Source organism: Bordetella genomosp. 1 (genome assembly GCF_002261335.1).
GTDB lineage: Bacteria > Pseudomonadota > Gammaproteobacteria > Burkholderiales > Burkholderiaceae_B > Bordetella.
The window spans coordinates 55868-167208 of the sequence record NZ_NEVL01000007.1; the positions used below are offsets into that span (position 1 = coordinate 55868).

112 protein-coding genes, 1 pseudogene and 1 riboswitch (1 of these 114 cut by a window edge) are annotated in these 111341 nt (G+C 69.5%); of the genes and pseudogenes, 40 read left to right on the plus strand and 73 right to left on the minus strand.

Annotated features, from left to right (window positions below; all coding sequences use genetic code 11):
- The 7 genes from CEG14_RS24440 to CEG14_RS24470 all read left to right on the plus strand — a co-directional run.
- Positions 1–298, plus strand: partial view of an ABC transporter substrate-binding protein gene (locus tag CEG14_RS24440; protein WP_094829026.1) — the end only. Its footprint begins 1040 nt before the window's first position; only the last 298 of its 1338 coding nucleotides appear in the window; its start codon lies beyond the left edge, outside the window; the stop codon is at positions 296–298.
- 92 nt (positions 299–390) lie between these two features.
- Positions 391–1233, plus strand: a complete 843-nt coding sequence (locus CEG14_RS24445) for an ABC transporter ATP-binding protein (RefSeq protein ID WP_094829027.1) — start codon at positions 391–393, stop codon at positions 1231–1233.
- Between the two features lie 36 nt (positions 1234–1269).
- Complete coding sequence (locus tag CEG14_RS24450) at positions 1270–2547, plus strand: phenylacetate--CoA ligase family protein (protein ID WP_094829028.1); 1278 nt, start codon at positions 1270–1272, stop codon at positions 2545–2547.
- 90 nt (positions 2548–2637) lie between these two features.
- A complete protein-coding gene (locus tag CEG14_RS24455) occupies positions 2638–3510 on the plus strand; it encodes an MBL fold metallo-hydrolase (protein ID WP_094829029.1) in 873 nt (290 codons plus the stop codon).
- A gap of 81 nt (positions 3511–3591) precedes the next feature.
- Complete coding sequence (pap, locus tag CEG14_RS24460; RefSeq protein WP_094829225.1) at positions 3592–5061, plus strand: polyphosphate:AMP phosphotransferase; 1470 nt, start codon at positions 3592–3594, stop codon at positions 5059–5061.
- A gap of 23 nt (positions 5062–5084) precedes the next feature.
- Positions 5085–5531: a GNAT family N-acetyltransferase gene (locus CEG14_RS24465; protein WP_094829030.1), complete on the plus strand. Its 447-nt coding sequence runs from the start codon at positions 5085–5087 to the stop codon at positions 5529–5531.
- Complete coding sequence (locus tag CEG14_RS24470; protein ID WP_094829031.1) at positions 5528–5992, plus strand: HIT family protein; 465 nt, start codon at positions 5528–5530, stop codon at positions 5990–5992. Before CEG14_RS24465 ends, CEG14_RS24470 begins: the two co-directional genes overlap by 4 nt.
- Positions 5993–6005: 13 nt before the next feature.
- Here the strand turns inward: CEG14_RS24470 and CEG14_RS24475 are convergent, their stop codons facing one another.
- The gene (locus tag CEG14_RS24475) at positions 6006–6437 is read right to left on the minus strand and encodes a hypothetical protein (RefSeq protein ID WP_176461332.1); all 432 of its coding nucleotides are present in this window, start codon (positions 6435–6437) and stop codon (positions 6006–6008) included.
- Positions 6434–6874 carry a transcriptional repressor gene (locus tag CEG14_RS24480; RefSeq protein ID WP_094829226.1) on the minus strand — a complete coding sequence of 147 codons (441 nt, stop codon included), beginning with the start codon at positions 6872–6874 and terminating at the stop codon, positions 6434–6436. The genes CEG14_RS24475 and CEG14_RS24480 overlap by 4 nt, the downstream gene beginning before the upstream one ends.
- A gap of 99 nt (positions 6875–6973) precedes the next feature.
- Between CEG14_RS24480 and CEG14_RS24485 the strand changes: the two genes are divergently transcribed.
- The 5 genes from CEG14_RS24485 (at position 6974) to CEG14_RS24505 (ending at position 12777) form a co-directional block, all read left to right on the plus strand.
- Positions 6974–7759, plus strand: a complete 786-nt coding sequence (locus CEG14_RS24485) for a helix-turn-helix transcriptional regulator (RefSeq protein WP_255032049.1) — start codon at positions 6974–6976, stop codon at positions 7757–7759.
- A gap of 57 nt (positions 7760–7816) precedes the next feature.
- Complete coding sequence (locus CEG14_RS24490) at positions 7817–8554, plus strand: 5'-methylthioadenosine/adenosylhomocysteine nucleosidase (protein WP_094829032.1); 738 nt, start codon at positions 7817–7819, stop codon at positions 8552–8554.
- Between the two features lie 27 nt (positions 8555–8581).
- Positions 8582–9358: a uracil-DNA glycosylase gene (locus tag CEG14_RS24495; protein ID WP_094829033.1), complete on the plus strand. Its 777-nt coding sequence runs from the start codon at positions 8582–8584 to the stop codon at positions 9356–9358.
- 272 nt (positions 9359–9630) lie between these two features.
- Entirely contained in the window at positions 9631–11454 is a 1824-nt protein-coding gene (locus CEG14_RS24500) for a DEAD/DEAH box helicase (protein ID WP_094829034.1), read from the plus strand.
- Between the two features lie 132 nt (positions 11455–11586).
- Positions 11587–12777 carry a class I SAM-dependent methyltransferase gene (locus CEG14_RS24505; RefSeq protein WP_094829035.1) on the plus strand — a complete coding sequence of 397 codons (1191 nt, stop codon included), beginning with the start codon at positions 11587–11589 and terminating at the stop codon, positions 12775–12777.
- A 3-nt stretch (positions 12778–12780) separates the two neighbouring features.
- On the opposite strand, the gene CEG14_RS24510 is transcribed toward CEG14_RS24505, so the two are convergent.
- Positions 12781–13884: a CCA tRNA nucleotidyltransferase gene (locus CEG14_RS24510; protein ID WP_094829036.1), complete on the minus strand. Its 1104-nt coding sequence runs from the start codon at positions 13882–13884 to the stop codon at positions 12781–12783.
- A complete protein-coding gene (locus CEG14_RS24515; RefSeq protein ID WP_094829037.1) occupies positions 13881–15989 on the minus strand; it encodes a lytic transglycosylase domain-containing protein in 2109 nt (702 codons plus the stop codon). Before CEG14_RS24515 ends, CEG14_RS24510 begins: the two co-directional genes overlap by 4 nt.
- A gap of 105 nt (positions 15990–16094) precedes the next feature.
- Here CEG14_RS24515 and CEG14_RS24520 point away from each other — a divergent pair, with 105 nt between their 5' ends.
- From CEG14_RS24520 to CEG14_RS24545, 6 genes are all read left to right on the plus strand, one after another.
- Positions 16095–16772, plus strand: a complete 678-nt coding sequence (locus CEG14_RS24520) for a 5-formyltetrahydrofolate cyclo-ligase (RefSeq protein ID WP_094829038.1) — start codon at positions 16095–16097, stop codon at positions 16770–16772.
- 330 nt (positions 16773–17102) lie between these two features.
- Positions 17103–18533 (plus strand): circularly permuted type 2 ATP-grasp protein, encoded by a 1431-nt coding sequence (locus CEG14_RS24525; protein ID WP_094829039.1) that lies wholly within the window; start codon positions 17103–17105, stop codon positions 18531–18533.
- Between the two features lie 15 nt (positions 18534–18548).
- Positions 18549–19493: an alpha-E domain-containing protein gene (locus tag CEG14_RS24530; RefSeq protein ID WP_094829040.1), complete on the plus strand. Its 945-nt coding sequence runs from the start codon at positions 18549–18551 to the stop codon at positions 19491–19493.
- Positions 19494–19521: 28 nt separating this feature from the next.
- Positions 19522–20328, plus strand: coding sequence for a transglutaminase family protein (locus CEG14_RS24535; RefSeq protein WP_094829041.1), 807 nt, complete (start codon positions 19522–19524; stop codon positions 20326–20328).
- 222 nt (positions 20329–20550) lie between these two features.
- Positions 20551–21417 (plus strand): proteasome-type protease, encoded by an 867-nt coding sequence (locus CEG14_RS24540; protein WP_094829042.1) that lies wholly within the window; start codon positions 20551–20553, stop codon positions 21415–21417.
- A gap of 182 nt (positions 21418–21599) precedes the next feature.
- Positions 21600–22580, plus strand: a complete 981-nt coding sequence (locus CEG14_RS24545; protein ID WP_094829043.1) for a tripartite tricarboxylate transporter substrate-binding protein — start codon at positions 21600–21602, stop codon at positions 22578–22580.
- Positions 22581–22646: 66 nt separating this feature from the next.
- Here CEG14_RS24545 and metF read toward each other — a convergent pair whose 3' ends face one another.
- The 9 genes from metF to CEG14_RS24590 all read right to left on the minus strand — a co-directional run bounded on the left by metF (position 22647) and on the right by CEG14_RS24590 (position 31040).
- Positions 22647–23489 (minus strand): methylenetetrahydrofolate reductase [NAD(P)H], encoded by an 843-nt coding sequence (gene metF / locus CEG14_RS24550; protein WP_094829044.1) that lies wholly within the window; start codon positions 23487–23489, stop codon positions 22647–22649.
- Complete coding sequence (locus CEG14_RS24555) at positions 23489–23824, minus strand: phage holin family protein (RefSeq protein ID WP_094829045.1); 336 nt, start codon at positions 23822–23824, stop codon at positions 23489–23491. Before CEG14_RS24555 ends, metF begins: the two co-directional genes overlap by 1 nt.
- Positions 23825–23894: 70 nt before the next feature.
- Entirely contained in the window at positions 23895–25313 is a 1419-nt protein-coding gene (ahcY, locus tag CEG14_RS24560; protein WP_094829046.1) for an adenosylhomocysteinase, read from the minus strand.
- Positions 25314–25419: 106 nt separating this feature from the next.
- Positions 25420–25547, minus strand: a riboswitch (S-adenosyl-L-homocysteine riboswitch).
- Positions 25548–25589: 42 nt separating this feature from the next.
- The gene (locus tag CEG14_RS24565) at positions 25590–26630 is read right to left on the minus strand and encodes a glycosyltransferase family 4 protein (protein WP_094829047.1); all 1041 of its coding nucleotides are present in this window, start codon (positions 26628–26630) and stop codon (positions 25590–25592) included.
- 85 nt (positions 26631–26715) lie between these two features.
- Entirely contained in the window at positions 26716–26997 is a 282-nt protein-coding gene (locus tag CEG14_RS24570; protein ID WP_094829048.1) for a DUF1289 domain-containing protein, read from the minus strand.
- A 35-nt stretch (positions 26998–27032) separates the two neighbouring features.
- Positions 27033–27938: an alpha/beta hydrolase gene (locus CEG14_RS24575; protein ID WP_094829049.1), complete on the minus strand. Its 906-nt coding sequence runs from the start codon at positions 27936–27938 to the stop codon at positions 27033–27035.
- Positions 27935–28603, minus strand: a complete 669-nt coding sequence (gene leuD / locus CEG14_RS24580; RefSeq protein ID WP_094829050.1) for a 3-isopropylmalate dehydratase small subunit — start codon at positions 28601–28603, stop codon at positions 27935–27937. Before leuD ends, CEG14_RS24575 begins: the two co-directional genes overlap by 4 nt.
- Positions 28603–30033, minus strand: a complete 1431-nt coding sequence (gene leuC, locus CEG14_RS24585) for a 3-isopropylmalate dehydratase large subunit (protein ID WP_094829051.1) — start codon at positions 30031–30033, stop codon at positions 28603–28605. Before leuC ends, leuD begins: the two co-directional genes overlap by 1 nt.
- 77 nt (positions 30034–30110) lie before the next feature.
- Positions 30111–31040 (minus strand): tripartite tricarboxylate transporter substrate binding protein, encoded by a 930-nt coding sequence (locus tag CEG14_RS24590; RefSeq protein ID WP_094829228.1) that lies wholly within the window; start codon positions 31038–31040, stop codon positions 30111–30113.
- A gap of 234 nt (positions 31041–31274) precedes the next feature.
- On the opposite strand from CEG14_RS24590, the gene CEG14_RS24595 reads away from it, so the two are divergent.
- Entirely contained in the window at positions 31275–32198 is a 924-nt protein-coding gene (locus CEG14_RS24595) for a LysR family transcriptional regulator (protein WP_094829052.1), read from the plus strand.
- 16 nt (positions 32199–32214) lie between these two features.
- Here CEG14_RS24595 and CEG14_RS24600 read toward each other — a convergent pair whose 3' ends face one another.
- A complete protein-coding gene (locus tag CEG14_RS24600; RefSeq protein WP_094829053.1) occupies positions 32215–32877 on the minus strand; it encodes a GntR family transcriptional regulator in 663 nt (220 codons plus the stop codon).
- Between the two features lie 78 nt (positions 32878–32955).
- Here CEG14_RS24600 and CEG14_RS24605 point away from each other — a divergent pair, with 78 nt between their 5' ends.
- Positions 32956–33429: an OsmC family protein gene (locus CEG14_RS24605; RefSeq protein WP_094829054.1), complete on the plus strand. Its 474-nt coding sequence runs from the start codon at positions 32956–32958 to the stop codon at positions 33427–33429.
- A 67-nt stretch (positions 33430–33496) separates the two neighbouring features.
- Here CEG14_RS24605 and metK read toward each other — a convergent pair whose 3' ends face one another.
- Positions 33497–34660, minus strand: a complete 1164-nt coding sequence (metK, locus tag CEG14_RS24610; protein ID WP_094829055.1) for a methionine adenosyltransferase — start codon at positions 34658–34660, stop codon at positions 33497–33499.
- A 296-nt stretch (positions 34661–34956) separates the two neighbouring features.
- On the opposite strand from metK, the gene CEG14_RS24615 reads away from it, so the two are divergent.
- From CEG14_RS24615 to xerC, 5 genes are read left to right on the plus strand one after another with little or no spacing between them, the layout of a single operon-like run.
- Positions 34957–35826, plus strand: coding sequence for a lysophospholipid acyltransferase family protein (locus tag CEG14_RS24615; RefSeq protein ID WP_094829056.1), 870 nt, complete (start codon positions 34957–34959; stop codon positions 35824–35826).
- Positions 35826–36716 carry a lysophospholipid acyltransferase family protein gene (locus tag CEG14_RS24620; RefSeq protein ID WP_094829057.1) on the plus strand — a complete coding sequence of 297 codons (891 nt, stop codon included), beginning with the start codon at positions 35826–35828 and terminating at the stop codon, positions 36714–36716. The genes CEG14_RS24615 and CEG14_RS24620 overlap by 1 nt, the downstream gene beginning before the upstream one ends.
- A 20-nt stretch (positions 36717–36736) precedes the next feature.
- Positions 36737–37651 (plus strand): diaminopimelate epimerase, encoded by a 915-nt coding sequence (gene dapF / locus CEG14_RS24625; protein ID WP_094829058.1) that lies wholly within the window; start codon positions 36737–36739, stop codon positions 37649–37651.
- Between the two features lie 38 nt (positions 37652–37689).
- The gene (locus CEG14_RS24630) at positions 37690–38370 is read left to right on the plus strand and encodes a DUF484 family protein (protein WP_094829059.1); all 681 of its coding nucleotides are present in this window, start codon (positions 37690–37692) and stop codon (positions 38368–38370) included.
- 21 nt (positions 38371–38391) lie between these two features.
- Positions 38392–39363 (plus strand): tyrosine recombinase XerC, encoded by a 972-nt coding sequence (gene xerC / locus CEG14_RS24635; RefSeq protein WP_094829060.1) that lies wholly within the window; start codon positions 38392–38394, stop codon positions 39361–39363.
- A 10-nt stretch (positions 39364–39373) separates the two neighbouring features.
- Here the strand turns inward: xerC and CEG14_RS24640 are convergent, their stop codons facing one another.
- The 7 genes from CEG14_RS24640 to CEG14_RS26465 form a co-directional block, all read right to left on the minus strand.
- Complete coding sequence (locus CEG14_RS24640) at positions 39374–41368, minus strand: TonB-dependent receptor (RefSeq protein ID WP_256986066.1); 1995 nt, start codon at positions 41366–41368, stop codon at positions 39374–39376.
- 301 nt (positions 41369–41669) lie between these two features.
- Positions 41670–42734 carry a nickel/cobalt transporter gene (locus tag CEG14_RS24645; protein ID WP_094829062.1) on the minus strand — a complete coding sequence of 355 codons (1065 nt, stop codon included), beginning with the start codon at positions 42732–42734 and terminating at the stop codon, positions 41670–41672.
- Entirely contained in the window at positions 42725–43309 is a 585-nt protein-coding gene (locus CEG14_RS24650; RefSeq protein ID WP_256986068.1) for a DUF1007 family protein, read from the minus strand. Before CEG14_RS24650 ends, CEG14_RS24645 begins: the two co-directional genes overlap by 10 nt.
- Before the next feature lie 62 nt (positions 43310–43371).
- Positions 43372–44430 carry a metal ABC transporter substrate-binding protein gene (locus CEG14_RS24655; protein ID WP_094829064.1) on the minus strand — a complete coding sequence of 353 codons (1059 nt, stop codon included), beginning with the start codon at positions 44428–44430 and terminating at the stop codon, positions 43372–43374.
- Positions 44427–45332, minus strand: coding sequence for a metal ABC transporter permease (locus CEG14_RS24660; RefSeq protein WP_094829065.1), 906 nt, complete (start codon positions 45330–45332; stop codon positions 44427–44429). Before CEG14_RS24660 ends, CEG14_RS24655 begins: the two co-directional genes overlap by 4 nt.
- Complete coding sequence (gene aztA / locus CEG14_RS24665; protein ID WP_094829066.1) at positions 45329–46030, minus strand: zinc ABC transporter ATP-binding protein AztA; 702 nt, start codon at positions 46028–46030, stop codon at positions 45329–45331. Before aztA ends, CEG14_RS24660 begins: the two co-directional genes overlap by 4 nt.
- Positions 46027–46170, minus strand: a complete 144-nt coding sequence (locus CEG14_RS26465; RefSeq protein WP_176461334.1) for a hypothetical protein — start codon at positions 46168–46170, stop codon at positions 46027–46029. Before CEG14_RS26465 ends, aztA begins: the two co-directional genes overlap by 4 nt.
- Positions 46171–46421: 251 nt before the next feature.
- On the opposite strand from CEG14_RS26465, the gene CEG14_RS24675 reads away from it, so the two are divergent.
- The 5 genes from CEG14_RS24675 (at position 46422) to hslU (ending at position 51027) form a co-directional block, all read left to right on the plus strand.
- Positions 46422–46928, plus strand: coding sequence for a Fur family transcriptional regulator (locus CEG14_RS24675; RefSeq protein ID WP_094829068.1), 507 nt, complete (start codon positions 46422–46424; stop codon positions 46926–46928).
- Positions 46929–47267: 339 nt separating this feature from the next.
- On the plus strand, positions 47268–48374 hold the full coding sequence (locus CEG14_RS24680) for a CobW family GTP-binding protein (protein WP_094829069.1): 1107 nt from the start codon (positions 47268–47270) through the stop codon (positions 48372–48374).
- A gap of 140 nt (positions 48375–48514) precedes the next feature.
- Positions 48515–48979: an RNA polymerase-binding protein DksA gene (gene dksA, locus CEG14_RS24685; RefSeq protein WP_003807164.1), complete on the plus strand. Its 465-nt coding sequence runs from the start codon at positions 48515–48517 to the stop codon at positions 48977–48979.
- 144 nt (positions 48980–49123) lie between these two features.
- Positions 49124–49660, plus strand: coding sequence for an ATP-dependent protease subunit HslV (gene hslV, locus CEG14_RS24690; protein ID WP_094829070.1), 537 nt, complete (start codon positions 49124–49126; stop codon positions 49658–49660).
- A gap of 29 nt (positions 49661–49689) precedes the next feature.
- The gene (gene hslU, locus CEG14_RS24695) at positions 49690–51027 is read left to right on the plus strand and encodes an ATP-dependent protease ATPase subunit HslU (RefSeq protein ID WP_094829071.1); all 1338 of its coding nucleotides are present in this window, start codon (positions 49690–49692) and stop codon (positions 51025–51027) included.
- Between the two features lie 85 nt (positions 51028–51112).
- Here hslU and CEG14_RS24700 read toward each other — a convergent pair whose 3' ends face one another.
- The gene (locus tag CEG14_RS24700) at positions 51113–51418 is read right to left on the minus strand and encodes a copper-binding protein (protein WP_094829072.1); all 306 of its coding nucleotides are present in this window, start codon (positions 51416–51418) and stop codon (positions 51113–51115) included.
- A 220-nt stretch (positions 51419–51638) separates the two neighbouring features.
- Between CEG14_RS24700 and CEG14_RS24705 the strand changes: the two genes are divergently transcribed.
- On the plus strand, positions 51639–52202 hold the full coding sequence (locus tag CEG14_RS24705; RefSeq protein WP_094829073.1) for a cob(I)yrinic acid a,c-diamide adenosyltransferase: 564 nt from the start codon (positions 51639–51641) through the stop codon (positions 52200–52202).
- 67 nt (positions 52203–52269) lie between these two features.
- Here CEG14_RS24705 and lipA read toward each other — a convergent pair whose 3' ends face one another.
- The 10 genes and pseudogenes from lipA to CEG14_RS24755 all read right to left on the minus strand — a co-directional run bounded on the left by lipA (position 52270) and on the right by CEG14_RS24755 (position 61131).
- Positions 52270–53268: a lipoyl synthase gene (gene lipA / locus CEG14_RS24710; RefSeq protein WP_094829074.1), complete on the minus strand. Its 999-nt coding sequence runs from the start codon at positions 53266–53268 to the stop codon at positions 52270–52272.
- 220 nt (positions 53269–53488) lie between these two features.
- Positions 53489–54139, minus strand: a pseudogene (gene lipB / locus CEG14_RS24715) (lipoyl(octanoyl) transferase LipB); the annotation flags it as partial.
- Positions 54140–54152: 13 nt separating this feature from the next.
- Complete coding sequence (locus tag CEG14_RS24720; protein WP_094829076.1) at positions 54153–54428, minus strand: YbeD family protein; 276 nt, start codon at positions 54426–54428, stop codon at positions 54153–54155.
- A gap of 63 nt (positions 54429–54491) precedes the next feature.
- Positions 54492–55358 carry a D-amino acid aminotransferase gene (locus CEG14_RS24725; protein ID WP_094829077.1) on the minus strand — a complete coding sequence of 289 codons (867 nt, stop codon included), beginning with the start codon at positions 55356–55358 and terminating at the stop codon, positions 54492–54494.
- A gap of 157 nt (positions 55359–55515) precedes the next feature.
- Complete coding sequence (locus CEG14_RS24730) at positions 55516–56763, minus strand: D-alanyl-D-alanine carboxypeptidase family protein (RefSeq protein ID WP_094829078.1); 1248 nt, start codon at positions 56761–56763, stop codon at positions 55516–55518.
- A gap of 137 nt (positions 56764–56900) precedes the next feature.
- Entirely contained in the window at positions 56901–57554 is a 654-nt protein-coding gene (locus CEG14_RS24735; protein ID WP_094829079.1) for an alpha/beta hydrolase, read from the minus strand.
- 65 nt (positions 57555–57619) lie between these two features.
- The gene (locus CEG14_RS24740) at positions 57620–58243 is read right to left on the minus strand and encodes an ABC-type transport auxiliary lipoprotein family protein (RefSeq protein WP_094829229.1); all 624 of its coding nucleotides are present in this window, start codon (positions 58241–58243) and stop codon (positions 57620–57622) included.
- Positions 58244–58248: 5 nt separating this feature from the next.
- The gene (locus CEG14_RS24745; RefSeq protein WP_094829080.1) at positions 58249–59175 is read right to left on the minus strand and encodes an MlaD family protein; all 927 of its coding nucleotides are present in this window, start codon (positions 59173–59175) and stop codon (positions 58249–58251) included.
- On the minus strand, positions 59162–60001 hold the full coding sequence (locus CEG14_RS24750) for an ABC transporter ATP-binding protein (protein WP_094829081.1): 840 nt from the start codon (positions 59999–60001) through the stop codon (positions 59162–59164). Before CEG14_RS24750 ends, CEG14_RS24745 begins: the two co-directional genes overlap by 14 nt.
- Complete coding sequence (locus tag CEG14_RS24755; RefSeq protein ID WP_094829082.1) at positions 60001–61131, minus strand: MlaE family ABC transporter permease; 1131 nt, start codon at positions 61129–61131, stop codon at positions 60001–60003. The genes CEG14_RS24750 and CEG14_RS24755 overlap by 1 nt, the downstream gene beginning before the upstream one ends.
- 85 nt (positions 61132–61216) lie before the next feature.
- Between CEG14_RS24755 and CEG14_RS24760 the strand changes: the two genes are divergently transcribed.
- From CEG14_RS24760 to CEG14_RS24770, 3 genes are read left to right on the plus strand one after another with little or no spacing between them, the layout of a single operon-like run.
- The gene (locus CEG14_RS24760; RefSeq protein WP_094829083.1) at positions 61217–62056 is read left to right on the plus strand and encodes a biotin--[acetyl-CoA-carboxylase] ligase; all 840 of its coding nucleotides are present in this window, start codon (positions 61217–61219) and stop codon (positions 62054–62056) included.
- On the plus strand, positions 62053–62850 hold the full coding sequence (locus CEG14_RS24765) for a type III pantothenate kinase (protein ID WP_094829084.1): 798 nt from the start codon (positions 62053–62055) through the stop codon (positions 62848–62850). The genes CEG14_RS24760 and CEG14_RS24765 overlap by 4 nt, the downstream gene beginning before the upstream one ends.
- Positions 62851–62889: 39 nt before the next feature.
- Positions 62890–63072 carry a hypothetical protein gene (locus CEG14_RS24770; protein WP_094829085.1) on the plus strand — a complete coding sequence of 61 codons (183 nt, stop codon included), beginning with the start codon at positions 62890–62892 and terminating at the stop codon, positions 63070–63072.
- Positions 63073–63075: 3 nt separating this feature from the next.
- Here CEG14_RS24770 and CEG14_RS24775 read toward each other — a convergent pair whose 3' ends face one another.
- From CEG14_RS24775 to CEG14_RS24925, 32 genes are all read right to left on the minus strand, one after another.
- Positions 63076–64401, minus strand: coding sequence for a 3-deoxy-D-manno-octulosonic acid transferase (locus CEG14_RS24775; RefSeq protein ID WP_094829086.1), 1326 nt, complete (start codon positions 64399–64401; stop codon positions 63076–63078).
- Between the two features lies 1 nt (position 64402).
- On the minus strand, positions 64403–65422 hold the full coding sequence (waaC, locus tag CEG14_RS24780) for a lipopolysaccharide heptosyltransferase I (RefSeq protein WP_094829087.1): 1020 nt from the start codon (positions 65420–65422) through the stop codon (positions 64403–64405).
- A 63-nt stretch (positions 65423–65485) separates the two neighbouring features.
- Positions 65486–67408 carry a nucleoside-diphosphate sugar epimerase/dehydratase gene (locus CEG14_RS24785; RefSeq protein ID WP_306437069.1) on the minus strand — a complete coding sequence of 641 codons (1923 nt, stop codon included), beginning with the start codon at positions 67406–67408 and terminating at the stop codon, positions 65486–65488.
- Between the two features lie 145 nt (positions 67409–67553).
- A complete protein-coding gene (locus tag CEG14_RS24790; RefSeq protein ID WP_094829230.1) occupies positions 67554–68582 on the minus strand; it encodes an MraY family glycosyltransferase in 1029 nt (342 codons plus the stop codon).
- 9 nt (positions 68583–68591) lie between these two features.
- Complete coding sequence (locus CEG14_RS24795) at positions 68592–69590, minus strand: hypothetical protein (RefSeq protein ID WP_094829089.1); 999 nt, start codon at positions 69588–69590, stop codon at positions 68592–68594.
- On the minus strand, positions 69587–70156 hold the full coding sequence (locus tag CEG14_RS24800; protein ID WP_094829090.1) for a serine O-acetyltransferase: 570 nt from the start codon (positions 70154–70156) through the stop codon (positions 69587–69589). The genes CEG14_RS24795 and CEG14_RS24800 overlap by 4 nt, the downstream gene beginning before the upstream one ends.
- 2 nt (positions 70157–70158) lie before the next feature.
- Positions 70159–71298 (minus strand): NAD-dependent epimerase/dehydratase family protein, encoded by a 1140-nt coding sequence (locus CEG14_RS24805; protein ID WP_094829091.1) that lies wholly within the window; start codon positions 71296–71298, stop codon positions 70159–70161.
- Between the two features lie 7 nt (positions 71299–71305).
- Entirely contained in the window at positions 71306–71875 is a 570-nt protein-coding gene (rfbC, locus tag CEG14_RS24810) for a dTDP-4-dehydrorhamnose 3,5-epimerase (RefSeq protein ID WP_094829092.1), read from the minus strand.
- On the minus strand, positions 71872–72756 hold the full coding sequence (gene rfbA / locus CEG14_RS24815) for a glucose-1-phosphate thymidylyltransferase RfbA (protein WP_218831361.1): 885 nt from the start codon (positions 72754–72756) through the stop codon (positions 71872–71874). The genes rfbC and rfbA overlap by 4 nt, the downstream gene beginning before the upstream one ends.
- A gap of 2 nt (positions 72757–72758) precedes the next feature.
- On the minus strand, positions 72759–73652 hold the full coding sequence (gene rfbD, locus CEG14_RS24820; RefSeq protein ID WP_094829093.1) for a dTDP-4-dehydrorhamnose reductase: 894 nt from the start codon (positions 73650–73652) through the stop codon (positions 72759–72761).
- The gene (rfbB, locus tag CEG14_RS24825) at positions 73649–74722 is read right to left on the minus strand and encodes a dTDP-glucose 4,6-dehydratase (protein WP_094829094.1); all 1074 of its coding nucleotides are present in this window, start codon (positions 74720–74722) and stop codon (positions 73649–73651) included. Before rfbB ends, rfbD begins: the two co-directional genes overlap by 4 nt.
- Positions 74723–74792: 70 nt before the next feature.
- Positions 74793–76067: a hypothetical protein gene (locus tag CEG14_RS24830; RefSeq protein WP_094829095.1), complete on the minus strand. Its 1275-nt coding sequence runs from the start codon at positions 76065–76067 to the stop codon at positions 74793–74795.
- A gap of 49 nt (positions 76068–76116) precedes the next feature.
- Entirely contained in the window at positions 76117–77334 is a 1218-nt protein-coding gene (locus tag CEG14_RS24835) for a hypothetical protein (RefSeq protein ID WP_143277279.1), read from the minus strand.
- Positions 77335–77371: 37 nt separating this feature from the next.
- Positions 77372–78223 carry a hypothetical protein gene (locus tag CEG14_RS24840; RefSeq protein ID WP_094829097.1) on the minus strand — a complete coding sequence of 284 codons (852 nt, stop codon included), beginning with the start codon at positions 78221–78223 and terminating at the stop codon, positions 77372–77374.
- A gap of 16 nt (positions 78224–78239) precedes the next feature.
- A complete protein-coding gene (locus CEG14_RS24845) occupies positions 78240–78773 on the minus strand; it encodes a DapH/DapD/GlmU-related protein (protein ID WP_094829098.1) in 534 nt (177 codons plus the stop codon).
- The gene (locus CEG14_RS24850; protein WP_094829099.1) at positions 78770–80239 is read right to left on the minus strand and encodes a capsular polysaccharide export protein, LipB/KpsS family; all 1470 of its coding nucleotides are present in this window, start codon (positions 80237–80239) and stop codon (positions 78770–78772) included. Before CEG14_RS24850 ends, CEG14_RS24845 begins: the two co-directional genes overlap by 4 nt.
- 15 nt (positions 80240–80254) lie before the next feature.
- A complete protein-coding gene (locus CEG14_RS26470) occupies positions 80255–80422 on the minus strand; it encodes a hypothetical protein (protein ID WP_179280674.1) in 168 nt (55 codons plus the stop codon).
- Positions 80423–81670, minus strand: coding sequence for an N-acetyl sugar amidotransferase (locus CEG14_RS24855; protein ID WP_094829100.1), 1248 nt, complete (start codon positions 81668–81670; stop codon positions 80423–80425). It abuts the gene before it with no gap.
- The gene (locus tag CEG14_RS24860; protein WP_094829101.1) at positions 81667–82446 is read right to left on the minus strand and encodes a HisA/HisF-related TIM barrel protein; all 780 of its coding nucleotides are present in this window, start codon (positions 82444–82446) and stop codon (positions 81667–81669) included. Before CEG14_RS24860 ends, CEG14_RS24855 begins: the two co-directional genes overlap by 4 nt.
- Positions 82439–83059: an imidazole glycerol phosphate synthase subunit HisH gene (gene hisH, locus CEG14_RS24865; protein WP_094829102.1), complete on the minus strand. Its 621-nt coding sequence runs from the start codon at positions 83057–83059 to the stop codon at positions 82439–82441. Before hisH ends, CEG14_RS24860 begins: the two co-directional genes overlap by 8 nt.
- Positions 83056–84186: an N-acetyl sugar amidotransferase gene (locus CEG14_RS24870; protein ID WP_094829103.1), complete on the minus strand. Its 1131-nt coding sequence runs from the start codon at positions 84184–84186 to the stop codon at positions 83056–83058. Before CEG14_RS24870 ends, hisH begins: the two co-directional genes overlap by 4 nt.
- Positions 84183–85073 carry a hypothetical protein gene (locus CEG14_RS24875; RefSeq protein WP_094829104.1) on the minus strand — a complete coding sequence of 297 codons (891 nt, stop codon included), beginning with the start codon at positions 85071–85073 and terminating at the stop codon, positions 84183–84185. The genes CEG14_RS24870 and CEG14_RS24875 overlap by 4 nt, the downstream gene beginning before the upstream one ends.
- Positions 85063–85578, minus strand: a complete 516-nt coding sequence (locus tag CEG14_RS24880) for a GNAT family N-acetyltransferase (RefSeq protein ID WP_094829105.1) — start codon at positions 85576–85578, stop codon at positions 85063–85065. The genes CEG14_RS24875 and CEG14_RS24880 overlap by 11 nt, the downstream gene beginning before the upstream one ends.
- A 13-nt stretch (positions 85579–85591) precedes the next feature.
- Complete coding sequence (locus CEG14_RS24885; protein ID WP_094829106.1) at positions 85592–86899, minus strand: DegT/DnrJ/EryC1/StrS family aminotransferase; 1308 nt, start codon at positions 86897–86899, stop codon at positions 85592–85594.
- A 39-nt stretch (positions 86900–86938) separates the two neighbouring features.
- Positions 86939–87919 carry a Gfo/Idh/MocA family protein gene (locus CEG14_RS24890; RefSeq protein WP_094829107.1) on the minus strand — a complete coding sequence of 327 codons (981 nt, stop codon included), beginning with the start codon at positions 87917–87919 and terminating at the stop codon, positions 86939–86941.
- 7 nt (positions 87920–87926) lie between these two features.
- Positions 87927–88913, minus strand: a complete 987-nt coding sequence (pseI, locus tag CEG14_RS24895; protein WP_373454233.1) for a pseudaminic acid synthase — start codon at positions 88911–88913, stop codon at positions 87927–87929.
- Between the two features lie 71 nt (positions 88914–88984).
- Entirely contained in the window at positions 88985–90508 is a 1524-nt protein-coding gene (pseG, locus tag CEG14_RS24900; RefSeq protein ID WP_094829109.1) for a UDP-2,4-diacetamido-2,4,6-trideoxy-beta-L-altropyranose hydrolase, read from the minus strand.
- Positions 90508–91200 carry a pseudaminic acid cytidylyltransferase gene (gene pseF / locus CEG14_RS24905; RefSeq protein ID WP_094829110.1) on the minus strand — a complete coding sequence of 231 codons (693 nt, stop codon included), beginning with the start codon at positions 91198–91200 and terminating at the stop codon, positions 90508–90510. Before pseF ends, pseG begins: the two co-directional genes overlap by 1 nt.
- Before the next feature lie 5 nt (positions 91201–91205).
- On the minus strand, positions 91206–92369 hold the full coding sequence (pseC, locus tag CEG14_RS24910; RefSeq protein WP_094829111.1) for a UDP-4-amino-4,6-dideoxy-N-acetyl-beta-L-altrosamine transaminase: 1164 nt from the start codon (positions 92367–92369) through the stop codon (positions 91206–91208).
- Positions 92370–92388: 19 nt separating this feature from the next.
- Complete coding sequence (gene pseB, locus CEG14_RS24915; protein WP_094829112.1) at positions 92389–93399, minus strand: UDP-N-acetylglucosamine 4,6-dehydratase (inverting); 1011 nt, start codon at positions 93397–93399, stop codon at positions 92389–92391.
- Between the two features lie 92 nt (positions 93400–93491).
- On the minus strand, positions 93492–93839 hold the full coding sequence (locus tag CEG14_RS24920) for a MarR family EPS-associated transcriptional regulator (RefSeq protein WP_094829113.1): 348 nt from the start codon (positions 93837–93839) through the stop codon (positions 93492–93494).
- A 114-nt stretch (positions 93840–93953) separates the two neighbouring features.
- Positions 93954–94622, minus strand: coding sequence for a hypothetical protein (locus CEG14_RS24925; RefSeq protein WP_094829114.1), 669 nt, complete (start codon positions 94620–94622; stop codon positions 93954–93956).
- Between the two features lie 271 nt (positions 94623–94893).
- Here CEG14_RS24925 and CEG14_RS24930 point away from each other — a divergent pair, with 271 nt between their 5' ends.
- The 4 genes from CEG14_RS24930 (at position 94894) to CEG14_RS24945 (ending at position 99202) form a co-directional block, all read left to right on the plus strand.
- Entirely contained in the window at positions 94894–96180 is a 1287-nt protein-coding gene (locus CEG14_RS24930) for an O-antigen ligase family protein (protein ID WP_094829115.1), read from the plus strand.
- Between the two features lie 64 nt (positions 96181–96244).
- Positions 96245–96814, plus strand: a complete 570-nt coding sequence (locus CEG14_RS24935; protein ID WP_094829116.1) for a CoxG family protein — start codon at positions 96245–96247, stop codon at positions 96812–96814.
- 110 nt (positions 96815–96924) lie between these two features.
- Positions 96925–98286 (plus strand): MFS transporter, encoded by a 1362-nt coding sequence (locus CEG14_RS24940; protein ID WP_094829117.1) that lies wholly within the window; start codon positions 96925–96927, stop codon positions 98284–98286.
- A gap of 34 nt (positions 98287–98320) precedes the next feature.
- On the plus strand, positions 98321–99202 hold the full coding sequence (locus tag CEG14_RS24945) for a DMT family transporter (protein ID WP_094829118.1): 882 nt from the start codon (positions 98321–98323) through the stop codon (positions 99200–99202).
- Between the two features lie 12 nt (positions 99203–99214).
- Here the strand turns inward: CEG14_RS24945 and clsB are convergent, their stop codons facing one another.
- From clsB to CEG14_RS24980, 7 genes are all read right to left on the minus strand, one after another.
- Positions 99215–100426: a cardiolipin synthase ClsB gene (gene clsB / locus CEG14_RS24950; RefSeq protein ID WP_094829119.1), complete on the minus strand. Its 1212-nt coding sequence runs from the start codon at positions 100424–100426 to the stop codon at positions 99215–99217.
- Entirely contained in the window at positions 100423–101283 is an 861-nt protein-coding gene (locus CEG14_RS24955; RefSeq protein WP_094829120.1) for an endonuclease/exonuclease/phosphatase family protein, read from the minus strand. The genes clsB and CEG14_RS24955 overlap by 4 nt, the downstream gene beginning before the upstream one ends.
- Positions 101284–101397: 114 nt before the next feature.
- Positions 101398–103188: an aspartate--tRNA ligase gene (gene aspS, locus CEG14_RS24960; protein ID WP_094829121.1), complete on the minus strand. Its 1791-nt coding sequence runs from the start codon at positions 103186–103188 to the stop codon at positions 101398–101400.
- Positions 103189–103227: 39 nt separating this feature from the next.
- On the minus strand, positions 103228–103842 hold the full coding sequence (locus CEG14_RS24965) for a DUF502 domain-containing protein (protein WP_255032105.1): 615 nt from the start codon (positions 103840–103842) through the stop codon (positions 103228–103230).
- 58 nt (positions 103843–103900) lie between these two features.
- Complete coding sequence (locus CEG14_RS24970) at positions 103901–104224, minus strand: FmdB family zinc ribbon protein (protein ID WP_094829122.1); 324 nt, start codon at positions 104222–104224, stop codon at positions 103901–103903.
- A gap of 238 nt (positions 104225–104462) precedes the next feature.
- On the minus strand, positions 104463–105740 hold the full coding sequence (locus CEG14_RS24975; RefSeq protein WP_094829123.1) for a putative Na+/H+ antiporter: 1278 nt from the start codon (positions 105738–105740) through the stop codon (positions 104463–104465).
- Positions 105741–106002: 262 nt separating this feature from the next.
- Positions 106003–107652 (minus strand): GMC family oxidoreductase, encoded by a 1650-nt coding sequence (locus tag CEG14_RS24980; protein ID WP_094829124.1) that lies wholly within the window; start codon positions 107650–107652, stop codon positions 106003–106005.
- 276 nt (positions 107653–107928) lie between these two features.
- On the opposite strand from CEG14_RS24980, the gene CEG14_RS24985 reads away from it, so the two are divergent.
- On the plus strand, positions 107929–108753 hold the full coding sequence (locus tag CEG14_RS24985; protein ID WP_256986047.1) for a methyltransferase domain-containing protein: 825 nt from the start codon (positions 107929–107931) through the stop codon (positions 108751–108753).
- Positions 108750–110111: an APC family permease gene (locus CEG14_RS24990; RefSeq protein ID WP_094829126.1), complete on the plus strand. Its 1362-nt coding sequence runs from the start codon at positions 108750–108752 to the stop codon at positions 110109–110111. The genes CEG14_RS24985 and CEG14_RS24990 overlap by 4 nt, the downstream gene beginning before the upstream one ends.
- On the opposite strand, the gene dapA is transcribed toward CEG14_RS24990, so the two are convergent.
- Entirely contained in the window at positions 110096–111058 is a 963-nt protein-coding gene (gene dapA, locus CEG14_RS24995; RefSeq protein WP_094829127.1) for a 4-hydroxy-tetrahydrodipicolinate synthase, read from the minus strand. The genes CEG14_RS24990 and dapA overlap by 16 nt on opposite strands.
- Positions 111059–111341 lie beyond the last annotated feature (283 nt).

Genomic DNA, 111341 nt, shown 5'->3' on the forward strand with positions numbered 1-111341 from the left:
CGGCAAGGGCAAGGCGCTCACGCCCGAGCAGGTGCGCTGGGGCTTCGAGAACCTCAACATCACCCAGGAACGGCTCAACGAGCTCGGCTTCGGCGACATCATGCGCCCGGTCAAGACCTCGTGCAGCAACCACATGGGCGATGACTGGGCCCGCATCGTGCAATGGGACGGCGCCAAGTTCCAGGTCAAGAGCGACTGGTACCAGGCCGACCGGGCGCTGCTCGATCCGCTGGTCAAGGAAGCCGCGGCCAAGTACGCCAAGGAAAAGAACATCACCCCGCGCAAGTGCGAGGGCTGATGCACGGCCGCCTTCAGCGTCGGCGCTGAAGGCGGCGCCTTGGCATCGCAGCCGCCGGCTCCGGCCGGCGGCGTCTCCACCCAGGAATCCCCATGATCGCAGCCTCTCCGACTCCCGAACGCACCGAACCGGCGCGCACGCTGCTCGACGTCAACGGCATCGAGGTGATCTACAACCACGTGATACTGGTGCTCAAGGGCGTGTCGCTGCGCGTGCCCGAAGGCGCGATCGTGGCGCTGCTGGGCGCCAACGGCGCCGGCAAGACCACCACGCTGCGCGCGGTATCGAACCTGCTCAAGGGCGAACGCGGCGACGTCACCAAGGGCTATATCCAGTATCGCGACGAACGCATCGAGCGCCTGTCGCCGGCCGAGCTGGTCAAGCGCGGCGTGGTCCAGGTGATGGAGGGGCGCCACTGTTTCGCCCACCTCACCGTCGAGGACAACCTGCTGACGGGCGCCTACACGCGCAATCTCGGCCGCGGCGAGATCAGCGCCGCGCTCGACCGCGTGTACCAGTATTTCCCGCGCCTGAAGCAGCGCCGCACCAGCCAGTCCGGCTACACCTCCGGCGGCGAACAGCAGATGACCGCCATCGGCCGCGCGCTGATGGCCAGCCCCAACATGATCCTGCTCGACGAGCCCTCCATGGGCCTGGCGCCCCAGATCGTCGAGGAGATCTTCGAGATCGTGCGCGACCTGAACCAGCGCGAACGCGTGAGCTTCCTGCTGGCCGAACAGAACACCAACATCGCGCTGCGCTATGCCGACTACGGCTACATCCTGGAGAACGGGCGCGTGATGATGGACGGCGCGGCCAGCGACCTGGCCGAGAACGAAGACGTGAAGGAGTTCTACCTCGGCATTTCCAGCGGCGAGCGCAAAAGCTTCCGCGACCAGAAGTTCTACCGCCGGCGCAAGCGCTGGCTGGCCTGATCCCGTTTCAACGCACACGTGTGAGGGTGCGAACCCATGTCCGAGTACTTCGACGCACAGGAAATCCGGCCGCCCGAAGAGCGCGAGGCGGCGCTCATGCGCGCCCTGCCGGATGCCATCGCCCATGCCCAGGCACACGCGCCCGCCATCGCGGCGCAGCTGGCCGGCATCGATCCGCGCCAGATCACCAGCCGCCAGGCCCTGGCCCGGCTGCCGGTGCTGCGCAAGCATGAGCTGCTCGAGCGCCAGCAGGCCCGCCGCGCCAGCGACACCGACGGCGGCGCCGTGCGCGCCTTCGGCGGCTATGCCGCGGTCGGCTGGGGCCAGGCGCTGCGGGTGTTCGCCTCGCCCGGGCCGATCTACGAACCCGAGGGCGCGCGCACCGATTACTGGCGCTTCGCCCGCGCACTGCATGCGGCGGGGTTCCGCGCCGGCGAGCTGGCCTACAACTGCTTCTCCTATCACTTCACCCCTGCCGGCTCCATGATGGAGACCGCCGCGCACGCGGTGGGCTGCACGGTGTTTCCGGGCGGCACCGGCCAGACCGAGCAGCAGGTGCGCGCGATCGCCGATCTCGCGCCCTCCGGCTACACGGGCACGCCGAGCTTTCTCAAGATCATCCTGGAGAAGGCCGACGAACTCGGCATCCGGCTCGATTCGCTGCGCCGCGCGCTGGTGTCGGGCGAGGCCTTCCCGCCGTCGCTGCGCGACTGGCTGGCCGCGCGCGGCATCGCCGGCTACCAGGCCTACGGCAGCGCAGACCTGGGCATGATCGCGTTCGAGACCCCGGCCCGCGAGGGCCTGGTGCTGGGCGAAGACCTGATCCTCGAGATCGTGCGCCCCGGCACCGGCGAGCCCGTGCCCGACGGCGAGGTGGGCGAAGTGGTCGTGACCACGCTCAACCCCGACTATCCGCTGGTGCGCTTCGGCACCGGCGACCTGTCGGCCATCATGCCGGGCCCCTCGCCCTGCGGCCGCACCAACGTGCGCATCCGCGGCTGGATGGGTCGCGCCGACCAGACCACCAAGGTGCGCGGCATGTTCGTGCATCCCTCGCAGGTGGCCGAGGTGGTGCGGCGTCATCCCGAGATCGGCCGCGCCCGCCTGGTCATCAGCGGCAGCACCGGCTCCGACCGCATGGTGCTGCGGGTGGAGAGCGCCACGCCGGCGGCAGCCCAGGATGCCGCGCTCGCCGCGCGCGTCGCCGAGTCGGTGCGCGAGCTCACCAAGCTGCGGGCCGACGTGGAATGGGCCGAGCCGGGCGCGCTGCCCAACGACGGCAAGGTCATCGACGACGTGCGCAGCTACGAATGAGCCGTGCCGGGCGGGCCGCCGGCCCGTCCGGTTGTAGCGCGCCATGCCGTGCAGATATGATGGACCGGTAGCCTCACCGACGTCCACGCCATGCCCTCTGCCGTCCCGCCCGCCATCGCCGCGTTCTACGACACCGTCACCGGCACGGTCTCGTACGTGGTGCACGACCGCCCCGGCGGCGTGTGCGCGGTGATCGACCCGGTGCTCGACTTCGATCCGAAGTCGGGCCGCACCAGCACCGCGGGCGCGGCCCGCATCCGCGATCACGTGCGGGCGCAGGGCCTGACCACCGCCTGGATCCTCGAAACCCACGCCCACGCCGACCACCTGTCGGCGGCGCCGTGGCTGCAGCGCGAGCTGGGCGGCGTGATCGCCATCGGCGAGCAGATCCGCGCCGTGCAGGGCGTGTTCAAGCCCATCTTCAATCTGGAGCCCGCGTTCCGCCCCGACGGCTCGCAGTTCGGCCATCTGTTCGCGGCCGGCGAGACCTTCCCGATCGGCACGCTCGTGGCCGAGGCCCTGCACGTGCCGGGCCACACGCCGGCCGACATGGCCTATCGCATCGGCGACGCGGTGTTCGTGGGCGACACGCTGTTCATGCCCGACGTGGGCACGGCGCGCTGCGACTTCCCCGGCGGCAACGCGGAGTCGCTCTACCGCTCGATCCGGCGCCTGCTGAGCCTGCCGCCCGAGACCCGCCTGTTCATGTGCCACGACTACCCGCCCGCCGGCCGCGAGGCCGCCTGGGAAACCACCGTGGCCACGCAACGCGCGCACAACATCCACGTGCACGACGGGGTGACGGAGGCCGGATTCGTGGCGATGCGCACCGCGCGCGACGCCACCCTTGGCATGCCGACGCTGATCCTGCCGGCCATCCAGGTCAACATCCGCGCCGGCCATTTCCCGCCGCCCGAGCCCGACGGCATGACCTATCTCAAACTGCCCGTGGACAGGCTCTGACGCCCCCACGTGGCACTTGCGCGCGGCGCGGGTTATCCGGCAACATCGGCCGATCATGAATCCCCCTGCCCCGTGCCGATGATGTTCGCCGAAGCGCAAGCCGATCCCGCCCTGCCCAAAGACGAGTTCAAGACCCTCGAGGCGCGCCTGCGGGTGGCGCTGCTGAAGTCCCAATACGACCGGCTGCAGCGCGGCGACCGCACCCTGCTGATCGTGGTCGCCGGCATCGACGGCGCCGGCAAGGGCGAGACCATCAACCAGCTCAACGAGTGGATGGACCCGCGTCACATCCACACGATGGCCTTCGGCCCGCCCGACAACGAAGAGGCGGCGCGTCCGCCGTTCTGGCGCTACTGGAACGCGCTGCCCGCGAAGGGCCAGACCGGCATCGTGTTCGGCTCCTGGTACGTGCCGTTGCTGAAGGAGGCGGCGCGCAAGAAGCAGCGCCCCGAGCGCATCGAGGCCTGCGCCGCCCAGATCCGCCGCTTCGAGGCGCTGCTCGCCGCCGAGGGCGTGCAGATCGTCAAGCTCTGGTACCACCTGTCGGCCGACGCCCAATCCGAGCGCATCAAGCGCCTGCTCGAAAGCCCCGAAACGGCCTGGCAAGTGACGCCGGCCGATCGCAAGGTGCGCAAGCACTACGACCGCGTGCGCGACGCCGGCCAGATCGCGCTGGCGCACACCGACGCCGATCACGCACCGTGGGTCGTGATCCCGAGCGCCGACGACAACATGCGCATGGTGCGCACCGCCGAGGCCGTGCTGGCCACCATGAAACGGCGCGCCATCCCGCGCGCCTCGCGCGCTTTCGCGCTGCAATCGGTGCGGCCCGGCCGCATCCCCGATCGCCTGGGCGAGCTCGATTACGAGGCGCGCGAGGAAAAGCACGACTACGAGGTCGAGCTCGGCCTGCTGCAGGGCCAGCTCGCGCGGCTGGTGCGTTCCGACAAATTCAAGCAGCGCTCGCTGATCCTCGCCTTCGAGGGCCAGGACGCGGCCGGCAAGGGCGGCGCGATCCGCCGCGTGACGCGCGCGCTCGACGCCCGCCAGTACGACATCACGCCGGTCGCCGCGCCGAGTGCGCACGAGCTGGCGCGGCCCTATCTGTGGCGCTTCTGGCGCCGCGTGCCGCGCCAGGGCCGCATCGCCATCTTCGACCGCACCTGGTACGGCCGCGTGCTGGTCGAGCGGGTCGAGAAGCTGGCCCACGCGGCCGACTGGCGCCGCGCCTATGGCGAGATCAACGACTTCGAACGCCAGCTCAGCGACCACGGCGCCATCGTGCTGAAGTTCTGGCTGGCGGTCACGCCGGCCGTGCAGCTGCAGCGCTTCAAGGAGCGCGAGCGCACGCCGTTCAAGCAGTTCAAGATCACGCCCGACGACTGGCGCAACCGCAAGAAGTGGCCCGACTACGCCCAGGCGGCCAACGAGATGATGGCCCGCACCGACATGCCCGAGGCGCCGTGGCACCTGATTTCCAGCAACGACAAGCGCTACGCGCGGCTGCAGGTGCTGCGCCACATCGTCAAGGCGCTCGAAGACCAGCTCTGACCCACTCTCATCCAGGATCCGCCATGACCATCGACATCCGCCCCATCACCCAGGCCGACTTCGACGCCTGGCTGCCGCTGTGGAAGGGCTACCAGGCCTTCTACAACGTCGACATCGCCGAGGCCGTCACCCGCACCACGTGGGCGCGCCTGCTCGACCCCGCCGAGCCCATGCACTGCGCACTGGCCATCGTGGGCGGCCAGGCGGTGGGCATGGTGCACTGGATCTATCACCGCTCCACCTGGACCACCGGCAACTACGTCTACCTGCAGGATCTGTTCACCGCCTCCGAGGCGCGCGGCAAGGGCGCGGGCCGGGCCCTGATCGAGCACGTGTATGCGGATGCCAGGGCCCACGACGCGGCGCGCGTGTACTGGCTCACCCACGAATCCAACCACACCGCGATGCAGCTCTACGACCACATCGCCGACCGGCCCGGCTTCGTGCAATACCGCAAGGTGCTCGGATGAGCGCGCACGACCCGGCCTGCCCGCTGTGCACCGAAGACGGCGGCACGCTGCTGTGGCGCGGCCAGCATCTGCGCGTGATCGAGGCGGCCGAGCCCGACTATCCCGGCTTCACGCGGGTGGTCTGGAACGGCCACATCCCCGAAATGACCAGCCTATCGAACCACGGCCGCGAGCTGATGATGCGCGCGGTGTGGGCGGTGGAGCAGGCCCAGCGCGACATCCTGCAGCCGCACAAGATCAACCTGGCCTCGCTGGGCAACATGGTGCCGCACCTGCACTGGCACGTGATCGCGCGCTGGCGCGAAGACCGGCACTTTCCGGCGCCGGTGTGGGCCGCGCCGCGCGCGGCCGACGCCGCCGACGCGGCGGCCTGGCAGGCCCGCCACCAGGCCGTCTCGGCGCTGCTGCCGCGCTACCGCGACCGCGTCGTCGAGGCGATGAACGCGCTGCTCTGGCACTGATCCGCGCCGCGCATCACGACGCGCCGGCCGCCAGCGCCGCGCCGTCCTCGCGCGCCTGCTCCAGCAGCGCCAGCGCCGTGGCGCGCGCCGCGCCCAGGTCCGGCGCGGCCACGAACGGCACGCCGAACGCGCGCGTCATCTTCTCGGCCTGCGCCCGGGTGCGGGCCAGCGCCGAGGGATCCTGCTTGATCGCGATGAAGCCGCGGCAACGCTCGCGCAGGCGCGCCATGTTGGCGGTCTGCCACTGCACCATGGCCTTGCGGTCCTCGTGCGCGATCTCGGTGTCGAGGTCCAGCACGATCAACACGAACGCATCCGGTTGCGCGAGCAACCGTTCCATCTCGCCGATCCAGCGTTCGGCATAGCCCTGCGGCGCATGGCCGTGGCGCACCAGCACCAGCGGAAACTGCGACAGGTCGTGGTATTCGAAGTGGGTGAAGGTCATTCGTACATTCCTTTCATGGGGGCCGGCGGCCGCGCGCAGCGGTCGCAGCAGCCATACAGCGACAGGCTGTAGCTGACGAGCGAGTAGCCCTGGCGCCGCGCGATGCGCTCGGCCAGCTGGGCCACCGCGGGATCGGCCGACTCGGCCACCTTGCCGCAGCGCGTGCAGATCACGTGGTCGTGACGGCCCTTGCCCGCCAGTTCGAACACGCTGTTGGCGGCATCGAAGTGATGCCGCACCAGCAACTCCGCGCGCACCAGCTGGCCCAGCACGCGGTACACGGTGGCCAGGCCGACGTCGTGGCCGTGCGCCAGCAGTTCGCGGTAGACCTCGGCCGCGCCCAGATGGCGCGCCGGGTGGCGGTGGAAGACCTCGAGGATCTTCAGCCGGGGAAAAGTGGCGCGCATGCCCGCGCTCTGCAGGGGGGCCGGGTCCATTTCCATCTCCTTGGGCGTTTCGTTGTTGAGAATGATGTACATTCCCAAAGGAAACGGCTTGCGGGATTCCGACAACCTGTTCTTCAAACCTGCCAACTTATGCTCGAGCTTCCTCTGCAGGCGATCGACCGCGACCGCGTCTTCACGCCGCTGCACCTCGACGGCGCGCGCCAGCCGCGCGGCATGCACGTGCCCGAGCATTCGCATCGCGACGGCATGCTGCTGCTGGTGCGCGAGGGGCTGGTGCTGGTGCAACGCGGCGATGCCGTCTGGCCGCTGCATCCGGGCCGGCTGGGCTGGGTGCCGCCGCAGCTGGCGCACGAGGCCCGCTGGTTCGGCCGCTCGCGCGGCACCCTGCTCTATGTGCGCAGCGACGCCTGCGCGAGCCTGCCGGCCGAGCCGCGGGTGTGGAGCCGCACCCCGCTGCTCGAGGCCCTGCTGCTGCGGCTCACCGAGAGCGAGCCCGGGCGCCTGCCCGGCACGCACGCGGAGCAGGTGTACGCCCTGCTCTGCGCCGAACTCGCGCTGAGCCAGGACGCGCCCTTCACCTTGCCGCTGCCGCGCGAGCGCCGCCTGCTCGAGCTGGCGCTGCGCCTGCTCGACGACCCCGCCGATCCCAGCGACATCGAGACCTGGGCGCACCGGGTCAGCATGTCGGCGCGCACCCTGATGCGGCGCTTCCGGCTCGAGACCGGCGTCACGCTCGGCCAGTGGCGCCAGCAGGCGCGCCTGCTGCGCGCGCTCGAGTTCCTCGCGCATGGCCAGGCGGTCACCGACGTGGCGCTCGCCGTGGGCTACGAAAGCACCAGCGCCTTCATCGGCAGCTTCCGCGCCAGCTTCGGCGTCACGCCCAGCCAGTACCACGCCCGCCTGCCGCCGGCCTGATCGGCGCATAATGCGCAGCTGTCATCAGCCGGGCGCAGGCCCGCGGGAAGCATCGTCATGTTGGGAATCCTGGCCGCGCTGCCGGAAGAAATCACCGAATTGCTGGCCGAAATGGGCCCCACCGCCGAGGTGCACCGCATCGGCATGCGCGACTATCACGTCGGCGTCCTGGCCGGGCAGCCCTGCGTGCTGGTGCTCACGCGCATCGGCAAGGTCGCCGCGGCCGCCACCACCGCGATGCTGCTGCACGCGTTCGGCGTGCGTGCGGTGGTGTTCACCGGCGTGGCCGGCGGCATCCATCCGCGCGTGCAGGTCGGCGACGTGGTGATCGGCGACGCGCTGCTGCAGCACGACCTCGATGCCCGGCCGCTGTTCCCGCGCTACGAGGTGCCGCTGCTGGCGCGTTCGCACTTCGCCACCGAGGCCGCGCTCACCGCGCTGCTCGGGCAATGCGCGGCCGACTTCCTGGCCGGCTACGCCCATGGCCGCGCGGCGCAGCCGGCGGTGCATCACGGCCCCATCGCCACGGGCGACTGCTTCGTGGGCGACGCCGTCACGCTGGCGCGCCTGCGCGAGGAGCTGCCGCAGGCGCTCTGCGTCGAGATGGAGGGCGCCGCGGTGGCGCAGGTGTGCCACGAGTTCGGCGTGCCCTGCGCGGTGCTGCGCACGATCTCCGATCGCGCCGACAACGCCGCCCCGGTCGACTTCAAGCGCTTCCTGACCGAGGTCGCCAGCGTGTACTCGGCGGGCATCCTGCGCCGCTTCCTGCGCGCCCTGCCCGCGCCTGGCGGCTGAGCGCCGCGCCGTGCCACAATCGCGGCCATGCCCCAGACCCTGCCCTCCCCGCACGACAACCGCCTGCAACCGGGCGCCCTGAGCCAGCAGCTCGCCGCGCTGCCGGCCGCGTGGCGCGAGACCCTGCAATCCGACGCCGTGGCGCCGGCCCTGGCCCGCGTCACCGGCCACGTCGAACAGCGCCTGGCGGAGGGCGCGGTGGTCTATCCGGCCACGCCGTGGCGCGCGCTGGCCGAGCTGGCGCCGCACGAAGTGCGGGTGGTGATCCTGGGCCAGGATCCGTATCACGGGCCGGGCCAGGCCCAGGGCCTGGCGTTTTCGGTGCCCGACGACTGCAAATGCCCACCCAGCCTGCGCAACATCTTCAAGGAGATCCTGCGCGAACAGCCCGACGCCGGGCCGCTCGGCCACGACCTCGGCAGCTGGGTGCGCCAGGGCGTGCTGCTGCTGAACACCTCGCTCACCGTGGAGGACGGCCAGGCGGGCTCGCACGCCAAGCGCGGCTGGGAAACGGTGACGGATGCAATCTTCGCCCGCGTGGCGCAAGATACTGAACCCAAAGCGTTTTTGCTCTGGGGCGCGCATGCCCAGGCCAAGGCGGCACTGTTGCCGGCAGGCCACAGGCATCTGGTGTTGCAATCCAACCACCCTTCCCCCCTGTCGGCCAGCCGTCCCCCTGTGCCGTTCCTGGGCTGCGGGCACTTTTCCCAGGTGAATGCGTGGCTCGCGACCCAAGGCAAAACCCTAATTGACTGGTCATCGACTCGTAAAAAAAATCCCGCACAACGCGAATTCGCGTTATGATCGCTGCGCTGCACCAAACAGATTCGGCATTTATTTCATACGCATACCGCGTTTTCGCAGTCAGCCCGGTTCCCATACCCGGCCCCATGCCGAAGCTCATCGCTTCCTGACCTCTTTCCTTTCGCCCCGCGATCGCTCCATTGGATCGCACTACGCGCACGGTTGATTCGGTCGGCACGATGCTCCATTCAACCGTTGCCTGGTTCCGGCGCCGATAAATCGGTAACGCCCGTCCACGGCACCTGCGCCGCATCGCGCGGCAAGGAAAAGCTATGTCTTTCGCAGACCTGGGCTTGGCGCCCACTATTCTCTCGGCCCTACAGGAAGCCGGTTTTCAAGAGCCCACGCCCGTCCAGGCCGCCGCTGTGCCCAAGGCCATCGCCGGCACCGACCTGATGGTTTCGTCGCAGACCGGTAGCGGCAAGACCGCCGCCTTCATGCTGCCCGCCCTGAACCGCATTGCCTCGATGCCCGCCAACGGCGGCACCGGCGTGCAAGTGCTGGTGCTCACCCCGACCCGCGAACTCGCGCTGCAAGTGGCCGACGCCACCGCTTCGTACGGCCGCAACCTGCCGGGCCTGCGCACCGCCACCGTCGTGGGCGGCATGCCCTACGGCGCCCAGCTCAAGGCGCTGTCGCGCCGTGTCGACGTGCTCGTCGCCACGCCGGGCCGCCTGCTCGACCACCTGAAGGCCGGCCGCGTCAAACTCAACACCGTGCACACCCTGGTGCTCGACGAAGCCGATCGCATGCTCGACATGGGCTTCATCGAAGACATCGAAACCATCCTGAGCCGCCTGCCCAACGATCGCCAGACCCTGCTGTTCTCGGCGACCCTGGACGGCAGCGTGGCCCGCCTGGCCGAAAAGATGATGCGCGCTCCGGAGCGCATCGAGATCGCCGGCCACCGCGACAAGCACACCAACATCACGCAAAGCCTGCTGTACGCCGACGACGCCGACCACAAGATGCGTCTGCTCGACCACGTGCTGCGCGACGTGCGCCTGGACCAGGCCATCGTCTTCACCTCGACCAAGCGTGGCGCCGATGACCTGGCCGAGCGCCTGGCCGACGACGGCTTCGCCGCCGCTGCCCTGCACGGCGACATGAACCAGCGCCAGCGTTCGCGCACCCTGACCCAGTTGCAACGCGGTCAGGTCCGCATCCTGGTCGCCACCGACGTGGCCGCCCGCGGCATCGACGTGCAGGGCATCAGCCACGCCGTCAACTTCGACCTGCCGCTGCAGGCCGAAGACTACGTGCACCGTATCGGCCGTACCGGCCGCGCCGGTCGCGACGGCCTGGCCTTCACGCTGGCCACGCACTCGGAACGCCACAAGGTGCGCCGCATCGAGCACTACATCGGTCAATCGATCAACCCCGAAGTGATCGCCGGCCTCGAGCCGCAACGCACCCCGCGCCCGAGCTCGGGTGGTGGCGGCGGCCGCTTCAACAAGGGTGGCCCGCGCCACGGTGGCGGCAAGCCCTACGACCGCAAGCCGCGCGAGTTCAACGGCGACCGTCCGCAGCGCGACTTCAGCGGCGACCGCCCGCAACGCGACTTCGGCGATCGTCCGCAGCGCAGCTTCGGTGACCGTCCGCAAGGCAACTTCGGCGACCGCCCGCAGCGCAGCTTCGGCGACCGTCCGCAACGCGACTTCGGTGATCGTCCGCAGCGCAGCTTCGGTGATCGTCCGCAACGCGACTTCGGCGACCGCCCGCAGCGCAGCTTCGGTGACCGTCCGCAACGCGACTTCGGCGACCGCCCGCAGCGCAGCTTCGGCGACCGTCCGCAACGCGACTTCGGTGACCGTCCGCAGCGCAGCTTCGGCGACCGTCCGCAGCGCAGCTTCGGCGACCGTCCGCAAGGCAACTTCGGTGATCGTCCGCAACGCGACTTCGGTGACCGTCCGCAGCGCAGCTTCGGCGACCGTCCGCAAGGCAACTTCGGTGATCGTCCCCAGCGCGACTTCGGCGATCGTCCGCAGCGTGACTTCGGTGACCGCCCGCAGCGCAACTTCGGCGACCGCCCGAGCTTCGCCAAGCGCGGCGCCGCGCCCAAGCGCTTCGGCAAGTCGGCCGACCGCCGCGGCTGATCCCGCGCAGCGCCTCGCGCGCTGGCAAGGTCCCCGGAACGCCCCGCCCTGCGGGGCGTTCTGCTTTGCGCGGCCGGCGGCGCCATCAGGGGTTTTGTCCGGGCACGCGGCGCGGCATGGGAAAATAGCGGCATGCGATCCACACCTGCCAACCTGCCCCCTCTCGATCCCGCCGGCGCGGCCCACAGCGAACGCGTGGCCGAGCATCTGCGCGCCACGCTGCGTGCCCACGACGGCTGGCTGCCGTTCGACCGCTGGATGGCCGAGGCGCTGTACGCGCCGGGGCTGGGCTACTACACCGCCGGCGCGGTGAAGCTGGCGCCCGGCAGCGAGGCCGGCGCGCGCCGCCGCCTGCCCACCGGCGACTTCGTCACCGCCCCCGAGCTCACGCCGCTGTTCGGCCAGACCGTGGCGCAACAGGCGGCCGAGATCCTGGCCCAGTGCGCGGGCGACACCGTGCTCGAGTTCGGCGCCGGCACCGGCGCGCTGGCCGAGGCCGTGCTGGCCACGCTCGACGAACTCGGCATCGCCGCGCAGTACCGCATCGTCGAGGTGTCGGCCGACCTGCGCGCGCGCCAGCAGGCGCGGCTCGCGCCGTTCGGCGACCGGGTGCAGTGGCTCGACGCCCTGCCCACGCAATTCGTGGGCTGCGTGCTGGGCAACGAGGTGCTCGACGCCATGCCGGTCCAGCTCTTCACCTGGAGCGCGCGCGCCGAGGTCATGGTGCGCGGCGTCGCGCTCGATGACGACGGCGATTTCACCTGGGCCGACCGCCCGGCCGACGCGGCGCTGGCGCGCGCCGTGAGCACGCGCATGCCGCCCCTGCCCGGCTACGTGTCGGAGATCAATCTGCAGGCCGAGGCCTGGGTGCGCGGCATGGGCCAGTGGCTCGCGCGCGGCGCCGCCCTGCTGTTCGACTACGGCTTTCCGCGCCACGAGTACTACCACCCGCAGCGGGCCACGGGCACGCTGATGTGCCACCTGCGCCATCACGCCCATGCCGATCCGTTCGTCGCCCCGGGCCTGCAGGACATCACCGCCCACGTGGACTTCACGGCGATGGCGGACGCGGCGCTCGAAGGCCGGCTCGACGTCTACGGCTATACCTCGCAGGCGCGCTTCCTGATGAACGCCGGCCTGCTCGACCGGCTGGGCCGGCTCGATCCCGCCGACGCGCGCGCCTATGCGCAGCAGACCGCGCCGGTCCAGAAGCTGCTGTCCGAGGCGGAGATGGGCGAGCTGTTCAAGGTGTTGGCCGTGGGCCGCGACATCGACGACGGCCTGCAGGGCTTTCGCCGCGGCGACCGCCGCGACGCGCTGTAGCGCTCAACCCGGCGCGAGGGCGCGCAGGCGGGCCTCGTGCAGCGCGGGCTTGATGCGGGCGGGGTCGCCCGCGCAGGCCTGCGCGATGGCGCCGGCATCGACGCCGCGCACCGCCTCCAGGCGCGCCCGCCATGCGGCCACATCGACCTCGGCCACCACGGCGGCGGCCTCCAGCAGCTCGATGAAGCGCTGCGGCTTGCGCAGGCCGTCGCAGCGCTCGATCAGCGCCAGCTGGCGCGCGGCATCGGCCGCGTGCGGCAGCGCCTCCAGCACCAGCGGCAGCAGCCGCGCCTGGTCGGCGCAGTCGGTCGGCACGCGCAGCCGCTGCGACAGCGCGTCGCGCGCGTCGGCGCGGCGGCACATCAGCGCATAGCGGCCCGCCAGCGGCAGGCCGGCCGCGGCGGCGCGATCCAGGTCGGCCGCGGCCTCCTGCCAGGCGTGCAACTGCGGCATCACGCGCGCCAGCGCGCCGGTCTGCGCCAGCACCTCCAGCATGCGCGCCGGACGCGGCAGCATGAGCGCGCGCGAGAGCTCCTTCCAGACGCGCTCGGGCACCAGCGCATCGGCCTCGCCGGCCGCGACCATGTCGCGGCACAGCTGCAGGGTTTCGTCGGCCACGCGGAAATCGCCGAAGCGCGCGGCGAACCGGCCCAGCCGCAGGATGCGCACGGGATCCTCGGCGAACGCCGTGCCGACGTGGCGCAGCACGCGCGCCCGCACGTCGGCCTGGCCATCGAGCGGATCGACCAGCTCGCCTTCCGGCGTGCGCGCGATCGCGTTGACGGTGAGGTCGCGGCGTTGCAGGTCTTGTTCGAGCGTGACGTCGGCGCCGGTGTAGAACGTGAAGCCCTTGTAGCCCACGCCCGATTTGCGCTCGGTGCGGGCCAGCGCGTATTCCTCTTTGGAGCGTGGGTGCAGGAAGACCGGGAAATCGCCGCCCACCGGGATGAAGCCGCGCGCCGTCATGTCGGCGGGCGACGCGCCCACCACCACCCAGTCGCGGTCGCCGGGGGGCAGGCCGAGCAGCTCGTCGCGCACGGCGCCCCCCACGATGTAGACCTGCAGGCCGTCGATCGCGGGATCGTCGTGCGCGGCGCCGCCGCTCATTGGCCGGCCTTGGTGGCCACCACCGACGGCGGCACGATGCTGCCCAGGCGCTCCTTGAGCGACTGCGGCTGGCCGCTGAACAGGGCGGCGTAGTAGACCGCGTTGGACATCACGTTTTTCACGTAGAGCCGGGTCTCGGTGAACGGAATGGTTTCCGCGAACACCGCGCCCTCGACCGGGTGCGTGAAGGTGGCGCGCCAGTTGCGCGGCCGGCCCGGGCCGGCGTTGTAGCCGGCGCTGGCCAGCACCTGCGAATTGTCGAGGTCGCGCAGCACCATGTTGAGGTATTGCGTGCCGAGCTCGGTGTTGGTGTCGAAATCATTGACGCCGCCGGGCTGGAAATCCTGCATGCCGATCTTCTTGGCCACCCACTTGGCGGTGGCGGGCATCAGCTGCATCAGGCCCGAGGCGCCGGCATGCGAGCGCGCGTCCATGATGAAGCGCGACTCCTGGCGGATCAGGCCATAGACCCAGGCCGGGTCGATGTCGATGGCGCGCGCCTTGGCGCTCACGCGGCCCTCGAACGGCGCGATGTAGCGCTGGCTGAAATCGAACTCGCGCGCGGTGCGCTCGGAGGTGTTGACCACGCGGTCGTAGATGCCCTCGGCGCGGGCCAGCTCGGCGGCCGCGAACAGCTGCCGGTCGGTCATGCCGCGTATCGTGAAGTTCCATTCGGGCACGGCCTCGGCGCGCCAGCCCATGCGGAACATGTAGATGGCGCGCTGCAGGCCCGGATTGGCGCGTGCCTCGGCCATCTCGGCGTCGGTGACGGCGGCCGGGCGCGGCGGCACGGTGATGCGGCGGCCCAGCTCCTCGGTGGCGAGCTGGCCGTAGAAATCGAAGCCGTCGGCAATGCTGGCGAAGCCGCGCTGCGCCGCGTCTTTATGGCCCAGCGCCAGTTGGCCGCGCGACTTCCAGTAGACCCACACCGGCTCGGCCTGCTGGTCCGCCGACATGGTGTCGATCGCCGCGATCACCCAGGCCCAGTCGATGCGCGGCTGGCGCAGCGCCGACCGGACCTTCCAGGCGTGATTGTTGTCGCTCATGCGGATGTGGCCGGCGGCGCGATACCAGGCCTCGGCGCGCGGGTCCTGGTCGATCGCGGCGGCCAGCGCATACTGGCCGCGCACCCAGGCCAGGTACGGCTTGGCGAGGTGGCGTTCCCATTCGCGCTGCAGATAGGAGTCGGCCACGCTGACGTCGCCGCGCGCCAGCCGCGCGAGCGCGATGGCGACGAGTTCCTTTTCGTTGCGGCCGACCGGCGACTTGCCCTGCCGCACCAGCCACTTCATCGGATCCTTCATCATCGCGTCGTAGGTCTTGAGATCCTGCGGCTCGAAGATGTAGGTGGCGAGCTTGCGCGCGTCGGTGGTGCGGTTGGCCTCGAGCGCGTCGCGCATCTGCGGCTGGATCTGGTCCCAGCCCAGGATGTCGTCGGCCACGAGCTGGTCGTAGAGCGACCAGCAGGCGGTGCCCGAGCCGAACGCGGCCTGGGCCTGCGCGGCGGTGGCGCGCTGGCCGGTCATGTGGCGCGCCATCAGCGTGGCGCACTCGACCTGCGAATTGCCGGCCTTCACCGGCGCGAGCTTGCGGATGGTTTCGAAGTCGCCGCTGCGCGCGGCGGCCTGGATCCAGTCGCCGCGCAGCCGGTCTTCGAGATAGCTGCCCGCATTGTTGCGCAGGAAACGATTGAGCTCGGCGGTGGGGCGCTGGCCGCCCGGCGGGCTCCAGAGCTGATAGCGCAGCAGCCAGTATTCGGGATAGGCGGCGAGCGGGTCACCCTTGGCCTGCGGCACCATCGCGGCGAGCACCGACCACTGCTTGCGGTTCATGGCTTCGCGCGCGGCCACCACGGCCTGCGTGGCCGCGGTCTGGGGCGACTCGGGCAGGCCCGCCAGCACGGCGGGCGGGACGGCGATGGGGCGGCCGGCCTGGTCGGGTGGCAGCGACGATTGCAGCGTGAGCGCGGAGGTCTCGGCGCCGGCGGGCGCCTGGGCGCGCTGCTGCGCATCGACGGGCGCACAGGCCGCCGTGAAGAGCGCCAGCATCGGCAAGGCACGGCGCCATGCCGAGGTGGGCGCCATCTGGTCGAGGCGCGCAGGCATGCCGGACCGCAAAACCTCGCGGGCCGATTTCTGATACCTTTGCGACTCAAGCACCCGCTTTTGCCCGCTTGCTTGACCCATTGCCTGCCCCCTCAGCCGAACCGCATGCCCAACGAAAACAATGCAGAGAATACCGCAGTCGCGTTGCGTACGCGATTGCGCCAGGCCCGCGCCGCCCTGCCCGCCGATGCGCGCAGCCGCGGTGCGCTGCTCATGCGTGCGCGGCTGTTCACGTGGGTGAACGTGGCGCACGATGCGCTGGCCGACGCCGGCCGGCCGCTGCGCACCATCGCGGCGTTCTGGCCCATGGCCGACGAGCCCGACCTGCGCCCCCTGCTCGAGCAATGGGTGGCCGCCGGTTACGAGGTCTGCCTGCCGGTGGTGGTGACGCGTGACGCGCCGTTGGAATTCCGCAACTGGACGCCCGATGCGCCCATGCAGGCGGGCGCCTACGGCATCGCCGAGCCGGTCGGCGGGCCCGCGCGCCAGCCCGACGTGGTGCTGGTGCCGACCCTCGGTTACACCGGCCGGGCCGACCGCCTGGGCTACGGCGGCGGCTACTACGACCGCACGCTGGCCGCGCTGTTCGCCGGCGGCGCCGAGCCCCTGACCATCGGCATCGCCTGGACCGAAGGCCGGCTGCCCGACCACTACACCCCGGCCCCGCACGACATCACGCTCGATGCGATCCTCACCCCCGAGGGCTGGGTGCCGGACGCGCCGCTGGGCACCGGCGGCACGCCCCAGGGCAGTGCCGGCGTCCAGCGCTTCCGCCTCAATTGATTCCCCTGCCCGGTCCCTGACGCACCGGGTCGGCGCATGATGACGGCAACGGGCCCGCCCCAGGCGGCCGCGCGCTGCCTGCCTGGCCGCACCACGCTGAAGCGGTGCCGATGCCCATTTTCGTGCCCTCCGTCCGCGCATGAGCCCCGGCGGAGGCCCGCCCGGGCGCGCAAGCGCGCCGGGCCCGCCATGCCACACGCCGCGCCGCTAGCCGCACGCCGCCAGCCGCGCCAAAAGCTGGCATGGCTGTTGCTTGTGCTCATGACACGGATAAGGGCGTCCCCGAGGCGCCCGCGCCGCCCCGCGCGGCGACACCCAGCAGGAGATGCCATGCACGACACCGCCCCACGGCCCGCCGCCTTCGACGAGATGCACGATGCGCAGGGCCACGTGCGACCGCACTACCGCGCCTTCGCACAATGGCTGGCCGGCGAGCCGCCCGACGCGATGAGCGCGCGCCAGATCGAGGCCGACCTGAACTTCCGCCGGGTCGGCATCACCTTCTCGGTGGCGGGCGACGCGGCCGGCACCGAACGCCTGATCCCGTTCGACCTGATCCCGCGCATCATCCCGGCCGAGGAATGGCGCCGGCTCGACGCCGGCCTGAAGCAGCGCGTGCGCGCGCTCAACCGCTTCATCCACGACATCTATCACGACCATGACATCGTGCGGGCCGGCATCATCCCGGCCGAACAGGTGTTCCTGAACGCGCAGTACCGGCCCGAGATGCAGGACATCGACGTGGCCGAGGGCATCTACTGCCACGTGGCCGGCGTCGATATCGTGCGCGCCGGGCCGGGCGATTTCTATGTGCTCGAGGACAACCTGCGCGTGCCCTCCGGCGTGTCGTACATGCTCGAGAACCGCAAGATGTCGATGCGGCTGCTGCCCGAGGCGTTCTCGCGCATCAAGATCCGGCCGGTGGCGCACTATCCCGACCTGCTGCTCGACAATCTGCGCGAGGTGGCGCCGAACGTGAGCGACGAGCCCACGGTGGTGGTGCTCACGCCCGGTATGTACAACTCCGCCTACTTCGAGCATGCCTTCCTGGCGCAGCAGATGGGCGTGGAGCTGGTCGAGGGGCAGGACCTGTTCGTCGACCAGAACACGGTGTACATGCGCACCACGCGCGGCCCGCGCCGCGTCGACGTGATCTATCGCCGCCTCGACGACGACTTCCTCGATCCGCTGTCGTTTCGCGCCGACTCGGCGCTGGGCGTGCCGGGACTGCTGTCGGCCTATCGCGCCGGCCGCATCACGCTGGCCAATGCCATCGGCACCGGCATCGCCGACGACAAGTCCACCTATCTGTACGTGCCCGACATGATCCGCTTCTACCTGGGCGAGGAGCCGATCCTGTCGAACGTGCCGACCTGGCAGTGCGCGCGCCCCGACGAGCTCTCGCACGTGCTGGCCAACATGCACGAGCTGGTGGTGAAGGAGGTGCACGGCGCCGGCGGCTACGGCATGCTGGTCGGCCCCTCCTCGACCACGGCACAGATCGAGGCCTTCAAGGAGCGCGTGCGCGCCAATCCGTCGAACTACATCGCGCAGCCGACGCTGGCGCTCTCGACCACGCCCACCTACGTGGAATCGGGCGTGGCGCCGCGCCACGTCGACCTGCGGCCCTACGTGCTGTGCGGCAAGGAAATCCGCACCGTGCCGGGCGGGCTGTGCCGCGTGGCGCTGATCGAGGGCTCGCTGGTGGTCAACAGCAGCCAGGGCGGCGGCACCAAGGACACCTGGGTGCTGGAAGACTGAGGACAGGAGAACCCCATGCTGAGCCGAACCGCCGACCACCTGTTCTGGATGTGCCGCTACATCGAACGCGCCGAGAACACCGCACGGATGCTGGACGTGAACCTGCAGATGTCGCTGCTGCCGCAGGACCCGCGCTCGCGCGACAGCTCCTGGCAGGCGCTGCTGCGCATCTCCGAGCTGCAGTACGGCTATCGCGACAAGTATCCCGACATCACGCCGGACAGCGTGCTGCACTACATGGTGCGCGACCCCGACAACCAGTCGTCGATCTATTCCTGCCTGCGCGCCGCGCGCGAGAATGCCCGCGCGGTGCGCGGCAGCCTCACCACCGAGGTCTGGGAGACCTACAACACCACCTGGCTCGACCTGCAGAAGCGCCTGCAGGGCGACCTGCTGGAGCGCAACCCCGGCGAATTCTTCGAGTGGGTGAAGTTCCGCTCGCACCTGGCGCGCGGCGTGACGGTGGGCACCATGCTCGAAGACGAGGCGCTGGTGTTCCTGCGGCTGGGCATGCACCTGGAGCGCGCCGACAACACCGCGCGCCTGCTCGACGTGAAGTTCCACGAGAGCGACGAGGCCGAGCACGGCATCAACAGCGAGTTCTACCGCTGGTCGGCCATCCTCAGCTCGGTGTCGGGCCTGGAGGTGTATCGCAAGGTCTACCGCGACGTGATCACGCCCGACCGCGTGGCCGAGCTGCTGATCCTGCGCGCCGACATGCCGCGCTCGCTGCTGTCGTCGATCGGCGCCGTGGCCGACGACCTGGCGCGGGTGTCGAACCAGCGCTCGGCCGAAACCGAGCGGCGCGCCGGCATGCTGTGTGCGGAGCTGCGCTATGCCCGCGTCGAAGACATCCTGCGCGGCGGCGGCCTGCACCGCTTCCTCGAACGCTTCCTCGACCGCGTCAACGACCTCGGCAACCGCGTCAGTCAGGACTTCCTGCTGCCGCTGTCGGCATGACGGCGCCCGCGACGACAAGGAGACCCGCATGAAACATCTGATCCGCCACATCACGCGCTATCAGTACACCGCGCCCGTGAGCTACAGCATCCAGGTGCTGCGCCTGACGCCGCGCCTGGACGAACACCAGCGCGCCCTGCGCTGGCACATCGAGGCGCCCGGTCCGCTGGCCGAGCAGGTCGATGCCTACGGCAACGTCACGCACACGCTCACGCTCACCCGTCCGCACGACGAGATCGAGCTGCGCGTGAGCGGCCACGTCGAGATCGACACGCTGCCCGAGGGCCGGCTGCGCCAGGAAGACAGCCGCCTGCCGCTGCACGCCTTCTGCGTGCCGACCCCGCTCACGCAGAGCGGCGCGGCCATCCAGGCCTTCTGCGCGGCCATCCTGCCGCAGGGCATGCACACGCCGGCCGACGCGCTGGCGCTGGCGCAGGCCATCTGCGACCGCGTGGCCTACGAGCCCGGCACCACCGACGTCACCACCGCCGCCGAACAGGTGCTGGCGCTCGGCCATGGCGTGTGCCAGGACCACGCGCACCTGTACCTGGCCTGCGTGCGCGGCATGGGCCTGCCCGCGCGCTACGTGAGCGGCTACCTCTACACCGAGGCCGAACACGCCGCCAGCCACGCCTGGGTCGATGTGTGGCTGGCCGAGCACGGCTGGATCAGCGTGGACGTGACCAACCGCCAGTACGCCTCCGACTGCCACTGCCGGCTGGCCGTGGCGCGCGACTACGACTCGGCCTCGCCGGTGCGCGGCGTGCGCTCAGGCGGCGGCGAGGAATCGATGACGGTGACGGTGCAGGTGCAGCAGGCGGCGCAGCAGCAGTAGGGGCGCGCTGCAGGGGGTTCGGCGGGTCAGGGATATCGGGCCGGCATCGCCCTCGACCCTCCGGCAAAAAGATCACGCTCGCCGATCCGTTGCCCGCGCAACCGCTCGCAAGCGCGCGGGACTCGCCGCCGCGCCGCCGCGCATTTCGGGGACGCAGCGGCCGCACGTGGCGGCCGTCCCTGGCCCTACAATAGCCGGGCAAGCACTTGTCTCATTCGTACCATGACCTACTGCATCGCCGCCCAGCTCAACCAAGGCCTCGTATTTCTGTCCGACTCGCGCACCAACGCGGGGGTCGACCAGATCAGCATCTTCCGCAAGCTCAGTGTGTTCGAGCTGCCGGGCGAGCGCGTCATGGTGCTCATGACCTCGGGCAACCTGGCCCTGTCGCAGGCGGTCGTGAACACGCTGGCCCAGGAAAACGCCAATCGTCCCGACTCGATCTGGCGCGTGCCGAACATGTTCGAGGCCGCGCGGCGCGTGGGCGATGCGGTGCGCCAGGTCCACGATCGCGACGCCGCGGCGCTGCGCGAACAGGGCGTGGAGTTCAACATCAACCTGATCTTCGGCGGCCAGATCGGCCACGAGGGCTGTCGCCTGTTCCAGATCTATGCGGCCGGCAACTTCATCGAAGCCACGCCCGAGTGCCCGTATTTCCAGATCGGCGAATCCAAGTACGGCAAGCCCATCCTCGACCGCGTGCTGGATCCCGACACCTCGCTCGACGAGGCCGCGAAATGCGCGCTGATCTCGATGGATTCCACGCTGCGCTCCAACATCTCGGTGGGCCTGCCGCTCGACCTGCTGGTCTACGCGACCGACGAGCTGCGCGTGTCGCACTTCGCCAGCATCGACGACCAGAACGAATATTTCTCGATGATCCGCAGCACCTGGGGCGAGCGGCTGCGCCAGGTGTTCGCCGAAATCCCGGACCCGCTCTGGGCCCAGCCCGAGAATCCCGACTCGCTGGTGCCGTCGCATCGGGTGCATCAGCCGGTGCGCATCGCGCCGCTGGGCATGAACGTGAGCAACGACTTCCCCTGCCCGCAGTCGCTGGCCGAAGGCCACAGCGGCCCGCAGGCCAGCTGAGCCGCCCCTCGGACCATCGTCTAGAGACCGGCCCCATCCGGAGCAACCCCCATTTGGCGCACGCGAAGCGCCGCTTAGGGAATGGCAAATTCCCCTCGCCCCTGGCTTGACCCACACTGTCCGCTCCGCCGCCACGTCCGGCGGACCGACAAGAACAGGAGCGAGACATGCTTATCCCCCGTATGCCGGCGGCCGTCCTGGCCGCCGCCCTCTCCGGCCCGTTGGCGCTGCACGGCGCCATTGCCCAGGCCGAGACCGCCTACCCCGCCCACGCCATCACGCTGGTCGTGCCCTTCGCGGCCGGCGGCCCCACCGACGTGGTGGCCCGCGCGCTGGGTGCCTCCATGAGCAAGACGCTCGGACAGAGCATCGTGGTTGAAAACCGCACCGGCGCCGGCGGCACGCTGGCCCCGGCCTTCGTGGCCCGCGCGCAGCCGGATGGCTACACGCTGCTGATCCACCACAACGGCATGGCCACCGCCCCGGCGCTCTATCGCAAGCTGCAATACGATCCGCTGAAAGACTTTTCCTATATCGGGCAGGTGGCCGACGTGCCCATGACCGTGCTGGCACGGCGCGACCTGCCGCCCGACGACCTGCCGGGCTTCATCAAGTACGCGCGCGAACAGGGCAACAAGCTCAACCTGGCCAACGCCGGCCCCGGCGCGGTGTCGCAGCTGTGCGGCATGCTGCTGCAGGAGGCCATCGGCACCCAGTTCACCACCATCCCCTATGCGGGAACGGCGCCCGCCATGAGCGCGCTGCTGGGTCAGCAGGTCGACGTGCTGTGCGACCAGACCACCCAGACCATTCCGCAGATCAAGGCCAAGCACGTGAAGTTCTACGGCGTGACCACGCTCGAACGCATCAAGGCGCTGCCCGATGCGCCGACGCTGCAGGAAGGCGGCCTCAAGGGCTTCGAGGTCAAGGTGTGGCACGGCATCTATGCGCCCAAGGGCACGCCGCAGGCCGCGATCGACAAGGTCAATGCGGCGCTGCGCACCGCGTTGAAGGATCCGGCCTTCACGCAGCGCATGGCCGAGCTGGGCGCGGAGATCGTGCCGCCCGAGAAGCAGACGCCGCAGGGCCTGCAGACCTGGCTGCAATCCGAGACCGACAAGTGGGGCGCGATGATCCGCAAGGCCGGCGTCTACGCCGACTGAGCCCGCGCGCGGCACCAAAGAAAAACGGCACCCTCGCGGGTGCCGTTCTTGCTTGCGGCAACACGATCACAGCTCGAGGTTTTTCCAGATGGAAAGCGTGGCCTCGCCCTGGTTGAGCGTGTAGAAGTGCAGGCCCGGCGCGCCGTTGTCGAGCAGGGTCTGGCACAGCTCCGTCACCACCTCGGTGCCGAACGCGCGGATCGAGGCCTTGTCGTCGCCGAATTCGGCCAGACGCAGCCGGACCCAGCGCGGCAGCTCGGCGCCGCACATCTCGGAGAAGCGCGACAGCTGGCTGTAGTTGGTGATGGGCATGATGCCCGGCACGATGGGCACGGTCACGCCACGCGCGCGCGCCCGGTCGACGAAGTCGAAGTAGGCGTCGGCGTTGAAGAAATACTGCGTGATCGCGGCATCGGCGCCGGCGTTGACCTTGGTCACGAAGTGATCGAGGTCGACGCTGGGGCTCACCGCCTGCGGGTGCATCTCGGGATAGGCCGCCACTTCGATGTGGAACCAGTCGCCGGTTTCGTCGCGGATGAAACGCACCAGGTCGCTGGCGTAGCGCAGCTCGCCCGCGTCGCCGCCCATGCCCGAAGGCAGGTCGCCGCGCAGGGCCACCACGCGCTTGATGCCTTCGGCCTGGTAGCGCGCCAGGATCTCGCGCAGCTGGTCGCGCGAGGCGCCGACGCACGAGAGGTGGGGCGCCGCCTCGCAGCCCATGTTGGTCAGGGTGCGGACGGTGTCGGCGGTGCCTTCCCGCGTGGAGCCGCCGGCGCCGAACGTGACGCTGACGTACTTCGGCTGCATGGCCAGCAATTGCTTGGCCGCGCGCACCAGCCGCTCCTGCGCGGCGATATCGCGCGGCGGGAAGAACTCCAGGCTGAGCGCGGGCGTGTGGGTTTGAGTCATCAGGGTATCAACTTGGTCAGCAGACCGGAGATGATGCTGTACAGAATCGCACCGCCCACGGCCCACCAGAAGCCATTGACCTGGAAGCCGCGCAGCACGGAGCCGGCGAACCAGAACAACAGCGCGTTGAGCACGATCAGGAACAGCCCGAGGGTCACGATGGTGATGGGCAGCGTGAGCAACACCAGCACCGGCTTGACCAGCATGTTGAGCAGACCCAGCACCAGCGCCGCGATGAGCGCCGAACCGAAGCTGGCCAGTTGGATGCCGGGCAGCAGGTAGGCGACTGCGAGCAGCGCCACCGCGTTCAGGATCCAGACGAGTATCAATGCCATGATCGTTCTCCTGTCAGAAGCAACGCCCGCGCCGGACCGCGCGGGCTCTGCCCCCTATTGTGCTACAGGATCAATAGCGATAGTGACCCGGCTTGAACGGACCATCGACCGACACGCCGATGTACTCGGCCTGGGCCGGCGACAGCGTGGTGAGGTTCACGCCGAGCTTCTTCAGGTGCAGACGGGCGACCTTCTCGTCGAGGTGCTTGGGCAGCACGTAGACCTGGCCCTTGGTGTAGGCCTCGTTGCGCGTGTACAGCTCGATCTGCGCGATGGTCTGGTTGGCGAACGACGAGGACATCACGAACGACGGGTGGCCGGTGGCGCAGCCGAGGTTCACGAGACGGCCCTGGGCGAGCAGGATGATGCGCTTGCCGTCCGGGAAGATCACGTGGTCGACCTGCGGCTTGATCTCTTCCCATTGCAGGTCTTCGATCGAGGCGACGTCGATTTCGTTGTCGAAGTGGCCGATGTTGCAGACGATGGCCTGGTCCTTCATGGCGTCCATGTGGGCGCGCGTGATGACGTGGTAGTTGCCGGTGGCCGTCACGAAGATGTCGGCGTGCTTGGCCGCTTCTTCCATGGTCACGACCTTGAAGCCTTCCATCGCGGCCTGCAGGGCGCAGATCGGGTCGATTTCGGTGACCCACACCTGGGCGCGCAGCGCCACCAGGGCCTGGGCGCAGCCCTTGCCCACGTCGCCGTAGCCGGCCACGACGGCGATCTTGCCGGCGACCATCACGTCGGTGGCGCGCTTGATGCCGTCGACCAGCGATTCGCGGCAGCCGTAGAGATTGTCGAACTTCGACTTGGTGACCGAGTCGTTTACGTTGATCGCGGCGAACGCCAGGTCGCCCTTCTGCGACATCTGGTACAGGCGATGCACGCCGGTGGTGGTTTCTTCGGTCACGCCCTTGATTTCGGCCAGGCGGGTCGAGTACCACTTCGGATCGCGCGCCAGCGTTTCCTTGATGGCGGCGAACAGCACGCGCTCTTCTTCGCTACCCGGCTTGGCCAGCACGGAGATGTCTTTCTCGGCCTTGGCGCCCAGGTGCAGCAGCAGCGTGGCATCGCCGCCGTCGTCCAGGATCATGTTGGCGTGGCGGTCTTGCGGCCACTCGAAGATCTTGTGGGTGTATTGCCAGTATTCCTCGAGGGTCTCGCCCTTGACGGCGAACACCGGGGTGCCGGTCGCGGCGATGGCGGCGGCGGCGTGATCCTGGGTCGAGAAGATGTTGCACGACGCCCAGCGGACTTCGGCGCCGAGCGCCACCAGCGTCTCGATCAGCACGCCGGTCTGGATGGTCATGTGCAGGCTGCCGGCGATGCGGGCACCCTTGAGCGGCTGGCTGGCGGCGAATTCTTCGCGGATCGCCATCAGGCCGGGCATTTCGGTTTCGGCGATGGCGAGCTCGCGGCGGCCCCAGCCGGCCAGGCTCATGTCGGCGACGAGGTAGTCGGTGACGGATTTGTCGGTCACTGCGTTCATGGTGTCAAACTCCACGTGAAATAAGGTCAACGGCGCCGCTGGGGCCGGACAACGCGAAGCACACACCCGAATCGACGGCGCGCATCGCCTTTCCCGCCCGAAGCGACAAAGGTGAGCGCCGTTGCTGCTGCCGCACCGGGATCCGGGGCGGCCGAACAAGGATTCCTGAGCCTGGCGATCCGGGCACGGCGGGCATCGTGCCGCCGTCGGTTCGTCGCAGCGCTCCTCAGGGATGGCAAGCATTGTAGCGGCTCCCGGGGGCCGCCGAAAAGCCGGTCAGGCGCCCTGGATGCCCTCTCTTGGCCACGCTGCGCGGCCGTCGATCGGCACCAGGGCCGACAGCAGGTCGTGGGCGATCGCGTCCCAGGTGCGGGTGAGGGCGTGCGCCCGCACCGCGGCGCGGTCCAGCGTGCGGGCCTGCAGGCAGGCGCGCGCCAGGTCGCTGTCGATGAAGCCCGTCACGCCGTTGCGGATCACGGCCCGCGGCGCCTCGGTGTCGAAGGCCGCCACCGGCGTGCCGCAGGCCATCGCCTCCAGCATCACCAGCCCGAAGGTGTCGGTCAGGCTCGGGAACACGAACACGTCGGCCGCGCTGTAGTACGACGGCAGGTGATCGTCGGCCTGCGGACCCAGGAAGTGGGCATCGGGAAACTTCTTGTGCAGGCGCGCCTCGTCGGGCCCGCCGCCGGCCACGACCTTGCTGCCGGGCAGGTCGAGCGACAGGAAGGCGTCGAGATTCTTCTCCCGCGCGACCCGGCCCACCGACAGCCAGATCGGGCGCGGCAGGTGGGCGAAGGCATCGCCGTCGACCGGATGGAATTTCTTGCCGTCGACGCCGCGCGACCAGACCTTGAGGTTCTGCAGCCCACGCGCGGCGACGATGTCGCGCACCGTGGGGGTCGGCACCAGCACCTGCTGCGAGGGCCGGTGGAACCAGCGCATGAAGCGCCACGGGATCGACGCCGGGATGCCCATGCGCGCCTCCAGGTATTCCGGAAACATCGTGTGGAACGAGGTGGTGAAGCGCCAGCCGCGGCGCAGCGCCATGCGGCGCGCGGCCAGGCCCAGCGGCCCCTCGGTGGCGATGTGCAGCGCGTCGGGCACCAGGTCGCCCAGCACGCGGCGCAGCTGCCGGCCGGGCTGGATGCACAGGCGCAGGTCGGGCTCGGAGGGCGCGGGGATCGTGCGGCTGCCCTCGGGGCTCACCACCAGCACGTCATGGCCCCATTCGCGCAGCAGGCCCAGCATGGCGGTCCAGGTGCGGACCACGCCGTTGACTTGGGGATGCCAGGCATCCGTGACGAGAACGATGCGCATGGGTAGGACCTGTCGTGTGCGATGACAGGATTAGGCCTACGCCAGATGACATGCCCAAGACAGCAACGCCCGGGCGGCACGACGCCTACGGGCGGCGCGGATACCCCTGCGCGCGGATGCGGGTCCAGACGGCCTGCTTTTCCTCGTCGGTCATGAAGACCCAGTTGGAGACTTCCATGGCGGTGCGGCCGCAGCCGCGGCAGATCTCGTCGAACAGGGTGGAGCAGATGGCCACGCAGGGGGAATCGGTGGCCGTGAACGCGCGCTGCGCGTCGGTGGAGCGCGAGCCCGTGGCCGGGCCGGACGGGGCGTCGGGGCGGCTGACTTCGGTAACGCTGAAAGAGGGGTCGAACGGGGCTTCACTCATCCGCGAAGCTTACCATCCGAGGCCCGTCCCCTATTTCAAGCCCCTGTTGCCGTAGCGGTCTGGCCGAAGAAGGCCAGCGCCTCCTCCTGCACCTGCGCGGCGGCCTCCTCGGGCAGGTAATGCGCGGCCGGCAGGGCCTGCCCGCTGACCTCGCGGCAGACGGCCCGCCACAGGTCGAGCACGGGGAAATTGCGGCCCACGGCGCCGCGCTCGCCCCACAGCACCCGCACCGGCATGGCGAGCCGCTCGCCCGCCGCGCGGCCGGCGCGGTCGTGCTCCAGGTCGATGGTGGCCGAGGCCCGGTAGTCTTCGCAGATGCCGGTGGCCCAGCCCGGCAGCGCCGCGCAGCGCTGGTAGTCGGCCAGCGCCTCGGGCGTGAAGTGCGCCAGGCCGCCCGGCCGCCCGCCCATGATGGTGCGCACATAGAGGGCGGGGTCGTGCTCGATCATGGCCTCCGGGCCCGGCGCCGGCTGGATCAGCCAGAACCAGTGATAGTAGGCCTGCGCGAAGGCGCGGGTGGTGCCCTCATACATGTCGAGCGTGGGCGCGATGTCGAGCAGCATCATGGACCGCACCGCGTCGGGCTGGTCCAGCCCCAGGCGATGGGCCACGCGCGCGCCGCGGTCGTGCGCCAGCACGGCGTAGCGCGGCAGGCCGAGCGCCTGCATCAGCGCATGCATGTCGGCCGCCATCACGCGCTTGGAATGGGCCGCGTGGTCGGGCGCGGCCGGCGGCTTGGCGCTGTCGCCGTAGCCGCGCAGGTCGGCCGCCACGCAGGTGTAGTGGCGGGTCAGCGCGGGCCACAGCCGCTGCCAGATCAGGTGATTCTGCGGGTGGCCGTGCAGCAGCAGCAATGCCGGGCCACTGCCCGCCACGCGCGCGGCCAGGGTGATGCCGTTGACCTCGTAATGGCGCAGCGGCGCCTGCAGCAATTCGCTCATGCGACTCCTTCGGATCTCTGGTCGAGCCGTGCGCGCACCCGCGCCGCGGCGTCCTGCAGCCAGGGATGGCGCTGCCGGTGCGCGGCCTCGAAGCGCGCGATCTCGGGCAGCTGGCGCAGCGTGGCCGCCACCATGTCCAGCCCCTCGGCCACCATGCCGCGATGGCGTGGCGACAGGGAAAAATCGTAACGCACGCCGTCGGCCGCGCGCACCTGGCCGGCCAGCACGTCGATCTCGAGCGCGCACGATTGCGGCTGCGACACCTGGTCGAGCAGCGCCTGCACCTGCGCGTCGGGCAGGCGGATCAGCAGCAGGCCGTTGTTCATCGCGTTGGCGTAGAAGATCTCGCCGAAGCTCGGCGCGATGATGGCGCGCACGCCGAACTGCTGCAGGCCCCACACCGCGTGCTCGCGGCTCGAGCCGCAGCCGAAGTTGGGCCCCGCCACCAGGAACGCCGGGCGGCGGTAGGGCTCGCGGTTCAGCACGAACCCCGGGCGCGGCGCGCCCGCCGGGTCGAAGCGCAGGTCGTAGAGCAGGCCGCGGTCCAGGCCCGCCTTGTCGATGATGCGCAGGAACTGCTTGGGCATGATCTGGTCGGTGTCCAGATTGGAATACGGCAGCGGCGCGGCCACGCCCTGCAGCAGGGTGTTGGGATGGGTGTTCATCAACGGACTCCCAGTTGCGCATCGAGCGTGCGCACATCGGTGATGCGGCCGGTCAGGGCCGCCGCGGCGGCCATGGCCGGGCTCATCAGGTGGGTCAGCCCGGCGCGTCCCTGGCGGCCCTCGAAGTTGCGATTGGTGGTGGAGGCGCAGCGCTCGCCCGGCGCCAGCATGTCGTCGTTCATGGCCAGGCACATCGAACAGCCCGGCTGGCGCCATTCGAAGCCGGCCTCGATCAGGATGCGGTCGAGCCCCTCCGCCCGGGCCTGGTCGCGCACCGCGCCCGAGCCGGGCACCACCATGGCGCGCACGCCGGCGGCCACGTGGCGGCCGCGCACCACCTGCGCCACGCTGCGCAGGTCTTCGATGCGGGCGTTGGTGCACGAGCCGATGAAGACGCGGTCGATCGGCACGCCGGCGATCGGCTGGCCCGCCTGCAGCCCCACGTAGTCGAGCGCCTTGCGCGCGGCCAGGGCCTGCAGCGCGTCGCCCGCGCTGTCGGGGTCGGGCACCCGCGCGTCGATGGCGAGCGCCTGGTCGGGGCTGGTGCCCCAGGTCACGTAGGGCGCGATGGCGCCGGCATCGACCGCCAGCTCGCGCTCGAACACCGCGTCGGCGTCGCTGCGCAGGCCGGCCCAGGCCTGGCGCGCCGCGGCCAGCTCGCCGGCGCTCAGGTGCAGCGCACGCGCGCTCACATAGGCATCGGTGGTGGCGTCGGGCGCGATCAGCGCGGCGCGCGCGCCCGCCTCCACCATCATGTTGCACACGGTCATGCGGGCCTCGGCCGACAGCGCGTCGATGGCGCTGCCGCACAGCTCGACGGCGAAGCCGACCGCGCCCTGCGCGCCGATGCGATGCACGAGGTGGATCACCAGGTCCTTGGCGCTCACGCCGGGGCCGAGCGCGCCCTCCACGCGCACCCGCATGTTGCGCGCCACGCGGTAGACCAGGGTCTGGGTGGCGAGGATGTGCTCGACCTCGGAGGTGCCGATGCCGAAGCCGAGCGCGCCCAGCGCGCCGTAGGTGGTGGTGTGGCTGTCGCCGCACAGCACCACCATGCCGGGCAGGATCATGCCGTGCTCGGGCGCGATCACGTGTTCGATGCCCTGCAGCGGATCGGTGGTGTCGAACAGCGCGATGCCCTGGGTGTCGCAGTTGCGCTTGAGATTGCGCGCCTGCAGGGCCGCGTCGTCCTGCACGATGACGCGCTCGCGGCTGGGCACGGGATGGGTCGGGATCACGTGATCGACCACCGCCATCTGCTGGCGCGGCCGCAGCACGTCGCGACCGCGCGCGGCCAGGCCCGAGAAGGCCTGCGGGCTGGTGTATTCGTTCATGATGTGCAGGTCGACGTAGAGCAGCACGTGCTCGTCGTCGAGCCGGGCCACCTCGTGCGAGGCCACCAGTTTGTCGTAGAGGGTCGTGCCAGCCATGGCGTGGTTTCCTTGCTTGCTGCCGGGAGATTGCATGAAACGCGCGGCGCGGGCCCGGGCCCGCGTCGCGTCGAAACTCAGTTGGCGGTGATGCCGGCCTGCTTCACGATGCCGGCCCAGCGCGTGATTTCGTCGCGCACCAGTTTGTCGCTGTCGGCCGGGGTCGAGACCAGCGGGTCGAAGCCCTCGCGCGCCATGCGTTGCGCCAGCGCCGGCTGCGCCAGCGCGCGGCCCAGCGTGTCGTTCAGGCGCCGCACCACGGCGTCGGGCGTGCCGGCCGGCGCGCTCACCACGAACCAGGTCGTGAACGCGTAGTCGGGCAGCCCGGCCTCGGCGATGGTGGGCACGTCGGGCAGCAGCGGCGAACGCTGGGTGCCGGTCACGCCGAGCGCGCGCAGCTTGCCCGCCTCCACCTGCGGCCGCGCCGCCGACAACACCGGGAAACTCATCTGCACCTGGCCGCTGATGGTGTCCACCATGGCCGGGCCGCCGCCCTTGTAGGGCACGTGCAGGATCTGCGTGCCCGAGACCGACTTGAACAGCTCGGCGGCCATGTGGAAGGTGCTGCCGGTGCCGGCCGAGCCGAAGCTCAGGGTGTTGGGCGGCTGGCTGCGCAGCAGCGCGAGCAGGGCCTTCAGGTCCTGCGCGGGCAGGTCGCGCGTGACCGTCAGCACGTGCTGCGAGGTGCCCACCGTGCCGACGCTGCGCAGGTCTTTCTGCGTGTCGAAGGGCATGTCGGCGAACAGCGCCGGATTGATCGCCAGCGACATGGTGTTGATCGCCAGCGTGTAGCCGTCGGGCTTGGCGCGCGCCACCGCCGCCATGCCGATGTTGCCCGAGGCGCCGGCGCGGTTCTCGACCACCACGCTCTGGCCCAGCTCGCGCGCCCAGGCATCCGACACTAGGCGTGCGGCGATGTCCACGCTGCCCCCGGGCGCGAACGGCGCGACGAGCGTCACGGCGCGGGTCGGGAAGGCCTCCTCGGCGTGCGCGGCGCCGGCCGGCATCACGGCGATCGCGGCCGCCAGCGTGGCGAGCGCCGCGAGGCGTTGCACGGGGCCGCGCGCGCCGCGACAGGTGCGGCGGCGATTCCAGGCTTGCTTCATCGTTTGTCTCCGAAAGTGCCGACCTGCTGGCGGGATGCCGCGGCCGGTCTGGGTGTAAAAGCAGTGTATAGGCCCGGTCAGAACTTATAATTAACGCTGGCAAAAACCTTTCTTAAATTCAATTTATCAATCGCCATGGACGGGCTGTCCGACCTCGCCTTCTTTTCTTTGCTGGTGCGCCACGGCAACCTCTCGGCGGCGGCGCGCGAGCTCGGCCTCACGCCGCCCGCCGTGAGCACGCGCCTGGCCAACCTGGAACGCCGGCTCGGCGTGCGCCTGCTCAACCGCACCACGCGCCGCATCAGCGTCACGGCCGAGGGCGAGCTCTACCTGGCCGACGGCGCGCGCATCCTGGCCGACCTGGACGCGCTCGAGCGCCGCGTCACCAACACGCGCGAGCGCCCGCAGGGGCTGCTGCGCGTGAACGCCACCTTCGGCTTCGGCCGCACCCACCTCGTGCCGGCGATCTCGGATTTCGCGCGCCACTACCCCGACGTGGAAGTGCAGCTGCACCTGTCCGACCGGCCGGTGAACCTGCTCGACGAGGGCTACGACGTGGCGATCCGCTTCGGCACGCTGCCCGACGCGCGTCTGGTGGCGCGCCTGCTCGCATCGAACCGGCGGCTACTGTGCGCCGCGCCGCAATACCTGCAGGCGCACGGCGAGCCGCGCACGCCCGCCGACCTGGCGCGGCACCGCTGCATCGTGATCCGGGAAGACGAGCTGGCGTACGGCACCTGGCACCTGCAGGCCGGCCAGCGCCACGAGACCGTGAAGGTGCGCGGCGCCCTCTCGTCCAACGACGGCGAAAGCGCGCTGGCCTGGGCGCTGGCGGGCCACGGCGTGGTCATGCGCTCGGAGTGGGAGGTGATGCCGCATCTGCGCGCGGGGCGCCTGCGCGAGGTGCTGGCGGGCTGGCACACGCCCCCGGCCGACATCCACGCGCTCTACCCCGAGCGCCTGCACCTGCCGGCCAAGACCCGCGCCTGGGTCGACTTCCTGGCCGAGCGCTACGCCGCGCGCGTCAGGCCGCCGGGCAGCAGCGACGAAGTCTGGTGAGGGGCGCCGCTGGGCCTCAGGCGTCGCGCGTGACGAGCCGCAGCACCAGGTCGCGCGCGGACGCCAGATGGGCCTCGGTCATGGCGCGCGCGTGGGCGCCGTCGCGGGCGCGGCAGGCGCGCAGGATCGCGTCGTGCTCGATCTGGAAGGCCGGCGTGTCGGCCAGCACGCGCCGCTGCAGACGCTCGTAGCGTTCGATCTGGATGCGCAGGTCGCGGATCGCCTGCAACTGGCGCGCGTTGCCGCAGGCGCCGTAGAGGATTTCGTGGAACTCGAGATTGAGCGCGTGCTGGCGCGCCGGCGTCGCGGCCTCGCCCAGCTGTCGATGCACGCGCTCGGCCCGCGCCAGGGTCAGGTCGTCGATCTGCTGCGCGGCGCGCGTGATCGCATCGCCCTCGAGCAGCATGCGCAGCGCGTAGATCTCGCGCACGTCCTGCGCCGACAGCGTGCGCACCACGGCGCCGCGATGGCGCTGGGTCTGGACCAGCCCCTCGCGCTCCAGGCGCTGGATCGCCTCGCGCAGCGGCACGCGGCTCACGGCATAGCGCTCGGCCAGCTCGCGCTCCACCAGGCGGGCGCCGTCGGGCAGCTCGCCGCGGGCAATCAGGTCGCGCAGCGCATCGGCGAGCGCGTCGGCCGCGGCGCCGGCGCGCGGGGCGATGTCGGGCACGTTCTTCATCTGGCAAATGGTATACCATTTGGCGTACGATATGCCATTCCCCTCGCAGACGCGCCCTCCGGCGCGCAAAGGCACCCCATGGCACACGGCGAACATCACTACCGGGTCACGGTCACCTGGACCGGCAACACCGGCAGCGGCACCTCGGGCTATCGCGATTACCGCCGCGACCACGTCGTGAGCGCGGCCGGCCGGCCCGCCATCGCCGGCTCGTCGGATCCCGCCTTCCGCGGCGACGCGTCGCGCTGGAATCCCGAAGACCTGCTGCTCGCGTCGGCCAGCGCCTGCCATCAACTCTGGTATCTGCACCTGTGCGCCGATGCCGGCATCGCGGTGCTGGCCTACGAAGACAGCGCCGAGGCCACGATGGTCGACGGCGAGGGTGGCCACTTCACCCGCATCGTGCTGCGCCCGCGCGTGACGGTGCGCGCCGGCGACGACCTCGCGCTGGCCGAGCGCCTGCACCACGCGGCGCACGCGCAATGCTTCGTGGCCAACTCGCTGAAGACCCCGATCGACTGCGTGCCGGTGATCGTCCCGGCCGCGGCCTGAGCCACTCCCGCCCCAACGAACAAGGCCCCCGCAGGGGCCTTGTCGTGGTTCAGTGCCGGTCCGAAACTCAGACGGCCTTCTTCAGTTCCTGGACCTTGTCCGTGGCTTCCCACGAGAACTCGGGTTCCGAGCGGCCGAAGTGGCCGTAGGCGGCGGTCTTGCTGTAGATCGGGCGCAGCAGGTCCAGCATGTTGACGATGCCCTTCGGACGCAGGTCGAAGTGCTCGCGCACCAGCTTGGCGATCTGGTCGTCGGGGATGACGCCGGTGCCTTCGGTGTAGACGGTGATGTTGATCGGCTCGGCCACGCCGATGGCGTAGCTGACCTGCACCTGGCACTGGCGCGCCAGGCCGGCGGCCACGATGTTCTTGGCCACGTAGCGGGCGGCGTAGGCGGCCGAGCGGTCGACCTTCGACGGATCCTTGCCCGAGAACGCGCCGCCGCCGTGCGGGCATGCGCCGCCGTAGGTGTCGACGATGATCTTGCGGCCGGTCAGGCCGCAATCGCCTTGCGGGCCGCCGATGACGAAACGGCCGGTCGGGTTGACCAGGAACTTGGTCTTCGGGGTGATCAGGCCTTCGGGGAACGACGGCTTGATGATGTCTTCGATCACGGCCTCGCGGATGGTCTCCTGCGAGACTTCCGGCGCGTGCTGGGTCGAGAGCACCACGGTGTCGACCTCGACCGGGCGGCCGTCGACGTAGCGGAACGTGACCTGCGACTTGGCGTCGGGACGCAGCCAGCCCAGGCGGCCGTCCTTGCGCAGCTCGCTCTGGCGCTGCACCAGGCGGTGCGCGTACCAGATCGGCGCGGGCATCAGGTCGGGGGTTTCGTCGCAGGCGTAGCCGAACATCAAGCCCTGGTCGCCGGCGCCCTGGTTCAGGTAGTCCTCGGAGCTGCGGTCCACGCCCTGGGCGATGTCGGGCGATTGCTTGTCATAGGCGACCAGCACCGCGCAGCCCTTGTAGTCGATGCCGTAGTCGGTGTTGTCGTAGCCGATGCGGCGGATCGTGTCGCGCGCGACCTGGATGTAGTCGACGTTGGCGGTGGTGGTGATTTCACCCGCCAGCACGACCAGGCCGGTGTTGCACAGCGTTTCGGCTGCGACGCGCGCGTTGGGGTCTTGGGTGAAGATGGCATCCAGAATCGCGTCGGAGATCTGGTCGGCGACCTTGTCGGGGTGACCTTCGGAGACGGACTCGGAGGTGAAGAGGAAATCGTTGTTGGCCACAGATGCGTCCTTCAAGCCGGCCGGAGCCGGTACACAGGTTGAACGAGGCGCGCTGCGCCCCGGATCGGGTTCCCTGTGGGGGAGTCATCTGGGCGCGACGCTTTAGCGGATTTGGCACGGCAGATACCGTGTCGTCGCCCCGCAAGTTGTCGGTTAACTCGGCGACCCGCCGATTTTAGGCGAAAATGCAGGCCTTATGCGCATGTCCACGTCGTCGGCCCGGCCTTTTGGCGCCGCCTGACGCCAATGAGCGACGTCCGGAGCCCCCGGCGCGCTGCCCGTAGCCCGTATTCGCCATGTTGATCGCCCTTTTCCGCTTCATCGCCGCCCTGCCGCTGCCGTTCCTCCATGCGGCCGGCCGGGTGCTGGGCCGCCTGGCCTATGCCTGGCCCGGCAAATACCGCGATCGCCTGCGCGCCAACGCGGCCCAGGCCGGCTACGACTCGCCCGCCTTCGCGCGCCGCGCCGCCGGCGAGATCGGCGCCATGATGTTCGAGATGCCCAAGGTCTGGTTCCGCAACGAGGCCAGCCTGGCGCGGGTCGTCTCCGACGACGACGAGGTGGTGCGCGAGGCGCGTGCCGAGGGCCGCGGCATCCTGTTCCTCACGCCCCACCTGGGCTGCTTCGAGATCACGGCACGCTACCTGGCGCGCCAGATGCCCATGACGGTGATGTTCCGGCCGCCGCGCAAGGCGCTGCTGGCGCCGCTGCTCGAGACCGCGCGCAACAGCTCCGCCGTGAATGCCGTGCCCGCCACCATGCAGGGCGTGCGCGAATTCGTGCGGGCCCTGCGCCGCGGCGAATCGGTCGGCATGCTGCCCGACCAGGCGCCCGGCGTGGGCGATGGCGTGTGGGCACCCTTCTTCGGCCGGCCCGCCTTCACCATGACCCTGCCCGGCAAGCTCGCAAGCCAGACCGGCGTGGCCGTGATCCTGACGGCCGGCGAGCGGCTGCCGGGCGGCCGCGGCTGGCGCATCCATTACGTGCGCGTGCCCGAACCGCTGCCGGCCGAGCCGCAGGCCCAGGCCGCGCTCTTCAACCAGGCCATGGAAACGCTGATCCGGCGCTTCCCCCACCAATACCTGTGGGGCTACAACCGCTACAAGACGCCGCGCGGCGCGCCCCCGGCGCCCGCCCAGCCGGCCGCCGACGTGGCGCAACCGTGATGAACGCACTCAAGACCTACGCCCTCACCCGGCTGTTCAAGTGGTTCGGCCGCATGCGGCCGGCCACGCGCCAGCGCGCCGGCGCCTTCGTCGGCTGGCTGTCGCTGAAACTCGCCGGCAAGCGCCTGCGCATCGTGCGCAAGAACCTCGAACTGTGCTTTCCCGACGCCTCGCCGCAGCAACGCGACCAGTGGCTGCACGAGCACTTCCGCGCGCTCGGCCAGTCGATCGTCGACCGCGGCGTGCTGTGGTTCGGCACCGAAGACGCGATCCGCGCGATGGCCACCCAGAGCGGCGCCGAACGCATCAACGCGATCGCCGCCACCGGCCGGCCCGTGATCCTGCTGGCGCCCCACTTCATCGGCCTGGACGTGGCGGCCACGCGCCTGACCATGGAGGTGCCCAGCGGCGCCACCATGTACACGCCGCAGAGCGACCCCGCCGTGGACGCGATCGTGCGCGCCGGCCGGGCGCGCTTCAACGAGGTGTTCCTGGTGTCGCGCAAGGACGGCATCCGCGACCTGATCCGCCACTTCCGCGAGGCGCGGCCGGTGTACTACCTGCCCGACATGGACTTCGGCCGCCAGGGCGCGGTGTTCGTGCCCTTCTTCGGCGTGCCGGCCGCGACGCTGGTCGCCACGGCCCAGCTCGCGCGCAAATGGAATGCGGCGGTGCTGCCCATCCTCGACTTCTGGGATCCCGCCACGGGCCGGTACCACGTCGAGGTGCTGGAGCCGCTCGCCGATTTCCCGGGCGACGACGACAACGAGGCGGCCACCGCCCGGCTCAACCGCGAGATCGAAAGCTGGGTGCGGCGCTGCCCGAGCCAATACTATTGGGTGCATCGCCGCTTCAAGACCCGGCCGCTGGGCGAGGCGAAGTTCTACTGAGCCCTGCTTTTGCGCAGCGAATGGGCGATAATCGTCCCATGATCTGGAACTTCACCAAAATGCACGGCGCCGGCAACGACTTCGTCGTGCTCGACGGCGTGCGTCAAACCATCGAAATGACGCCCGAGCGTGCCCGCGCGCTGGGCGATCGTCATTTCGGCATCGGCGCCGACCAAATCCTGCTGGTCGAGCGCGCGACCCGTCCGGACGCCGACTTCCGCTACCGCATCTTCAACAACGACGGCAGCGAGGTCGAGCATTGCGGCAACGGCGCGCGCTGCTTCGTGCGCTTCGTGCACGAGCAGGGCCTGTCGGCGAAGAATCCGCTGCGCGCCGAGATCATGGGCGGCGCCATCCTGGTGCTCGACGAGTCCGACGACCAGCAGGTCACGGTCGACATGGGCACCACCCGCTACACCCCCGACGCCCTGCCGTTCGACGTCAGCGGCCTGGCCACGCGCCAGCAGGCCCGCGACACGCTCTACGAATTCCCGCTCGACCCCGCCCCCGGCCTGCCGCGCAGCGTCGAGCTCTCGGCCGTCGCGATCTCCAACCCGCACGTGGTGCAGGTGGTCGAAGACACCGAGACCGCGCCGGTCGCCGTGATCGGCCCGATGCTCGAATCGCACCCGCGCTTCGCGCGCCGCGTCAACGTCGGCTTCATGCAGATCATCGATCCGCACAACATCCGGCTGCGCGTCTACGAGCGCGGCGCGGGCGAAACGCTGGCCTGCGGCACGGGCGCCTGCGCGGCCGTGGCCGCCGGCGTGCGCCGCGGCCTGCTCGATTCGCCGGTGCGCGTCCAGACCCACGGCGGCGTGCTCACCATCGCCTATGATGGCCAGAACCTGCGCCTCACCGGTCCGGCCACCTCCGTCTTCAATGGTCAGGTCGACATCGACGCCCTGACCTTCTCCATGGCCCTGAGCCGCTGACGGCGCGCCGCGCCGCCGCGTCTGCCAAACTAGGTCTCATGTCCACTACCGCTCCCGCCCTCTCCGCCCAGGAGATCGCCGACTTCCTGCAACAGAACCCCGCGTTCTTCGAAGAACACGCGGAGGTGTTCTCCACGCTGCAGATCCCGAGCCCGCACGGCAACCGCGCCATCTCGCTGGCCGAGCGCCAGATCCTGACGCTGCGCGAACGCACCCGCGTGCTCGAATGGCGCCTGAACGAGCTGATCCGCAACGCGGGCGACAACGAAACCATCAGCACCCAGGTCACCGCCTGGTGCGCGCGCCTGCTGGCCGAAGACGAAGCCGCGCACGTGCCCGGCGAGATCGCGCTCGGCCTGGCCGAGCAGTTCGAGCTCGACCACGTCGCGCTGCGCCTCTGGAACCTCACCGCGATTCCCGCCGACGGCTACGGGGCGCCCGTGTCCGAAGACGTGCGCGCCTTCGCCGACAGCCTGAAGGCGCCCTACTGCGGCACCGACACCGAGTTCGAGGCGGCCGGCTGGCTCGACGGCAAGCCCCGTTCGCTGGCGCTGGTGGCACTGCGCACCGCTCCCGACGCCGATGCCTTCGGCCTGCTGGTGCTGGGCTCCGACGACCCGGCGCGCTTCGCGCCCGACATGGGCACGGCGTTTCTCGAAACCATCGGCCGCCTGGCCTCCGCCGCCGCGCAACGGCTGGCGCGCACGCCGCGCGCCTGACCCCGCCGCCGGCGCCCCGCCATGACCGCGCCCGCTCCCGACGCCGAACTCACCGGGCCGATGCAGGCCTGGCTCGAGCACCTGCGCACGCAGCGGCGCTACGCCAGCCACACGCTCGACGGCTACCGCCACGAGCTGCGCCGGCTGGCGCAGCTGCTGGCCGCCGCCCGCCTCACCGCCGAGGGCGTGGCCAACGGCCACATCCGGCAATTCATCGCGCGCCTGCATGCCCAGGGCCTGGGGCCGCGCAGCCTGGCCCGCACCCTCGCGGCCTGGCGCGGCTTCTATCATTGGTGGGCGCCGGCCGCCGGCCTGCCCGGCAACCCGGTCACCGGCGTGCGCGCGCCCAAGGCGCCGCGCGCGCTGCCCAAGGCGCTCTCCGTCGAACACACCCAGGCCCTGCTCGACCATGCGCCGGCCCGGCTCGCCACCGATCCCGCCGGCATCCGCGACCACGCGATGTTCGAGCTGTTCTATTCGTGCGGCCTGCGCTTGTCTGAGCTGGTCGGCCTCGACCTCGAATACCGCAAGTCGGCCGGGCATGAATCGCGCGGCTGGCTCAACCTGGCCGACGCCGAAGTGGTGGTGCTGGGCAAGGGCGGCAAGCGCCGCAGCGTGCCGGTCGGCAAAGCCGCGCTCGCGGCACTGACGCGCTGGCTCGGCGCGCGCGACCAGCTCGCACGCGCCGCCACCGAAGACGATGCGGCCGCGCTGTTCGTGGGCGCGCGCGGCGCGCGCATCTCGCCGCGCGTGGTGCAGGCCCAGCTGGCGGCCGGCGCGCTCGCCGCCGGGCTGCCCTCGCACGTGCATCCGCACGTGCTGCGCCACAGCTTCGCCAGCCACGTGCTGCAATCGGCGCAGGATCTGCGCGCGGTGCAGGAGATGCTGGGCCACGCCAACATCTCCACCACCCAGGTCTACACGCGGCTGGACTTCCAGCACCTCGCCAAGGCCTACGACCAGGCCCACCCGCGCGCCACGCGCAAGCGCTGAGGCGCGGCGCTCAGTAGCTCAGCCGCACGCCCAGCATCACGGTGCGGCCCGGCAGCGGCGCCACGCGCGAGATGAACGAGGCGTGGTTGTAGGCCAGCTTGTTCAGCAGGTTGTTGCCGCGCAAATACACCTCATAGCCGGTCTGGCCCATCGTGCCGCGATAGCTCAGCACCGCGTTGACCAGCTCATAGCCCGGCGTGGACGTCTCGTAGGCCGCGATGTCGTTCTGGCGGAACACGTGCGCGTACTCCACGCCCGCGCCCCAGCGCTGCCAGCGCGCGTCGGCGCGCACGCCCAGGCGCGCGGCCGGGATGCGCGGCAGGTCGCCGTTGCCGCCGGTGAGACGGCCGCGCACGTAGTCGCCGAAGACGCCGGCCGAGTACACCGGGGTGAACTGGTAGCGCAGCTCGCCTTCGATCCCGGTGAAGGTCGCGTCGCGCTGGGTGTACTGGATCAGGCGGAAGTCCTCGAACTGGTCCAGCGTGTTGGCGTAGATGTAGTTCTTCACGCGGTTGTGGAACACGCTGGCACGCGCGGTCAGGTCGCCGCTGTGCTTGCGCAGCGTCAGGTCGATGTTGCGCGAGGTCTCGCGGCCCAGGTCGCTGTCGCCCAGCTCATAGGTGTTGGTCGCCAGGTGCACGCCGTCGGCATAGAGCTCCTGCGCGTTGGGCAGGCGCTGCGAATGCGAGAACGACAGCGTGGCGGAATACTGCGGCGCGAAATCCCACACGGCCGCGGCCGAGTAAGACGTGCCGCTCTGGCTGTTGCGCGAGGCCTCGCCGGTGGGGCGGATGCGCTGCCAGTCCTGGCGCGCGCCCAGCTCGAAGCGCCAGTCGCCCAGGCGATATTCCTCGAGCAGGAACAGGCCCACGGTGTCGGTCTTGCTGCGCGGCAGGAAGGCCTCCTCGCCGTCGGCGCGGAAGTCGCTGTAGGCATGCTGGGCGCCGAACACGCCGCGCCAGCCCCACAGCGGTTTGTGCGTGAGTTCGAGGCGCATGTCGTGGCCGCGGTTCTTGAACGCCGTGCCCACTTCGCCGCCCTCGATCTCGTCGTGGCGGTAGTCGGTCAGGCCGCCCCGGAAGCGGATCTGCTCGAAGCCGGCGAAGGGATCGCGGTATTCGGCGCGCAGGTCGACGCGGTCGCTGCGCAGCTTCACGTAGGGCGCGGCGTGCGAGTGCTCGTGCTCGTGCTCGTGGTCGTGGTCGTGCTCGTCTTCGTCGTGATCGTGGCCGCCGCAATGCAGATGGGTGCCGTGCGGGTGGCAGCCCTCGTATTCGTGGCCGTGACCCGGCAGGCCGTACTTGCTCTCGAGATGGGTGAAGGCCACGCCCACGTAGCCGCGCGGCGTGATCCACGACAGGCCCACCGAGCCCTGCGCCGATTCGGCATACGAGCCCTCGAGCTTGCCGCTGCTCCAGTTCGGCACGCGATAGTCGTCGGAACGGCGCTTCAGGCCTTCCACCCGCACCGCGAACTCGCCCGTGCCCGCGGTCAGGCCGACCGCGCCGGCGCGCTCGCGCGTGCCCGTGGCGCCGCGCAACTCCAGCTCGGCCTCGACCCCGCGCTCCGGCACCGCGGTCGGGATCTTGCGATCGATCACGTTCACCACGCCGCCGATCGCGCCGCCGCCATACAGCAGCGCGGCCGGACCGCGCAGCACCTCGATGCGCTCGGCCAGCAACGGCTCGGTCGTCACGGCATGGTCGGGCGAGATCGTGGAGGCGTCCATCAGCTCGGAGCCGTCGCTCAGCACCTTCACGCGCGGCGAGGTCTGGCCACGGATCACGGGGCGCGAGGCGCCGCCGCCGAAGGTGTCGGCGTGCACGCCGGGCTCGTTGGCCAGGGTCTCGCCCAGCGTCGCGCCCCGGCGCAGCAACAGCGCGTCGCCCTGCAGCACGCTGACCGGACGCGTGGCGCGGTCGGCATCACCGGCCAGCGGATCGGCCGACACGATCACCGGCGCCAGCTGGCGCGCTTGGCGCTCGTCTTCCTCGGCCTGCGCCATGGGCGCCGCGGCAAACAGCGCCAAAGCGAGCGTGGGCACGCGATGTGCCCGGCGCTGCCGGCAGCGCGCCAGCGCCCCGCCCTGATGGATCCCCTCGACGCCTGCCCGCCGCTTCCCCTGCAAACCCTGCCGCTTGTGGCCCCGCATGACTGCCGCTCCCAATGTTATAAAGTTTCAACAAAGACGAGATGATATAACATTACAAACAGCTTGCAAGCTTGGTCGCGCTACAAACGCGCCGCCCACGACAAAACGGCGCCCGGTCTGCACCGGACGCCGTCGTGCCCAGCCGGGCAAAGCATCAGTTGAGCGCCATCTGCCCGCCGAGCAGCAACACGCCGAGCACCAGCACGAACGCCGCCGCGAGCGCGTCGATCAGGTAGCGCAGGCGGGCGGCCGCCGGCGAGGACAGCCGCGCGCCCAGTCGCACCGCACCGCTGCGCGCCCAGGCCGCGAGCATGGTGAGCACGGCCACCGTGAGGCCGGTGCCCACGCCCATCGCCAGCGCGGCCGCGACGCCGGCCACGAAGAAGCCCTGGGCCAGCGCGAACACCAGCACGATCAGCGCGCCGCTGCACGGCCGCAGGCCCACCGCCACGATGGCGCTCCAGGCGCGGCGCAGATCGAGCCGGCCCGCCACGGCCGCCGCCGGCGCCACGTGCGCATGGCCGCAACCGCAGTCATCGCCGTGCGCGTGGCCGTGATCATGCGCATGCTCATGATGATGCGCGTGCGCCGATCCATGCGCATGGCCGTCGTGATGCGCGTGATGCGCGTGGCCCGGTGCGTGGCGCTGCCGCGAGCGCAGCAGCGGGCGCAGCGCCTTGCGCCAGACCAGCCACAGGCCCAGCAACACGATCAGCGCATACGAGCCGGTCTCGAGCCACGCGGTGGCGCGATTCATCGTGGCGGCCGTCACGCTCAGCACCCAGCCCAGCAGCGCCACCATCACGATCGCCACCAGTGCCTGCAGCAGCGCCGACACCAGCGCCAGCACGGCGCCATTGCGCGCGGTCTGGCGGTTGGCCACCACATAGGCCGCGATCACGGCCTTGCCATGCCCCGGTCCGAGCGCATGGAACACGCCGTAGGCGAACGACAGGCCCAGCAGCAGCCACGCGGCCGCGCCGTCGGCCTGCCAGGCGCGCACCGCGCCGGTGAGCTGGCGATAGAAATGCGATTGCCACACCGAGATCTGGCCGAACACGCCGGACAACCATCCCGGGCCCGCGCCGCCGGCCTCAGGCACGCCGAACGGATGGGCCTGGGCCCAAGCCGTGTGCGCCATGCCGGCGCCCGCCAGCACCATCAACGCCCAGGCGAGCGCGCGACCCGCGCGCCCCCAGGCCTTGCCGCTTACTTGCATGTCACCTCGATACGATGCGTGAGGCCCTTGGTGATGGCGTAGAGCTCATCGGGCAGGGCCTCGGGGTCGGCCGGAATGGCCGCCAGTTGCTGCATGGTCTGCCAGTCGAGCTCGCGCGGCTTCTGGTAGCGCTGCGTGCAGCCCGAAGGCGCGCCGTCGAGCCGGATCGCGCCGGGCGCGTCGAAGGCATAGGCCACGAAATAGGTGGGATCGTAGATGTCGATCTGCGCGCCGCCCGCCCCCACCGCGCGCGGCGTGGCCAGCGGCAGCTCGAACGACAGCGCGAGCCGGCCGTCCTTCCAGACCACGCGCGCATCCTTGGGCGCGGCGTAGGTCTGCATCGCGCCGTCGAGCGTGACGCGCGTGAAGTAGTGCGAGATCGGCTCGCCCAGCGCTTTCATCCAGTCGTCGGCCATGCCGCGTAGCACGTCGGGCGGCAGGCTGCCGTCGGCCTGCTTCTTGAGGCCCTGCGTGGCGTAGGTGCCGAACATCTCGTCGAACAGCCAGGTCTCGCGCACCGCGGCCAGCCGGCCCTGCGCGTCGAACACCACGGTGGCCTGCGCGTCGATCCACATGTGCGGATGCGCCTGCGCCGGCGCGGCGGCCATCGTCAGTGCGGCTGCCGCGCAGGCGCCGCTCAGCGCCGCAAGGCTGCGGCGAGTTGCTCCACGTTCCATTCAAACATCCCGAGATAGGTCGCGCCCGGTTGTCCCGGGCGGGACAGCGCATCGGAATAGAGCGTACCACCGACCTTCGCGCCGGTTTCACGCGCGATCTGCTCGACCAGGCGCGGGCTCGAGATGTTTTCCACGAACAGCGCCGGCACCTTCTCGCGGCGCACCTGCGCGATGATGCGGGCCACCTCGGCGGCCGACGGTTCGCCCTGGGTCGACAGGCCCTCGACCGGGATGAACGTGACGCCATAGGCATCGCCGAAATAGCCGAACGCATCGTGCGAGGACACCACCTTGCGCCGCGCCGGATCGATCGCGCCGAAGGTCGCGCGCGCGCGGGCGTCGAGCGCCTCGAGACGGGCCACGTAGGCGTCGGCGCGCTTGCCGTAGGCCTGGGCGTTGGCGGGATCCACGGCGGCCAGCGCACGCGCGATGTTGCGCACGTAGATCACCGCATTGCGCAGGTCCTGCCAGGCGTGCGGATCCATCACGTGATGGTGTCCGCCCCCGGCCTCGTCGTGGTCATGGTCGTGGTCGTGGTCGTGGTCGTGGTCGTGGTCGTGGTCGTGGTCGTGGTCGCCATGATCGTGGCCGGCGCCGTGCGCGTGGCCGTCGTCGTGATCGTGGCCGTGCGCGTCGTGGCCTTCCTCGCCGGCGAAGCGGCGCACCTTCACGCCGTCGGCCGCGACCACCGTGGTGCCCTTGAAGCCGGCCGCCTGCGTGAGACGCGGCAGCCAGGTCTCGAAGTCGATGCCGTTGACCACCAGCAGGCGGGCGCGCGCCAGTTCGCGCGCATTGGCGGGTGTGGGCTCATACGTGTGGGCGTCGCCGTCGGGCCCCACCAGCGTCGTGACCGACACGTTCTCGCCGCCGACCTCGCGCACCATGTCGCCCAGGATCGAGAAGCTCGCCACCACGGGCACGGGCGCGGCCAGCGCGGCCGCGGCCGTGCCCAGCCCTGCCGTGGTGACGAGCGCCGCCAGCGCCATGCGCAGGCCCCTGCCCAGTCCGGATCGTTTCATCGCATATCTCCTGTGATTGCCAAGGCGCGGCGGCGCGACCGACGCGCCCCCTGCCACAAACCGCCCCGCGGCCCGCCGGCCACGGAGCACAAATAGACGGCGCCGGCCGCCAGGATGATGGCCGGCGAGGCGGGCAGATCGAGGTGGAACGACAGCAGCAGGCCGGCCGCGCTCGCGACCATCGCCAGCGCCATCGCCAGGACGATCTGCCCGCCCACGCTGCGGGCCCAGAAGCGTGCGCTCGCAGCCGGCAGCATCATCAGGCCCACCACCATCAACGTGCCCAGCACCTGGAATCCGCCCACCAGGTTCAGCACCACCAGCGCCAGGAAGGCGCCGTGCGCCCAGGCGCCCGCGCGGCCCTGCATGCGCAGAAAGCCCGGATCGAAGCACTCGTAGACCAGCGGGCGGAAGATCAGCGCGAGCACGCCGAGCGTGAGCGTGGTGACGGCGGCCGCCATGTAGAGCGCAGCGTCGTCCATGCCGAGCACGGTGCCGAACAGCACGTGCATCAGGTCGGTGCTGGAGCCGCGCAGCGACACCAGCGTCACGCCCAGGGCCAGCGAAATCAGGTAGAACGCGGCGAAGCTCGCGTCTTCGCGCAGGGGCGTGAGACGGGTCACGAGGCCGGACAGCAGCGCCACCGCGAGCCCGGTGAACACGCCGCCCGCCATCATGGCCGGCACCGACAGCCCGGCCAGCAGATAGCCCGCCGCCACGCCGGGCAGGATGGCGTGCGACATCGCATCGCCCATCAGGCTCATGCGCCGCAGCACGAGAAACACGCCCACCGGCGCGGCGCCGGCCGCCAGCGCCACCGCGCCGGCCAGCGCACGCCGCATGAAACCGAACTGCACGAAGGGATCGACCAGCCAGGCGTGCAGGGCCTGCCACGCGCTCATGGCGCCTCCCCGTCGAGCGCGGCCGGCGTCGGCGCCCAGGCCTGCACCCGGCCCGCGCCGTCGGCGCGCGCCAGCGCCAGCGTGTCGCCGAAATAGGCGCGCACCACCTCGCGATCGTGCAGCACCGCGATCACGGTGCGCCCCTCGCGGTTGAGCTCGCCCAGCAGGCGGCAGAGCTGATGCACGGTCTCGGTGTCGACGGCGGCAAACGGCTCGTCGAGCAACAGCAGATCGGCGTCCTGCACCAGCAGCCGCGCGAACAGCGCGCGCTGCAACTGACCGCCCGACAGCGTGTCGAGCCGGCGCCGGGCCAGCGCGGCGATGCCGGTGCGCGCCATGGCCGCATCGATGCGGGCCTGTTCGGCCGCCCCCAGCCCGCGCCACGCGCCGGTGCGGCGCCAGGCGCCCATCGCGACCAGGTCGTGCACGTCGAGCGGAAACGCCAGGTCCAGGTCGGCGCGCTGCGGCAGCCAGGCCACCCGCGCGCGGCCGTCGTCGTGGCGCCGGACCGCGCCGGCCAGCGGCGCGAGCGCCCCGGCCAGCCCCTTCATGAGCGTGGACTTGCCCACGCCGTTGGGGCCGACCACCGCGGTCATGGTGCCGGCGCGAAACGCGCCGCTCACCCCGCGCACCACCGCCTGCCCGCCCCAGCCGAAGTCGGCATTCTCCAGCGTGAGCAGCGGCGCCGCGGCGCTCATGCCGGGCTCCCGGCCGGCGCCATCGCCCACAGCACCAGCAGCCAGACGGCCGCGGCCAGGGCGGCCGCCCCGGCAAGGCGGATCCAGGCGGGTTGGCGCAGGAGGGAGAAGGCGGGACGGGAGACGTGAGGCTGGGACATGGCGGGGCCGGCGCTATATAGAGAGCGGAGGGCGAGCGCCGCGCTGGCGCACAAAGGAAAAGCGCGGCGCCGGGGCGCCGCGCAAAAGCCGCGTCCGTGCCGGTGTGACGGCCGCAGCAAATAATATGTTATATCATAACAATAGTGCCTGCCAAACCGGAGGGTCGCGTTTTCTGCTACCTTCGCGTCATTCCGGCCCGCCCTTGTGCTGTCTTTTCCAATCGCGGACCGGTTCACCGACACAGACCGCCATGTCAGCCTCTACCCGCCCCTCCCGCACCGATCACGTCGACGAGCAACTCAGCCTGGCCGAATCGCTGTGCGCCGACCGCGGCCGGCGCCTCACGCCGATCCGGCGCAAGGTGCTGGAGCTGATGCTGCGCCACGGTCGCAGCCTGAAAGCCTACGAACTGCTCGAAGCCATGCGCGCGGTGCACCCGGGCGCGGCGCCCCCCACCGTCTATCGCGCGCTCGACTTCCTGATGGAAGAGGGCCTGATCCACCGGCTCGATGCCGTCAACGCCTGGACCGCCTGTCACGACGCGGCCGGCGCCCCGCACGACCTGCTGGTGGTCTGCACCGGCTGCGGCGCGGTGGCCGAGGTCAGCGACCCCGCCATGAGCCGCCAGCTGGCCGAGCGCGTGGCCCAGACCGGCTTCGCGCTGGCCACCCACGAGACCGAGATCCGCGCGCTGTGCCCGCAGTGCCAGAAAGATCCGGCCAAGGCCGCGGCCGCCCACGCGCACCACCACCACTGAACGCCGCACGCATTCGGTTGCAATCCGGCTCTTGAAATCGCCGGATTTGCCCCCATTTGTCTGGATCGCCCCGCACCTGGCTGCTTACGGGGCGTCATCTGCACCAATCCGGACCAGGGTTTCCCAAGGGTTTGCCCGTCACAGAGTACTGTGCTGTAATCCTGCGTCCGGTTGCGATTGCGACCCTTGCAGCCCCAATATCGCGCCGTGCTGCCACATCGGCAGGCAAGCCTTCCCGGCCCGCAAGTCTCCGAGACCCGCTCTCAGATACGCGCGGCGTCGGTCGGCCCCGCCCCTCGATCCGGCCATGCACGGCACGTCTTTAGCCCCAGCATCGCCATGAACACCCAGCGCAGTTTGGACAAAATGGTTCCCGTCACCATCCTCACCGGCTTCCTCGGTGCGGGCAAGACCACCCTGCTCAAGCGTATCCTCACCGAATATCACGGCCGCCGCCTGGCCGTGATCGAAAACGAATTCGGACCCGAGAGCATCGACAACGACCTGCTGGTCCAGGACAGCGATGAAGAGATCATCGAGCTGTCGAACGGCTGCATCTGCTGCACGGTGCGTGGCGACCTGATGCGCACGCTGTCCGATCTGCGCGCCAAGCGCGAATCCGGCGCGCTCAACTTCGAACGCGTGATCATCGAGACCACCGGCATGGCCAACCCCGGCCCGGTGTGCCAGACGTTCTTCATGGACGACGAGATCGCCGAGTACTACCGCCTCGATGCCGTCATCACCGTGGTCGATGCCAAGCACGGCATGGCCACGCTCGATGCCCAGGAAGAGGCCCAGAAGCAGGTCGGCTTCGCCGATCGCATCCTGGTGTCCAAGAAAGACCTGATCAACGACGTCGACTACGAAGCGCTGCGCGCCCGCCTGGTGCGGATCAACCCGCGCGCGCCGATCACGCCGGTGCACTTCGGCGAAGCCGACCTGAAGTCGATCATCGACATCAGCGGCTTCAACCTGAACTCGATCCTCGACATCGATCCGCAGTTCCTGGCCGACGAGCATCCCGACGCCAAGCACGACCACGATCACGGTCATGACCACGGCCACGGCCATGATCACGACCACGACCACGATTGCGGCGCACACTGCGATCACGGCCATCATCATCACCACCATCAGCACAACGACGACATCGGCGCGTTCGTGTTCCGCTCGAACAAGCCTTTCGATCCGGCCCGCCTCGAAGAATTCCTGGGCGGCGTGGTGCAGGTGTACGGCCCCGACCTGATGCGCTACAAGGGCATTCTTTACATGAAGGGCATCAATCGCCGCATGCTGTTCCAGGGCGTGCACATGATGATGGGCGCCGAGCCCGGCAAGCCCTGGACGTCTTCGGAGAAGCCCTCGACCAAAATGGTCTTCATCGGCCGCAAACTGCCGCAGGAAATTTTCACCCGCGGTCTTGAGCAGTGCCTGGTGGGCTGAAACAGGCCCCCGGCATTATCAGAGCAACCCAAGTAGAACCGTACTGCGAGGATCCCTTAGCGCAGGTACAGAATGGTTATACGGCCAGCCGGAATGCGCCATCAGGCGGTATCTGGACCGATTCATAGTGGAGTGTTTTCATGGCTACGAAGGCAGCAACCAAAAAATCAAGCAAGTCGACGAGCGATACGGCGATTGATCTGCCCAGCGAACAGGAATTGCTGGCCATGCCCGAGGCCGACTACATGAATGACCGCCAGCTGGCGTTCTTCAAGGAGCGGCTCAAACAACTCGAACAGGACATCCTGGCCAACGCCGGGGAGACCACCGAGCACCTGCGCGAAACGCAGTTCGTGCCCGATCCGGCCGACCGTGCCACCATCGAAGAAGAGCATGCGCTCGAGCTGCGCACCCGCGACCGCGAACGCAAGCTGCTCAAGAAGGTGCAGCAGGCGATCGCCCGCATCGACAGCGGCGAATACGGCTGGTGCGAAGAAACCGGCGAGCCGATCGGCGTGCCGCGTCTGCTCGCGCGTCCCACGGCCACCCTGTCGCTCGAAGCACAGGAACGCCGCGAAATGCGCCAGAAGCTGTACGGCGACTGACCGTCCGATCGTCACAGTTTTTTACGCTGCGCAGGGCTATGCTGGGAAACCGGCATGGCCCTTTTTCATGGGCGCCGCGCGGGAACCTTGCGCCTTGAAATCGGGTCGATCATCCCCAGGTATGACCTTCAAAGGAAGGAACGCATGGAACAATTTCACGCCACCACCATCGTCTGCGTGCGCCGCGGCAACCGCGTCGCACTCGGCGGCGATGGCCAGGTCACGCTGGGCAACATCGTCATCAAGGGCACGGCCCGCAAGATCCGCCGGCTGTACCACGACAAGGTCCTCGCCGGTTTCGCGGGTGCCACGGCAGACGCCTTCACGCTGCAGGAGCGCTTCGAGGCCAAGCTCGAGAAGCACCAGGGCCACCTGATGCGGGCCGCCGTCGAGCTCACGCGCGACTGGCGCACCGACCGCGTGCTGCGCCGCCTCGAGGCCATGCTGATCGTGGCCGATGCCGAACACACGCTGGTGCTCACCGGCAACGGCGACGTGCTCGAGCCCGAGCATGGCCTGGCCGCGATCGGCTCCGGCGGCGCCTATGCGCAATCGGCCGCGCTGGCCCTGCTGCGCAACACGGAGCTCGCCCCCGAGACGATCGTCAAGCAATCGCTCGAGATCGCCGGCGACCTGTGCATCTACACCAACCAGAACCACGTGATCGAGACGCTGGGCTGAACGCCCGACGCCACCAAGGACCCGCTGCCATGTCCGCATCGAACATGACCCCCGGAGAGATCGTCTCCGAACTCGACAAATTCATCATCGGCCAGAATCGCGCCAAGCGCGCGGTCGCCGTGGCGCTGCGCAACCGCTGGCGCCGCCAGCAGGTGGCCGAGCCGCTGCGCCACGAGATCCACCCGAAGAACATCCTGATGATCGGCCCCACCGGCGTGGGCAAGACCGAGATCGCGCGCCGCCTGGCCAAGCTGGCCAACGCGCCCTTCATCAAGATCGAGGCCACCAAGTTCACCGAGGTGGGCTACGTCGGCCGCGACGTCGACACCATCATCCGCGACCTGACCGAGTATTCGATCAAGCAGACCCGCGAGATCGAGATGCGCCGCGTGCGCACGCATGCCGAAGACGCGGCCGAAGACCGCATCCTCGACGTGCTGGTGCCGCCGTCGCGCAACGCGATGGGCGAGCCCGACCGCGGCGGCGAGGAAAGCACCGCCCGCCAGACCTTCCGCAAGCGCCTGCGCGAGGGCAAGCTCGACGACACCGAGATCGAGATCGAGGTGGCGCAGCCCATGCCGCAGCTCGACGTCATGACGCCGCCGGGCATGGAAGAGATGGCCGAGCAGCTGCGCGGCATGTTCGCCGGCATCTCGCGCGACAAGACCAAGCCGAAGAAAATCAAGATCAAGGAAGCCTTCAAGCTGATCGTCGACGAAGAGGCCGCCAAGCGCGTCAACGAAGACGACATCAAGACCGCGGCCATCGCCAACGTCGAACAGAACGGCATCGTGTTCCTCGACGAGATCGACAAGATCGCGGCGCGCCAGGAGTCGGGCGGCGCCGAGGTCTCGCGCCAGGGCGTGCAGCGCGACCTGCTGCCGCTGGTCGAAGGCACCACGGTCAACACCCGCTACGGCATGGTGCGCACCGATCACATCCTGTTCATCGCGTCGGGCGCCTTCCACCTGGCCCGCCCGTCCGACCTGATCCCCGAACTGCAGGGCCGCTTCCCGATCCGCGTCGAGCTCGACTCGCTGTCGGCCGACGACTTCGTGCGCATCCTGTCGGAGACCGACGCCTCGCTGGTCAAGCAGTACACCGCGCTGCTCGACACCGAAGGCGTGAAGCTCGACTTCACCGACGAGGGCATCAAGCGTCTCGCCGAGCTGGCCTTCTCGGTCAACGAGCGCACCGAGAACATCGGCGCGCGCCGTCTGTACACCGTGATGGAGAAGCTGCTCGACGAGCTCTCGTTCGACGCCACCGCCAACAGCGGCCAGGCGGTCCGGATCGATGCGGCCTACGTCGATGCGCAGCTGGCCGAAACCGCCGGCAGCCAGGATCTGGCGCGCTACGTGCTGTAAGCGCGCGCCCGCGCGGCGCGCACGTGACAAGGCCCGGCATTGCCGGGCCTTTGTCTTTGGGGCGCCGCCGCGGCGCCTCGGTGCATCACTTGGAGATCGCGGTCACGATGTAGCGGCCGTCCTTGCGGGTGGCGGTGAACGACACCTTGTCGCCCGGCTTGATGCCGTCGAGCAGCTTGGGATCCGCCTGGTAGACCAGCGTCATGGCCGGCAGGTCGAGCGCCGAGATGGCGTCGTGCTTGATGGTGACGGTGCCGGCGGCCGCGTCGATACGGCGCACTTCTCCGCTGGCGCTCGCCTGCTGTGCGAACGCCATCGGCGTGGCCAGGGTGACGACCGACATCGCCGTGGCCATCGCGAATGTCGTTCCGTATTTGCGGGAAAAGCCCATCCAAACCTCCGAAAGCAGCGGCGCGTCGCAGCGCGCCCACAGACACAGGATACCAACACGGACGCCGCCGCGGCCCTGTGCAAACGCAACAAGTCTGACAATATTTATGGCGTCGGATGATCCGTTCCGTTACAGGATGCCGGCCCGCGCGACCCTACAATGTGAGCCCCGCGAGTCGCCCTTCCCGGCGCCGCACCGCCCATTCAGCAAGGATCGTTCCATGGCCAACCGCTTGTCCGTCATCGCCACCCGCACCGGAGACGACGGCACCACCGGACTCGGCGACGGCTCGCGCATCGCCAAGGATCACGCGCGCGTGGTCGCGCTCGGCGACGTCGACGAATTCAACAGCGCGCTGGGCCTGCTGCTGTGCGAGCCCGACCTGCCCGACGCCGTGCGCAGCGACCTGCTCACCATGCAGCACGATCTGTTCGACATGGGCGCGGAGATCTGCATTCCCGGCCACACCGCGGTGGCCGACGCGCAGGTGGCGTTTCTCGACGCCCGCCTCGCCCACTACAACGCCGCCCTGCCCCCGCTGCGCGAATTCATCCTGCCCGGCGGCAGCCGCGCGGCGGCCCTGGCGCACCTGGCCCGCACCAGCGCGCGCCGCGCCGAACGCGCGGTGGTGGCGCTGGCGCGCGACGAGGCGGTCAACGCGCCGCTGCGCCAGTACCTGAACCGGGCCTCCGACCTGATGTTCGTGCTGGCGCGCTACCTCAACCAGTCGCTGGGCCAGCCCGACGTGTACTGGACCAGCCGCAATTCGCGCATCCAGTCGTAGCGCGCGCGCCGCGCCATGAAAAAGGCCAGCCCGCGGGCTGGCCTTTGCACTGCCGCGCCGCGGCGCGTCAGTTCACGCCGGCGGCATGCGCCTGTTCGTCGGCGTGGTACGACGAGCGCACCATGGCGCCCACGGCGGCGTGCGAGAAGCCCATGGCATAGGCCTCGCGCTCGAACATCGCGAAGGTGTCCGGGTGCACGTAGCGCAGCACCGGCAGGTGATGCTCGGAGGGCTGCAGATACTGGCCGATGGTCAGCATGTCGACGTTGTGCTCGCGCATGTCGCGCATGACCTGCAGGATCTCTTCGTCGGTCTCGCCCAGGCCCAGCATCAGGCCCGACTTGGTGGGCACCTCGGGATGCAGCTTCTTGAACTCGGCCAGCAGCTTGAGCGAGTGCATGTAGTCGGAGCCCGGGCGCGCCTGCTTGTAGAGGCGCGGCACGGTTTCGAGGTTGTGGTTCATCACGTCGGGCGGGCCGGCGTTGAGGATGGCCAGCGCGCGGTCGAGGCGGCCGCGGAAGTCGGGCACCAGCACCTCGATGCGGGTGTTGGGCGAGTGTTCGCGGATCTGCGTGATGCAGTCGACGAAGTGGGCGGCGCCGCCGTCGCGCAGGTCGTCGCGGTCGACCGAGGTGATCACCACGTACGACAGCTTGAGCGCGCCGATGGTGCGGGCGAGGTTCTTCGGCTCTTCGGTGTCGAGCGGATCGGGACGGCCGTGGCCCACGTCACAGAACGGGCAGCGGCGCGTGCACTTGTCGCCCATGATCATGAACGTGGCCGTGCCCTTGCCGAAGCACTCGCCGATGTTGGGGCACGACGCCTCTTCACAGACCGTGTGCAGGTTGTGCTCGCGCAGGATGCGCTTGATGTCGTAGAAGCGCGAACCGGGCGCGGCGGCGCGCACGCGGATCCACTCGGGCTTCTTCAGGCGTTCGGCCGGCACGATCTTGATCGGGATGCGGGCGGTCTTGGCCTGGGACTTCTGCTTCTGGGTCGGGTCATACGCCGGAGCGGCGACCTGCGGTTCCTTCGAGGGCTCGGAAGAATCGACGATCTGGGACATGAGGCACCTTCACGACCTGGCGGCGCGGGGCCGGGCGGTCTGGGACAAAAAAGGCATTTTACTCCCCCGCCGCCGCCCGCCCGGCAAGGGGCGGGACACGAGGGGGAACACAGGATGCCGGCGGGGCCGGCACGGCGGAGGGGATCGGGGCCACGGACGGCGTGGCGGTGACGGCCGCGTCGGTGACGGCGGCGTGCGCGGCGGACGGTGCGGCGGCCAGCGGGGTGGCGTGCGCGGCGGCCTGCGCGGCAGCGAGCGCGGCGGCCAGCGCGGCGGCGAGCGCCTGGGCCAGCGTCTCGCCGACCTGCGTCACCGAGGCCGACACGCCGCAGGCGGCCATGTCGACCGTGCGCAGCCCCTCGTAGCCACAGGGGTTGATGCCGAGGAACGGCGCCAGGTCCATGGCCACGTTGAGCGCCACGCCGTGGTAGGCGCAGCCGTTGCGGATCTTGATGCCGAGCGCGGCGATCTTGCACAGTTCGCCGTCGAGGCGCACGTAGACGCCCGGCGCGCCGGGCTTGCGACAGGAGGCGATGCCGTGCTGCGCCAGCGTGGCGATGGCGGCGTCTTCGAGCAGCGCCACGTATTCGCGCACGTACAGGCCGGCGCGGCGCAGGTCGAACAGGGTGTAGGCCACCACCTGGCCGGGGCCGTGGTAGGTGACCTGGCCGCCGCGGTCGCAGTGCACCACCGGAATCGCACCGGCATCGAGCAGGTGCGCGGGGCTGCCGGCCTGCCCCAGCGTGTAGACCGGGGCGTGCTCACAGAGCCAGATCTCGTCGGGCGTGCCGGGCTGGCGCGCGGCCGTGAAGGCACGCATCGCCTGCCACACCGACGCGTAGTCGGCCGGGGCGTCCAGCCAGGTGATCATGCGCGCGCGCCGCTCACAGGACGATGGACACCATGGGGTGGCCATGCAGCGCGCGGTAGAGCGCGTCGAGCTGTTCGCGCGAGGTGGCGCGCACGGTGAAGGTCAGGCCGAGGTAGTTGCCCCCCTTGCTGGGCCGCATCTCCACGGAGGCCGGATCGAAGCCGGGGTCGTGCTCGAGCACGACGGCGGTCAGCGTCTGCGCGAATTCCGGGTGCTGCTTGCCCATCACCTTGATGGGGAAGTCGGACGGATATTCGATGAGGGATTCTTCGGGGGGGATATTCATGATGGGTACCAGCCTCTGCGAGAGGTCGGCCGGGGCGCCTGCGGCGCCCGGGCGACGAGTGGCTTTTTACAGCGCAGCGATGCGGGCATCATAACCCGCACGCAACAGCGCAAAAACAGGGCCGGGCTTGCCGTCGCCGACCGGCCGGCCGTCGAGTTCGGTCACGGCCAGCACTTCCTTGGTGGCGGACGTGATCAGGATCTCGTCGGCCGACTCGACCTCGGCGCGCGGCAGCGGCCGCATCTCGAACGGCACGCCGGCCGCGGCCGCGAGCTCGCCCATCAGGCCGTAGCGGATGCCCTCGAGGATGAGGTTGTTCTTGGGCGGCGCGAGCAGCGTGCCGTCGCGCACCACCCAGATGTTGGACGAGGCGCCCTCGCTCAGGAAGCCGTCGCGGAACTGCAGCACCTCCTCGACGCCGGCCTCCACCGCCGCCTGCTTGGCCAGCACATTGCCGAGCAGCGACACCGACTTGATCTCGCAATGCAGCCAGCGCTCGTCGGGAATCGAGATGGTGGCCACGCCGCGCGCGCGCTGCGCCGGCGTGGGCGGGGCGAACGGCGTCGCCATGCCGAACACGGTGGGCGTGACGGGCTCGGTGGGAAAGCCGTGGTCGCGCCGCGCCACGCCGCGCGTGATCTGCAGGTACACCAGACAGGTGGGCGTCGAGGCGCGCGCCACCAGCTGGTCGATCAGGCCGATCCAGCCGCTGCGGTCGAAGGGGGAGGCGATACGGATGGCCTTGAGGCTGCGATCGAGGCGATCGAGGTGTTCGTTCATGCGGAACACCTTGCCGTCGTAGACCGGGACGACTTCGTAGATGCCGTCGCCGAAGATGAAACCACGGTCGAGAACCGAAATCTTGGCCTCGTCCAGGCGCGTGAAGTCGCCGTTGAGATATACCTGGCTGTCGCCCGGCATGCCCGGAATCATGGAATGCTCCTGAGGGTTTGGCGGCGGATCGGCCCCGATCCGCCTCGCCATGGCACACGGGCCGCCTCGCGGCGGCCCGGTGGGTTCGATGCCTGCGCACAGGCACCGCCAGCTTACACCCGCAGTGCGGCGCCCGGCGCGGCGCCGGGCGCGCTTTTTAGTCGAACCAGCGCTTGACCGTGTCGACCATGCGGCCGAAGAAGCCGGCGCGTTCGACGTCTTCCTGGACCACCAGCGGCTCGACGCGCAGGACCTTGTTGTCGAGCGTGAGCTGCAGCGTGCCGACCTGCTGGCCCTTGGCCAGCGGCGCGACCAGCGGATCGGTGCGCTGCGCCACCGGCTTGATGTCGTTGGCCTTGCCGCGCGGCACCGACAGCACCACCGGGTTCGGCGGGCCGAGCTTGACGGTCTCGACCTTGCCTTCCCAGACGCGCGCGTCCAGGCCCGGCTGGGCCTTGTCGTAGAGCTTGACCGTGTCGAAGTTCTGGAAGCTCCAGTTGAGCAGCTTCAGGCTTTCTTCGGCGCGGGTCGATTCGCTGTCGGCACCCAGCAGCACCGTAAGCACGCGGCGGTCGCCGCGCAGCGCGGTGGCCACCAGGCAGTAGCCGGCCGAATCGGTGTGGCCGGTCTTCATGCCGTCGACCGAGGGGTCGGCCCACAGCAGACGGTTGCGGTTGGGCTGGGTGATCTTGTTGTAGCTGTAGCTGCGCTGCTTGTAGTAGTGGTAGTACTCGGGGTGATCCGAGACCAGGTGCGCGGCCAGCGTGGCCAGGTCGCGCGCCGTGGTGATGTGCTGCGGATCGGGCAGGCCCGTGGCGTTCATGAAATGGGTGTCTTTCATGCCCAGGCGCTGCGCCTGTTCGTTCATCAGCGCGGCGAACGCGCTCTCGCTGCCGCCCACGGCCTCGGCCAGCGCGACCGAGGCGTCGTTGCCCGACTGCACGATCATGCCCTGGATCAGCTCGTCGACCGTGACGGGCTTGCGCGGCTCGATGAACATGCGCGAGCCGCCCGTGCGCCAGGCATGCTCGGACACCGGCACCTGCTGCTCGAGCGTGATGCGCTTTTCGTCGAGCGCGTTGAACACGACGTAGGCCGTCATGATCTTGGTGAGCGAGGCCGGCTCGACCTTCATGTCGGGGTTGGAGCTGGCCAGCAGCTGGCCGCTGCCCACATCGATCGTGATCCAGGCCTTGGCCGCGATGGTGGGCGCGGGCACGGCCGAGAGGTCGCCCACGGCCACGGTGGCGGCAGGCGCCGCGGTGGTGGTGGCGGGCGCGGGCGCCGTGCTCTGCGCGCCGGCCGGCACGCTGACGGCCATCAGGGCGGCCAGCACGGCACCGGCGAGCGCGCGGCGCGGGAACAGGATGGCGGAGGAATCTGCGGAAAGGTGCGAAGTCTTCATCGGCTACGAATTCGGTGTGGAGGCGCCGGACTCTGGCGGCCGGCTGTCAGCGATCAATTATAGGCAGCGTATCCGACACGTCCGGGCGCGGAACGTTCCGCCATCAGGGAAAACATGCAACGCGATGCAACGCCGACTCAGTCGAGCGCCACCTTCAGGCGCGCCTGCACCAGCGTGCGCAGCGACAGCAGCTTGCCATGGAAGAAATGCGAGGCGCCCGGAATCACGACCAGCGGCACGCCGCGCGGACGCACCCAGTCCATCGCCTCGGCCAGCGGCACGACCTCGTCGGCCTCGCCGTGCACCAGCAGCGCGTCTTCGGGCAGTTGCACCTCGCGGAACTGGAAGCGGCCCACCGCCGGGCCCATCAGCATGATGGCGGCCGGCAGGCGCGCGCCCTCCTGGTCGGCCAGCGTGGCATAGACCTGCGCGGCCACCGAGGTGCCGAACGAAAAGCCGCCCAGCACCCACGGCAGGCCGGCCAGCTCGGGCTGCTGCGCCAGCACCTGGTCGATCAGGCCGAGCATGTCTTCGGTTTCGCCCACGGCCTTGTCGAACTCGCCCTCGGAGCCGCCCACGCCACGGAAGTTGGGGCGCACCGCCAGCAGGCCATGCTGCACGCATGCGCGCGCAATCGTGGTCACCACCTTGTTGTCGCGGGCGCCGCCCTGCAGCGGATGCGGATGCAGCACCAGCGCCCAGCCGCGGGGCGTGTCGTCGGGCCAGTCGAGCGCGCATTCGATGCGGCCGGCGGCGCCGGTGAACGAGACGATGTCAGTACGGGCAGGCATGGGAACGGGGCTCGCGGTGCGTGAAATCCAAAGCAGGCATGTTAACCGGTCGCCCCTCGCCGCTCTCAGCCGCCCCGTGGCGGCGCGGGCGGCGGCAGCGTGCGGGCCAGCCAGCCCGCGAGCTCGTCGGCCGCGGCGTCGGTGGCCTGGCGCAAGGCCTGCACGCCCCCCGGCGCGTCCTGGGTGGGCGCGGGCACGGCCCGCGCGACGCGGGTCTGGCCCAGCACCTTGCGGTCCTGGATCGCCACCGCCTGCAGCACGATGCGGCCTTCGCTGCGCTGGCCATCGGCCGCGAACACCTGCTCGAAGCGCACCAGCGAGACCTGCAGTTGCACGGCCGCCGGCACCGCGGACTCGACCATCACCGCCCCCTCGAGCGAAAGCCGGTCGATCAGGCGCTCGCGCACCAGGGTTGCGGGCGGCTGGGTCCAGCGATAGGTGGCATAGGACTTCGGCGAGGCGCTCTCGCCCACGCGCCAGATCACGCCGGACTCGTACAGCACCGGCGAGGCCGTGTAGGCGAGCTGGATCGGCACGCGCGGCGGCAGCGGCGACACGGCGGCGGTGTCCGCCGACGGGCCGAGGTCGAACAGGCCGGGCGGGGTGCCCACGCGGCCCACGCTGCAGCCGGCCAGCAGGATCGCGGCCAGCACCAGCGGCGCGCAGCGCGTCAGGGTACGCGGAGTCATCGGCATCATCTCCCAAATCCGGCGAAGCCGGCCTCGCCCGGGCCCGGCACGGAGGGCGCGGGTCCGAACAGAATCGATTGCGGCGTGTCGCCGACGTTGCGCAGCGTGCGGTTGGCGCTGCGCGCCGCGCTGTCGACGCTGCGCGCCATGTTGGTCATGGCCGGCAGGGTCTCGCGGTCGAGGCGCGAGGCCGCGAACGCGATGTCCTGCAGGCTGGTCGTGGCGAGCGAGAGCGGGCCGTCGGGCGCGTTCAGGCGCGCCACCGCCTGCCGCGCCGACTGCGCCAGCTGGCCGATCTCGCGCGAGCTGTTCGACAGCGAGTCCACCAGCGGGCCGGCCTTGGCCAGCGCGGGCGCCAGTTCGCGGCTGGCGGCGCGCAGCTCGCCGGTGATGGCGGTGACGTTGTTGAGCGCATCGGTCAGGGCCTGCACGTTCTGCGGGCTGACGATGTTGCGCAGCTGCTCGGCGGTCTGCTCGAAGTTGTTGAGCAGCGCGCCGCCGCGCTGCTCGACGCGCTCGAGAAAGCCCGGGCGCAGCGGGATCGTGGCCGGCTTCGCCTCGCTGGAAGCGAGGCGGCGGCCCGAACTGCCATCGTCGCGCAGGTCGACGTTGGCCAGGCCGGTCACGCCCTGCACGCCGATCTCGGCCCAGGTGGACGCGGTGATGGGCGTGGTGGGCGCCACGCCGATGCGGATGCGCACCTGGCCCGGCCGGTCGGGGTTCAGGCCGAGCGACTGCACCTTGCCCACCGGCACCCCCTGGTAGCGCACCGCCGACTGCGCCGACAGGCCGCTGACCGGTGTGCTCGAGACGATCTCGTAGATGGTGACGGCGGCGCGGTCGCGCCCGACCCAGATGGCGATGAGTGCGGCCGCCACCAGCAGCACCAGCGTGAATGTGCCCGCCAGCAAGGCATGACTACGGTTTTCCATTGCCCGGTTCCTTGGGTGCCAGGTCTCCGAGCGCGCGTCGGCCGCGTTCGCCCAGGAAGAAGCTGTGTATGAAGGGGTGATCGACCTTCAGTACCTCCGGTACCGTGTCGCAGACGATCACGCGTTTCTCGGCCAGCACGGCCACGCGCGTGGCGAGCGCCAGCAGCGTGTCGAGGTCGTGCGTGACCATGACGACCGTGAACCCGAGCTGGCGGTGCAGCGCGCGGATCAGGTCGACGAATTCATCGGAGCGCACCGGGTCCAGGCCCGCGGTGGGCTCGTCCAGGAACAGCAGCTCGGGATCGAGCGCCAGCGCGCGCGCCAGCGCCACGCGCTTGATCATGCCGCCGGACAGGTCGGACGGCGCCTTCATCGCGTCGCGCGCGGTCAGGCCCACCATCGCCAGCCGGCTCATCACGACGTCGCGCACCAGGTCTTCGGGCACCGTGCGCAGCTCGCGCAGCGGCAGCGCCACGTTGTCGAACACCGTGAGCGCCGAGAACAGCGCGCCGGCCTGGAACAGCATGCCCCAGCGGCGCGACAGGCTGAGGCGGTCGCGGCCCGACAGGCGCGCCAGCTCGTGGCCCAGCACCTCGACGCGGCCCGCGGCCGGCGGATTGAGGCCCAGCAGCGTGCGCAGCAGCACCGTCTTGCCGGACCCCGAGCCGCCCACCAGCGTCATGATCTCGCCCGGATAGACGGTGAGATCGAGCCGGTCGTGCACGACGTGGTCGCCGAACGCGGTGCGCAGACCGTGCACCGCGATGACCGGGGCGACGGTCATTTCGTTGTCGGCGAAGAGGCGGGCCTGGGCGGTGGCGCTCATCAGATCCTCAGCAGGCTCAGGACGACGGCGTAGAGCGCGTCGACCAGGATCACGCCGGTGATGGCGGTGACGACCGAGGCCGTGGTGCCGCGGCCCAGGCTCTCGGTGTTGGGCTTGATGCGCAGGCCGAAGTGGCAGGCCACCAGCGCGATCAGCACGCCGAAGCTCACGCCCTTGGCCACGCCGATCCAGTAGTTGGTGAGCGTGATCGCGTCGGGCAGCGACTTGATGAACCACGCGGCCGACACGCCCAGCTGCGCCTGCGCCGCCAGCATGCCGCCCATCAGCGCCATCGCGTCGGTCCAGATCACCAGCAGCGGCATGGTGATCGCCAGCGCCACCACGCGCGGCAGGATCAGGCGCTGGCTCTGCGAGATGCCCATCACGCGCATCGCGTCGAGCTCTTCGGTGACGCGCATCACGCCGATCTGCGCGGTGATGGCCGAGCCCGAACGCCCGGCCACGAGGATGGCGGCCAGCACCGGGCCGAGCTCGCGCACGATCGACACGCCCAGCAGGCGCACGATGAAACGGTCGGCGCCGAACAGCTGGAGCTGCTGCGCCGAGAGATACGACAGCACCACGCCGATCAGGAAACCCACCAGCGCCGTGATGCCCAGCGCCTGCGCGCCGGTGCGGTAGATCTGGGCCGAGATCTCGCGCCACGGCGCGCGCGCGGGGCGTGCCAGCATGGCGAAGACATCGAGCACCAGCTGCCCCAGCATGATGAGCAGCACCTTGCCGTGGCCGGCCGCGTCGAAGATGGCCTGGCCGATGGCGCGCACCCAGGCGACCGGATCGCGCGGCGGCTCGGGCGGGCAAGGCTCGCCGCGGTGGCGCGCCAGGGTCTCGAAGACGTCGCGCTGGCCGTCGGTGAGGCGGACGCGCTCGGGCAGCTGCTCGCCCCAGGCGCGCCACAGCACGTTGGCGCCGATGGTGTCCAGGCGCACGATGTCGCGCAGGTCCCAGCGGGCCTCGGCGCCGGCGCGTGCCAGCAGCTCGCGGCGCGCCCTCACCTCGCCGGGCGCGGACAGGGCCTCGATGCTCCAGTCGCCCGCGACCACGCAGACGCCGTTGTCCAGCCGCAGCGGCTGGGCGGGTCGGACAGCTGTAGTCGGGTTTTGATGCATGTATCTTCGCAAGGCAGGGCCGTTAGTCGCACCGTAACAGAATCATATACGGCCCGCCGGTGTCGAGTGACCTACAATCCCGCCCATGTCAGTACCCGCCCGCCCCCTAGCCCTGCCCGCGCCCGACGAGCTCGCGCGCGCGATTGCCGCCCGCCTGCCCGGATTCCAGGATGTCGCCTGGGTCGTGCAGACCGGCTCGACCAACGCCGATCTGATGGAACGGGCCCGCGCCGGCGGCGCCGCGCGCCCCTGGCTGTTGGGCGCGCACGCACAGCAGAGCGGCCGCGGCCGCGCCGGGCGCAGCTGGGCCAACACGGCGGGCGCGACCCTGATGGTGTCCTGTGCCTATGAGATCCGCGTGCCGCCGGCACGGCTGCCGGCGATTTCGCCGCTGTCCGGCCTGGCCGCCTGCGAGGCCCTGCGCACGCTGAGCAGTGCGAGCGGGCTGTGCGTCAAATGGCCCAACGACCTGCAATGGCACGACGCCAAGCTCGCCGGCATCCTGGTGGAATCGATCCGCACGCCCGGCCGCGACACCCACACCGTGGTGATCGGCATGGGCCTGAACCTGCGCGACGCCGCGGGCCTGAGCGCCGCGCTCGGCCGCGAGGTGGCCGACTGGAGCCAGGTCACCGCGCATGACGCCGGGCCGGCCGCCGGCGTGGCCGAGCTGGTCGCCGCGCTGGCCCTGTCCTGGCAGGACGCGGTCGCGGCGCTCGAGCAAGGCGGCTTCGAGGCCTTCCAGGCGCGCTACGCCGCGCTCGACGCGCTGATCGGGCGCCCGGTCACCGTCCAGGACCAGGGCCGCGTGCTGCACGAAGGCATCGCCTGCGGTCTCGACGAATTCGGCCGCCTGCAGGTGCGTACCGAGCAGGGCACGATCACCGTGTCGGTGGGCGAGATCTCGGTCCGGGCGCGCGCATGAACCCGCCCGCCACCACCTTGCTCATCGACTCCGGCAACAGCCGCCTGAAGATCGGCCTGCGCCACGCCGACGGCGGCCGCGAAGACCAGCCGCTGGCCTTCGACAACCTGGATTTCGAGGCCCTGGGCCGCTGGCTCGATACGCTGCCGCAGCGGCCCGCCCAGGCCGTGGGCGTGAACGTGGCCGGCGCCGAGCGCGGCCAGGCCATCGCCGACACCCTGTCGAGCCGCGGCTGCGCCGTGCACTGGCAGCAGTCGCGCCGCGAGGCGCTCGGCCTGCACAACCACTACGACCGGCCCGAGCAGCTCGGCGCCGACCGCTGGGCCGCGCTGCTGGGCGTGCTGGCACGCCTGCCGGCGCAGCGCCCGCCGGTGCTGCTGGCCTGCTTCGGCACGGCCACCACCATCGACACCATCGCGCCCGACAACGCCTTCCCGGGCGGCCTGATCCTGCCCGGCCCGGCCATGATGCGCAACGCGCTCAACCGCGGCACCGCCAACCTGCCCTTCGCCGAAGGCGCCATCGCCGACTTCCCCACCAACACGGTCCAGGCCATCGCCAGCGGCATCGGCGCGGCCCAGGCCGGCGCCCTGGTGCGCCAGTGGCTGGTGGCCGAGCGCCGCTATGGCGTCGCGCCGGAGATCTACGTGGCGGGCGGCGGCTGGCCCGAGGTGCGCGAGGAAACCGAACGGCTGCTGGCGGACGCCGGCGCGGTCGCGATGCCGCAGGTGCTGGCGGGGCCGGTGCTCGACGGCCTGGCCGCGCTGGTGGCGCACGGCGCCGTGCAGTCCTGATAAGCTCGCAGTCGATCCGACCCACGGAGAGCCCGATCCATGCGCATTCTGTTTTTCCTGATCGTGTTGGCCAACGTCTGGGCCTATGGCCTGGGCCAGGGCTGGCTCGGGGTGCGCCCCGACGATGAAGGCCGCGACTACCGCCGCGCCGCCCAGGAACTGAACGCCGACCGCGTCGCCGTCCTGCCGCTCACCGCGGCCAGCCAGGGCCGCGCGCCCTGAGATTCAGGGGCGCCCTGCAAAGGGGCGCCCTGCAGAGGGGCGTCCTGAGGGGCGCTCTGGACCGAGCCAGTCGGCCAGGGCGGCCAGCGTGCGCTTCACCGCGCCGGCATGGGCCGCCGTCCAGGCCTGCGCGGCCTGCGCCCTGCGCGCGCGCGCCGGCGCGTCCTGCACCCAATCCAGTGCCAGCGTCACCGCCGCGGCCGCATCGGCCGCGCGTTCGGCCGCGCCGGCCTCGATCGCGTCGGCCACCGCCTGCTCGAAATTGTGCGTGTGCGGCCCCACGATCACCGGCGTGCCTGCCGCGCAGGCCTCGATCAGGTTGTGCCCGCCGAACGGCGCGAAGCTGCCGGCCACGATGGCCACGTCGGCGCTGGCGTAATAGAACGGCATCTCGCCCAGCGAATCCCCCACCACCACATCGATCTCGTCGCCCGGCACCTGTGGCGCCTGCGAGCGGCGCACGCAGCGCAGGCCGGCGCCCTCGAGATGCGCCGCGGCCTCGTCGAAGCGGTGCGGGTGGCGCGGGATCAGCACGAACAGCGCGCGCGAGCGCGCCCGGGCCGCGGCGATGGCGGCCGCGAACATCGCATCCTCGCCTTCGCGCGTGCTGGCGATCACGATGACCGGCCGGGTGCTGGCGACGCGCCAGTCGCGTCCCGCCGCCAGCAGCGCGGGCGGCAGGGTGAGGTCGAACTTGAGATTGCCGGTGACCTGCACGCCGTGGGCGCCGGCCTCGGCCAGCCGCGCGGCGTCGTCGGCGGTCTGGGCCAGCACGCGATCGAGCCGGCCCAGCGCCTCGCGCATCACCGTGCCCTGGCGCCGCGCCCGGCGCAGCGAGCCGGGCGAGAACCGCGCATTGACCAGCGCCAGCGGCACGCCGGCCGCACTGGCCTCGGCCAGCACGTTGGGCCAGATCTCGCGCTCGACGATGAGACCGCAGCGCGGCCGCACCGCGGCGATGAAACGCCGGGCGGAGGCCGGGAAATCGTAGGGCAGCCAGGTCTGGCGTAGCTGGCCGCGCGCGATCGCGGCCTCGAACAGGCGCGCCCCCTCGGCACGCCCGGTGGCGGTCATGTGCGTGAGCAAGACCGGCAGGCCGGCGTCGAGCAGGCCCTGGATCAGCGGCTGGGCGGCGCGGGTCTCGCCCAGGCTGACCGCATGCACCCAGACCGGGGCATCGTCATGCAGGACGGCGGAGGGAACGTGGCCGAAGCGGGCCGAACCGAGGATCTCCCACTGGCCGGGCGTGCGACGCGCGCGGCGCCACATGAACAGCCACAGCAGCGGCGCCAGCGCGCGCAGGGCCAGGGTGTAGCCGCCGCGGCGCATCTCAGGACGCCGCCAGCGCCTGTTCCACCGAGGCCATCACGGCCTCGCGCGACGGCGAGGCGCCGCGATCGCCCAGGCTGGCGGTGAAGTTGGAGCCCACCAGCGGCGTGCGCACCGGGGTGGAGGCACGATAGATGCCGATGGTCGGCCGGCCCAGGGCCGCCGACAGGTGCGTGAGGCCGCTGTCCAGGCCCACCATCAGGCGCGCGCCGGCCAGCAGGCGGGCCACCGAGGTGAGGTCCATGCGCGGCATGATCTCCACGCCCTCCATGCCCGACACCAGCGCGGCGGCGCGCTGCGATTCCTGTTCGTTGCCGGCCAGCAGGCGCAGCGTGCAGCCCGCGCTCTGCAGGCGCCGGAACACGGCGCGCCAGTCGTCTTCGGGCCAGAGTTTGTCGTCGCGGCTGGCCGAGGGCATGATGACCGCATAGCCGCGGTCGCTGTTCACGTGATGCAGGCGGCGGCCGTCGTCGCCGCCCAGCGAGAGCTCGGGCAGCGGATCGGTCATGGGCCGCGCGAAGCCCTGCAGGCCGAAGTCGGGCGCCCCCGCGTAGGTGTAGCCGAAGGTCTGCGCGGCCAGCTTGCGCTGCCGGATCACGGCCGGCTGCCAGAATTCCACGCGATGGCGCACGTTGTAGAACAGCGAGGCCAGCGGCTCGCGCGCCGAGCGCCAGTCCAGCCCGTGGCGCACGCCGTGCGTCTGGCGCACCAGCCAGGCCGACTTCAGCAGGGCCTGCATGTCGAGCACGATGTCGTAGGGCTCGGAGCGCAGCCGCTGCCGCAGCTCCGCGCGCTCGCGCCGCACCTGCTCCGACCACCAGGCCTTGCGCCAGCGCCGATGCGCCACCTTGATGACGTTGCCGACCGCCGGATGCCATGCCGGAATCTCCGCGAAGGCTTCCTCCGCGATCCAGTCGATCTTGGCATCAGGTACATGCCGGGCGATATCCGAGATCGCGGGCAGCATGTGCACCAGGTCGCCTAGCGAGGAGGTGCGGACGATCAGTATGCGTGTGGCCATCAATGAGGAAGCGCCGTGGGGACGGCGCAGGTTCGGTAAATCCTCGGAATGTACAACAATTGGCTACTGCAGCAGTGATACCCGGGGTGCGGGCACCGAGGTTTTTTTCGCATCCTGGGGCGCCGCCGCGGGCGCGGCCTCGCCGTCGCAGACGCCGTCGGGGTTGGGCTGGTACTCCGGCATCCAGTGACGCAACCCCGCGCGCACGTCGTCGTCGCTGACCGGGCTGAGCCGGGTGATCCAGGCGCGGACCTCCGGCAGGAACGTGTCGGGCACCGCCCGCGAGCGCGCGATGCGCAGCTTGGGATGGCAGGTCTCGCGCGTCTGTTCCGAGTCGGCCAAGAGCTCTTCGTAGAGTTTCTCGCCCGGGCGCAGGCCGGTGAAGTGGATCGGAACCTGGTCTTCGGTGTGGCCCGACAGGCGGATCATGTTGCGCGCCAGGTCCACGATCTTGACCGGCTGGCCCATGTCGAGCACGAAGATCTCGCCGCCCTGCCCCATGGCCGCCGCCTGCAGCACCAGTTGGGCCGCCTCGGGGATCGACATGAAGAAGCGGTTGATGTCGGGATGGGTGACCGTGACCGGACCGCCGCGGGCGATCTGCTCCTGGAACTTGGGGATCACGCTGCCCGCGCTGCCCAGCACATTGCCGAAGCGCACGATCTCGAAACTGGTGTTGAGATAGGTCTTGGCCAGGGCCTCGCACATCATCTCGGCGAAGCGTTTGGTCGCTCCCATCACATTGGTGGGGTTGACCGCCTTGTCGGTGGAGATCAGCACGAAGCGCTGGGCGCCATGGCGCGCGGCCGCCTCGGCGGCGCAGTAGGTGCCGAGCACGTTGTTGCGCACCGCCTGCCAGGCGTTGCCGACTTCCATCAGCGGCACGTGCTTGTAGGCCGCGGCGTGGAACACCACGTCGGGGCGATGCTGGCCGAAGATCTCGTCCATGCGCTGGGCGTCCTTCACGTCGCCGGCCAGCGGCACGCGCCGCAGGTCGGGGAAGTGCTGCGACAGCCACTGCTCGATGTTGTAGAGCGCGAACTCGCTCGACTCCACCAGCACCAGCGCGCGCGGCTTGAAGCGCGCCAGCTGGCGGCACAGCTCGCTGCCGATGGAACCGCCGGCGCCCGTCACCAGCACGACCTTGTCGGCCAGCATGTCTTCGACCGGCGCGGAATCGATGCGCACGGGCTCGCGGCCCAGCAGGTCTTCGATATCGACCGGCCGCATGCTGCTGATGGCGATGCGGCCGCTCAGCAACTCATCCGCGCTGGGCACGGTGAACACCTGCGCGCCGGCACGCACGGAGAGGTCCATCACCTTGCGGCGGGCCTCGGCCCTGACCGAAGGCATCGCCAGGATGACGTGGTTGGCCTTTTTCTGCGCCAGCACCTCGGGCAGCTGCGAAATCGCGCCCACGACCGGATAGCCGTAGAGCTCACGGCCCCATTTCTTGGGATCGTCGTCCACCAGCGCGACCACCTGCCAGTCGGCGCTGCGCTGGAGGTCGCGCAACAGCATGTTGGCGCTGGTGCCGGCGCCCACGATCACCACCGGCTTGCCCTGGCCCGCCAGGCGGCCGTACAGACGGTGTTCCTTCCACATGCGCCAGGCGGCGCGGCCGCCGCCCATGATGAGGATCAGCAGCAGCGGATAGAGCACGAGCAGCGAGCGCGGGATCGTGGCTTCGTTCACGCTGATCGCGCGCAGCACGCACAGGGCGAGCGCCGAGACGCCCACCGCCTTGAGCACGCGGCGCAGGTCGGGAAGGCTGGCGAATACCCACATGCCGCGGTACAGGCCAGCCAGGCGACAGGCCACGGCATGCACCAGCGCGAGCACTGGCAACCACTGGAACATCGAGCCCACATAGTAGGACGGCGGCATATCGAAATTGAATCGAATGAAAAAGCCGCCGACCCACGCCACGACCACGGCGAGGATGTCGAACAGGAATACCAGCAGGGAACGGAAAGTGTTGCTCAAAAGCTGCACCTTGCAACGATGTTGTTTGGTTATTTCGCGTGGAACGCAGCCGCTGCGGCCCGCATGAGGCCGGACACGCGCCGGGCGCAGCATAACGGAATACTCTACTCGCCGCCGCCGCTGCCGTCAGCAGGCACGTACCGGGTCAGGCAGGCGCCGGCTCGCGCTGCCCGGCGCGAAACCGCCACGCCAGCACCAGCAACGGCGCATAGGCGCAGACCACGCCCAGGCCCGCATGCACCCCGCCTGTGCCCACCAGCAGGGCCCACGGCAACAACCAGAAAACATTGATCGCGGCGACCGCCAGCGTCACCGGCAGGTGGCGCCCCGCCTGGCGCGAGGCGTACTGGTAGGCGTGCGAACGGTGGGCCTCGTAGACCTTCTCGCGCCGCAGCAGGCGGCGCGCGAGGGTCCAGGAGGCATCGGTGATGAACACGCCGAGCAGGATGATCCAGGCCCAGAACGCCACCGGATCGAGCCAGCCCGCCTGCAGCACCAGGGCGCCCAGCACGATCCCCAGGAAGCCGCTGCCCGCGTCGCCCATGAAGATGCGCGCCGGCGGGAAATTCCAGGCCAGGAAGCCGCACACGGCGGCCGCGAGCAGCATCGGCACCGCGCCCAGCTCGGGCGCGCCCAGCAGGCCGTACAACACGGCGATGCCGATGCAGGCCGACAGCGCCTCGACGCTGGCGATGCCGTCGATGCCGTCCATGAAGTTGTAGAGGTTGAGCAGCCACACCAGGCCGAAGGCGGCCAGCACGTTTGCCAGCCAGCCCGGCACCAGCGCGGGCAGCACGCCCGGCGGCATGCCGCCGACCCAATACAGCAGCCAGGCGGCCGCGCTGAAATGCGCCAGCAGGCGCCAGCGCGCCGCCACGTGGCCATGGTCGTCGAGAAAGCCGATCACCGCGATCAGCAGGCCGGCCCCGCCCACGGCCAGCGCCGTGGTGCCGGCCACCAGCCCGTAGGCCGTGAGCAGCGGCAACAACAGCAGGAACGTCACCACGATGGCGACGCCGCCGCCGCGCGGCGTGGGCGCGGTGTGCGAACTGCGCGCGTTGGGCACGTCGATGATGCTGCGCGCGAGCGCATAGCGGCGCAGCTGGCCGGTCATCCAGACCGACAGCACCAGCGCCAGGGGCAGCACCCAGTAGAGAGTGGAAAGCGTAGACATCACGGAACTCTAGAAGCGGCCGGTCGCGGCCAGCATTTCGTCGAGCCAGCCCTCGAGGCGATAACGCTGATAGATCTCCGGCGCGATGTCTTCGTAGGGCCGCGTGAAGAAATCGTCGGGGATGCGGGGCTGCTGGCGATCGATGATGCAGACGTTGGCGGGACGATAGAAATCGTAGTCGCGCACGGCGGTATTGGTGGTGACCAGCTTCTTGCGCGCGCCCAGCGTCTCGAGGGTACGCATCGTCAGGCCGGTCTGCTGCGCGTGCTCCACGTCGAGGATGGCGCGCGAGTTGTTGAAGATCGACTGCACCGTGGCCTTCGCCAGCGGCTCGAAGCGGAACGCCGAGCGCGGCGCGTTGCGGAAGTCGCGATACAGCACGCGGTAGGCCCAGTAGACCCAAGGCGCCTGGAGGTACAGGTACCAGTGCGGCACGGCGCCCGCCGGCAAGGCGGCGTTCACGCGCGAGACGACGGCGTAGCGATCGGTGTGCGCCGTACCCACGAAGCTGATGTCGTAGTCGGGCTGCGCCACCGGCTCGCGCTCGAAGCCGCGCACGAAGAACAGCGGGCGGAAATTGAGCTGGTAGCGTTCGGCGTCGTTGCGGTCGAACGTGAAGACATGGTCGAAGTACTTCATGTTCGTCACCGCGTTGGGGCGGTTGCCGAACGAATCCCACATGTACATCACGAACACCGCGCCGGGAAAGCGCTTGCGCCAGTCCTGCAGCGTCTGTTCGGACAGCGTCTGGCCATTCACCACGAACACCAGGTCGTAGTCGGCGCCCGGCAGGGCCGCGAGCGCGTCGCGGTAATAGCGGTCGGCGGCCTTGATGATCCAGTCGCGCTTGAAGCGCGTTACCGCTGTCATGAAGGGCGTGTTGAACGGCCGGTCGAGCAGGAAATCGGCGTGGGCGCCGCGTCGGCGGAACTCCTCGCCGATGTCCTGTTCGTAGCCGAAGAACTTGGGCGCCACGTAGAGCACCCGTTTGTTTTGCAGCGAGATCATTCGGTGCCTTCAGGAGAGCCGCGAACCACGCGCGCGGGGATGCCGGCCACGACCACCCGGTCGGGGACCGACATCAGCAGCACGGAATTGGCGCCCACGGTCACGTTGTTGCCGACCGTGATGCCGCCCAGGATCTTGGCGCCGGCGCCGCACATCACGTTGTCGCCCAACACCGGCCGGTGCGCGGCGTCGTAGGTGAAGTCCAGGTCGCGCGCGCCCAGCGTGACGCCCTGGTAGATCACGGCGTTGGCGCCGATGCGCTGCGCGCCGATCACGGTGCCCTGGGTGTGCGGGAAGAACACGCCCGGCCCGATGTCGCAGCGCGGCGCGATCTCCAGCCCGAACACCATGAAGTTCAGCAGCGAGAACACCTTCGCCAACGGACCCAGCCCGGCGCGGTCGCTGCATTGCGCCAGGCGGCACAGCAGCACCGGCGCGAAGCGCGGCGACAGCGCGCTCAGCCAGAGGCGGCGCGTGTTGCCGGCGGCGAACAACTCGCGTTGTCGCACCAGGTCGGCGCGCAGCAGGGCGCGCAGGCCGAGACGGACGGGAACGGCGTGTTCCATGGTCAGTTCATCAGCTTGCGTTCGCGCAGCTCGCGATTGGCCTGCTCCAGGCGGTCTTCGGCGATGGGCTGCTCCAGCACCCAGGCCGCGAAGCGGCGCAGGCCCTCGGCCAGCGAGACGCGCGGCGTCACGCCCAGCTTTTCGCGCAGCAGGGTCACGTCGGCGATGTTGTGGCGGATGTCGCCGATCCGGAACTGGCCGGTGACGACCACGTTCGGCTCCTTGCCGTAGGCCCGCGACAGCTCCTCGGCCACTTCGCGCACCGAGGTGGCGACGCCGCTGCCGACGTTGATCACGCAGTCGGGCGACTCGGCCGCCAGCACGCCGCCGAGCAGCGCATCGGTCACGTCGTCCACGTGCACGAAGTCGCGGCTTTCGAGGCCGTCCTCGAACAGCGGCAGCTCGGAGCCGCGGCGGATCTTGGTCGAGAAGATCGAGAGGATGCCGGTGTAGGGATTGTGCAGCGACTGGCGTTCGCCGTAGACGTTCTGCAGGCGGAAGATGGCATAGCCGATGCCGCCCGCCTGGCAGGCGATGCGCACCAGGTCTTCCTGCGCGTACTTGGTGGCCGCGTAGATCGAGGCCGGCGAGAGCGGATCGCTCTCGCGCGTGGGCACCATGCGCAGCTCCTCGCCCGTCTGCGGGCAGCGCGGCTCCCATTGCTGGGCCGACAGCTCGGCGCCGGTGCGCATGCCGGGGAACACCCGCGCGCCGTCGCTGGGGCGCTCGTAGGCGCCCTCGCCGTAGACCGAACGGCTCGACGACAGCACCACGCGGTTGACCGCGTGACCGTCCATCTTGCCCAGCACGTCGAACAGCAGCGCGGTGCCCTGGCTGTTGACCTCGTTGTAGCGCGCGATCTCGTACATCGACTGGCCGGTGCCGGTCTCGGCGGCGAGGTGCACGATCGCATCCACGCCCTTGAGCACGCGCTCCAGGTCGGGGCGCGAGGTCACGCTGCCGCGCACGAATTCGACGCCGGGCTGCTCGAGCCATTCGAGGCCGGCGGGCACGGCGTTATGCACCTGCGGGATCAGCGGATCGAGGATGCGCACGGCCAGGCCGCGGGCCAGCAGTTTCGGCGTGAGGTGCGAGCCGATGAAGCCCGCGCCGCCGGTAATCAGTACAGTTTTGATCGTCATGGTGAATTCAGAAAAGATCGCCTGCGTCGCGCGCCTCGGCCAGCGTGGGCGCCTCGGCGTCCTTGGCCGCCAGCACGGGCGTCAGGTCGGGCCACTCGATGCCGATGGCCGGGTCGTCCCAGCGCACGGCGCGCTCGCAATCGCGGGCGTAGTAGTCGGTGGTCTTGTAGAGGAAATGCGTGTCGTCTTCGAGCGCCATGAAGCCATGCGCAAAGCCCTCGGGAATCCACAGCATGCGGTGATTCGCCGCGCTGAGCTCGACGCCGACCCACTGGCCGAAGGTGGGCGAACCCACGCGCACGTCCACCGCGACGTCGAAGGCCGCGCCGGCGACCACGCGCACGAGCTTGCCTTGCGGATGCGGCGCCTTCTGCAGGTGCAGGCCGCGCAGCACGCCCTTGGCCGACAGCGAATGGTTGTCCTGCACGAAGGGGCGCGGCGGGGTCAGTCCGAAGGCGCGCAGGCCGTCGTGGAAGCGCCGGTCGCTGTAGCTCTCGGCGAACCAGCCGCGGTCGTCGGGAAACAGCGTCAGGTCGATCACCACGACCTCGGGCAGGCGGGTCTGGGTCAGCTTCATCGGGTGGGCTCCTGCAACAGCTTCTTGAGATACTGGCCGTAGCCGGTCTTGGCCAGGCGCTCGGCCTGCGCATCGAGGCTGGCGGCGTCGATCCAGCCCGCATGGAACGCGATCTCCTCGAGGCACGCCACCTTCAGCCCCTGGCGCTGCTCGATGGTGCTCACGAAGTGGCTGGCCTCGAGCAGCGACTCGTGCGTGCCGGTGTCGAGCCAGGCAAAGCCGCGGCCCAGCATCTCGACGTTGAGCGAGCCGCGCTCCAGGTAGCAGCGGTTCACGTCGGTGATTTCGAGCTCGCCGCGCGCCGAGGGCTTGATCGACTTGGCGATCTCGACCACGTCGTTGTCGTAGAAATACAGGCCGGTGACGGCGTAGTTCGACTTGGGCTTGGCCGGCTTTTCCTCGATGCTGATGGCCTTGCGCTGCGCGTCGAACTCCACCACGCCGAAGCGCTCGGGATCCGAGACGTGATAGCCGAACACAGTGGCGCCCTGCTTGCGGCTGGCCGCGGCCTTCAGGTTGGCCGAGAAGCTCTGGCCATAGAAGATGTTGTCGCCCAGGATCAGACAGGCGTCGTCGTGGCCGATGAACGATTCGCCGATCAGGAAGGCCTGCGCCAGCCCGTCGGGCGAGGGCTGCTCCGCGTAGCTGAGCGAAATGCCGAAGTTCGACCCGTCGCCGAGCAGCTTCTGGAAGGCCGGCAGGTCGACCGGCGTCGAAATGATCAGGATGTCGCGTATCCCCGCCAGCATCAGCACCGACAGCGGGTAGTAGATCATCGGCTTGTCGTAGATCGGCAGCATCTGCTTGGAGACGCCGAGCGTGATGGGGTGCAGCCGGGTGCCGGAACCTCCGGCCAGAATGATGCCTTTGCGGGATGTCATGATCAGTTCGTCAGGATTTCGTTCAACATGCGCGTCACGCCCGCGCGCCAGTGCGGCAGGCGCAGGCCGAAGGCCGCTTGGAGGCGCGACGTGTCCAGGCGCGAATTGCGCGGACGCGGCGCCGGCGTCGGATACTCTGCCGAGGGGATGCCCAGGACCTCCTGCACCGCGAGCGTCTTGCCGAGCGCGCGCGCGGTGTCGATCACGTGGCGTGCGTAATCGCACCACGACACCTCGCCCGCGGCGCTCAGGTGATAGCACCCGGCCAGCGCATCACGCTCGCGCGCCTGCAACAGCGCCAGCGCGGTCACGTCGGCGATCAGGTCCGCGCCGGTGGGCGCGCCGATCTGGTCGTCGACCACGCGCAACTGCGGCCGCTCGGCGGCCAGGCGCAGCATCGATTTGGCGAAGTTGCCGCCTCGCGCTGCATAGACCCAGCTGGTGCGCAGCGTGAGATGGCGCACGCCGCTGCTCGCGATCTCCCGCTCGCCGGCCAGCTTGCTGCGGCCATATTCATTGAGCGGGCCGACTTCGGCATCCTCGGCACGTGCCATCGTACCGCTGCCGTCGAAGACGTAATCGGTGGAATAGTGCACCAGCCAGCCGCCCAGGGCGGCCATTTCGCGCGCGAGCACGCCGGGCGCCTCGGCATTGATGGTCCAGGCCAGCTCGCGCTCCTGCTCGGCCCGGTCGACCGCGGTGTAGGCGGCCGCGTTGACGAGCACGTCGGGGCGCACCGCGCGCACCGTGGCCGCGAGCGCGGCGGGATCGGCCAGATCGCCGTGCAGCCCGGCCTCGCCATGGCGATCCAGCGCCACCAGCTCGCCCAGCGGCGCCAGCGCGCGCTGCAGCTCCCAGCCCACCTGTCCGTTCTTGCCCAGCAGCAGGATCTTCATCGCGTGCCCGCCTGCTCGCCGTATTGCTTGTCGAGCCACTGGCGGTAGGCGCCGCTCTTGACGCCGTCCACCCACCCGGAGTTGTCCAGGTACCACTGCACCGTCTTTTGCAGGCCGGTCTCGAAGGTCTCGCGCGGACGCCAGCCGAGCTCGCGCTCGATCTTGCCCGCGTCGATCGCATAGCGGCGATCGTGGCCGGGGCGGTCCTGCACATAGGTGATCAGGTCGCGGTAGTGGCCCTCGGCGCGCGGCCGCAGCGCCTGCAGCAGGTCGCACAGCGCATGCACCACGTCGAGATTGCGTTTCTCGTTGTGGCCGCCGATGTTGTAGGTCTGGCCCACCGCGCCGGCCGTCAGCACCGTGACCAGGGCGCGAGCATGGTCCTCGACGTACAGCCAGTCGCGGATCTGGTCGCCCTTGCCATAGATCGGCAGCGGCTTGCCCTCCAGCGCGTTGAGGATCATCAACGGGATCAGCTTCTCGGGGAAGTGATAGGGGCCGTAGTTGTTCGAGCAGTTGGTGACCAGCACGGGCAGGCCGAACGTCCGGTGCCAGGCGCGCACGAGATGGTCGGAGCCGGCCTTGGTGGCCGAATAGGGCGAGCTCGGCGCGTACGGCGTGGTCTCGACGAACAGCGATTCGTCGTCCTCCAGGTCGCCGTAGACCTCGTCGGTGGAAATATGGTGGAAACGGAATGCCTGGCGGGCAGCCGGCTCGAGCGTGGCCCAGTAGGCGCGCGCCGCTTCGAGCAGGGTATAGGTGCCGACCAGGTTGGTCTGGACGAAGTCGGCCGGTCCGTCGATGGAGCGGTCCACGTGCGACTCGGCCGCGAGGTGCATGATCGCGTCGGGCCGGTGTTCGCGCAGGACGCGGTCGAGCTCGGCGCGGTCGCAGATGTCGACCCGCTCGAAGGCATGGCGCGGGTCGTCCGCGCACTCGGCCAGCGAGGCCAGATTGCCCGCGTAGGTGAGCTTGTCGACGTTGACCACGCTATGTGGCGTGTCGCGCAGCACATGCCGTACGACCGCCGAGCCGATGAATCCGGCTCCCCCACTGATCAGTATTTTCATAGATTTATTACCAAGCCACGTCCGACGGCCCGCGTCCCCGGTCGGCGCGGCTGCCAGCGCCTGTCGGCGTTCAGGCGCGAAATTTTACCAATTGTAGCGACCCGCCCTCCGGCGCCAGGGACACGGGGCGGGGGCCGGCACCCACTCGCACATCCGCCACCTCCGGGGCCAGCATGCGCCGGTGAGCATAGATCGCCATCGCGTAAATGAATCCAAACATCGGTGACGACACATAAAACTGAAACAGGAACACCACGATCGCCGACAGCACGATGAAGCGCTGCGGCCGCGGCACGGGGACCGAGGCGATGCGCGAGATGATGATCGCCAGCGGCGGCACGGCCAGGAGGCCACATTGGAACACCAGGATGCCGTAGCCCGAGGGCGGCCCGCCGTCGCTGATGGAGAACAGCCAGTCGAACTGTTTGAGAATGGAGGCCGCGGCCTGTTGCCAGGCGTCGAAACCCATCCCGTGCGGCATCAGCCAGTCCTGGAACAGATACATCGTGGAGGCCGCCAGACCGCCCAGGCGCGCGTTGGCGCTGCGATCTCGCAACAACTGCGACGGGTCCTGCAGCATTTCGCCCAGCAGGATGGCCATCCGGCTGCCGCTGGGCAGCACGCTGTCGTGCAGGCTGAGCAGCAGGCTGAGCCCGAGCAGGCCGGCGGCGGCCACCACCACGAAGCGGGTCGGGCGCAGGCAGGCGAACCATGCGAAACCCAGCGCCAGCACCAGCAGCGCGTTGGACGACTTGGCCAGGATCAGCACCGAAACGAGGCACAGCAGCACCACCCAGCGCCCCAGGCCCAGCAGGCTGGCCGCGGCGGCCAGCAGCATCATGTGGAAGGCGTGATGGGTGGGCTCGGGGGCCAGCGACAGCACGCCGCGGCCCGAGGCCGCCATGTCGAGCGCCACGCCGGCCCAGGGCCCGACCAGGAAGGCCAGGAAGTCCGGCTTGATGCGCCACTGCACGATCGCGGTGAAAAACCACGCGAACAGGGCAAACAGCACGACGCGCCGCGTCAGCTCGGGGTAACGGGTGGCGCAGAACAGCGCCGCCCCGCCCACCACCAGCGGCGACAGATAATTCAGCAGGTATTTGATCTCCTGCACGTTGTCGTACGGAAACGCGCTGAGGAAGAATACCGACACGCCCAGCAGCGCCAAGCCGAACAGCGCCCAGCGGTCATGGCGGCTCATGGCCGCGCAGATCGGCGTGAAGCGCATCAGGAAAATCATGCTGCCCAGCAGCATCGCATAGGGCTGGGTATAGCCGCTGGACGGCACGATCTGCGTATAGGGAAATACGGTTGCCAGCAGGAACAGGCCACACACTACGTACATGACGCTCTCCGCGTATCACTGACTGGCGGCCACGCCCGCACGGCCGGCCTCATCGTGCCGCCCTGCCGGCGACCACCAGCGCGAGCAGCTGCGCGGCCTTGGCGAGGAATACGGATCCGATGAACCATTCCAGCGGCCAGGCATTATGGCTTCCGATTATGAAGCAGCCCACCAGCAAAATGGCGCCGATTATACTGGCCGCCAATACGCCATTTTCCTGGTCGCGCGACAACAGATAAAACTCGATCACCGTATATATCTGCATGGCGGCAACGCCGCCCGCCAGGATTATCGACAGCGGCGAGAGCGTGTATTTATCGAAAAACGACGCGGGCCAGTTCAGCCATTCGAGCAGCAGCAGGGTGCCGACCATGCCGCCGGCCACCAGCAACAGCCCCGCGAACACCAGCCAGATGCGCCGCACGGCGTCGTAGCCGGTATTGCCGGCATAGCTGGCCTTGATGAAGGTGGTGCCGATGCGCTGGGCCAGGATGCCGACCAGCAGCTGCCCCACCTGGAACACCATGGCGAGCACGCCATACGAACCGGCCGCCGCCGCACCCAGGGCGGCGTTCACGAAGGCGCGGTCGCCCAGGCCGGTCACCGACGACAGCGTGTTGGCCAGATACAGGCGCAGGCCGTCGTGGCGGTTCTCGGGCACCAGTTCGGCCACCTCGCCCGAGCCGGCGGGCAGGTCGCGATAGGCGCGCAGCGCGATCCAGCGCCCTTGCGCCAGCGACACCACACAGGCCAGCACCTCGCCCGTCAGGGCCCCCTCCCAGCCCGCCAGCGCGCCGCCGGTGATGGCCGCGACGAAGGCAAAGCTGCTGCGTGCCAGGCTGAACGAGGCCAGCGCGCTGGCGCGGTCGACGGCGCGCAGCAACGACGCCATCAGCGCCTGCAGCGCCGTACCCAGCCCGAACAGGGTGCCGATCACCACGTCCAGGCGCGAGTACGACCAGCCGAACACGTCGTTGATGGCGGCGAGCAGCACCGCCACGGCGAGAAAGCGCAGCGTCACGCGCACGACGATGGACCGGGCGTCGCTGCCGATCGCGGCGCGCTGGCCGGCCACCCACAGGCGCGGGTAGCGTTTGATGGTGCCCTCGATCGCGCCGAAACTCAGCACGCTCGCCGACAGCATGGCCACGCCGACGATGGACACGTAGTCGCCGAAGGCCGCGCCCGGCATGATCTTGGCGAGCGCCAGGATCTTGACGAAACCCAGGCCCGAGGCCACCAGCATCAGGGCAAAGAAGGCTTTCACGGCGCGGTCCGTCCGTGGCCGCGGTGTCGCACCGGGGTCATCCGTTGAGCCGCAGCAGCGTGCGCAGGAAGCGCTCGCTCAGGTCGGGCCGGACTTCGCGCGCCACGTCGAACAGCGCCTGCGCATTGGCGTCGACCAACGGGATCGGCGGCACGAACGGGCGGTCGGTATTGAAGGTCACGAAGATGGCCAGGCGCGGATTGCGGCAGCGGCTGCCATAGTGATAGCAGGCCGCGGGGTCGACGAACACCGAGGTGCCGGCCGTGCCCTTGAAGTAACGCACCTCGCCGTCGCCCAGCTCGCGCGCGAACTGCGCGTCGTCGATACGCCGCACGAACGGCGAGCGGCGGATGCGGGCGCTGTCGGCGCGGTCGACGAAGGCGAACGGACCGTCCTGCGGCTCCTGCACGTCGTTCAGGTAGGTCATGCAATGCAGCGAGCGCGAATCGCCGTAGTCCTTGTGCCACAGCTGGCTCTCGCGCGGCGCGCCCTCGGTGGGGTAGGAATACAGCACCTGGATGCTGTCGAGCGTCACCTGGTTGCCGAAGTATTCGGCGGCCCGGCCCAGCACGGCCTCGGAGAACGCGAAGCGCACCACGGGGTTGTCCGCCCGGATGTCTTCGGCGCGGAACAGGTTCACGAACGGATGGCCGGTAGTGCGCGCCTGCACCTCGGCCGTGCGCGGCCGGTAGATGGCGGAGATCGCCTCCAGCGCCTGCGGGCCGAGCGACGGGCCCGGCGCATAGCCGCGGGTCTGCACGTCGTTCATCTCGCGCGAGGGCATGGCCCAGCGCTCGCGCGCGACACGGCGGTTGGTCGAGAGCGTCTGCAGATAGCGCAACGGCACCAGACGCCAGCGGATGAAACTTGCCACGGAACGGATCGACATGATGGCTCCTCGGAACTCAGATTTTCGGCAGATGCGCGACCCACTCGTCGCTGTTGACGTCGGCGATGCGACGCACGGGCGTCCCGACGTACACGCCGGGCTCGGTAATGGATTTGTTCACCAGACTCATCGCGCCGATGACCACGTTGTCGCAGATATCGATCGGGCCGATCACGACGGCGTTCGCGCCGATCACGACATTGTCGCCCAGGCGGAACACTTCACGCGTGGCATGGCGCCGCAGATATTCCGGGTCGGATGGGCTGCGCGCCACCAGCTTCACGCCGGCCATGATCGCCACGCGGCCGGTGGAGACCACGCCGTTGCCGCCCAGCAGCACGCCGCCGGGATGCGAGATGGCGAGCTGGGCCACGCGGATCGAATGCGCCTGCAGATCGATGGCATAGCACCACAGCAGCAGCCGGTCGAGGATCAGCGAGATCGGCTTGCCCAGCAGCGGCACCTTGCGCCAGAAGAAGGTGGAGACACGGATCTGGCCGCGGATGTGCGACTCGATCGAGAGCATGCGCCCCAGCAGGCGTTTGATCATGCCGTCGCCTCCCGCGTCAGCGCGCGCCCGGCCTCGACGTCGACCGCGCGCACCAGCGCGTCGAGGTTGGCCTCGGAAAACAGCGTGGCCGACGGCTGCGGATCGCCGGGATAGCAGCCCAGGCCGAACGCGGCCATCTCGCCCACGTTGGCCGCGGCGTTGTCGCTCGGCGTGTAGTTGACCGGCTCGTTCAGCGCGCGCGCCAGCGCCTCGTAGGAGCGCACCTGCGTGGCGCCCGTGAAGGTGTTGTAGAACACGTCGCCCGCCACCAGCACGCGGCGGCCCTGGATGAGCGCGTCCATGCCCATGCTGCTCGTGATGGTGACCATCAGCGGGCCGCAACGCAGCAGGTAGCGGCCGTTTTCGCGACCGTGCACGAAGCGCAGGTTGTGATAGCGGCGCTTGAGTTCGCGCCAGCGGCGCGCACCCAGCGCACCGAACTGGTTCGGGTGCTCTTTCACCCACAGCACCTTGCCGTCGGGCAGGGCGCGCAGGAGGGTCTCGACGAACGCGATCTGGTCGGCACACGGAGCGCCGAAGTACAGCAGCGACGCCTCGGGCTCGTACTGCAGCGAATACACGACGTTGTCGGCGCTGTACTCGGCCGGCGGCGCATCATAGATGCGGCGCGGCGTCATGAGAAAGCGCATGTAGGCCTTGTGCTCGGCCACCGATCCCGCCGTGATGTAGTCGGCCCCGCCGGGGAAACGCAGGCGCTTGTAGCTCGCACGGCCGAGCCGCAGCAGTTGCAGCACCTGGCTGCTCCAGCCCGGCCTGAGCACCAGCGGCAGTTCGCCCTTGCGCTGCTTGAAGTAGCCCAGCCGCGAATTGCGCACGCCCGAAAACGCGTGGTGATAGATCGGGCCGGCCTTGTCCTGCGCCACGCCGTCGACGAACGTCTCCACCTTCTGGCGCAATGCCTCGGCCTCGGCGTCGGTCACCGGCGCCGTGCGGATCGGCTGGGTCAGGTCGGTCGCGTCGACGAAATAGAAGTAGTCCGGCCAATAGCTGTTGGCCCACAGCAGCGGGCGCGTGCCGTGCTTGCGGCAGTAGTAGAACAGCAGGTGCGTGATGAAGATCGCCACCGGCTCGCTGACGAACGCGTCGAAGCGATGGCGCGCGAACACGTCGGCCACCGCCGCGTGCAGGATGCCGGCGATGCGGTCGCGCAATGCCGGCGCGAAGTTCACCAGGCTGCGGTCGCTGTAGATCGGCGACCAGTCGAACTCGGTCACGGCGCGGAAGTCCGCCGGCTCGCGCCACGTCGTGGCCTCGTCCCGGGCCATGCCCTCGCGCACCACGCGCTCGAGATTCAAGACCACATTGCCGCCCTGCGCGCGGATGTCGGCCTCTTCGGCGTCGGTCTGCACGATATGAAAGTAATCGGCGCCGGCATGCCGCGCGGCCATCGCGGGAAACAGTCGCGACAGATAGGCGCGCGACAGACAGAGAATTTGTTTTTTCATGGTTTTACTTGGTCTTCAGCGCGAGCGCTCCATGATCACCCGGGCGGCACAGGCCTCGGCATGACGAATATCAACACGCCGCGAAGCCACGCCCATCGACGGTCGACGCGCGACCGAAATCGCGCGCAGGCCGTCGATATCCCGCCTGTACTTCAGCGCGGAATGGATGCCCTGGCCGGACATTCAGGGATACCCTTTGCCGATCGTGATGTAGCGGTCCACGCCCTCGTACTCGAGCACGTTGGTGGCCGTGAACGCGCGGTCGTCGCGCCACGGCGCGACGGCTTCGGCGTCGGCCGGCTGGGCCTGGGTGCTCAGGCCATGGAAGCGCCACTGGCCGGGCTTGTCCTGGGTCCAGAACGCGGGGTTGCGGTGCTGGTCCATGATGAACTGCAGGCCGCGCGGATCCACGCCGAGCCACTCGCAGAACTTGTCGGTCTGGCGCACCGGCGCCTGCTCGTGCTTGCGCACCAGCGCCAGCCCTTCCTCGCGCGACAGACGGCCGTGGCGGATCTCGCGCGACGCGTGATCGGTCACCTTCGAGTAGCCATGCTTGTACAGCTTGAGCTGGTCGTGCAGGTCCATGAAGTTGAAGCAGTCGACGTGGTCGTAGGTGTCGAACGTGCGGGCGAACGGCGCCGACTCGTAGCCGTGCGTGCGCACCATCTGTTCGTGCTGGGCCTTCGGATCCCAGCGCACGAAGTTGCCGAGATAGAGGCCGCGCACGCCCACCGACTCGAGGTCGGCATCCTCCGGATAGCGGTACTGCCAGATGTCACCCTCGTCGAGCGTGTCGAAGATGCTGAGCAGGTCATCGGCCTCGTGGCCCATGAGGTCGTGGTCCTTGCGGTAGCGGCGGGTCATCTCGACCTCGTGCTCATGCGAGAACATGCCGACCTGCTCGAGGCCCTGGTGCGCGCCCCAGATGATGAGCGGCACCTTGTACCGTACCGCGGTCTGCACCGGGAACACGGTCTGGCCCGCCAGGCAGTGCCAGTACAGGCTGCCGAACTGGCGCAACGCCGCGCGGGTGATCTTCTTCACCGACAGCGGGTTCACGTTCTGCACCAGGATGTCGCAATCGAAACGGATGCGCAGGTTGGCGAGGTTGCGGATGCCCAGCGGCGTGTTGAAGTACTTGTTGTACGTCACCAGCAGCGGGTTGAGGCCGAGCCGCTCCTTGACCAGGTGCACGATGTAGTACGAATCGTTGGCGCCCGAGACCGGCACGATGCAGTCGTAGGTGGTGCCGCCCGCGCTGCGATACGGCGCCACCAGGGATTGCAGGCGGGCCCAGCGCGCATCCCAGTCGAGGCTGTCTTTCTCTTCGTGGATGCGGCAGCCCGAGCAGATGCCTTCGTCGTCGAGCGTCAGGCCCAGGGGATGACGGGTCGTGTACAGGCAGCGGCGGCAGGTGAGAGCGTGCTTCATGTCGGAGTCGGGAAGGTTCGTTCGACGGCGGGTGCGCGCAGCGGCAGGCCACCGAGTTCTTGCTTGTACAGACGGACGGCGTGTTCGCGATAGCTCAGGAAATTCCCGACCGCGGCCGCCACCACGCGCCCGCGTTGCAGCGTGTCGCGCAGTTGGCCGGGCTCGCTCAGGCCACCGAAGGCCAGCAACGGCACGTCGGCCACCGGAAACTGGTCGAGCAGGCGCGCATCGAACGCGCCCGGCGTTCCCTCGTTGCGCCAGTCGATCACGAGCGCCTCCGACAGCACGCCTTCCCGCAGCAGCGCGGTCACCGCGTCGGACAGCGGCTGTTGCTGCCCGTTGCGGTAATCGAGCCAGCGCAGACCCTTGGCCTCCACCGACAGCGGCAGCGCGGCGATCAGGGCCTGCGCGCCCAGGCGCTCGGCCAGCAGACGCGCCGAGGCCGGCGTGTCATGCAGCAGGGCATCGAGGCAGATGCGGTCGGCACCGGCCTTGATGACGGCCACGCCATCGTCCACGCTCGCGATGCCGCCGGCGTAGATGAGCGGGGTCGAGAGGCCCTTGCGCGCCACGCGTTCGAGCAGGGCGAAGTCGGGGCCCTGGCCCTGGCGGGTGCGGTCGATGCATTGCAGCACCACCTCGTCGGCGCCCCAGCGATCGAGATTCTCGATCAGCACTTCGGGACGCCCGAGCGGCAGATAGCGGCGATAGCCGAACGATTGGACGGCCCAGCCGTCCTTGACGGTGACGACACCGATCAGGCGCTTCTTAAGCACGGCACAGCCCCTCGATCACATTGCCCAGCAGCGTGCGTCCGGCCGCTTGGCTCTTTTCGGGGTGGAACTGCAGCCCCACCAGATTGTTTCGACGCACGGCGATCGTGAACGGCTCGCTCTGCCCGTCCAGCCGCGCCACGGCGGCGCGGTACGGCTCGGGCGCCTCGAACACATACGAATGATTGAAGTACAGCGACTGTCCGTCGCTGGGGCGCAGCATGTCGTCGTCGCCCAGCACTTCCATGCTGTTCCAGCCGATGTGCCAGCGCGCCTGCCGGATCGCCTGCACCTGGCCGGGGATCAGGCCCAGGCCCGCGGTGGTCTGCAGCTCTTCCGAGGTGTCGGCCAGCAGCTGCATGCCCAGGCAGATGCCCACGATGGGGCGCCCGCTCCGCGCCTGCTCCTGCAGATACGTGACGAGATTGCAGGCGTGCAGCGCCTGCATCGCCGCCGGAAACGCGCCCACGCCGGGCAGCAGCAACAGGTCCGTCTCGCTCAGCACGTCGCGCTCGCTGCTGATGCGGCAGCGATAGCCCATGTTGTGCAGCGCGCGCCACACCGAGGCGAGGTTGCCCACGCCGTAGTCGACGATACCGATGGTGCGTCGTTTCATAATCCTTCTCCCACGCGGAAGCGGCGCGTGATGCGGCCGGCGTCGTCCACGTCGAACAGCGTGCGGTTCACCGAGGCGCGCACCTGGCGCCAGAAATCGTCCACCGACATGCCGATGTATTCGCAGAAGCTGGCGATGTACTCCGGCGCGCACGCATCGTCGTACTTCTCGACCAGCGCAATGCCCTCGTCGCGCGTCACGCGGCCGAGCCGGATCTCTTCGTTCACGTAGTCGGTCACGCGGCCGAAGCCAAACTTGTAGTACTTGATCATCTGGTTCAGCGTGACCCAGTCCTCGTCCAGCGAGGTCACGCCGAGCAGGTCGCCCGTGTTCTCGACCGTGTCTTCACGGATCTGCAGCCCGCTCGCGGCCGAGTACATGCCGTTGTTCACGAGCGACCAATCCCCCAGGAACCAGCCCAGGTAGACGATCTGCAGACCGTGCGCGTCGAACTCTTCGGGCGAGGGGTAGCGATAGGGCAGCAGGTCGCGCGGCTGCACGCCGGCCTCGAGCATCCAGTCGGCCGCGCCGCCCGACAGCGTGTTCATGTAGCGCAGATTGTTGCCGTCGTAGCCGGTGCGGCCCAGCGTCTTGAGATCGCCCAGCTGCAGGCCAGGGTTCTCGCCCCACAGGATGAGCGGGATGTCGTAGCGGATCGCGAGCTGCGGCACGGAGCTGAACAGCGCCAGCTCGGTCGACTTGGCCCAGTTGGTGAAGCGCAGGAACGACTCGCGCATGAGCCGCTGCCACGTCGTCGGCGCCGGCGCCGACAGCACCACGTCGAAGCCCAGTTCGATCAGGTTGGAGATGTTGTCCACGCCGCGCTCGGTCACCTGCTGCGGCGGATAGCTCAGGCAGGCCAGCAGCGGCTTGAGGCCGAGCTTGTCGCGCACCCACAGCGCCTGGCGCGTGCTGTCCTTGCCGCCGCTCACGCCGATGATGCAGTCGAACTGCTGGCCCGGGCGGCGCGGGAACGTGGCGAGCAGATCCTGCAGGATCTCGTAGCGCTCCTGCCAGTCCACGTTCTTCAGGCGCGAAAAGTAGTCGCACGCCGGGCAGATGCCCTCGGGCGTGAAGTGCGTGTTGGGCCGGGTGTCCGGCTGCAAGCAGCGCGAGCAGTATTTCATTTCGCCTTACTCTCGATGTCTTTCAAATGAATCATCCCGCGATGGGGCAAGCGGCAGGCCGGCGCCCAGGCCGGCAAGGTGCAGATCACGTCGCGGCCCGCGCGCAGGCCCAGCACCAGCGCGAACGACTCGCAGCCGGCGATCCAGCGCGCGCGCCCGATCGACACGCCGATGTCGGGCTCGACATCCAGCACCATCCGCGCGTCATGTTGCGCGCTCAACCAAGCGTCGTACTTGCCGGGCGGGTCCGACGGATGCGGCCGCAACACGATCCGCAGCGCGTCGGGCAGGCCCAGCGCGGGCAGCAGGCGCACGAACTGGTCGAGCGCCTGGAACTCGCCGGGTTCGCCGCGGCCCCAGTCGTTGCGCGTGGGCTCCAGCACGTAGAGCAGCTCGGCGGGAGACGCGGGCGCGACGGCGGCGATCGCCGCCAGCTGCGCCTCGACGTATTCGTTGCGCACGCACTCGATGCGCGCCTGCGCGCCGAACACCCGCCGCGCCTCGGCCTCGGCGTACTCGTCGGTGACCCAGAACACGTCTGGCCACACCACCTCGCCATCGCGCTCGAAGCGCGCGGCGTAATTGACCCAGTGATCGATGACCGCCACGCTCGGCACCCCGGCGTCGCGCGCGATCCGGCGGGCGTCGTGCTCCAGCGTGCTGGCCCAGCCGGTGCCGCTGATCAACATCGGCGCACGCGCGATGGTGTCGTGCAGGTCGGCCGTGCCGGGCTCGCCGAAGGCGCGCGTCCACAGCGCGTGCGCGGGCCCGTGCATCACGGGCCGCCAGTCGCTGCGGCCGCTCGCGCGCAGGCCGGCCACGATGATGTTGGCCGCGCCGGCGTCGTGGCACACCACCGCCGTTCCGGGCGGCAGCTCAGGCGTCACGAAATTTCGCATAGTAGACAATGTCCTGCGGCGTGCCATCGACCAGCTCCTGGGCCACGCGCACCGCCTCGCGCTGCATGCCGGCGCGCTCCATGATGCGCACCATGCCCACGTTGCAGGCCAGCGTGCCGCCGGTCAGCTTGCGCATGCCCGGTTGCGCGAGCAACCATTCGCCCAGCGTGCGCCAGGCGTCCAGGCCGTAGCCCTGGCCCCAGGCCCGGCGCGCGCCGATCATGATGCCCATGTCCGCGGTGCCGTGCTGCGGCGAGACGTAGGCCGTCATCGTGCCCAGCGGCGCGTCGTCGAGATCGCGCACGCTGAGAAAGTGATTCGGGCTGCCATCGAAGGAGCGCAGGTAGGCCAGACACGATGCCTGGTCGTGGCGGCGAAAGCGCTGGTTGCTGAAGCGCACGACCTCGGCGTCGTTCAGCCAGCCGAGATAGTCGGCGCTGACGTCGTCAGGCGTGAACGGCCGCAACCGCACTTTCTGCCCTTGCAGGATCATGACCCGCCCCGCCTCAGGCCGTGGCGGCGATCGGCGCCGCGGTCTTGAGCTGGTCGAGGTTGGCCCAGACCTTCTTGAAAGCCTGGATCACCAGCTGCACGTCCTGCGAGGGATACTCGTGCATGCAGATGCTCAGGCCCAGGAAGCGACGCTCGTGCAGGTCTTCGGCCACCGGGCAGATGCCGTGCGAATAGTCGACGTCGCGGCTGGCGTACGGCGAGGTCCAGGGGAAGCCCTTGGCGCCGTAGGCGATCTTGTTCTGGAACATCGGCAGCAGGTGCAGGTTCTGGTAGCCCACCACCAGCGACGGCACGCCCTCGGCGCGCAGCGCCTCGGCGATGCGCGCACGCGGCACGCCCAGCGCGTCGACGTCGAGCGTCATGCCATACACGTAATAGACGTGCGTGCAGCCCTCGCTCACCTCGGGCGTGGACAGGCCCGCCAGGCCGGCCAGGCCGGCGTTGAGTTCGTCGGCGATGCGCTGGCGGCTGGCGACGCGGCCGTCGACCTTGCGCAGCTGCACCGCGGCGATGGCAGCCTCGATCTCGCCCATGCGGAAGTTGTAGCCCAGCATGTTGTTGAGCTCGGCCGGATCGTTGCTCTTGATCACCACTTCGGCGTGGTTGCGGATCAGGCGCAGGCGCTCGGCCAGCTTGTCGTCGTCGGTGACGAGGATGCCGCCTTCGCCGCAATGGATGTGCTTGTGATAGTTCAGGCTGTAGCCGCCGATGTCGGCCAGCGTGCCCGCGTACTTGTCGAAGTAGCGCGCCGCCGGCGCCTGCGCCGTGTCGCTGATGATGCGCAGGCCGTGCTTGTCGGCGATGGCGCGCAGCGCCTTCATGTCGGCCGACTGGCCGAAGATGTCGACGGCCAGGATGGCGCGCGTGCGCGGGGTGATCAGGCGCTCGACGCTAGCGGGATCGATGTTGAAGCTGACCGGATCGATGTCGGCGAACACAGGGATGCCGTTGAAGTGCAGGATCGCGGTCGACGTGGCGGCCATGGTCCACGGCGTGGTGATGATCTCGTCGCCCGGTTCGATGCCGATGGCGCCGACGGCGGCGATCAGGCCCGAGGTCCAGGAATTGACGGCGATGGCGTGCTTGACGCCGAAGTGTTCGGCCGCCTGGGCCTCGAAGGCGCGCACCTGCACGCCGCCCATGAAGCCCTCGCCGGGCGCGCCGATATAGGCGGACAGCACGCCGGAGCGCACCACGTCGGCGGCGACCAGCGCCTCTTCCTCGCCCACGCTGTGGAAGTGATCGAGCGTGCGAGAGATGACGGGCGTGCCGCCCAGAATCGCGAGATTGTCGGTGCTCATGGCTTGTTCCTGAGGATGGTCAGCGCAAATGAAAATGGACTAGGCCGCCAGCGCGGCTGATTTGAGGGCTTCGCACACCGCCTGGGCCTGCATGGCGGAATGACCGGTACTTTCGAGGGCGGCGCCGTGTTCCAGCGCAGCGTGGATGTTCTGCACCGCGCGGCGCATGGCCAGCACGTACTCGCCTGGCTGGCGTTCGCCGGCTTCGAGCGAGCGGTATCCCTTGAAATGCGGGTTGTCCACGGCGCGCCGCACGCGCCAAAACATGCCACCGTCTTCCATGGTGATGACGCCGCGCTCGGTGATGAGCTGCAGTTCGAAATAGGCGTAGTCGGCCGCGTGTGCCGGATTGAGCGAGACGTTCACGCCCGCGGGCCCGCGCAGCACCGCCGCCACGGTCGGATCGTCGGGCCAGAAATCCCAGATCGGCTGGCCCGCCCACACCACCGACAGCTCGCCCAGCAAGGCGTGCAGCAGGTCGACCATGTGGCCGCCGTTGTTCAGTACGCCCTTGTTGTACTGACCGGCGACGCCGCGCACAGCGCCCCATTGGCCGGCCCGCAATTCGGCGGCCAGGCGCTGCACGTCGGGCGCCCAACGGCGCGTGTGATTGATCGCGAACAGCACCCCGGCGGCCTCGCAGGCCTGCACCCATTCGCGCGTCTGCGCCAGCGTGGGCGTGACCGGCTTCTCGCAGAAGATCAGCCGCGGCCGCAGCGCGAGCGCCGCCGCCAGGTGTTCGGGATGCAGCGCGGTCGGCGAGCAGATGCTGATCACGTCGAAGTCGCCCGGCGCGGCCGCCAGTTCGGCGAGGGAGGTGGCGGCACGCGCCACCGACCAGCGCTGCGCGAAGGCCTGCGCGCGCTGCGCGTCGGGGTCGACGCAGGCCGCGAGCGTGAAGCCCGCGTGCTCGCTGAAGGCGCCCGCGTGCGTCAGCGGCGCGGCATCGGGCGCGCGCTCGGCATCGAAACCGCCCGCGATGTTGCCGCAGCCGATGATCAGGACACTCAATCCGCTCATGGCCGGCTTACTTCAGCAGATCCCAGGACAGCGGCGTGCCGCGCTTGATGTCGCGCGCGGCCGGCAGGCCCAGCACCTGCTCCAGATGCCGCGTCGGCAGGCCCAGGCCCGGACGGATCGCACGGACGTTCTCGGCGTTCAGCACCTCGCCCTGCTTGATGTCGCGCACCGCGTAGAGCGAGCGGCGGAACTGCAGCGACTTCTTCTCGGCGCTGGTGGCGCCATATTGCACCTTGCCCAGCGCCTGCCAGGCACGCTCGGTCTCGACCACCAGCGAGGCCAGCTCGGCCGGTTCCATCGAGAAGGTGCTGTCGACGCCGCCGTCCGCGCGCGCCAGCGTGAAGTGTTTTTCGATCACGGTGGCGCCCAGCGCCACGCTGGCGACGGAAACGCCCACGCCCATGGTGTGATCCGACAGGCCGACCTGCACGTCGAACAGCGTGCGCATGTGCGGGATGGTGGCGATGTTGGTGTTTTCCGGCGTGGCCGGGTAGGTGCTGGTGCACTTCAGCAGGATCAGGTCGCGACAGCCCGCCTCGCGCGCCGCGCGCACCGACTCGTCGAGCTCGGCCACCGATGCCATGCCGGTCGAGATGATCATCGGCTTGCCGGTCGCGGCCACGCGGCGGATCAGCGGCAGGTCGGTGTTCTCGAACGACGCGATCTTGTAGCAGGCGACGTCGAGCGACTCGAGGAAGTCGACCGCGCTGTCATCGAAAGGCGTGCTGAACGGGATCATGCCGAGTTCGCGCGCACGGGCGAACAGCGGCGCATGCCATTCCCAGGGGGTGTAGGCCTGCTTGTAGAGGTTGTAGAGCGACTCGCCCTTCCACAGCGAATTCTCGTCGCGGATGTGGAACTCGTCCCCGTCCGCGTCCAGCGTCATCGTGTCGGCGGTGTAGGTCTGCAGCTTGAGCGCGTGCGCGCCGGTGCGTGCCGCCGCCTCGACGATCTCGAGCGCGCGATCCAGCGACTGGTTATGGTTGCCGGACATCTCGGCAATGATGAAGGGCGCGTGGCCGGGGCCGACCAGGCGCGTGCCAATGGTGATATCGCGTTGAGCGCTCATAGAACCAGATCCTTGCTGTATCGGGAAGATTGCCAGCGGTAGCCGCCGCGTTCGAACAGACGCAGCGAAACAACGTTGTGAGCCATGACTTCGGCATGAATGAGGCGCGCCTGCGGCTCGGCACGGCGCAGCCACGCTTCGGCGGCCGCCAGCAGCGCGGCGCCTTCGCCCCGGCCGGCTCGGCCGGGCGCGAGATAAATCGAGATCTCGTACGACTGCGGGCCGTCGGGATCGAAGCGCACCACGCCGACGCCGGCGCCGTCGCGCTCGCCGACGAGCAGGTGCCGCGCGGGGTCGGCCAGGACGCGGTCGAACCAGGCCTGGTGCGCGGCGGCGGCGATCGGGGCATCGCTGCGCGAGGCCGCCCGCACCTCGGGCGCGTTGCGCCACGCCAGGATGTCGGCGCTGTCGTCAGCGCCCGCGGGACGCAGTGCGATGCCCGCGGGGCCGAGCAGGGCGGCCACCACGCGCGACGCGCCGAGACCGTCCACGCACGCCATGCCCTGGCGCGACAGATGCACGCGCAGGCCCGGATTGGCCGCCAGCGCACGCAGCTGCTCGGTGAGCGCCGGCACGGTGTCGGCCGGCGCCAGACAGACCAGGCCGGCGCGACTGCAATCGTCCAGCACCTCGCGCTGGTTCTCGGCGATGCAGATGGCCAGCGTCGGCACGCCGAGTGCGGCGCGCTCCCACGTGGCCACGCCGCCGGCGCCCACCGCCAGATCGGCGGCGGCCATCAGCGCGCCGATGTGCGGCGTCTGGATGTGGCAGGTGGTGGCGCCGCGGCTGGCGCAGCGCGCGGCCAGCGCGTCACGTTGCGGATGGCCGGCGCCGATGACGACGTCGGTGGCCACGCCCGCGAGACCCGCCGCATCGAGCGCATCGAGCGCGCGGCCGGTCAGGTTGGCGGCGTCCATGCCGCCGAGGAACACCAGAATGCGCTGCAGCGCGCCGCTGCGCGGCGCCAGATCCGCGCGCAGGCTGCGGAACTCCGGGCGCAGCAGCGCATGCTGCGGGCCGAGCAAGGCGCGCGCAGCGGCGGGAATCCGGCCGGCGTAGCGCGCCTCGGGCGCCGCGTAGAAATTCTGGTCGAGCAGCACGTCGCAATCGTGCTCGCGCGCGAGGTCATCGATCGCGACCAGGCGCGCCGCGCCCGCGCGGGCCGCCTGCTCCCAGCGCAGCCCGAGCGCGTAATGGTCGACCACCAGGATCTCCACCGGCAGGCCCAGCGCGGCCAGTGCGGCCACGGTCTGCGCGGCGTCGGCATCCTGTTGCGCCGTCGACCAGGCGGCTTCGGCGGGCAGGTCGGCGGCAGGCGCCGACGCGCCCGGCCAGCCTTCGAGCGCCACGACCTGGTGGCCGTGGCCGGTGACCAGCGTGTGCAGGGCCTGCGGCAGGTCCCGGGTGACGAACGCGATCGACGCGCCGCGTTCGCGCAGCGCGTCGGCCAGGCACAGGCAGCGCATGACGTGCCCGGTTCCCCTGACCAGGGCGGCGTCGACCCGGATGGCGACCTGCATCACGCAGCCGCTCCCTGCGCCACGCGGTACAGCGCTTCGGCACGCTGCCAGTCGTCGGGCGTATCGATGTCGACCACGCGCCACTCCGGCAGCACGATGCTGCGGCCGTTGGCATGGATGTTCAGGCCGTCGAGCCAGGCCTGCGTGCGGCCCCAGTAGAACTGGCCGGCATCGTGATAGGCCGGCTCCAGGTCCTGGGTCCGCGTGTTCACGTACTCGGGATTGAAGGGCCGCGTCGTGCCATCGGCGTCGCGGCGCAGCGCGCGCTGGATCGCGGCCGGGAAGGCCGTGACCGGAAACACGTACTTGGCGTCGCCCTGCTCCAGCAGCGCCAGCGCGTCGCGGATGTCGCCGGCATGCATCAGCGGCACGCCGGGATAGATGCAGCAGGCGGCCTCGACGGCCCAGCCAGCGTCCAGGCAGGCCTGGATCGCGTGCGCGATCACGGGCACGGTGGGCGTGAAGTCGTCGGCCAGCTCGGGCGGGCGCACGAACGGCGTCTCGGCGCCGTACTGGCGCGCGATCTCCGCGATCTCCGCGTCGTCGGTGCTGACCACGATGTGATCGAACGCGCCCGAGTCGCGCGCGGCCTCGATCGCATAGGCGATCATCGGCTTGCCCGCGAAGGGCTTGATGTTCTTGCGCGGGATCCGCTTGCTGCCGCCACGGGCCGGGATGATGGCGATGCGCATGGCGTTCAACCCGCGAGCGCCGCGCGCAGCACCTGGGCGACGCGATCCTGCTGCGCGTGCGTCAGCGCCGGGAACAGAGGCAGCGAGATCGCCTGGGCGTAGTACTGCTCCGCCGCCGGGAAGTCGCCGGGCTTGAAGCCGAGCTTGCGGTAATAGGGCTGCGTGTGGATCGGAATGTAGTGCACGTTCACGCCGATGCTCGCGTTGCGCAGCGCCTCGAACACCGCGCGGCGCGACGCATTGCTGCGCTCGCCGTCGATCTCGACCGCATACAGGTGCCAGGACGAGACCCGGTCGGCCAGCCGCACGGGCAGGTGCAGCGGCAGGTCGCCCAGCAGCTCGTCGTAGCGGTCGGCCAGCGCGATGCGGTCGGCCTGCATGGCGTCCAGGCGCTTGAGCTGCGAGTGGCCGAGCGCGGCCTGGATGTCGGTGATGCGGTAGTTGAAGCCCAGCAGGTGTTGCTCGTAGTACCAGGGACCTTCGTCGGTGATGTCGAGCTCGTCGGCCGCGCGCGTCATGCCGTGCGCCCGCAGCAACTGCAGGCGGCGCGCCAGCTGCGCGTCGTTGGTGGCGATCAGGCCGCCCTCGGCCGTGGTGACGACCTTCACCGCGTGGAAGCTGAACACCGTCATGTCGGCCCAGGCGCTGCCGACCGGGCGATCGAGGTACGAGGCGCCCACGGCATGCGACGCATCCTCCAGGATGCGGAACCCGTAGCGGTCGGCCAGCGCGCGCATTTCGCGCAGGTCGCAGGACAGGCCGGAGAAGTCGACCGGCACCACGATGTGCGGCAGCGCATCGCGCTCGGCCGCGGCCGCCAGCTTCTCTTCGAGCCGCGCGATCGACATGTTGCGCGTGCGCGGGTCGATGTCGACGAAATCGACGTCGGCGCCGCAGTACAGCGCGCAGTTGGCCGAGGCGAGGAAGCTGTTCGGGCTGGTCCACAGGCGCTTGCCCGGGCCGAGTCCCAGCGCCAGGCAGGCGATGTGCAGGGCGGCGGTGGCGTTGGCCACGGCCACCGCGTGCGACACCTGGTGCCGTTCGGCGAACGCCTGCTCGAATGCCGTGATCGCGGGGCCCTGGGTCAGGTATTCCGACCGCAGGACCGCCGTGACGGCGTCGATATCGTCCTGGTTGATGTTCTGGCAGCTGTACGGGATGAAGGACATCGGCTTTCCTGGCGGCGGTTTAATCGACGGTATGACCGATCACGTGGGTTTCGATGAGCGAGCGCAGCTGTTCGACGGTCAGGAAGTCCGGATTGGTGCCGCTGTCGTAGGCAAAACCCGGTTCGACCGGTTTTGCGTTGTTCTGCGCGCAATAATCTTCCTGCGTATACAGGCTGGTGGCGGGCAGAATGGCGTAATAACGGCCCAAGTCGACGGTATTGAAACTGTCGCTCGCGGTAATCATTTCCTCGTGGATCTTCTCGCCCGGGCGCACCCCGACGATTTCCTGGCGGCAATCCGGGCCGATGGCGCTCGCCACGTCGCCGATGCGGTACGAGGGGATCTTCGGCACCAGGACTTCACCGCCCCAGGCATTTTCGATCGACCACAGCACCATATCCACGCCTTCCTGCAGCGAGATATTGAAGCGGGTCATGGCGGGATCCGTGATCGGCAGCACGCCATTGGCGCGGCGGGCCAGGAAGAACGGAATCACCGAACCGCGGCTGCCCATCACGTTGCCGTAACGCACCACGCTGAAACGAATATCGCGGTTGCCCTTGATATTGTTCGCGGCCACGAACAGCTTGTCGGAACAGAGCTTGGTGGCGCCATACAGATTGATCGGCGCGGCGGCCTTGTCGGTCGAGAGGGCGACGACGCGCTGCACGCCGGTGTCGAGGCAGGCCTCGATCAGGTTCTGGGCACCCAGCACATTGGTCTTGATGCACTCGAACGGGTTGTACTCGGCGGCCGGCACCTGCTTGAGCGCGGCGGCGTGCACCACGATGTCGATGCCTTCGAGGGCACGGCGCAGGCGGGCCTCATCGCGAATATCGCCGATGAAATAGCGGATCGCGGGGTGGTCCTTTTCGGAAAACGTCTGCGACATCTCGAACTGCTTCAGTTCGTCGCGCGAGAAAATAACCAGCCGCTTGATATCCGGATAACGTTCCAGCACCGTACGGACAAACGCTTTGCCAAAAGAACCGGTACCGCCAGTAATCAGAATGGATTTACGAGAGAGCATTTTCTTTTACGATTGATTTTGTCGTGGGACGACTGCCAAGACGGTTCGGCGCAAAAACACCGACCTGGCCGGTCAAAAAATTTGCGCCGAACTCATTGCCTGGAAGGCCTTTCTCCAACTTCTCCGCGCAAGGCTTCGATTTCCTTGTGCAGCATTTCGTACTCCGCCACCTTTATTTTCAGAAAACGCGCCGTGAGACCGGCCTTTTCGGCGATCCCCTCGGGCGTCAGAAAATAGGTATAGGCGAGCTTGTTCTGGCTGTTGCGGAAGTTCTGCATCTTGATCAGACCGCGATCCAGCAACGCGCGCAGACAGTAATTGGTCTTGCCCAGGCTGACGCCAAGACCTTCAGCCAGCTCGCGCTGGCTCATCTTCGGATTGGCCTGGAGCAGGCGCAGGACGCGCAGCCGAATCTCTTCCTGATGTTGGTCCGAGGGCATGGGCACAGGGGGGTGCGTTCAACGATTGAACGGAATGTACCACGCAGCATTGCATCACGATGCAAAATATTGCGAGCGAGGTAATGCAGGGCCTCCATCCGGAGGCCCCGACACTTATTTGCGCATGGCGCGGCGGACGACCACCGCGAATTCCACGAGGTAGGCGGCCGCGAACGCGGCGATCACGGCCAGGAAACAGGCCATGAACAGGAATTTGCGGCCCACCGTGACGACCGGCACGCCGGAATCGACCGAGGTCGCCAGCACGGTGCTGGGATAGAGGCGCGCGGAAACCTGCAGCGGCGCGGCGCCCTTGAGCGTCTGTTCCATGCTGGCGTAGATCTGGCTGTGGCGCGCCACGATGCGCTCGAGCAGGCGCGTGTGCACGCGCCGCGCGGCCTCGGCATCGTCGGCGGAGCCAAGGGTCTGCAGCTGCAGCACGTTGTTGTCGGGCTCGCTGGCGGTCACGATGGACACGTGCACGTAGGGCAGCTTCTCCTTGGCCAGCTCCGCCTGCAGCTGCGGGATGTAGGCGTACTCGAGCTGGCTGCGCAGCGCCTGCATCGATTCGATCAGGTCGCGGCCGCTGTAGCCCACCGCCAGGGTGGACACATACAGGTGCGGGGGCTGTTCCGGCGCCTGGTTGCGTTTGTGCCAGTAGAGGCCGACGGCCAGCGCCAGACCGATGATGAGCACCGCAAGAAACAACACGCGGCGGCGAACCAAAATGGTGGCGAGATCGACAAGCGTCAATTCATCGGTCGTGCGGTGCAGGGAATTCATAAAACGGGGCTTATGAAGGGAAGTCCACGATTATTGCATCAAAACGCGACAGCGATCTCGCGGCGCGCCGGGCGACCGACCCCAATAAAAATGATTATTACTAAACTTCTGCGGGTGCGCCAAATTGGTACGCCGATTTGGTGCAAGTCCGACGTAAGGGGTCTTTGGATATAATCGGCAGATTTTGCGCAACACTCGGCGGCACGCACGGGTCGCGTTCCCGTAGCCGCCGCAAGCCCTGCTGACCGGCCTCAAGTCCCTTGATAGTCATATGTTGAATCGCCTGTCCGCCTGGTTGCTCATCGGCTCCGTCGGCCTGCTGCCCGCAATGTTGCTGTCCACGTATTCGGGCGGCAGCGCGGCGTTCTATCTCGCCATCATCGCGAGTGCCCTCATGATCGCGTCGGCCCCCCGCCGCCACGACGTGAGCCTGCCGCAACTGCTCAAGCCCTATTGGGCAGTGCTGATCGCCTTCGCCATGCCCATGGCCGCCGTGGCCGTCAGCGCCACGCTCAACGCCAGCTGGGGCTCCACCGACGTGGAGAAGAGCCTGCGGCTCGCGGTCGGCGTGCCCATCATGCTGGCCGCCATGCTCTACTGCCCGCCGGCCCAGCTCAAGCAGACGCTGTGGGGCATGATGCTCGCGGCGTGGATCAGCACCATCACGGTGCTGTCGCTGATCTATCCCAATCTGCTCAACCGGCCTGACACCAAGCAGTACAACGCGGTGAGCTACGGCAATCTCACCCTGCTCATCACCGCGATCATCGCCTACGCGCTGCCGCTCAGGCTGACGCGCTTCGAGCGCACCGAAAAGGTGCTGAAGATCGCGGCCGTGGTGGTCGGTTTCGTCGGCTTCATCCTGACCCAGACGCGCAGCGGCTGGCTCGCCATCCCGCTCTTCCTCGGCCTGGGCATCGCGCTGCACGGCCGCATCCGCCACCCGCTGCGGGCCTTCGCCGTGCTGGTCGGGCTGGTCGTGGCGGTGCTGTTGATCGGCTCGGCCAACCCGCTGTTGCGGGACCGCACCGTGCTGGTCTACACGCAGAGCCACGAGTGCCTCAACGAGAACCCGACGGCGGACACCTCGATCTGCGTGCGCCTGCAGCTCTGGCGCTCCGCGCTCGGCATGATTGCAAGCGACCCGCTGACCGGCTTCGGCGGCAGCCGGGGCTTCCAGCAGCGCATGGGACAGCTGGGCGCAGAGGGCAAGGTTTCGCCCTACGTGGCCTCGGGCTTCGGCGAGCCCCACAACGACATGCTCGAGGTGCTGGCCAGCTACGGCATCCTCGGCGGCATCGGCCTGCTGCTGGTGTATGGCGTGCCGGCCCGCATCTTCCTGCGACGCATGCGGCGCGATCATGGCGCGGCGATCCGCGCCACCGCCACCATGGGCGCCGCCACCTGCCTGGGCTTCGCCGTGTTCGGCCTGACCGAGCTGATGTTCCGCGGCATGCGCACCGTCGGCTTCTATGCGGTGCTGGTGGGCCTGTTCCTGGTGCTGTCCGACCCACGGCTCGTGTCGCCGCGCAAAAAAGAGGGCGCCGACGCCGGCTGAGCCCGCGTGGTGACACTCCCGACGTTTGAGCGCACAATAGGTTCAAACAGATCAGGAGACAGCCATGCGCATAGCCGATGCCCAATGGGTTCCCTCCACGCAGCACCAGACCTGGGACGCCCTGCTCGATCCCGCGGTGCTGCAGAAATGTCTTCCCGGCTGCGTCCACATCACCCGGCGCACGCCCACCGAATATCACGTGGCGATCCACGCGAAATTCCCGGGGATCGACGCCAACTACGAGGGCGAAGTGCTGCTCTCGGATCTGAATGCCCCGCACTCGCTGTCGCTTGCCTTCGAAGGCAAGGGCGAAGCCGCGGGCATGGCCATCGGCACCGCCCAGATGACCCTCACCGACAAAGACCGCGGCACCCGCCTGGCCTATACCGTGGCCGCGATGGCGGGCGGCAAGCTGGCCGAGTGCGGCGAGCCGCTGATCCTGAAGGCGGGCGGCAAGCTGGTGGAGAAGTTCTTCGCGAACTTCATCGACTACATGGCCGCGCAGCCGCGGCTCGAGCCGCCGCCGCCCCCGCCCGAACCCGAAGAGCGCGGCCTGTCGAACTCGCGCTGGTCCTGGGCCGTGGCGATGGTGGTCGTGGTCGTCTTGGTCGGCTATCACACCTTGTTCAAATGATCGCAAGCCAGCGGTGATATTCTTTTCGGATGAGCGCCCCATCCGCCCCCCCATCCGAAACGCCGCCGCCCAAGCCCGACGCCCCCGCCCACTCCCGCCGTGACCTGCTGATGGCCATGGCGGGCGTGGCCGCAACCGTGGTGCTGGTGGCCTTCGACTCCACCATCGTCAGCACCACCCTGCCCCGCGTGGCGGCCGCCCTCAACGGCATGGCGCTCTACGCCTGGGTCGGCACCGGCTACCTGCTGGCCACCGCCGTCTCCATCATGATCTTCGGCCGGCTGGGCGACATGTTCGGCCGCAAGCCGCTGATGCTGGTGTCGGTGATGATCGTGGCGCTCGGCTCGATCGCCTGTGGCCTGTCGCAATCCATGGAGCAGCTCATCGCGTTCCGCACACTGCAGGGCGTGGGCGGCGGCATGATGATCGCCACCGCGTTCGCCGCGCCGGCCGATCTGTTCCCCGACGCGCGCGAGCGCGTGCGCTGGATGGCGCTGGTGTCGGCCGCCTTCGCCATGGCGAGCGGCATCGGCCCGGTGCTGGGCGGCGCCGCAACGCAGGCCCTGGGCTGGCGCGCCGCCTTCTTCATCGCGCCGATCGCCGCCGCGGCCGCCTTCTTCCTGCTGGCGCGCTACTTCCCCCGCATTCCACCCTCGTCGGCCAACGCCGGCCGGCGCATCGACTGGGTCGGCGCCATCCTGCTGGTGGTGGCCGTGGGCGCGCCGCTGGCCGCGCTCGAGCTGGGCTTCGCGCCGGGCGACCGCGCCCATCCGGTGCTCGCCGCCGGCCTGGCCGTGGCCGGCGTGGCCGCGATCGCCATCCTGCTGCCGCACGAGCGCCGCGTCACCAACCCGATCTTCCCGCTGCGCGTGCTGGCCGGCGCCGAACCGCGCCTGCTCAATCTCGCGGCCGTGGCGGTGGGCGCGGTGATGTTCATCCTGATCTTCTACAGCCCGCTGCTGCTGCAGCACGAGCTGCACTACACGCCGAGCCAGGCAGGCCTGGTGCTCACGCCGCTGGTGGCCGCGATCTCGCTGGGCAGCATCATCAACGGCCGGCTCTTTCCCAAGCAGACCGAGCCGCAGCGCCTGATGGTGTTCGGCGCGCTGCTGCTGGCGCTGGGCTCGGCCATGGTGCTGGCGATCGGCACCGACACCTCGGTGTACTGGATCGTGGCCGCCTTCACGGTCAACGGCGTGGCGCTCGGCTTCCTGTTGCCCAACCTCACCCTCTTCATGCAGATGCTGAGCGAGCGGCGCGACGTGGGCGTGGCCTCGGCGCTGGTGCAGACCACGCGCGCCATCGGCAGCGCGGCCGGCACGGCGCTGGTGGGCATCGCCATCACGCACACCTCGGTGATGTCCGGCGTGCGCGCCGGCCTGATATTCTGCGTCGTCCTGGCGCTCGGCGCCGCCATCGTGGCCCACCGGGTCAAGATGAAAAACCTCATGACCCGCCGCAAGGCCGCCTGAGCCCTTCCCTCCTTCCGCCGCGTTTCCCTTCATCATGCAGCGTCGCGATCTGTTCGAGTTGCTCGCCCTGGCCGCGGTCTGGGGCGGCTCGTTTCTGTTCATCCGGATCGCGGTGCCCGAGTTCGGCCCCGCCGCGCTGATGGAGCTGCGGGTCGGCCTGGCCGCCCTGTTCCTGCTGCCGCTGGCCATCGTGAAGCGGCGCCTGCCGGTGATCGCGCGGCACTGGAAGGCCATCCTGGTGGTGGGCGCGCTCAACGCCGCCCTGCCCTTCCTGCTCTATGCCTATGCCGCCCAGTCGCTGGGCGCCGGCTTCCTGTCGGTGGCCAATGCGGTCACGCCGGTGTGGGGCGCGGTGATCGGCTGGCTCTGGCTGCGCGACCGGCTGCCGGCCATGCGCGTCGCCGGCCTGATGCTGGGCTTTGCCGGCATCGTGGTGCTGGTCTGGGACAAGCTGGATTTCAGCGCGGGCGGCACCGGCTTCGCCGTGCTCGCGGCAATCTCCGCGCCGATCTTCTACGGCATCGCGGCCAACTGGACCAAGCGCTATCTCACCGGCGTCGATTCGCTGTCGAGCGCGACCGGCAGCATGCTGGGCGCCGCGCTGGTGCTGGCCCCGCTCGCGATCGCGCATTGGCCCGCGCAACCGGTGTCGTTCGAGGCCTGGCGCGCGACCCTCCTGCTGGCGGTGGTCTGCACCGGCCTGGCCTACATCGTGTTTTTCCGCCTGATCGCGGTGCTCGGCCCCACGGCGGCCGTCAGCGTGACCTTCCTGGTGCCGGTGTTCGGCGTGTTCTGGGGCGTGTGGCTGCTCGACGAAGCGCTGACGCCGCAGATCCTGATCGGCGCCGGCGTGATCCTGGCCGGCACCTCGCTGGCCCTGGGGCTGATCCGGCTGCCGGCGCGGCGCGCCGCCTGAGCCCGCGCGGGCTCAGTACTGCCCCGTGCGCCCGGTGAGCGCCACGCCGATGCGCAGCACCGTGTAGGCCACGGTGTCGACCACCCGCCACCACCACCGGCGGCGCTGGTAGTCCACGGGCCGGATGAAGCGCCCGCCCTCCTGGATCGCGGCTTCGAGCCGCGCCTGCAGGTCCCAGGCAAACGGCTGGTTGTCGACCACCACGTTGGCCTCGCGCGCGAGCAGCAGGCTGAACGGGTCGAGATTGGACGAGCCCACCGTGGCCATGTTGTCGATCACCGCCACCTTGGCGTGCAGATAGCCCGGCATGTATTCGTAGATCTCGATGCCGTCGCGCAGCAGCTGGTCGTAGAGCGCGCGCGTGGCGTAGTACTGCATGTAGTACTCGGGCTTGCCCTGCAGCAGCAGCCGCACCCGCACCCCGCGCGATGCCGCCTGCGCCAGCGCCTTGCGGAACTGATGGCCCGGGAAGAAATAGGCGTTGGCGATCAGGATGTCGCGGCGCGCATGCTCGATGCCGTAGAGATAGGCCTGCTCGAAGGTCTGGCGATGGCGCAGGTTGTCGCGCAGGATCAGCGCGGCGCGCAGGTGGCCGCAGGGCGCGGCGTGCAGATGGCGCGGCTTGCGCAGCCGCAGCCGGCGCCAGTCGCCCGGATGGCGCCGCACCCGCGCCCAGTTCAGCCGCACCCACAGCAGGTCCTGCGCGTAGATGATGCCCGGCACCAGCGGGCCGCGCACGCGCACCGCGAAATCGAAGCGCGGCGCCGGGATGTGGTCGTGCACGTCGATGTCGTCGAAATCGTCGATCACGTTGATCCCGCCGACGAACGCGATGTCGCTGTCGATCACCGTGACCTTGCGGTGCAGGCGCCGCAGCCGGCTGCGCGAGAACCGGAGGCGGCCCCACCAGCGCGGCTCCGGCCGGAAGATGCGGCACTGGCCGCCCGCCGCGACGATGCGCTCGCGCACGGCGTCGGCCGTGCCCGCGCTGCCGAAGCCGTCGAGCACCACGCGCACCTTCACGCCGCGCTGGGCGGCGCGCTCGAGGCAATCGAGCACGCGCACCCCGGTGCGGTCGAGCAGGAAGATATAGGTTTCGAGGTGCACGCTGGTATGCGCGGCGTCGATCGCCGCGCACAGGGCGGGGAAGAAATCCGCGCCGTTCTGCAGTAGCTCGATCTGATTGCCTTCGGTCCAATGCACCCGGACGATGTTGGCTCTCACGGCAACTCGAGCTCCGTCAGGAGCGGCGCATGATCCGACAGGCGCGACCACTCGCGCCCGCGCAGCACCCGCGCGCTGCGCACGGCGAAGCCGCGCTGGTAGATGCGGTCGAGGCGGAACCACGGGAACACCGCCGGGAACGTGCGCGGCGGCGGCAGCGGGCAATAGGCGCCGCCCATGCCGAGCCGGTTGTTGCGATCGATCATGCCGGCGCTGCCCGGCTCGCCGCGCAGCACGCTGGTGAGTCGCCGCATGGAATCGCGCAGCCGGGGCAGCTCGCCGCCGCCGGTGCGCGGCGCGTGCGAAAACACTTCGTAGAGGCCGAGCTGCTGCACGAACATCGGCGCGAGCCGGTCGCCCCAGTCGTTGAAGTCGCCCGCGATCAGCAGCGGCGCGCCGTCGGGCACCTCGCGCTTGATGCGGTCGGAGATGGCCTGGATCTGGCGCGCGCGGCTGCCGGCGAACAGGCCCAGGTGCACGACGAAGCAATGCACCTCGGTGCCGCCCACGTCGATGCGCGCATGCAGCATGCCGCGCTGCTCGAGGCGGTGGTCGGAGATGTCTTCGTTTTCGTGGCCCGTGATGTCGAAGCGCGACAGCAGGGCGTTGCCGTGATCGGTGTCGGCGCGGATGGCGTTGCGGCCATAGGCGACGTTCAGGCGCAATGCGGCAGCCAGCGATTCATGCTGGAGGTCGAGCACGGAGGATTGCTGATTGCGACCCTGCACTTCCTGGAGAAAGACCAGGTCGGGCCGCAGCCCGTACAACCCGAGACGCAGGTCGTTGAGGGACTCGCGCGTTCCGAGAGCGGAACGGCCTTTGTGGATGTTGTAGCTGACGACGCGAATAAGCGACATAGATCGTATGGCGCCTTATTTCTGGTCAGGAGCGACTGGCGGCACGGCCCGGTTGCTCCTGAGCCACCGGGCCGCCGCGGCGCCGATCACCCGGCGCCGCATTTCCAGCTTACTTCATTTCACTTCGGCATTGCGCAGGCGGATGTGCAGCTCGCGCAGTTGCTTTTCATCGACTTCCGACGGGGCCTGGGTCAGCAGGCACTGGGCGCGCTGGGTCTTGGGGAAGGCGATCACGTCACGGATCGATTCGGCGCCGGTCATCATGGTGACGATGCGGTCCAGGCCGAAGGCGATGCCACCGTGGGGCGGCGCGCCGTACTGCAGCGCGTCGAGCAGGAAGCCGAACTTCTCGCGGGCTTCCTCGGCGTCGATCTTGAGCGCGCGGAACACCTTGCTCTGCACTTCTTCGCGGTGGATACGGACCGAGCCGCCGCCGATTTCCCAGCCGTTGAGCACCATGTCGTAGGCCTTGGCAAAGGCCTTGCCCGGATCGGTTTCGAGGAAGTCCTCGTGGCCGTCCTTGGGGCTGGTGAAGGGGTGGTGAGCGGCGGTGTAGCGGGCCTCTTCCTCGTCGTACTCGAACATCGGGAAGTCGATGACCCACAGCGGCTTCCAGCCGGGCGCGGACAGGCCCGTCTTCTTGCCGAATTCGCTGTGGCCGATCTTCACGCGCAGCGCGCCGATCGCGTCGTTGACCACCTTGGCGCGGTCGGCGCCAAAGAAGATGATGTCGCCGTCCTGCGCGCCGGTGCGGGCCAGCAGCTCGGTGATGGCGGCGTCGTGGATGTTCTTCACGATCGGCGATTGCAGGCCTTCACGGCCCTTGGCCACTTCGTTGACCTTGATGTAGGCCAGGCCCTTGGCGCCGTAGATGCCGACGAACTGGGTGTAGGCGTCGATCTCGCTGCGCGAGAGCTCGGCACCGCCCGGCACGCGCAGGGCCACCACGCGGCTGCCCGGCGTGGTCGCGGCGGCGGCGAACACCTTGAAGTCGACATCCTTCATGATGTCGGCGATGTCGGTGAACTCCAGGTTCACGCGCAGGTCGGGCTTGTCGGAACCGTAGCGCTGCATGGCTTCGGTCCAGGTCATGGAGGGGAACTCGTCGGCCAGCTCGACACCCTGCACCACCTTGAACACGTGGCGGATCATGCTTTCGAAGATCGCGCGGATCTCGAACTCGTTGAGGAACGAGGTCTCGCAGTCGATCTGGGTGAATTCAGGCTGGCGGTCGGCGCGCAGGTCTTCGTCGCGGAAGCACTTGGTGATCTGGTAGTAGCGGTCGAAGCCCGACACCATCAGCATCTGCTTGAACAGCTGCGGCGATTGCGGCAGCGCGAAGAAGTGGCCGGCGTTCACGCGCGAGGGCACGAGATAGTCGCGCGCGCCTTCGGGCGTCGACTTGGTCAGCATCGGCGTTTCGATGTCGATGAAGCCGAGCTCGTCGAGGAACTTGCGCACTTCGATCGACACGCGATAGCGCAGCATCAGGTTGCGCTGCATCTGCGGGCGGCGCAGGTCCAGCACGCGGTGCGTGAGGCGGGTCGTTTCGGAGAGGTTGTCGTCGTCGAGCTGGAACGGCGGCGTGACCGAGGCGTTGAGGATCTCGAGCTCTTTGCACAGCACTTCGACTTCGCCCGATGCCAGATCGGGGTTCACGGTGTTGGCCGGACGCTCGCGCACCAGGCCGGTGATGCGGATGCAGAACTCGTTGCGCAGGCGCTCGGCGCCGGCGAAGGCGTCGGCGTAGTCGGTGTCGAACACGATCTGAGCCAGGCCGGTGCGATCGCGCAGGTCGATGAAGATGACCCCGCCGTGGTCGCGGCGGCGGTTCACCCAGCCGTACAGGGTGACAGTCTGGCCGAGATGGTCACGGCAAACCTGGCCGGTGTAGCAGGTACGCATGCGGGATAACTCCGTGTATAGGCTGTAAGAGCGTAAGGGTTACGGTTCGGCGCGCGGAGCGGGAGGCTCGTCGCGTGCCGGGGATAAGGCTTCGGGGGGCAGGCTCGCCTGGGCCGGCGGGGCCACCACGCCCATGGAAACGATGTACTTCAGGGCGGCATCGACGGTCATCTGCAGTTCGATGACCTGGTCACGCGGCAGGATCAGAAAGAATCCCGAGGTCGGGTTCGGCGTCGTGGGCACGTAGACGCTGAGGTGCTCGCCCGGCAGATAGGATGCCACTTCACCACTGGGCGTGCCGGTCAGAAAAGCGATGGTCCAGGCCCCTTGACGCGGGTACTGGATCAACACGGCCTGGCGGAACGCCCGACCGTTGGGGCCGAGCACCGTATCACTGACCTGTTTGACCGAATTGTAGATGGAGCGTACCAGCGGAATGCGCCCGAGGATACGTTCCCATTGTTCGAACAGGCTGCGGCCGAGCAGGTTGGCACCGAGCACGCCGGTGACCAGCACCACCAGGATCACGAGCACGAAGCGAAAGCCGGGGATCCCCACGCCGAACAAGGATTCGGACGAGAGAAACTGCGGCACGAAGCCTTCGAGCGTGTCCACCAGCAGACTGAGCACCCAGACCGTGATGGCCAGGGGCATCCAGATCAGCAGGCCGGTGATGAAGTACTTCTTGAACACGACGCGGTCCGCGTGGGGCTCAGGTCGCGGTGCCGGAGGTGCCCCCGGTCGACCCGCTGCTCGCAGCCGGCGCGGCCGGCGCGGCGGCCGGTGCGGCCGCGGGCGCAGCGCCCTCGGACGACACGGCCGGCTTGCCGGTGGCCTGTTCGCCACCTTTCGAGCCGTTGCGGAAATCGGTGACGTACCAACCCGAGCCCTTGAGCTGGAAGCCGGCGGCGGTCACCTGCTTGGAAAACGCGTCCTTGCCGCATTCGGGGCAGACCGAAAGCGGGGCGTCGGAGATCTTTTGCAGCACGTCCTTGGCAAAGCCGCAGGCACTGCACTTGTAAGCGTAGATGGGCATGAAGTCAGGTTCCAGACTGAGGGAGGCGCCACGGTCGGCCCGCCGGAGAGTGCGCCCGGAATGGGCGCGCCACCCTCTGCCTGCTTGTCGGCCTGGGGCAACCCCGCCGTGCCGCTCGGGCATGGCAGCGGGCGCCGGAAGGCGCCCGCGGGCTGCCGAAGGCGCAAGCCGGTCCGGCAAAACTACGGGAAAGACTTGAATTTTAGCGTTTTTCCAGGTCGCCACCGCCGACCATCTTTCAGACCGGCAGCAGGAACATCACCGCGGCCACGCCCGTGGGCACCAGCGCGGCCAGAAACAGCCGGCCCGACGAGATGCTGCCGTCGGGAAACTGGTTCTTCAGGATGGCGAATCCGGCCGGGTTCGGCGCGTTGGCGATCACGGTCAGGCCGCCGCCGGTGACGGCGCCCGCGACCAGCATGTAGCGCCAGGCCTCGCTCGTGCCTTCGACCAGCGAGCCCAGGTAGGTGAGCGCCGCGTTGTCGGTGATGGCGGTCAGCGCGGTGGCGCCCCAATACAGCACGCCGGGCGAGAGTCCGCCCAGCAGGTCCTGCAGCCACCATTTCTGCAGACCGCCCAGCACCACCAGGCCGGCCAGGAAGAAGCCCACCATCAAGCCTTCCTTGATGAGCAGGCGATTCTGGTGGCGCTTGTAGGCTTCGGCAAAGCCGATGAACATCATCAGCAGGCCGAGGAACACGGCGGGATGGTGCGCGGTGAGCACCACGCCGATCAGGATCGCCAGGTGCACCAGGATCACCCAGGCCGGCACCGGCGCGCGGCGCGACTCGCCGTCGGGCGTGTTCACGCCCTGCGTCAGCGCGCCCGCCACCAGCGCCTCGCGGCACAGGAACGTGAGCAGGCCCGCGTTGATGCAGACGGCCACGGCGGCGCGCCAGCCGAAATGGGTCGCCATGAAGGTGGTGTCCCAGCCGAAGGTGGAGGCCACCATCAGCACCGGCGGCGCGGCATACGAGGTGAGCACGCCGCCGATCGACACGTTGACGAACAGCACGCCCAGCGCCAGGTACTTGAAGCCGGCGCGGCCATGGACGCGGAAATAGCCGTCGCGCAGCAGGATGGCGGCCAGCGTCATCGCGGCCGGCTCGGTGATGAACGAGCCGCCCAGCGGCACCAGCGCCATGATGACGAAGAAGGTGGCCAGCTCGCGGCGCAGCGGCAGCGCGCGCGCCACCACCCGCACCACGCGTTCCACCAGCTCGAGGATGGGCCGGCTCGCGGCCACCACCATGATGACGAACACGAACAGCGGCTCGGTGAAGTTGCGCGTGTCCATGTAGTCGAGCGCGCTGCCGGTGCCGGCCGTCAGCGCCATCACCACGATCAGCACGAAGGCCCACACGCCGAACACGGCCTCCACTTCGGAGAGCAGGTGCCAGACGCCCGCATGCGGCCCGTTGCGATGCGCCAGGCGTGCGAAGAACGGGACGGAGAACGTGTGGATGACGGCGACCGCGAACAGCAGGGTCGCGGCCAACTCGATGAAGGACGGCATCAAATCGGATCCGGTGCGCGAGCACGCCGTCGCGGCCCAGGCCCCGATGCGCGCACGATGGAAAGAAGAGCCGCAATATAACGCAGCCGCACGCGCGCGCCGGCCTTCTCGGCGCAGGGGAAAACCCGGTACGCGCACCCGCCCGCTCGCCTCGGCGCGGCTGTTGCACTCGCCGCCGCAATGTCCGCCGCGCTACGCCGCGCTCGCCGCCGCAATGTCCGCCGCAATGTCCGCCGAACTCGCCGCCGCACTCGCCGCCACGCTACGCCGCGCTCGCCGCCGCGCGTGCCGCCGTGCGGGCCTCGCGGATCAGCCGGGCGCCCTTCTCCGCGATCATGATGGTGGGCGAGTTGGTGTTGCCCGACGTGATGGTCGGCATGATCGACGCATCGATCACACGCAGGCCCGACACGCCGCGCACCCGCAGGTCCGCGTCCACCACCGCGTCGGCGTCGCGTCCCATCTTGCAGGTGCCGACCGGATGGAAGATGGTGGTGCCGATCGCGCCGGCCGCGCGGGCCAGGTCCTGCGCCGACTGCACCGCCTCGCCGGGCAGATACTCTTCGGGGCGATAGCGCGCCAGCGCCGGCTGCGCCACGATGCGGCGCGTGAGCCGGATGCTGTCGGCGGCCACCTTCAGGTCTTCGGGCGTGGAGAGATAGTTGCAGAGGATCTCGGGCGCCTGCTGCGCGTCGGGCGAGACGATGCGCACGTGGCCGCGGCTGGTCGGGCGCAGATTGCACACCGAGGCCGTGAACGCCGGGAAGGCGTGCAGCGGCTCGCCGAACTTGTCGAGCGACAGCGGCTGCACGTGGTATTCGACATTGGCGCGGCTGTGTTCGGGGCTGGAGCGCGCGAACGCGCCGAGCTGCGACGGCGCCATGCTGAGCGGACCGCGGCGCGACCAGGCGTATTGCGCGCCCATCATGAATTTTCCCCACAGCGTGCCGGCCACCGCGTTGAGCGTGCGCGCGCCCCGCACGCGGTAGATCAGGCGCAGTTGCAGGTGGTCCTGCAGATTGCCGCCCACGCCGGGCAGGTCGTGCACCACGGGCACGCCGTGGCGCTCGAGCCAGGCGGCCGGGCCCACGCCCGAGACCTGCAGCAATTGCGGCGAACCGATGGCGCCCGCGGCCAGGATCACCTCGGCACGGGCCTGGGCGGTGCGAACGCCCGCCGCATCGGTGTGGAACGCGACACCGCTGGCGCGCCGCTGCTGGAACACGATGCGGCGCGCCCGCGCCCCGGTGATCACGTCCAGGTTGGGCCGCTTGAGCGCGGGCCGCAGGAACGCCTTCGCCGTGTTCCAGCGGATGCCGCTGCGCTGGTTCACCTCGAAGTAGTCGCAGCCTTCGTTGTCGCCCTGGTTGAAGTCGTCGATGGAAGGAATGCCGGCCTGCGCCGCCGCGGCGCGAAACGCATCGAGCAGCTCCCACGACAGGCGCTGGCGTTCGACGCGCCATTCGCCGCCCGCGCCGTGGAACGGGCCGGCGCCGCCGTGGTGATCTTCGCAGGCCTTGAACAGGGGCAGTACGTCGTCCCAACTCCAGCCCGGGTTGCCCTGCGCGGCCCAGCCGTCGTAGTCCTGGCGCTGGCCGCGCATGTAGATCATGCCGTTGATCGACGAGCAGCCGCCCAGCACGCGGCCGCGCGGATAGCCCAGGTCGCGGCCGTTGAGGCCGGGCTCGGGCTGGGTGCGATAACACCAGTCGGTACGCGGATTGCCGATGCAGTACAAATAACCCACGGGGATGTGGATCCAGTGCCAGTTGTCGGCACCGCCCGCCTCCAGCAGCAGCACCCGCACATCGGGGTCCGCCGACAGGCGGTTGGCCAGCAGGCAACCCGCCGACCCCGCCCCCACGATGATGTAGTCGTACACCAGATCGGTACCGCCGCCAGCCTTGCCCACGGGTCTAGTCTCCTGGTCGAAGCGCGTGAGTCCGCGCAACGTTGTCTGAGCGGAGTTGTAGTCCAGCGGCTCCGCCCTGCCTACCCGGGACGTCCCGAAGGAAAACCAGGACGGAACCTAAATCGTGTAGGGTTGTCAGGTTTGTTCAGGGATTTGTCAGGCGACGACCGCCGTCGCCGCTGCCATCCAGTCCAACGCCACCCGTGCCGCCGCCCGCGCGGCACGCTGCACCGGGAGAACGATATGCAAGTGCTCACTCACACGCCAAGCCGCAAAATGTCTGGAATCAGATCGGCCCTTGCATGCGCGATCGCCGCCGCGACCCTGTTGCTGCCGGCAGCTGGCCAGGCCGAAACGCCGAAGCGCTGGGTCGAGCTCGACGTGCCCTACGTGCCCACCCCGGACGACGCCGTGGCGAAGATGCTGGAGATGGCCGAGGTCGGCCCGCGTGACTCGGTGATCGACCTGGGATCGGGCGACGGCCGCATCGCCATCGCCGCGGTGCGCGACCGCGAGGCCCAGAATGCGCTGGGCGTGGACATCGACCCGGCGCGCGTGAAGGAAGCCAATGCCAACGCGCGCAAGGCCCAGGTCGAAGGCCGCGTGACCTTCAAGAAGCAGGACCTGTTCAAGACCGACATCGCCAATGCCTCGGTGCTGACCATGTATCTGCTGCCCGACGTGAACCTCGCCATGCGTCCGGTGATCCTGGAGAAGATGGCGCCGGGTTCGCGCGTGGTGTCGCACGCCTTCACCATGGGCGACTGGCAAAGCGACCGCCGCGAGATGGTCGACGGCCGCTCGCTCTATCTCTGGATCGTGCCCGCCAAGGCCGCCGGCACCTGGCAGGTGGAGGATCCCGCCGGCGCCTTTGCGCTGACCCTGGAGCAGCAGTACCAGCAGGTGCGCGCCACGGCGCAGCGCGATGGCGCGGCGCTGCCGGTGAGCGACGCGACGCTGCGCGGCACCGAGCTGCGCTTCACGCTCGACGACGGCGGCAAGCCGCGCCAGTACGTGGGCGTGATCGAGGGCGACCGCATGCAGGCGCGCAGCGGCGACGGGCTGCACGGCGGCTGGCAAGCCACGCGGCAGGCCCGATGAGCGCGGGCGGCGAAAGCCTCGCCCTGCCCGCCAGCGAGGCCGCCCACGAACCCAGCCTGTCGGCGCTCGACGCCGTCGCGGTGCTGGTGGGCGTGGTGATCGGCATCGGCATCTTCGGCTTCCCGCCGCTGGTCGCGCAGCACGCCAGCTCGGAGCTCGTGTATCTCGCGCTGTGGGGCGCGGGCGGGCTGGTGATGCTGATCGGCGCGCTCTGCTATGCCGAGCTGGGCGCGGCCTATCCCGGCGCGGGTGGCGAGTATCTTTATCTCTCGCGGGCATGGGGCGCGCGCGTCGGCCTGCTGTTCGCGTGGGCGCGCTGCACGGTGATCCAGACCGGCGCGATCGCGGTGGTGGCCTTCATCTATGGCGACTACGCGCAGCAGCTGCTGCCGCTGGGCCCGCACGGCGTCGCGCTGCACGCGGCGATCTCCGTGGTGGCGCTCACCGCGCTCAACATCGCCGGCACGCGCCCGTCCAAGCGGCTGCAGTGGATCTTCACCCTGCTCACGCTGGCCGCGCTGGCCGCGGTGCTGATCGCCGGGCTCACGGCGGCGCCGCAGGCCGCCGAGACGCCCGTCGTCGCCGGCCTGACGGGCAATCCCGCCGGCCTGCTCGGCATGGGCATGGTCTTCGTGCTGCTCACCTATGGCGGCTGGAACGAGGCCGCGTATCTGAGCGGCGAGCTGCGCGACGCCGGGCGCAACATGAGCCGCGTGCTGCTCGCCGGCACGGCGGTGGTCACGGTGGCCTATCTGCTCATCAACCTCGCGCTGCTCGAGCTCTTCGGCCTCCAGGGGCTGCGCGACAGCAATGCGGTCGGCGCGGCCGTGATGCAGCTGGCCGCGGGTCCGTATGCGGCCGCCGGCCTGAGCCTGCTGATCTGCGCCACCGCGCTGAGCACCATCAACGGCACCATCCTCACCGGCGCCCGGCTCTATTACGCGCTGGGCCGCGACGTGCCGCGGCTGCGCGGGCTGGCCGGCTGGAACGCGCGCGGCCACTCGCCGGTGAACGCGCTCTTGGCACAGGGCGCCCTCACGCTGGTGCTGGTCGGCGTGGGCGCGCTCAGCGCCAACAGCGTGCAGACCATGGTGGCCTACACCGCGCCGGTGTTCTGGCTCTTCATGATGCTGGTGGCCGCATCGCTGTGGCGGCTGCGCCGGCTCGATCCGGCGCGCCCGCGCCCCTTCCGCGTGCCGCTCTATCCGCTCACGCCGGCCCTGCTCGCGCTGGCGTGCGCCGGGCTGGTGTATTCCAGCGCGGTGTACGCCGGCGCGGGCGCGCTGATGGGCCTGGCCGTGCTCGCGCTCGGCCTGCCGCTCTTGCGCCTGCTCAAGCCGGCTCAGGCCAGCGGGTAGCGCCGGTCGAGCTCGGCGACGGCCGCGTCGAGCTGGTCCACCAGCGCGGCGCTGGCCGCGGCCATCGGCGCGCGCACGTCGGCGCGCAGCATGCCCTGGCGCGCCAGCAGGCCCTTGACCGGACCCGGATTGGGCTCGGCGAACAACAGCTTCATGACGGGTGCCAGCGCATGGAACAGCTGGCGCGCCAGCGCCACCTGCTGCGCCTGCATGGCCTGGTACAGCGCCACGAAGAGATCCGGGCGCACGTGCGCCGAGGCCGCGATCAGGCCGCTGCCGCCCAGCGCGAGCGTGCCCAGCACATGCAGGTCTTCGCCGGCCAGCACCTGCAGTCCGCCATGCGCGACCAGCGCCTGCGTCTTTTCGATGGAGCCGCCGCAGTCCTTGATGGCGCGGATGTTGGGATGGTCGGCGAGCTGCAGCAACGTGGCGACGTCGAGCTGCGCGCCGGTGCGATACGGGATGTCGTAGAGCAGCAGCGCCGCGGGCGAGGCGTCGGCCAGCGCCTCGAAATAGGCGCGCAGGCCGGCCTGGCTCGGCCGCACGTAATACGGTGCCGGCGCCAGCAGGCCCGCGAGCGGACGGGTGGCAAACACCGCCAGCCGGCGCAGCACGTCGCGCTGGTGATTGCCCGCCAGGCCCATCACCACCGGCAGCGCGCCGGCCTCGTCGAGCACCGTGTCGAGCACGGTCAGCTGCTCGTACTCGTCCATCGCGGCGGCCTCGCCGGTGCTGCCGCACACCACCAGGCCGTCGACGCCCGCACGCACATAGTGGCGCACCAGCCGGCGCACGGCGGCGAGGTCGGGGCCGTCTTCATTGAAGGGCGTCACCAGCGGCACCCAGACGCCGTGGAACGACACGGGAGCCGTTGCGGGCGCAACCGTTGCGGCGGCGGACTGGGACGGGATGACGCCGGTGGCGGCGGTAAGCGTTGCGATCGACATGGGGCACTCCTTCGGTGCGGACCGTAATGGTGACCGTGCAGATACGCGAAGGGGTGTGGAGAAGAGGGAATGCGCGTGTGAGCGCAGCCGGTTTCGCCGCTGTTCCGTCGCCCATCTGACGGAACAGCAAGCTCCGGTCAGATGAGCTGCTGTTTTTTGGATTTCAGGCCGGCACGCGACGACGCCGCACCGATGGCGCGGGAAGAGTCAGCGTGGAAAAAGGCCTGGTTCATGAAAAGACAGTATCGGGCTGGAGAGGTAAGCCGAGCCGGCATTCTGCCGC

Coding starts and splice junctions, on each gene's coding strand:
- CEG14_RS24555 (WP_094829045.1), bottom strand. CDS start 23,824: ATGGCATTGATACTCGTCTGGATCCTGAACGCGGTGGCGCTGCTCGCA.
- CEG14_RS24870 (WP_094829103.1), bottom strand. CDS start 84,186: ATGAAATACTGCTCGCGCTGCTTGCAGCCGGACACCCGGCCCAACACG.
- CEG14_RS24790 (WP_094829230.1), bottom strand. CDS start 68,582: ATGTCTACGCTTTCCACTCTCTACTGGGTGCTGCCCCTGGCGCTGGTG.
- CEG14_RS24500 (WP_094829034.1), top strand. CDS start 9,631: ATGTCTTTCGCAGACCTGGGCTTGGCGCCCACTATTCTCTCGGCCCTA.
- CEG14_RS24940 (WP_094829117.1), top strand. CDS start 96,925: ATGGCCATGGCGGGCGTGGCCGCAACCGTGGTGCTGGTGGCCTTCGAC.
- CEG14_RS24755 (WP_094829082.1), bottom strand. CDS start 61,131: ATGCATCAAAACCCGACTACAGCTGTCCGACCCGCCCAGCCGCTGCGG.
- CEG14_RS24840 (WP_094829097.1), bottom strand. CDS start 78,223: ATGTCGATCCGTTCCGTGGCAAGTTTCATCCGCTGGCGTCTGGTGCCG.
- leuC (WP_094829051.1), bottom strand. CDS start 30,033: ATGGCTGGCACGACCCTCTACGACAAACTGGTGGCCTCGCACGAGGTG.
- CEG14_RS24475 (WP_176461332.1), bottom strand. CDS start 6,437: ATGACCTTCACCCACTTCGAATACCACGACCTGTCGCAGTTTCCGCTG.
- CEG14_RS24680 (WP_094829069.1), top strand. CDS start 47,268: ATGAACACCCAGCGCAGTTTGGACAAAATGGTTCCCGTCACCATCCTC.
- CEG14_RS24470 (WP_094829031.1), top strand. CDS start 5,528: ATGAGCGCGCACGACCCGGCCTGCCCGCTGTGCACCGAAGACGGCGGC.
- CEG14_RS24615 (WP_094829056.1), top strand. CDS start 34,957: ATGTTGATCGCCCTTTTCCGCTTCATCGCCGCCCTGCCGCTGCCGTTC.
- CEG14_RS24925 (WP_094829114.1), bottom strand. CDS start 94,622: ATGAATTCCCTGCACCGCACGACCGATGAATTGACGCTTGTCGATCTC.
- CEG14_RS24975 (WP_094829123.1), bottom strand. CDS start 105,740: ATGCCGTCCTTCATCGAGTTGGCCGCGACCCTGCTGTTCGCGGTCGCC.
- CEG14_RS24805 (WP_094829091.1), bottom strand. CDS start 71,298: ATGACGATCAAAACTGTACTGATTACCGGCGGCGCGGGCTTCATCGGC.
- CEG14_RS24575 (WP_094829049.1), bottom strand. CDS start 27,938: ATGAGCGAATTGCTGCAGGCGCCGCTGCGCCATTACGAGGTCAACGGC.
- CEG14_RS24705 (WP_094829073.1), top strand. CDS start 51,639: ATGGCCAACCGCTTGTCCGTCATCGCCACCCGCACCGGAGACGACGGC.
- CEG14_RS24520 (WP_094829038.1), top strand. CDS start 16,095: ATGCCCAACGAAAACAATGCAGAGAATACCGCAGTCGCGTTGCGTACG.
- CEG14_RS24765 (WP_094829084.1), top strand. CDS start 62,053: ATGAACCCGCCCGCCACCACCTTGCTCATCGACTCCGGCAACAGCCGC.
- rfbD (WP_094829093.1), bottom strand. CDS start 73,652: ATGAAGATCCTGCTGCTGGGCAAGAACGGACAGGTGGGCTGGGAGCTG.
- CEG14_RS24965 (WP_255032105.1), bottom strand. CDS start 103,842: ATGCCCCTGGCCATCACGGTCTGGGTGCTCAGTCTGCTGGTGGACACG.
- pseC (WP_094829111.1), bottom strand. CDS start 92,369: ATGTCCTTCATCCCGTACAGCTGCCAGAACATCAACCAGGACGATATC.
- CEG14_RS24505 (WP_094829035.1), top strand. CDS start 11,587: ATGCGATCCACACCTGCCAACCTGCCCCCTCTCGATCCCGCCGGCGCG.
- CEG14_RS24450 (WP_094829028.1), top strand. CDS start 1,270: ATGTCCGAGTACTTCGACGCACAGGAAATCCGGCCGCCCGAAGAGCGC.
- CEG14_RS24760 (WP_094829083.1), top strand. CDS start 61,217: ATGTCAGTACCCGCCCGCCCCCTAGCCCTGCCCGCGCCCGACGAGCTC.
- CEG14_RS24595 (WP_094829052.1), top strand. CDS start 31,275: ATGGACGGGCTGTCCGACCTCGCCTTCTTTTCTTTGCTGGTGCGCCAC.
- CEG14_RS24445 (WP_094829027.1), top strand. CDS start 391: ATGATCGCAGCCTCTCCGACTCCCGAACGCACCGAACCGGCGCGCACG.
- leuD (WP_094829050.1), bottom strand. CDS start 28,603: ATGAACACCCATCCCAACACCCTGCTGCAGGGCGTGGCCGCGCCGCTG.
- rfbA (WP_218831361.1), bottom strand. CDS start 72,756: ATGACATCCCGCAAAGGCATCATTCTGGCCGGAGGTTCCGGCACCCGG.
- CEG14_RS24525 (WP_094829039.1), top strand. CDS start 17,103: ATGCACGACACCGCCCCACGGCCCGCCGCCTTCGACGAGATGCACGAT.
- CEG14_RS24855 (WP_094829100.1), bottom strand. CDS start 81,670: ATGAAGCACGCTCTCACCTGCCGCCGCTGCCTGTACACGACCCGTCAT.
- hslU (WP_094829071.1), top strand. CDS start 49,690: ATGTCCGCATCGAACATGACCCCCGGAGAGATCGTCTCCGAACTCGAC.
- CEG14_RS26470 (WP_179280674.1), bottom strand. CDS start 80,422: ATGTCCGGCCAGGGCATCCATTCCGCGCTGAAGTACAGGCGGGATATC.
- rfbC (WP_094829092.1), bottom strand. CDS start 71,875: ATGAAGCTGACCCAGACCCGCCTGCCCGAGGTCGTGGTGATCGACCTG.
- CEG14_RS24590 (WP_094829228.1), bottom strand. CDS start 31,040: ATGCCGGCCGGCGCCGCGCACGCCGAGGAGGCCTTCCCGACCCGCGCC.
- CEG14_RS24565 (WP_094829047.1), bottom strand. CDS start 26,630: ATGCGCATCGTTCTCGTCACGGATGCCTGGCATCCCCAAGTCAACGGC.
- dksA (WP_003807164.1), top strand. CDS start 48,515: ATGGCTACGAAGGCAGCAACCAAAAAATCAAGCAAGTCGACGAGCGAT.
- CEG14_RS24490 (WP_094829032.1), top strand. CDS start 7,817: ATGTTGGGAATCCTGGCCGCGCTGCCGGAAGAAATCACCGAATTGCTG.
- CEG14_RS24990 (WP_094829126.1), top strand. CDS start 108,750: ATGAGCGCGGGCGGCGAAAGCCTCGCCCTGCCCGCCAGCGAGGCCGCC.
- metF (WP_094829044.1), bottom strand. CDS start 23,489: ATGACTCAAACCCACACGCCCGCGCTCAGCCTGGAGTTCTTCCCGCCG.
- CEG14_RS24455 (WP_094829029.1), top strand. CDS start 2,638: ATGCCCTCTGCCGTCCCGCCCGCCATCGCCGCGTTCTACGACACCGTC.
- CEG14_RS24645 (WP_094829062.1), bottom strand. CDS start 42,734: ATGCAAGTAAGCGGCAAGGCCTGGGGGCGCGCGGGTCGCGCGCTCGCC.
- hisH (WP_094829102.1), bottom strand. CDS start 83,059: ATGAAACGACGCACCATCGGTATCGTCGACTACGGCGTGGGCAACCTC.
- CEG14_RS24945 (WP_094829118.1), top strand. CDS start 98,321: ATGCAGCGTCGCGATCTGTTCGAGTTGCTCGCCCTGGCCGCGGTCTGG.
- CEG14_RS24850 (WP_094829099.1), bottom strand. CDS start 80,239: ATGAAAAAACAAATTCTCTGTCTGTCGCGCGCCTATCTGTCGCGACTG.
- CEG14_RS24795 (WP_094829089.1), bottom strand. CDS start 69,590: ATGATCTCGCTGCAAAACAAACGGGTGCTCTACGTGGCGCCCAAGTTC.
- CEG14_RS24890 (WP_094829107.1), bottom strand. CDS start 87,919: ATGAGCGGATTGAGTGTCCTGATCATCGGCTGCGGCAACATCGCGGGC.
- pseI (WP_373454233.1), bottom strand. CDS start 88,913: ATGTCCGGCAACCATAACCAGTCGCTGGATCGCGCGCTCGAGATCGTC.
- hslV (WP_094829070.1), top strand. CDS start 49,124: ATGGAACAATTTCACGCCACCACCATCGTCTGCGTGCGCCGCGGCAAC.
- aztA (WP_094829066.1), bottom strand. CDS start 46,030: ATGAGCGCCGCGGCGCCGCTGCTCACGCTGGAGAATGCCGACTTCGGC.
- CEG14_RS24535 (WP_094829041.1), top strand. CDS start 19,522: ATGAAACATCTGATCCGCCACATCACGCGCTATCAGTACACCGCGCCC.
- CEG14_RS24745 (WP_094829080.1), bottom strand. CDS start 59,175: ATGGAAAACCGTAGTCATGCCTTGCTGGCGGGCACATTCACGCTGGTG.
- lipA (WP_094829074.1), bottom strand. CDS start 53,268: ATGTCCCAGATCGTCGATTCTTCCGAGCCCTCGAAGGAACCGCAGGTC.
- CEG14_RS24920 (WP_094829113.1), bottom strand. CDS start 93,839: ATGCCCTCGGACCAACATCAGGAAGAGATTCGGCTGCGCGTCCTGCGC.
- aspS (WP_094829121.1), bottom strand. CDS start 103,188: ATGCGTACCTGCTACACCGGCCAGGTTTGCCGTGACCATCTCGGCCAG.
- CEG14_RS26465 (WP_176461334.1), bottom strand. CDS start 46,170: ATGTCCCAGCCTCACGTCTCCCGTCCCGCCTTCTCCCTCCTGCGCCAA.
- CEG14_RS24800 (WP_094829090.1), bottom strand. CDS start 70,156: ATGGAACACGCCGTTCCCGTCCGTCTCGGCCTGCGCGCCCTGCTGCGC.
- dapF (WP_094829058.1), top strand. CDS start 36,737: ATGGGCGATAATCGTCCCATGATCTGGAACTTCACCAAAATGCACGGC.
- CEG14_RS24605 (WP_094829054.1), top strand. CDS start 32,956: ATGGCACACGGCGAACATCACTACCGGGTCACGGTCACCTGGACCGGC.
- ahcY (WP_094829046.1), bottom strand. CDS start 25,313: ATGAACGCAGTGACCGACAAATCCGTCACCGACTACCTCGTCGCCGAC.
- CEG14_RS24880 (WP_094829105.1), bottom strand. CDS start 85,578: ATGATCCTGCAAGGGCAGAAAGTGCGGTTGCGGCCGTTCACGCCTGAC.
- CEG14_RS24530 (WP_094829040.1), top strand. CDS start 18,549: ATGCTGAGCCGAACCGCCGACCACCTGTTCTGGATGTGCCGCTACATC.
- CEG14_RS24485 (WP_255032049.1), top strand. CDS start 6,974: ATGCTCGAGCTTCCTCTGCAGGCGATCGACCGCGACCGCGTCTTCACG.
- CEG14_RS24675 (WP_094829068.1), top strand. CDS start 46,422: ATGTCAGCCTCTACCCGCCCCTCCCGCACCGATCACGTCGACGAGCAA.
- rfbB (WP_094829094.1), bottom strand. CDS start 74,722: ATGAAAATACTGATCAGTGGGGGAGCCGGATTCATCGGCTCGGCGGTC.
- CEG14_RS24630 (WP_094829059.1), top strand. CDS start 37,690: ATGTCCACTACCGCTCCCGCCCTCTCCGCCCAGGAGATCGCCGACTTC.
- CEG14_RS24660 (WP_094829065.1), bottom strand. CDS start 45,332: ATGAGCGCGTGGCAGGCCCTGCACGCCTGGCTGGTCGATCCCTTCGTG.
- CEG14_RS24770 (WP_094829085.1), top strand. CDS start 62,890: ATGCGCATTCTGTTTTTCCTGATCGTGTTGGCCAACGTCTGGGCCTAT.
- CEG14_RS24600 (WP_094829053.1), bottom strand. CDS start 32,877: ATGAAGAACGTGCCCGACATCGCCCCGCGCGCCGGCGCCGCGGCCGAC.
- CEG14_RS24515 (WP_094829037.1), bottom strand. CDS start 15,989: ATGCCTGCGCGCCTCGACCAGATGGCGCCCACCTCGGCATGGCGCCGT.
- CEG14_RS24480 (WP_094829226.1), bottom strand. CDS start 6,874: ATGGACCCGGCCCCCCTGCAGAGCGCGGGCATGCGCGCCACTTTTCCC.
- CEG14_RS24640 (WP_256986066.1), bottom strand. CDS start 41,368: ATGGCGCAGGCCGAGGAAGACGAGCGCCAAGCGCGCCAGCTGGCGCCG.
- CEG14_RS24775 (WP_094829086.1), bottom strand. CDS start 64,401: ATGCGCCGCGGCGGCTACACCCTGGCCCTGCGCGCGCTGGCGCCGCTG.
- waaC (WP_094829087.1), bottom strand. CDS start 65,422: ATGGCCACACGCATACTGATCGTCCGCACCTCCTCGCTAGGCGACCTG.
- CEG14_RS24735 (WP_094829079.1), bottom strand. CDS start 57,554: ATGCCTGCCCGTACTGACATCGTCTCGTTCACCGGCGCCGCCGGCCGC.
- CEG14_RS24570 (WP_094829048.1), bottom strand. CDS start 26,997: ATGAGTGAAGCCCCGTTCGACCCCTCTTTCAGCGTTACCGAAGTCAGC.
- CEG14_RS24495 (WP_094829033.1), top strand. CDS start 8,582: ATGCCCCAGACCCTGCCCTCCCCGCACGACAACCGCCTGCAACCGGGC.
- CEG14_RS24970 (WP_094829122.1), bottom strand. CDS start 104,224: ATGCCCATCTACGCTTACAAGTGCAGTGCCTGCGGCTTTGCCAAGGAC.
- CEG14_RS24465 (WP_094829030.1), top strand. CDS start 5,085: ATGACCATCGACATCCGCCCCATCACCCAGGCCGACTTCGACGCCTGG.
- CEG14_RS24985 (WP_256986047.1), top strand. CDS start 107,929: ATGTCTGGAATCAGATCGGCCCTTGCATGCGCGATCGCCGCCGCGACC.
- CEG14_RS24885 (WP_094829106.1), bottom strand. CDS start 86,899: ATGAGCACCGACAATCTCGCGATTCTGGGCGGCACGCCCGTCATCTCT.
- CEG14_RS24545 (WP_094829043.1), top strand. CDS start 21,600: ATGCCGGCGGCCGTCCTGGCCGCCGCCCTCTCCGGCCCGTTGGCGCTG.
- CEG14_RS24740 (WP_094829229.1), bottom strand. CDS start 58,243: ATGACTCCGCGTACCCTGACGCGCTGCGCGCCGCTGGTGCTGGCCGCG.
- CEG14_RS24730 (WP_094829078.1), bottom strand. CDS start 56,763: ATGAAGACTTCGCACCTTTCCGCAGATTCCTCCGCCATCCTGTTCCCG.
- CEG14_RS24725 (WP_094829077.1), bottom strand. CDS start 55,358: ATGATTCCGGGCATGCCGGGCGACAGCCAGGTATATCTCAACGGCGAC.
- pap (WP_094829225.1), top strand. CDS start 3,592: ATGTTCGCCGAAGCGCAAGCCGATCCCGCCCTGCCCAAAGACGAGTTC.
- CEG14_RS24540 (WP_094829042.1), top strand. CDS start 20,551: ATGACCTACTGCATCGCCGCCCAGCTCAACCAAGGCCTCGTATTTCTG.
- pseG (WP_094829109.1), bottom strand. CDS start 90,508: ATGCAGGTCGCCATCCGGGTCGACGCCGCCCTGGTCAGGGGAACCGGG.
- CEG14_RS24620 (WP_094829057.1), top strand. CDS start 35,826: ATGAACGCACTCAAGACCTACGCCCTCACCCGGCTGTTCAAGTGGTTC.
- CEG14_RS24750 (WP_094829081.1), bottom strand. CDS start 60,001: ATGAGCGCCACCGCCCAGGCCCGCCTCTTCGCCGACAACGAAATGACC.
- CEG14_RS24650 (WP_256986068.1), bottom strand. CDS start 43,309: ATGTGGATCGACGCGCAGGCCACCGTGGTGTTCGACGCGCAGGGCCGG.
- CEG14_RS24930 (WP_094829115.1), top strand. CDS start 94,894: ATGTTGAATCGCCTGTCCGCCTGGTTGCTCATCGGCTCCGTCGGCCTG.
- CEG14_RS24510 (WP_094829036.1), bottom strand. CDS start 13,884: ATGAGCGGCGGCGCCGCGCACGACGATCCCGCGATCGACGGCCTGCAG.
- dapA (WP_094829127.1), bottom strand. CDS start 111,058: ATGTCGATCGCAACGCTTACCGCCGCCACCGGCGTCATCCCGTCCCAG.
- CEG14_RS24655 (WP_094829064.1), bottom strand. CDS start 44,430: ATGAAACGATCCGGACTGGGCAGGGGCCTGCGCATGGCGCTGGCGGCG.
- CEG14_RS24955 (WP_094829120.1), bottom strand. CDS start 101,283: ATGTCGCTTATTCGCGTCGTCAGCTACAACATCCACAAAGGCCGTTCC.
- CEG14_RS24935 (WP_094829116.1), top strand. CDS start 96,245: ATGCGCATAGCCGATGCCCAATGGGTTCCCTCCACGCAGCACCAGACC.
- CEG14_RS24700 (WP_094829072.1), bottom strand. CDS start 51,418: ATGGGCTTTTCCCGCAAATACGGAACGACATTCGCGATGGCCACGGCG.
- xerC (WP_094829060.1), top strand. CDS start 38,392: ATGACCGCGCCCGCTCCCGACGCCGAACTCACCGGGCCGATGCAGGCC.
- CEG14_RS24830 (WP_094829095.1), bottom strand. CDS start 76,067: ATGTACGTAGTGTGTGGCCTGTTCCTGCTGGCAACCGTATTTCCCTAT.
- pseB (WP_094829112.1), bottom strand. CDS start 93,399: ATGCTCTCTCGTAAATCCATTCTGATTACTGGCGGTACCGGTTCTTTT.
- pseF (WP_094829110.1), bottom strand. CDS start 91,200: ATGCGCATCGCCATCATCCCGGCCCGTGGCGGCAGCAAGCGGATCCCG.
- CEG14_RS24845 (WP_094829098.1), bottom strand. CDS start 78,773: ATGATCAAACGCCTGCTGGGGCGCATGCTCTCGATCGAGTCGCACATC.